This window comes from Candidatus Enterococcus willemsii (assembly GCF_009933335.1).
Lineage (GTDB): Bacteria > Bacillota > Bacilli > Lactobacillales > Enterococcaceae > Enterococcus_F > Enterococcus_F willemsii.
Genome location: NZ_MAEL01000044.1, coordinates 1 through 115,343 on the forward strand (window position 1 = coordinate 1; position 115,343 = coordinate 115,343).

General features: G+C 37.1%; 110 protein-coding genes and 1 other annotated feature (1 of these 111 running past the window's edge). Of the genes, 27 read left to right on the forward strand and 83 right to left on the reverse strand.

The features are described 5' to 3' along the window. Nucleotides 1-23: 23 nt before the first annotated feature. Together BAU17_RS08405 and BAU17_RS08410 are read right to left on the reverse strand one after the other, a co-directional pair. Nucleotides 24-1,340, reverse strand: a complete 1,317-nt coding sequence (locus BAU17_RS08405; protein ID WP_161902369.1) for an APC family permease — start codon at nucleotides 1,338-1,340, stop codon at nucleotides 24-26. Nucleotides 1,341-1,451: 111 nt separating this feature from the next. Continuing rightward, nucleotides 1,452-2,285 (reverse strand): aldo/keto reductase, encoded by an 834-nt coding sequence (locus BAU17_RS08410; protein ID WP_161902370.1) that lies wholly within the window; start codon nucleotides 2,283-2,285, stop codon nucleotides 1,452-1,454. Nucleotides 2,286-2,427: 142 nt separating this feature from the next. Between BAU17_RS08410 and BAU17_RS08415 the strand changes: the two genes are divergently transcribed. Continuing rightward, a complete protein-coding gene (locus BAU17_RS08415; RefSeq protein WP_161902371.1) occupies nucleotides 2,428-3,225 on the forward strand; it encodes a PHP domain-containing protein in 798 nt (265 codons plus the stop codon). 10 nt (nucleotides 3,226-3,235) lie between these two features. Here the strand turns inward: BAU17_RS08415 and BAU17_RS14115 are convergent, their stop codons facing one another. Further along, nucleotides 3,236-3,376: a hypothetical protein gene (locus tag BAU17_RS14115; protein WP_202622303.1), complete on the reverse strand. Its 141-nt coding sequence runs from the start codon at nucleotides 3,374-3,376 to the stop codon at nucleotides 3,236-3,238. Between the two features lie 260 nt (nucleotides 3,377-3,636). Between BAU17_RS14115 and BAU17_RS08420 the strand changes: the two genes are divergently transcribed. Together BAU17_RS08420 and BAU17_RS08425 are read left to right on the forward strand one after the other, a co-directional pair. Continuing rightward, on the forward strand, nucleotides 3,637-4,815 hold the full coding sequence (locus BAU17_RS08420) for an ATP-grasp domain-containing protein (RefSeq protein ID WP_161902372.1): 1,179 nt from the start codon (nucleotides 3,637-3,639) through the stop codon (nucleotides 4,813-4,815). A gap of 11 nt (nucleotides 4,816-4,826) precedes the next feature. Further along, nucleotides 4,827-5,576: an esterase family protein gene (locus BAU17_RS08425; protein WP_161902373.1), complete on the forward strand. Its 750-nt coding sequence runs from the start codon at nucleotides 4,827-4,829 to the stop codon at nucleotides 5,574-5,576. Between the two features lie 50 nt (nucleotides 5,577-5,626). Here BAU17_RS08425 and BAU17_RS08430 read toward each other — a convergent pair whose 3' ends face one another. Then, the gene (locus BAU17_RS08430; RefSeq protein ID WP_161902374.1) at nucleotides 5,627-6,457 is read right to left on the reverse strand and encodes an alpha/beta hydrolase; all 831 of its coding nucleotides are present in this window, start codon (nucleotides 6,455-6,457) and stop codon (nucleotides 5,627-5,629) included. Nucleotides 6,458-6,538: 81 nt separating this feature from the next. After that, a complete protein-coding gene (locus BAU17_RS08435; protein ID WP_161902375.1) occupies nucleotides 6,539-7,126 on the reverse strand; it encodes a pentapeptide repeat-containing protein in 588 nt (195 codons plus the stop codon). 177 nt (nucleotides 7,127-7,303) lie between these two features. On the opposite strand from BAU17_RS08435, the gene BAU17_RS08440 reads away from it, so the two are divergent. Further along, the gene (locus BAU17_RS08440; RefSeq protein ID WP_161902376.1) at nucleotides 7,304-8,794 is read left to right on the forward strand and encodes a helix-turn-helix domain-containing protein; all 1,491 of its coding nucleotides are present in this window, start codon (nucleotides 7,304-7,306) and stop codon (nucleotides 8,792-8,794) included. Between the two features lie 85 nt (nucleotides 8,795-8,879). Then, a complete protein-coding gene (locus BAU17_RS08445; RefSeq protein WP_161902377.1) occupies nucleotides 8,880-9,353 on the forward strand; it encodes a YehS family protein in 474 nt (157 codons plus the stop codon). Nucleotides 9,354-9,457: 104 nt separating this feature from the next. Here the strand turns inward: BAU17_RS08445 and BAU17_RS14205 are convergent, their stop codons facing one another. From BAU17_RS14205 to BAU17_RS08460, 3 genes are all read right to left on the reverse strand, one after another. Beyond that, on the reverse strand, nucleotides 9,458-9,601 hold the full coding sequence (locus BAU17_RS14205) for a hypothetical protein (protein WP_237579098.1): 144 nt from the start codon (nucleotides 9,599-9,601) through the stop codon (nucleotides 9,458-9,460). A gap of 23 nt (nucleotides 9,602-9,624) precedes the next feature. Further along, on the reverse strand, nucleotides 9,625-10,509 hold the full coding sequence (locus BAU17_RS08455; protein ID WP_161902378.1) for an ROK family protein: 885 nt from the start codon (nucleotides 10,507-10,509) through the stop codon (nucleotides 9,625-9,627). A 79-nt stretch (nucleotides 10,510-10,588) separates the two neighbouring features. After that, nucleotides 10,589-11,905, reverse strand: coding sequence for a PTS sugar transporter subunit IIC (locus tag BAU17_RS08460; RefSeq protein WP_161902379.1), 1,317 nt, complete (start codon nucleotides 11,903-11,905; stop codon nucleotides 10,589-10,591). Nucleotides 11,906-11,935: 30 nt separating this feature from the next. Between BAU17_RS08460 and BAU17_RS08465 the strand changes: the two genes are divergently transcribed. Beyond that, entirely contained in the window at nucleotides 11,936-12,736 is an 801-nt protein-coding gene (locus BAU17_RS08465) for a MurR/RpiR family transcriptional regulator (protein WP_161902380.1), read from the forward strand. Here the strand turns inward: BAU17_RS08465 and BAU17_RS08470 are convergent. The 5 genes from BAU17_RS08470 to BAU17_RS08490 form a co-directional block, all read right to left on the reverse strand. Beyond that, the gene (locus tag BAU17_RS08470; protein ID WP_161902381.1) at nucleotides 12,733-14,109 is read right to left on the reverse strand and encodes a glycoside hydrolase family 1 protein; all 1,377 of its coding nucleotides are present in this window, start codon (nucleotides 14,107-14,109) and stop codon (nucleotides 12,733-12,735) included. The genes BAU17_RS08465 and BAU17_RS08470 overlap by 4 nt on opposite strands. A gap of 196 nt (nucleotides 14,110-14,305) precedes the next feature. Continuing rightward, a complete protein-coding gene (locus BAU17_RS08475; protein ID WP_161902382.1) occupies nucleotides 14,306-15,592 on the reverse strand; it encodes a coiled-coil domain-containing protein in 1,287 nt (428 codons plus the stop codon). A gap of 10 nt (nucleotides 15,593-15,602) precedes the next feature. Then, entirely contained in the window at nucleotides 15,603-16,094 is a 492-nt protein-coding gene (locus tag BAU17_RS08480; protein ID WP_161902383.1) for a hypothetical protein, read from the reverse strand. A 133-nt stretch (nucleotides 16,095-16,227) separates the two neighbouring features. Further along, complete coding sequence (locus BAU17_RS08485) at nucleotides 16,228-17,997, reverse strand: oleate hydratase (protein ID WP_161902384.1); 1,770 nt, start codon at nucleotides 17,995-17,997, stop codon at nucleotides 16,228-16,230. Between the two features lie 190 nt (nucleotides 17,998-18,187). Beyond that, entirely contained in the window at nucleotides 18,188-20,128 is a 1,941-nt protein-coding gene (locus BAU17_RS08490; protein ID WP_161902385.1) for a bifunctional metallophosphatase/5'-nucleotidase, read from the reverse strand. 191 nt (nucleotides 20,129-20,319) lie between these two features. Between BAU17_RS08490 and BAU17_RS08495 the strand changes: the two genes are divergently transcribed. Further along, complete coding sequence (locus BAU17_RS08495; protein WP_161902386.1) at nucleotides 20,320-22,392, forward strand: amidase family protein; 2,073 nt, start codon at nucleotides 20,320-20,322, stop codon at nucleotides 22,390-22,392. A gap of 745 nt (nucleotides 22,393-23,137) precedes the next feature. Here the strand turns inward: BAU17_RS08495 and BAU17_RS08500 are convergent. From BAU17_RS08500 to BAU17_RS08510, 3 genes are all read right to left on the reverse strand, one after another. Continuing rightward, a complete protein-coding gene (locus BAU17_RS08500) occupies nucleotides 23,138-23,791 on the reverse strand; it encodes a hypothetical protein (protein WP_161902387.1) in 654 nt (217 codons plus the stop codon). Nucleotides 23,792-23,807: 16 nt separating this feature from the next. Continuing rightward, nucleotides 23,808-24,500: a hypothetical protein gene (locus tag BAU17_RS08505; protein ID WP_161902388.1), complete on the reverse strand. Its 693-nt coding sequence runs from the start codon at nucleotides 24,498-24,500 to the stop codon at nucleotides 23,808-23,810. A gap of 333 nt (nucleotides 24,501-24,833) precedes the next feature. Next, nucleotides 24,834-25,415, reverse strand: coding sequence for a hypothetical protein (locus BAU17_RS08510; protein ID WP_161902389.1), 582 nt, complete (start codon nucleotides 25,413-25,415; stop codon nucleotides 24,834-24,836). On the opposite strand from BAU17_RS08510, the gene BAU17_RS08515 reads away from it, so the two are divergent. Both BAU17_RS08515 and BAU17_RS08520 read left to right on the forward strand, forming a co-directional pair. Then, on the forward strand, nucleotides 25,401-25,856 hold the full coding sequence (locus BAU17_RS08515) for a tyrosine-type recombinase/integrase (RefSeq protein ID WP_161902480.1): 456 nt from the start codon (nucleotides 25,401-25,403) through the stop codon (nucleotides 25,854-25,856). The two genes, BAU17_RS08510 and BAU17_RS08515, sit on opposite strands and share 15 nt — an antisense overlap. 16 nt (nucleotides 25,857-25,872) lie before the next feature. Further along, entirely contained in the window at nucleotides 25,873-26,097 is a 225-nt protein-coding gene (locus BAU17_RS08520) for a hypothetical protein (RefSeq protein ID WP_161902390.1), read from the forward strand. A gap of 100 nt (nucleotides 26,098-26,197) precedes the next feature. Here BAU17_RS08520 and sufB read toward each other — a convergent pair whose 3' ends face one another. Genes sufB through sufC form a run of 5 tightly spaced genes read right to left on the reverse strand, consistent with a single transcriptional unit; the run spans nucleotide 26,198 to nucleotide 31,377 of the window. Next, nucleotides 26,198-27,589, reverse strand: coding sequence for a Fe-S cluster assembly protein SufB (sufB, locus tag BAU17_RS08525; protein WP_161902391.1), 1,392 nt, complete (start codon nucleotides 27,587-27,589; stop codon nucleotides 26,198-26,200). Between the two features lie 6 nt (nucleotides 27,590-27,595). Beyond that, nucleotides 27,596-28,078, reverse strand: a complete 483-nt coding sequence (gene sufU, locus BAU17_RS08530) for a Fe-S cluster assembly sulfur transfer protein SufU (RefSeq protein WP_161902392.1) — start codon at nucleotides 28,076-28,078, stop codon at nucleotides 27,596-27,598. Then, a complete protein-coding gene (locus BAU17_RS08535) occupies nucleotides 28,065-29,300 on the reverse strand; it encodes a cysteine desulfurase (RefSeq protein WP_161902393.1) in 1,236 nt (411 codons plus the stop codon). The genes sufU and BAU17_RS08535 overlap by 14 nt, the downstream gene beginning before the upstream one ends. Next, nucleotides 29,297-30,589: a Fe-S cluster assembly protein SufD gene (gene sufD, locus BAU17_RS08540; protein ID WP_161902394.1), complete on the reverse strand. Its 1,293-nt coding sequence runs from the start codon at nucleotides 30,587-30,589 to the stop codon at nucleotides 29,297-29,299. Before sufD ends, BAU17_RS08535 begins: the two co-directional genes overlap by 4 nt. A 14-nt stretch (nucleotides 30,590-30,603) precedes the next feature. Next, the gene (gene sufC / locus BAU17_RS08545; protein WP_161902395.1) at nucleotides 30,604-31,377 is read right to left on the reverse strand and encodes a Fe-S cluster assembly ATPase SufC; all 774 of its coding nucleotides are present in this window, start codon (nucleotides 31,375-31,377) and stop codon (nucleotides 30,604-30,606) included. A gap of 191 nt (nucleotides 31,378-31,568) precedes the next feature. Between sufC and BAU17_RS08550 the strand changes: the two genes are divergently transcribed. Beyond that, nucleotides 31,569-32,033 (forward strand): GNAT family N-acetyltransferase, encoded by a 465-nt coding sequence (locus tag BAU17_RS08550; protein WP_161902396.1) that lies wholly within the window; start codon nucleotides 31,569-31,571, stop codon nucleotides 32,031-32,033. A 41-nt stretch (nucleotides 32,034-32,074) separates the two neighbouring features. Here the strand turns inward: BAU17_RS08550 and rarD are convergent, their stop codons facing one another. From rarD to BAU17_RS08575, 5 genes are all read right to left on the reverse strand, one after another. Continuing rightward, nucleotides 32,075-32,962, reverse strand: coding sequence for an EamA family transporter RarD (gene rarD, locus BAU17_RS08555; RefSeq protein ID WP_161902397.1), 888 nt, complete (start codon nucleotides 32,960-32,962; stop codon nucleotides 32,075-32,077). Nucleotides 32,963-33,159: 197 nt separating this feature from the next. Beyond that, the gene (locus BAU17_RS08560; protein WP_161902398.1) at nucleotides 33,160-33,558 is read right to left on the reverse strand and encodes a zinc ribbon domain-containing protein; all 399 of its coding nucleotides are present in this window, start codon (nucleotides 33,556-33,558) and stop codon (nucleotides 33,160-33,162) included. 61 nt (nucleotides 33,559-33,619) lie between these two features. Continuing rightward, nucleotides 33,620-35,740: a polyribonucleotide nucleotidyltransferase gene (gene pnp / locus BAU17_RS08565; protein WP_161902399.1), complete on the reverse strand. Its 2,121-nt coding sequence runs from the start codon at nucleotides 35,738-35,740 to the stop codon at nucleotides 33,620-33,622. A gap of 406 nt (nucleotides 35,741-36,146) precedes the next feature. Next, nucleotides 36,147-36,416, reverse strand: coding sequence for a 30S ribosomal protein S15 (gene rpsO / locus BAU17_RS08570; RefSeq protein WP_161902400.1), 270 nt, complete (start codon nucleotides 36,414-36,416; stop codon nucleotides 36,147-36,149). A 174-nt stretch (nucleotides 36,417-36,590) separates the two neighbouring features. Then, nucleotides 36,591-37,022 (reverse strand): VOC family protein, encoded by a 432-nt coding sequence (locus tag BAU17_RS08575; RefSeq protein WP_161902401.1) that lies wholly within the window; start codon nucleotides 37,020-37,022, stop codon nucleotides 36,591-36,593. Nucleotides 37,023-37,189: 167 nt separating this feature from the next. Here BAU17_RS08575 and BAU17_RS08580 point away from each other — a divergent pair, with 167 nt between their 5' ends. Next, the gene (locus tag BAU17_RS08580; RefSeq protein WP_161902402.1) at nucleotides 37,190-37,483 is read left to right on the forward strand and encodes a rhodanese-like domain-containing protein; all 294 of its coding nucleotides are present in this window, start codon (nucleotides 37,190-37,192) and stop codon (nucleotides 37,481-37,483) included. 44 nt (nucleotides 37,484-37,527) lie between these two features. Here the strand turns inward: BAU17_RS08580 and BAU17_RS08585 are convergent, their stop codons facing one another. Further along, nucleotides 37,528-38,139 (reverse strand): hypothetical protein, encoded by a 612-nt coding sequence (locus BAU17_RS08585; RefSeq protein WP_161902403.1) that lies wholly within the window; start codon nucleotides 38,137-38,139, stop codon nucleotides 37,528-37,530. 220 nt (nucleotides 38,140-38,359) lie between these two features. Here BAU17_RS08585 and BAU17_RS08590 point away from each other — a divergent pair, with 220 nt between their 5' ends. Then, nucleotides 38,360-38,980, forward strand: coding sequence for an NAD(P)H-dependent oxidoreductase (locus BAU17_RS08590; RefSeq protein WP_161902404.1), 621 nt, complete (start codon nucleotides 38,360-38,362; stop codon nucleotides 38,978-38,980). 37 nt (nucleotides 38,981-39,017) lie between these two features. Here BAU17_RS08590 and BAU17_RS08595 read toward each other — a convergent pair whose 3' ends face one another. Both BAU17_RS08595 and BAU17_RS08600 read right to left on the reverse strand, forming a co-directional pair. Next, the gene (locus BAU17_RS08595; protein ID WP_161902405.1) at nucleotides 39,018-40,184 is read right to left on the reverse strand and encodes an AI-2E family transporter; all 1,167 of its coding nucleotides are present in this window, start codon (nucleotides 40,182-40,184) and stop codon (nucleotides 39,018-39,020) included. Between the two features lie 13 nt (nucleotides 40,185-40,197). Beyond that, nucleotides 40,198-40,548: a PTS glucitol/sorbitol transporter subunit IIA gene (locus BAU17_RS08600; protein WP_161902406.1), complete on the reverse strand. Its 351-nt coding sequence runs from the start codon at nucleotides 40,546-40,548 to the stop codon at nucleotides 40,198-40,200. Nucleotides 40,549-40,651: 103 nt separating this feature from the next. On the opposite strand from BAU17_RS08600, the gene BAU17_RS08605 reads away from it, so the two are divergent. Genes BAU17_RS08605 through BAU17_RS14120 form a run of 3 tightly spaced genes read left to right on the forward strand, consistent with a single transcriptional unit; the run spans nucleotide 40,652 to nucleotide 42,251 of the window. Then, the gene (locus tag BAU17_RS08605; RefSeq protein WP_161902407.1) at nucleotides 40,652-41,674 is read left to right on the forward strand and encodes a lactonase family protein; all 1,023 of its coding nucleotides are present in this window, start codon (nucleotides 40,652-40,654) and stop codon (nucleotides 41,672-41,674) included. 44 nt (nucleotides 41,675-41,718) lie between these two features. After that, nucleotides 41,719-42,069 carry a hypothetical protein gene (locus BAU17_RS08610; protein ID WP_161902408.1) on the forward strand — a complete coding sequence of 117 codons (351 nt, stop codon included), beginning with the start codon at nucleotides 41,719-41,721 and terminating at the stop codon, nucleotides 42,067-42,069. Nucleotides 42,070-42,089: 20 nt separating this feature from the next. Continuing rightward, a complete protein-coding gene (locus tag BAU17_RS14120; protein ID WP_202622304.1) occupies nucleotides 42,090-42,251 on the forward strand; it encodes a hypothetical protein in 162 nt (53 codons plus the stop codon). Between the two features lie 46 nt (nucleotides 42,252-42,297). On the opposite strand, the gene BAU17_RS08615 is transcribed toward BAU17_RS14120, so the two are convergent. From BAU17_RS08615 to BAU17_RS08650, 8 genes are all read right to left on the reverse strand, one after another. After that, complete coding sequence (locus BAU17_RS08615) at nucleotides 42,298-43,800, reverse strand: Lsa family ABC-F type ribosomal protection protein (protein ID WP_161902409.1); 1,503 nt, start codon at nucleotides 43,798-43,800, stop codon at nucleotides 42,298-42,300. A 250-nt stretch (nucleotides 43,801-44,050) separates the two neighbouring features. Then, nucleotides 44,051-44,629: a DEAD/DEAH box helicase family protein gene (locus BAU17_RS08620; protein ID WP_161902410.1), complete on the reverse strand. Its 579-nt coding sequence runs from the start codon at nucleotides 44,627-44,629 to the stop codon at nucleotides 44,051-44,053. A gap of 286 nt (nucleotides 44,630-44,915) precedes the next feature. Next, a complete protein-coding gene (locus tag BAU17_RS08625) occupies nucleotides 44,916-45,344 on the reverse strand; it encodes a hypothetical protein (RefSeq protein WP_161902411.1) in 429 nt (142 codons plus the stop codon). A 104-nt stretch (nucleotides 45,345-45,448) separates the two neighbouring features. Continuing rightward, nucleotides 45,449-46,060: a PepSY domain-containing protein gene (locus BAU17_RS08630; RefSeq protein WP_161902412.1), complete on the reverse strand. Its 612-nt coding sequence runs from the start codon at nucleotides 46,058-46,060 to the stop codon at nucleotides 45,449-45,451. Between the two features lie 91 nt (nucleotides 46,061-46,151). After that, on the reverse strand, nucleotides 46,152-47,498 hold the full coding sequence (locus tag BAU17_RS08635) for a sensor histidine kinase (protein WP_161902413.1): 1,347 nt from the start codon (nucleotides 47,496-47,498) through the stop codon (nucleotides 46,152-46,154). Beyond that, nucleotides 47,498-48,172: a response regulator transcription factor gene (locus BAU17_RS08640; RefSeq protein WP_161902414.1), complete on the reverse strand. Its 675-nt coding sequence runs from the start codon at nucleotides 48,170-48,172 to the stop codon at nucleotides 47,498-47,500. Before BAU17_RS08640 ends, BAU17_RS08635 begins: the two co-directional genes overlap by 1 nt. 125 nt (nucleotides 48,173-48,297) lie before the next feature. Beyond that, nucleotides 48,298-51,027 carry a cation-translocating P-type ATPase gene (locus tag BAU17_RS08645; RefSeq protein WP_161902415.1) on the reverse strand — a complete coding sequence of 910 codons (2,730 nt, stop codon included), beginning with the start codon at nucleotides 51,025-51,027 and terminating at the stop codon, nucleotides 48,298-48,300. A gap of 319 nt (nucleotides 51,028-51,346) precedes the next feature. Continuing rightward, nucleotides 51,347-52,081 (reverse strand): tetratricopeptide repeat protein, encoded by a 735-nt coding sequence (locus BAU17_RS08650; RefSeq protein ID WP_237579099.1) that lies wholly within the window; start codon nucleotides 52,079-52,081, stop codon nucleotides 51,347-51,349. 182 nt (nucleotides 52,082-52,263) lie between these two features. Between BAU17_RS08650 and BAU17_RS08655 the strand changes: the two genes are divergently transcribed. Further along, a complete protein-coding gene (locus BAU17_RS08655; RefSeq protein WP_161902416.1) occupies nucleotides 52,264-53,046 on the forward strand; it encodes a TerC family protein in 783 nt (260 codons plus the stop codon). 87 nt (nucleotides 53,047-53,133) lie between these two features. Here BAU17_RS08655 and metG read toward each other — a convergent pair whose 3' ends face one another. Further along, a complete protein-coding gene (metG, locus tag BAU17_RS08660) occupies nucleotides 53,134-55,188 on the reverse strand; it encodes a methionine--tRNA ligase (protein ID WP_272927947.1) in 2,055 nt (684 codons plus the stop codon). Nucleotides 55,189-55,321: 133 nt separating this feature from the next. Between metG and BAU17_RS08665 the strand changes: the two genes are divergently transcribed. Together BAU17_RS08665 and BAU17_RS08670 are read left to right on the forward strand one after the other, a co-directional pair. Further along, complete coding sequence (locus tag BAU17_RS08665) at nucleotides 55,322-55,597, forward strand: hypothetical protein (protein ID WP_161902418.1); 276 nt, start codon at nucleotides 55,322-55,324, stop codon at nucleotides 55,595-55,597. Nucleotides 55,598-55,663: 66 nt separating this feature from the next. After that, nucleotides 55,664-56,491 carry an NUDIX domain-containing protein gene (locus BAU17_RS08670; protein WP_161902419.1) on the forward strand — a complete coding sequence of 276 codons (828 nt, stop codon included), beginning with the start codon at nucleotides 55,664-55,666 and terminating at the stop codon, nucleotides 56,489-56,491. Nucleotides 56,492-56,535: 44 nt separating this feature from the next. Here the strand turns inward: BAU17_RS08670 and BAU17_RS08675 are convergent, their stop codons facing one another. The 4 genes from BAU17_RS08675 to BAU17_RS08690 all read right to left on the reverse strand — a co-directional run bounded on the left by BAU17_RS08675 (nucleotide 56,536) and on the right by BAU17_RS08690 (nucleotide 61,610). Beyond that, nucleotides 56,536-58,176 (reverse strand): peptide ABC transporter substrate-binding protein, encoded by a 1,641-nt coding sequence (locus BAU17_RS08675; protein WP_161902420.1) that lies wholly within the window; start codon nucleotides 58,174-58,176, stop codon nucleotides 56,536-56,538. Between the two features lie 13 nt (nucleotides 58,177-58,189). Then, the gene (locus BAU17_RS08680; RefSeq protein ID WP_161902421.1) at nucleotides 58,190-58,897 is read right to left on the reverse strand and encodes a gamma-glutamyl-gamma-aminobutyrate hydrolase family protein; all 708 of its coding nucleotides are present in this window, start codon (nucleotides 58,895-58,897) and stop codon (nucleotides 58,190-58,192) included. Between the two features lie 165 nt (nucleotides 58,898-59,062). Next, complete coding sequence (locus BAU17_RS08685) at nucleotides 59,063-60,871, reverse strand: ABC transporter permease (RefSeq protein ID WP_161902422.1); 1,809 nt, start codon at nucleotides 60,869-60,871, stop codon at nucleotides 59,063-59,065. Next, nucleotides 60,861-61,610, reverse strand: a complete 750-nt coding sequence (locus BAU17_RS08690; RefSeq protein WP_161902423.1) for an ABC transporter ATP-binding protein — start codon at nucleotides 61,608-61,610, stop codon at nucleotides 60,861-60,863. Before BAU17_RS08690 ends, BAU17_RS08685 begins: the two co-directional genes overlap by 11 nt. A 256-nt stretch (nucleotides 61,611-61,866) precedes the next feature. Between BAU17_RS08690 and BAU17_RS08695 the strand changes: the two genes are divergently transcribed. The 3 genes from BAU17_RS08695 (at nucleotide 61,867) to pepT (ending at nucleotide 66,782) form a co-directional block, all read left to right on the forward strand. Beyond that, on the forward strand, nucleotides 61,867-63,558 hold the full coding sequence (locus tag BAU17_RS08695) for a glycoside hydrolase family 3 protein (RefSeq protein ID WP_161902424.1): 1,692 nt from the start codon (nucleotides 61,867-61,869) through the stop codon (nucleotides 63,556-63,558). 341 nt (nucleotides 63,559-63,899) lie between these two features. Continuing rightward, a complete protein-coding gene (locus BAU17_RS08700; RefSeq protein WP_161902425.1) occupies nucleotides 63,900-65,549 on the forward strand; it encodes a peptide ABC transporter substrate-binding protein in 1,650 nt (549 codons plus the stop codon). Between the two features lie 12 nt (nucleotides 65,550-65,561). Then, on the forward strand, nucleotides 65,562-66,782 hold the full coding sequence (gene pepT, locus BAU17_RS08705; RefSeq protein ID WP_161902426.1) for a peptidase T: 1,221 nt from the start codon (nucleotides 65,562-65,564) through the stop codon (nucleotides 66,780-66,782). Between the two features lie 55 nt (nucleotides 66,783-66,837). Here pepT and BAU17_RS08710 read toward each other — a convergent pair whose 3' ends face one another. The 4 genes from BAU17_RS08710 to BAU17_RS08725 all read right to left on the reverse strand — a co-directional run bounded on the left by BAU17_RS08710 (nucleotide 66,838) and on the right by BAU17_RS08725 (nucleotide 71,433). Then, a complete protein-coding gene (locus BAU17_RS08710; RefSeq protein ID WP_161902427.1) occupies nucleotides 66,838-69,234 on the reverse strand; it encodes a DNA translocase FtsK in 2,397 nt (798 codons plus the stop codon). Between the two features lie 77 nt (nucleotides 69,235-69,311). Next, on the reverse strand, nucleotides 69,312-70,115 hold the full coding sequence (locus BAU17_RS08715; protein ID WP_161902428.1) for an amino acid ABC transporter substrate-binding protein: 804 nt from the start codon (nucleotides 70,113-70,115) through the stop codon (nucleotides 69,312-69,314). 25 nt (nucleotides 70,116-70,140) lie between these two features. After that, nucleotides 70,141-70,776: an amino acid ABC transporter ATP-binding protein gene (locus BAU17_RS08720; protein ID WP_161902429.1), complete on the reverse strand. Its 636-nt coding sequence runs from the start codon at nucleotides 70,774-70,776 to the stop codon at nucleotides 70,141-70,143. Between the two features lie 12 nt (nucleotides 70,777-70,788). Further along, nucleotides 70,789-71,433, reverse strand: a complete 645-nt coding sequence (locus BAU17_RS08725) for an amino acid ABC transporter permease (RefSeq protein ID WP_161902430.1) — start codon at nucleotides 71,431-71,433, stop codon at nucleotides 70,789-70,791. 179 nt (nucleotides 71,434-71,612) lie between these two features. Then, nucleotides 71,613-71,846, reverse strand: a binding site (T-box leader). Nucleotides 71,847-71,992: 146 nt separating this feature from the next. Here BAU17_RS08725 and BAU17_RS08730 point away from each other — a divergent pair. The 3 genes from BAU17_RS08730 to BAU17_RS08740 all read left to right on the forward strand — a co-directional run bounded on the left by BAU17_RS08730 (nucleotide 71,993) and on the right by BAU17_RS08740 (nucleotide 74,660). Then, on the forward strand, nucleotides 71,993-72,853 hold the full coding sequence (locus BAU17_RS08730) for a helix-turn-helix domain-containing protein (protein WP_161902431.1): 861 nt from the start codon (nucleotides 71,993-71,995) through the stop codon (nucleotides 72,851-72,853). Nucleotides 72,854-72,975: 122 nt separating this feature from the next. After that, a complete protein-coding gene (locus tag BAU17_RS08735) occupies nucleotides 72,976-74,085 on the forward strand; it encodes an ABC transporter ATP-binding protein (RefSeq protein WP_161902432.1) in 1,110 nt (369 codons plus the stop codon). A gap of 194 nt (nucleotides 74,086-74,279) precedes the next feature. Further along, entirely contained in the window at nucleotides 74,280-74,660 is a 381-nt protein-coding gene (locus BAU17_RS08740) for a YccF domain-containing protein (protein ID WP_161902433.1), read from the forward strand. 43 nt (nucleotides 74,661-74,703) lie between these two features. On the opposite strand, the gene BAU17_RS08745 is transcribed toward BAU17_RS08740, so the two are convergent. The 24 genes from BAU17_RS08745 to BAU17_RS08860 form a co-directional block, all read right to left on the reverse strand. Beyond that, entirely contained in the window at nucleotides 74,704-75,417 is a 714-nt protein-coding gene (locus BAU17_RS08745; RefSeq protein WP_161902434.1) for a tyrosine-protein phosphatase, read from the reverse strand. 12 nt (nucleotides 75,418-75,429) lie between these two features. Continuing rightward, nucleotides 75,430-76,212 (reverse strand): PhnE/PtxC family ABC transporter permease, encoded by a 783-nt coding sequence (locus BAU17_RS08750; protein ID WP_161902435.1) that lies wholly within the window; start codon nucleotides 76,210-76,212, stop codon nucleotides 75,430-75,432. 28 nt (nucleotides 76,213-76,240) lie between these two features. Then, nucleotides 76,241-77,029, reverse strand: coding sequence for a phosphonate ABC transporter, permease protein PhnE (gene phnE / locus BAU17_RS08755; protein WP_161902436.1), 789 nt, complete (start codon nucleotides 77,027-77,029; stop codon nucleotides 76,241-76,243). Beyond that, a complete protein-coding gene (gene phnC / locus BAU17_RS08760; RefSeq protein WP_161902437.1) occupies nucleotides 77,016-77,831 on the reverse strand; it encodes a phosphonate ABC transporter ATP-binding protein in 816 nt (271 codons plus the stop codon). Before phnC ends, phnE begins: the two co-directional genes overlap by 14 nt. Before the next feature lies 1 nt (nucleotide 77,832). Then, nucleotides 77,833-78,738: a phosphate/phosphite/phosphonate ABC transporter substrate-binding protein gene (gene phnD, locus BAU17_RS08765; RefSeq protein WP_161902438.1), complete on the reverse strand. Its 906-nt coding sequence runs from the start codon at nucleotides 78,736-78,738 to the stop codon at nucleotides 77,833-77,835. A 158-nt stretch (nucleotides 78,739-78,896) separates the two neighbouring features. Next, the gene (locus BAU17_RS08770; protein WP_161902482.1) at nucleotides 78,897-80,324 is read right to left on the reverse strand and encodes a glycoside hydrolase family 1 protein; all 1,428 of its coding nucleotides are present in this window, start codon (nucleotides 80,322-80,324) and stop codon (nucleotides 78,897-78,899) included. A 153-nt stretch (nucleotides 80,325-80,477) separates the two neighbouring features. Further along, nucleotides 80,478-82,544 (reverse strand): DNA topoisomerase III, encoded by a 2,067-nt coding sequence (locus BAU17_RS08775; protein WP_161902439.1) that lies wholly within the window; start codon nucleotides 82,542-82,544, stop codon nucleotides 80,478-80,480. After that, a complete protein-coding gene (locus tag BAU17_RS08780; RefSeq protein ID WP_161902440.1) occupies nucleotides 82,495-82,854 on the reverse strand; it encodes a DUF1033 family protein in 360 nt (119 codons plus the stop codon). The genes BAU17_RS08775 and BAU17_RS08780 overlap by 50 nt, the downstream gene beginning before the upstream one ends. Before the next feature lie 263 nt (nucleotides 82,855-83,117). Beyond that, the gene (locus BAU17_RS08785; RefSeq protein WP_161902441.1) at nucleotides 83,118-83,657 is read right to left on the reverse strand and encodes a helix-turn-helix domain-containing protein; all 540 of its coding nucleotides are present in this window, start codon (nucleotides 83,655-83,657) and stop codon (nucleotides 83,118-83,120) included. A gap of 347 nt (nucleotides 83,658-84,004) precedes the next feature. Next, nucleotides 84,005-85,126 (reverse strand): tRNA 2-thiouridine(34) synthase MnmA, encoded by a 1,122-nt coding sequence (gene mnmA / locus BAU17_RS08790; RefSeq protein WP_161902442.1) that lies wholly within the window; start codon nucleotides 85,124-85,126, stop codon nucleotides 84,005-84,007. Nucleotides 85,127-85,293: 167 nt separating this feature from the next. Beyond that, on the reverse strand, nucleotides 85,294-86,193 hold the full coding sequence (locus BAU17_RS08795; protein WP_161902443.1) for a ketose-bisphosphate aldolase: 900 nt from the start codon (nucleotides 86,191-86,193) through the stop codon (nucleotides 85,294-85,296). A 17-nt stretch (nucleotides 86,194-86,210) separates the two neighbouring features. Further along, complete coding sequence (locus tag BAU17_RS08800; RefSeq protein ID WP_161902444.1) at nucleotides 86,211-87,065, reverse strand: class II fructose-bisphosphate aldolase; 855 nt, start codon at nucleotides 87,063-87,065, stop codon at nucleotides 86,211-86,213. Between the two features lie 9 nt (nucleotides 87,066-87,074). After that, nucleotides 87,075-88,154, reverse strand: coding sequence for a PTS fructose transporter subunit IIC (locus BAU17_RS08805; protein ID WP_161902445.1), 1,080 nt, complete (start codon nucleotides 88,152-88,154; stop codon nucleotides 87,075-87,077). 13 nt (nucleotides 88,155-88,167) lie between these two features. Next, entirely contained in the window at nucleotides 88,168-88,473 is a 306-nt protein-coding gene (locus BAU17_RS08810) for a PTS fructose transporter subunit IIB (RefSeq protein WP_161902446.1), read from the reverse strand. Between the two features lie 35 nt (nucleotides 88,474-88,508). Further along, nucleotides 88,509-88,991, reverse strand: a complete 483-nt coding sequence (locus tag BAU17_RS08815) for a PTS sugar transporter subunit IIA (RefSeq protein WP_161902447.1) — start codon at nucleotides 88,989-88,991, stop codon at nucleotides 88,509-88,511. Continuing rightward, complete coding sequence (locus tag BAU17_RS08820) at nucleotides 88,954-90,453, reverse strand: BglG family transcription antiterminator (RefSeq protein ID WP_161902448.1); 1,500 nt, start codon at nucleotides 90,451-90,453, stop codon at nucleotides 88,954-88,956. The genes BAU17_RS08815 and BAU17_RS08820 overlap by 38 nt, the downstream gene beginning before the upstream one ends. 196 nt (nucleotides 90,454-90,649) lie before the next feature. Continuing rightward, nucleotides 90,650-90,991: a DUF1831 domain-containing protein gene (locus BAU17_RS08825; RefSeq protein ID WP_161902449.1), complete on the reverse strand. Its 342-nt coding sequence runs from the start codon at nucleotides 90,989-90,991 to the stop codon at nucleotides 90,650-90,652. A 64-nt stretch (nucleotides 90,992-91,055) separates the two neighbouring features. Further along, on the reverse strand, nucleotides 91,056-92,195 hold the full coding sequence (locus tag BAU17_RS08830) for a cysteine desulfurase family protein (protein ID WP_161902450.1): 1,140 nt from the start codon (nucleotides 92,193-92,195) through the stop codon (nucleotides 91,056-91,058). A gap of 81 nt (nucleotides 92,196-92,276) precedes the next feature. Then, entirely contained in the window at nucleotides 92,277-93,248 is a 972-nt protein-coding gene (locus BAU17_RS08835) for a ribose-phosphate diphosphokinase (RefSeq protein WP_161902451.1), read from the reverse strand. 71 nt (nucleotides 93,249-93,319) lie between these two features. Further along, nucleotides 93,320-93,862, reverse strand: coding sequence for a C39 family peptidase (locus BAU17_RS08840; RefSeq protein WP_161902452.1), 543 nt, complete (start codon nucleotides 93,860-93,862; stop codon nucleotides 93,320-93,322). A gap of 106 nt (nucleotides 93,863-93,968) precedes the next feature. Then, on the reverse strand, nucleotides 93,969-94,514 hold the full coding sequence (locus BAU17_RS08845) for a cysteine hydrolase family protein (protein ID WP_161902453.1): 546 nt from the start codon (nucleotides 94,512-94,514) through the stop codon (nucleotides 93,969-93,971). A gap of 22 nt (nucleotides 94,515-94,536) precedes the next feature. Then, complete coding sequence (locus BAU17_RS08850) at nucleotides 94,537-95,232, reverse strand: 5'-methylthioadenosine/adenosylhomocysteine nucleosidase (protein WP_161902454.1); 696 nt, start codon at nucleotides 95,230-95,232, stop codon at nucleotides 94,537-94,539. A 23-nt stretch (nucleotides 95,233-95,255) separates the two neighbouring features. Further along, nucleotides 95,256-95,552 (reverse strand): cell wall synthase accessory phosphoprotein MacP, encoded by a 297-nt coding sequence (macP, locus tag BAU17_RS08855; protein WP_161902455.1) that lies wholly within the window; start codon nucleotides 95,550-95,552, stop codon nucleotides 95,256-95,258. A 1-nt stretch (nucleotide 95,553) separates the two neighbouring features. Continuing rightward, on the reverse strand, nucleotides 95,554-96,123 hold the full coding sequence (locus BAU17_RS08860; RefSeq protein ID WP_161902456.1) for an NUDIX hydrolase: 570 nt from the start codon (nucleotides 96,121-96,123) through the stop codon (nucleotides 95,554-95,556). Nucleotides 96,124-96,379: 256 nt separating this feature from the next. Between BAU17_RS08860 and BAU17_RS08865 the strand changes: the two genes are divergently transcribed. Together BAU17_RS08865 and BAU17_RS08870 are read left to right on the forward strand one after the other, a co-directional pair. Continuing rightward, nucleotides 96,380-97,042 carry a 5-bromo-4-chloroindolyl phosphate hydrolysis family protein gene (locus BAU17_RS08865; protein ID WP_161902457.1) on the forward strand — a complete coding sequence of 221 codons (663 nt, stop codon included), beginning with the start codon at nucleotides 96,380-96,382 and terminating at the stop codon, nucleotides 97,040-97,042. 68 nt (nucleotides 97,043-97,110) lie between these two features. After that, nucleotides 97,111-98,298 (forward strand): toxic anion resistance protein, encoded by a 1,188-nt coding sequence (locus tag BAU17_RS08870; protein WP_161902458.1) that lies wholly within the window; start codon nucleotides 97,111-97,113, stop codon nucleotides 98,296-98,298. Nucleotides 98,299-98,350: 52 nt separating this feature from the next. Here BAU17_RS08870 and BAU17_RS08875 read toward each other — a convergent pair whose 3' ends face one another. From BAU17_RS08875 to BAU17_RS08905, 7 genes are all read right to left on the reverse strand, one after another. Further along, entirely contained in the window at nucleotides 98,351-99,733 is a 1,383-nt protein-coding gene (locus BAU17_RS08875) for an APC family permease (protein WP_161902459.1), read from the reverse strand. Between the two features lie 21 nt (nucleotides 99,734-99,754). Then, complete coding sequence (locus BAU17_RS08880) at nucleotides 99,755-100,618, reverse strand: GRP family sugar transporter (protein WP_161902460.1); 864 nt, start codon at nucleotides 100,616-100,618, stop codon at nucleotides 99,755-99,757. Between the two features lie 103 nt (nucleotides 100,619-100,721). After that, a complete protein-coding gene (gene sapS / locus BAU17_RS08885) occupies nucleotides 100,722-101,747 on the reverse strand; it encodes a two-component system sensor histidine kinase SapS (protein WP_161902461.1) in 1,026 nt (341 codons plus the stop codon). Between the two features lie 8 nt (nucleotides 101,748-101,755). Next, nucleotides 101,756-102,430 (reverse strand): two-component system response regulator SapR, encoded by a 675-nt coding sequence (sapR, locus tag BAU17_RS08890; RefSeq protein WP_161902462.1) that lies wholly within the window; start codon nucleotides 102,428-102,430, stop codon nucleotides 101,756-101,758. 165 nt (nucleotides 102,431-102,595) lie between these two features. Next, nucleotides 102,596-104,092 carry a phosphohexomutase domain-containing protein gene (locus BAU17_RS08895; protein ID WP_161902463.1) on the reverse strand — a complete coding sequence of 499 codons (1,497 nt, stop codon included), beginning with the start codon at nucleotides 104,090-104,092 and terminating at the stop codon, nucleotides 102,596-102,598. Between the two features lie 95 nt (nucleotides 104,093-104,187). Then, complete coding sequence (locus tag BAU17_RS08900; RefSeq protein ID WP_161902464.1) at nucleotides 104,188-105,972, reverse strand: ABC transporter ATP-binding protein; 1,785 nt, start codon at nucleotides 105,970-105,972, stop codon at nucleotides 104,188-104,190. Further along, complete coding sequence (locus tag BAU17_RS08905; RefSeq protein ID WP_161902465.1) at nucleotides 105,959-107,716, reverse strand: ABC transporter ATP-binding protein; 1,758 nt, start codon at nucleotides 107,714-107,716, stop codon at nucleotides 105,959-105,961. Before BAU17_RS08905 ends, BAU17_RS08900 begins: the two co-directional genes overlap by 14 nt. 153 nt (nucleotides 107,717-107,869) lie before the next feature. Between BAU17_RS08905 and BAU17_RS08910 the strand changes: the two genes are divergently transcribed. Next, nucleotides 107,870-108,706, forward strand: a complete 837-nt coding sequence (locus tag BAU17_RS08910) for a helix-turn-helix transcriptional regulator (protein ID WP_161902466.1) — start codon at nucleotides 107,870-107,872, stop codon at nucleotides 108,704-108,706. A 53-nt stretch (nucleotides 108,707-108,759) separates the two neighbouring features. Here BAU17_RS08910 and BAU17_RS08915 read toward each other — a convergent pair whose 3' ends face one another. From BAU17_RS08915 to BAU17_RS08940, 6 genes are all read right to left on the reverse strand, one after another. Continuing rightward, nucleotides 108,760-109,251 carry a methylated-DNA--[protein]-cysteine S-methyltransferase gene (locus BAU17_RS08915; RefSeq protein ID WP_161902467.1) on the reverse strand — a complete coding sequence of 164 codons (492 nt, stop codon included), beginning with the start codon at nucleotides 109,249-109,251 and terminating at the stop codon, nucleotides 108,760-108,762. A 94-nt stretch (nucleotides 109,252-109,345) separates the two neighbouring features. After that, nucleotides 109,346-110,842: a PASTA domain-containing protein gene (locus BAU17_RS08920; protein ID WP_161902468.1), complete on the reverse strand. Its 1,497-nt coding sequence runs from the start codon at nucleotides 110,840-110,842 to the stop codon at nucleotides 109,346-109,348. Then, on the reverse strand, nucleotides 110,835-111,509 hold the full coding sequence (locus BAU17_RS08925; RefSeq protein WP_161902469.1) for an ABC transporter ATP-binding protein: 675 nt from the start codon (nucleotides 111,507-111,509) through the stop codon (nucleotides 110,835-110,837). Before BAU17_RS08925 ends, BAU17_RS08920 begins: the two co-directional genes overlap by 8 nt. Before the next feature lie 24 nt (nucleotides 111,510-111,533). After that, nucleotides 111,534-113,027 (reverse strand): ABC transporter permease, encoded by a 1,494-nt coding sequence (locus BAU17_RS08930; protein WP_161902470.1) that lies wholly within the window; start codon nucleotides 113,025-113,027, stop codon nucleotides 111,534-111,536. Nucleotides 113,028-113,366: 339 nt separating this feature from the next. After that, nucleotides 113,367-113,807, reverse strand: coding sequence for a D-aminoacyl-tRNA deacylase (dtd, locus tag BAU17_RS08935; RefSeq protein ID WP_161902471.1), 441 nt, complete (start codon nucleotides 113,805-113,807; stop codon nucleotides 113,367-113,369). A 2-nt stretch (nucleotides 113,808-113,809) separates the two neighbouring features. Then, nucleotides 113,810-115,343, reverse strand: the 3' portion of a protein-coding gene (locus BAU17_RS08940; protein WP_161902472.1) for a RelA/SpoT family protein. It continues 680 nt past the right edge of the window; the window shows 1,534 of its 2,214 coding nt (coding positions 681-2,214); the start codon falls outside the window, past its right edge — the gene reads right to left on this strand; it ends in the stop codon at nucleotides 113,810-113,812.

Below are 115,343 nucleotides of genomic sequence, written 5' to 3' on the forward strand. Positions count from 1 at the left end.
ATTGATGGCTCGGATGTTTTTATTTAACTTTGTTTTCTATTCAAATAATAATACACAGGAATTCCAATCGCAGTGATACCAATCCCTGTTAACACTAAAAATGGCGTGGTGATGGTGGTCATCACTAAGATGAAGCCCCCACCTAAAATCGCAATCATTGGGATGATTGGATACAAGGGCACTTTATAGGGGCGTGGCATTTCTGGTTGTCTTTTGCGTAATAGAAATACTGCAATAAACATTAAAATACTAAAGAACCACATGACAAAGACTAGCATATCGGTCAATAAGTCAAAGGTACCAATCCCCATCATGATACAAGCAATTGCCAATTGGGCACAAGCAGCCACATAAGGTACGGCTGTCTTTTTAGACAATCGTTTCATTTGCTTGCTAAACGGAAATTCGTCTTTAGTTGCTAACGCATATGGAACACGAATCCCAGTCATTGTATAACCATTTAATGCACCGTAAACCGAAATCAAGATACCAATCGTGACGATTTTTCCACCGATATTACCAAATAAAATCGTAGCAACTTCAGAAGCCGCATTTAAATTACCGGCAATTTGTCCGACAGGCGCTATTTTTAAGAAAACAACATTAATTGCTACATAGACAATCGTTACTAAACTTAAGCCAACAATAATCGCTTTGGGTAAATCTTTTTCTGGACGTTTCATTTCGCCAGCCACATTACCAACATTTAACCAGCCATCGTAAGCAAATAACGTTGCTAGCAAGGCTGCACTGAAACCAGCCGCCCATGATTTATCGCCACCAATAGACAGATCAATGAATGAAACTGTTACTTGCCCAGGTGTAAATAATCCGACAATAATAATCAAAAAAATGGGAATCAGCTTAATAAACAAGGTAATCGACTGGACATTGGCTGCAATTTTAGTCCCTAATAAATTGATACCTGTTACACTGACTGCTGTAATAAGGGATAAGGGTAACAAATAATGTGCCTCTAAATGAAATAAGTTCAAACACTGTGTTGCGAAAATAATACTTAATGCGGCAATATTTGCTGGAAAATAAATAATACTTTGTGCCCATCCTAATAAAAAGGCCGGCATTTTACCATAAGCGACTTCAATATATTTAATGGGTCCCCCAGTTTCAGGAATAGCCGTCGCTAGTTCAGCCACCGTCAACCCACCACAAATTGTTAAAAAACCAGCCAATAGCCAAGCAAATAACGTGAGCCCTGCCGACTGCGTTTGCGAAACAACCGCAGCAGCTTTAAAGAAGACCCCTGCTCCAATTACCGTTCCCATAACTGTCGATAATGCACCCGTTAGAGAAATTTCTTTTTTTAATTGTTTTGCCAAAAAATCACTACTTTCAAAATTCAAGATAGAATGAGTATACTCAAAATCATTCTGATACGCTAGTAAAATCCTCGAACCTTAGTAAACACTAGGTCCGAGGATTTTAATGACTTAAAATTCTTCATATACTGCAGGATCTTGTTGCTGCAAGCGCCCATTTGTTTTTGTAAGACTCGCAATAGTTTGCATATCGTCTACTGCCAATTCAAAATCAAAAACTGACAAATTATTTAGTTGACGTGCATGATGAGAAGCTTTGGGAATTGGTAAAACGCCCAATTGCAGTTCCCAACGTAAAATAATTTGAGGAACTGAACGATGATACCGTGCTGCAATTTCTTGTAAGATAGTGTTCGTCAAAATTTCAGAGGCACGACCTAAAGGACTCCATGCTTCAGTAATAATTTGTTTGGATACGTCATATGTGCGTTGCACTTTTTGGTTAAAATGCGGATGCAATTCGACTTGATTAATGACCGGTAGAATTCCTGTTTCCTGCTCTAAACGATTGATGTGTTCTGGTAGAAAATTACTCACACCAATTGAGCGAATCAAGCCTGTTTTTTGTGCATCAATCAAGGCTTGCCAAGCTTCGACGTATTTTCCTTGTTTCGGATTAGGCCAATGAATCAAATATAAATCAATGTAATCAAGACCTAAGCGAGCAATCGATTCTTCAATCGTAGCCAGTGCTTCTTTGTAATCATGGTGTCTCCCCGGTAATTTGGACGTAATCGTGAGTTGATCGCGTGGTACGCTACTGTTCTTAATGGCACGTCCAACAGCTCCCTCATTTTCATAATTAAAAGCCGTATCAATTAACCGATAACCTGTTGATAATGCTTGTTCAATCACTCGTGTGCCGTATGACCCATTTAAACTATAGGTACCAAACCCAATCTTAGGAATTTGAAACCCGTCTGAAAGTTGATAGTATTCTGTCATGTTTCTCCCTCCTCTAAAAAATGATAACATATTTTTTGAATTTATGATTGTTGCTAGTCAATTCGATTAAATTGTGGTACTGTGTGTGCAAAAGGACATTCATTCTTCGTATCGTTGAATGAATGGATTAGGAGGACGTTTCATGAACTACTATGACCAGCATTTACATACATTCTTATCATTTGATTCCGAAGAGCAATTTGAAAATTATCTTGTCAATAAGCCCGAGTTTTTTGTCGCAACTGATCACTTTGACTTACAAAATGCTGGTACAGGTTTTCATGATGATATTCCTGACTATAAAGTCTTAACAGAAAAATTAGCGACATTATCTGAACAAACAGAAACAAAGCTGTTGCGCGGCATTGAAATCGGGGTTGTTCCTGGTCAAGAAGCGGCTATTCAAGATTACTTAACTGCTCATCCCTATGATTTAAAACTCATCAGTATTCACCAAAACGGTGCCTTTGATTACATGGATGACATCGTCCTAACAAAAAACAAATTCGATGTAGCTAAAATGTATTTTGACCAGATGGCAACTGTACTTGACTCTTTTCCTGATGGGCATATTTTGACCCATTTCGAATACGGATTACGTCGTTTCGATTTTTCTGCAACGGAATTAGAGGAACATTTTGAGAAAGAATTAATCACGATTTTCAAAAAAGTGATCCAACGTGAATTAGCGATGGAAATCAATGCGAAAAGCTTTGGGCGTTATCAAAATGCGTCTCTTTATCGCTACGCTATTCCTTTGTATCAAAGCCTTGGCGGCAAATTATTTACCCTAGGATCTGATGCACATGTAGCCGAAGACTATCGTTTATTGTTCCCTGAAATGGCAGCATTGCTTGCTGAATTTGGGGTCCAACAATTAGCAGTCTTCCAAGGAAAAGACCGCTGGTTGACTAATTTACCTCTAGACGAAAAAAAATGACCTTTGCGGGTCATTTTTTTTCGTCTTTTTCAGGTTCAATTACTTTGTTTTCAACAGCTTCTTTTTGGGCTTCTTTAAAAATCTTTTCTTTCTCCGACTTGTAGGATTGTTGGCGTTCTGCATATACTTCTTCTTTTGATTTGTCCGTCATAGAAATCCCTCCTAAATTCGTTTCAGAAAACGTTTCCTATTTCTATCTTTATTATAAAAGGTAAAAAAACGTTTGTAAATTTATTTGATTTAGTTTTCACTATAGAAAATTTCTAAACCGAAGAAAACCAGTATTGTAATTGTCTCTCATCACTAATTTAATTTCATTTGAATTTAGAGAGAAAAATTAAAAAATAGTTAGATTACAACTAGATTCTATGCTATGATAAGACAATAAAAATGATTAAAAAGGTGATATTTATGGATAATAAACTTAATTTTGTGATGATTTCACCGCATTTTCCCGATAATTTTGCGACGTTTGCTCCACGCTTGAAAGAAGCTGGTTTTCGTACGCTAGGGATTGCGGACGCTCCTTATGATCAATTGTCACAGACACTCAAAGATTCATTACTTGATTACTATCGCGTCGACAATATGGAAGATTATGATCAAGTCTATCGTGCAGTTGCTTTTTTTGCCCATAAATACGGGCGGATTCACCGCATTGAATCACATAACGAGCATTGGTTGGAATTAGATGCACGCTTGCGAACAGACTTTAATGTCTTTGGTTACAAAGAGGCGGATTTAGATGCGATTAAACATAAATCGAGCATGAAAGCTGTCTTTCGTCAGATTGGTCTTCCTGTTGCCGATGGCCGTGTCTTTACAGACTTTGCAGATGCAAAAACGTTAATTGACACATTGGGTTATCCCGTAATTATCAAACCAGATAGTGGCGTAGGTGCCGGCGATACGTACAAAATAAAAAATGACGAAGAACTTGCGCATTTCTTTGACGTGAAAAACGATGCCGTCACTTATATTATGGAAGAATTTATTCCAGGGGATATTGTCACTTTCGATGGTTTAACGGATCATGATGGGAATATTTTATATTATTCTAGCTTGCTTTATAATGTCGCCGTCTTAGAAACGGTTGAAAATGATAACGATATGTACTTCTATGTCTCTCGTGAAGTACCTGATGATTTATACGAGATGGGTTCAAAAATGGTCCAAGCCTTCAATACCAAAGAACGTTTCTTCCACTTTGAATTCTTCCGTTTAGCGGATGGTTCTTTGCTACCACTAGAAGTAAACTTGCGCCCACCCGGTGGTTCTACAATCGATATGTTTAACTACGCCAACGATTTCGATATTTTCGCCGAATATGCCAATGTAGTGAAAGATAATCGTTTTTATGCACCGATTACGCGTCCTTATTATTGCGGGTATGTTTCTCGAAAATATAGTACGAATCATTACGTTCATTCAAATGATGACATTCGTCGTCATTTAGGGGATTCACTAATTGCGATTCAAACAATTCCAGGCATTTTTGCCACGATTATGGGGGATGAAGGTTACTTGGTTCGTACGCCATCAGAAGAACAATTATTCGAATACTTTGCATTTATTCGTCAGAAATATTAGGAGGTCACTGTATGCATTTTGAAAGAAGAAGTCACTATAGCGGACATTTAAACCGTGAAATGAATTTTAACGTTTATGGACATGCTGGGAAACCAGTCGTTGTTTTCCCCTCTTCTGGGGGGAGCCAAAATGAATTTGCTGATTTTGGTATGATTGAAGCTTGTCAATCATTCATCGATCGTGGGTTACTACGCTTTTACACCCCTGATTCGATTGATAAGGAGTCTTGGTTAGCCGAAACAAATGCGCATTCCATGGCGGAAAATCACAATCGTTACGACGAATATATCGTCAATGAATTTGTACCATTGATTCGTTATGAAGCGAATTGGGATGGGCCGATGGTTGCAACTGGTTGTAGCATGGGTGGTTTCCATACAGTCAACTTCGCGTTAAAACATCCGGATGTTTTTGATATTAGTATTGCTTTAAGTGGTGTCTATGATGCTCGCTTCTTTACAGGTGAATTTTATGGCGATCAAGCCGTTTATTTCAATTCACCTATCGATTATTTACCAGGACTAAATGAGCCTTGGTTTATTGATCAATACCGTCAAAATACCTTTATTATTGCAGTTGGACAAGGTGATTGGGAAGGACCTCATATTGAAGCAACCCGACAATTACAAGGGATTTTTTCAGATAAACAACTTCCTGCTTGGTTTGATTATTGGGGGCATGATGTTCCACATGACTGGGATGCTTGGCGTAATCAACTGCCTTATTTCTTCAGTCAACTAGAACAACAAGGTAAAATTTAAAAAAAGCTAGTACATGGTTTCCATACTGGAAAAATGTACTAGCTTTTTCGTTAATTTGAAAAGTGAAACATCAAGTACTCACCAAAATGATCCGCCCAATATTTTTCAAAATGATGTTCATCAGCTAAAATGCGTAACCAAATCTTATCCATTTGATGTCCTTGACGCAGAAGTGTTTGATAATACCATAAGGAACTGTCAATATAGGCTTGATTAATATTTTTGTTAGCAAAAGCTTCATCCGCTTCATTGCCTTCTTCGGTTCCAACTTGAATGTAGACCTTCGTATCTGGATGTAAGGGCTGTTGGTGAATAAAAGACAGAAATGCTTCCTCACTTAACCAAGATGCCAATGAAAAAACCCCTAAAGAACCAAACACTTCTGGATAAGCTGCTCCCATATAAGCGGTAATTAAACCGCCTAAAGAGCTCCCTGCCAGTAAGGTATTCTCTCGCTCTGGTTTGGTGCGATAGTATTTATCGATAAATGGTTTGACTGTCTCAACCACCCATTCGCCATACGCCATCCCCATACCACCAAGATGTCCGTGACTTGCCACTTCTTCTTCTGATTCAAACGGCCACGGTGTGTATTCGTCCAAACGATCCTCTTCTGCATTATCCATGCCGACAATAATCATTTTAGGTAATTCAAGATTGTTTTTAATTAATGGAATTAATTTCCACGAATAGCCTGAATAAGATTCTTTACTATAAAATACATTTTGTCCATCATGCATGTAGACAACCGGATAGGTTTCTTCGACATTCATGTCATAATCTCTGGGAAGTAAGACACGGACACGACGTGGTTTATCGTCATAAGGAACATCTATATAGTGAGACATAATTGGCAAATAGTAACTCATCGAATTTTTCATACACACTTCACACCTTATCATCTGTTTATCTAATCATTTTATCATGTTTCTCATTGTATTCATAGTATCGACGTTGCTAAACTATTTGATGCGAACTCCCATCATTGCCAAAAGCTGTGGTGCTTGGTAATGCGCGAAAATCGCTCCTTTTAGATATGTTGGTGAGAAATATAATGAATCAAATTCACTCGACGAAAAATCAATATTTGCTAACTTGGTCTCACTAAAATCCGCTTGCGATAATTCACATTGATCAAAAGACACTTCTTTTTGGATCGTTACCTCTTGGAAAAAAGCCTCTTTCAAAGAACTTGTCTGCCAGTGGCATGACTCAATAATCGATTGACTCATCGATAAATAATCACAGCGAGAATCTTTGACTGTTGTTTGTTTCCAGCGATTCAAGGAAAAATTAGTCCCCAATAATTGACAGTGCTCAAACCGACAACGATAAAAAATACTTTCCGATAAATTCATATTCGAGAAAATCATCGATTTGAATGTACAATCTAACCATTCACTACGAATGAATTCCCTACTTTCAAATTCACAGCTCTCAAATATTACTTCTGATACATGGACTGCTTGTGAATTATTCGTAAATGTACAAGCTTTATAAGTTTCATTCGACTCAATTTCATCTAATGACAATATTTTGTTCTCAATCATGTCTGACTCCTTTACCATTCTCATATTTTTACTTGCTATGACTGTTCGTTTTTTGTAATTAAAAAAATAAAGATATGATTTTTTTAGATAAAATCACTGATTTTTTACTATTTGTGACGATAAATACTGTTATAATAAACTTATCTTATCGTTTTTTTCACAAAAAATCTAGACGATTTGGATGATAAACTGAAAAAGGAGGATGCTGGCAGAAAAGAGCAACCTTTTCCAACAGCAAAACAATCAATGCTAGAAATTCAAAAAAATTTTTTATTAAAAATCAAAATCATTGAACTATTGGACAATCACCCCGCTTATTTATCCGTACGCCAAATAACTGATTTAATACCTGATGCTACTTTTAATGCCGTCAAACTAGCTTGCAGTGAACTGCGAGAAGAATTTGACATGCTCTATCAGCCGGAGCAAATCGAATTGATTGTGAATCCACGCAAAGGGATGAAATTAATTCGCAAAGGCAAAAACATTCACACACTTATTGAACATGTGATTACAGAAAGTTTGACTTATAAAATTATCTGTCAGGTTTTTTTAGAACGCCAAGTCAATGTCGCCGATTTTTGCCAGCATCACTATATCTCGAACTCCACCCTCGCTCGTCAACTGAAACTAATCAATCAAACCTTACACAATTACAATATGCATATTTCTTTCTCAAACCGAATGTCACTAAAAGGACAAGAAGGAACGATTCGTCTCTTTTTACAATTTTTACTTTTCGATGTCCACAGTACCATTGATTCAATTCCTTGGATTACCGATTCTCAAACATATTTGACTTTAACAACAAAAATCTTGAGATACTTAAACGTTAGCGTTCTGGAAAATCAAGTACAACATATTGCCACTTTTGTTTTCCTTATTTCTAACAGTATCCAACGTAAATTCAATATCCAATCGAATGATACAACCTTAGCCTATCGTTCATATTACTATTTTCCAAACCAACCAGCTTTTTTAGCTGATTGGTCTGAAGCAGATTGGCATTTTTTCTTGATATATATCCATGCTTCAAATATTTCATCAATTCCATTTTCACTCATAACTAAAGAACCCTTACCCTTTGCCTCCAATGTTCACATATGGCTTGATTGTTTTGAACAGGAATTTGGCACTATTGAGACAACTAAAAAGGAACGCATGGTAGATACTCTACATCGCGAGTTTTTACTCGATGCCATATTTTGTATTGATGAATTTTTACTTGCCCTTAATGAAATTGTTCGGATAACCAATCTGTCAAAAGATTTCCCCGAGTATATCGAACGTTTTCAGCGTTTTTGGAAAAACTTTTCAGCTCAATGTTTATCGTTAAACAGTCTGGATTATATGAAGGAAATATCTTTTTTAAACAGTGTATCTTTAGTTAATCTTATCGCCTTCAACCCAACAATTAAAGTATTTGTCTTCTCAAATGTTGCCCAATTGCACCAACAATTTATCGAAACACGCGTCAATTATCATTTATCTAAATATCAAGTTATTTTCGTCACAAATTATCTTGAAGCTGATATCGTCATTAGTACTGTGACCTTTTTAAATCATTTACCAGCTCATCAAAAATTAGTTGAAATTCGTGCTTCTTTGCCAATTACGGATCTTATTGCCGTTGAACAAGCCGTCGAGGAAGTCTTACAAATTTCCTAAGTGTTAATAGAAATAATTTACACTCCCACCATCCTTTTTTACAAAAATTTGGTATACTAGTGAAGAGAATAGGAAGGTGTTAAAAATGAATCATAATGACCGTTTAACGCGCTTACGTTATGCGCTCGATATTAAAGATATGGATATGGTAAAGATTTTTGAATTAGGTGGCGTGACTGTAACAAAGGATGAAGTCCGTGAGATGTTAAAAAAAATCGATACTGAAAACTATGAAATTGAATTAACTGATGAGAACTTCGAACGTTTTCTAAATGGTATGATTATTTCGCAACGTGGTGCTCGTGAAGGCTCAGATAAGCCAATCCTTGAACTACACAAAGGCAATGCGAATAATTTAATGCTGAAAAAATTGAAAATTGCTTTATCATTAACTAGCGAAGATATGTTAGCCCTCTTAGATCAAGCTGGCGTGACTGTTTCAAAAGGTGAAATGGGTGCCATCTTGCGCAAAGAAGGCCACCGCAATTACAAACCCTGTGGCGACAAGTATGCACGAAATTTTTTAAAGGGCTTAATGCTACAGTATCGTGGAGAATAATGAAAACAAGCATCGCCCTTTGGAGTGAAGGGGATGCTTGTTTTTTTGATATATTATTCATCGGATAAGTACCTTTCAAACTATTAGGTCTTTCACCCCAGCTCTCAATGACATATCAGTAAGTCTATTGTATCAAAAATTCCTGATAAAACAGTATCTTCTATCTCTTCTTGAGCAATCACGACACTTTGAACTTGATTAATTGATTTAAATACATCGGTCGCTGAAATATTTACAATTACCTTCAAATTTTAGAGTCTTTAAGTTGAGTTCATGTTTTAGTGAGCATATAATTCCTTACTGCACCAATTAAATTAGCTTCACTCTTAAATTGACAAGCTTCAATCGGTGAATGAGTAATAGCAATTGGGATTTTTTGATAAAATTTTTCTACCGCTTGAGATAACTTATTCATATACAATTCATTTTGACTAATGCCTCCACCAATTAGAATTTTTTCTGGGTCAAGCATAATCTGGAAGTTAAATAATTGTGTTGCAAAATTATTAACATACTCGTCAAAACAATTTGACAGTTGTCGCTCACCGTCTTCAATTAATTGAAACACACGAGGGCCATCGATTTCTTCTCCATAAATACTAGACATTTTTGATACAAATTTTGGAATGCCCACTTGATTTCCTAATACCGCATCAAAACCAAATTGATTGATACTTTTTGTAAATATCAGCGAAAATTCTCCGGCATAGAGATGTGTCCCACGATAAATTTTTCCATTTTGAATAATCGCACAACCCAAACCGGTACCCACAACTAAAACCAATGCATTCTTAATTCCTTTTAGCTTTCCCTGCCATAATTCTGCATATGCAGCACACCTTGCATCATTTTCTATGATTACCGGTATACCTATTTTTTCAGATAGTTTATCCGCAAAATAAGTATTATTATTATATTGTAGAGCTCCTCCCTGAACAACATACCCTCTTTCAACATCTATTGTACCTGGGATGCTGATAGCACAACCAGATACATCAGAAAATCGATTCACGATATTTACTAGTTGAGACAGTAATTCTTGTTGATTGTTTTGTGGCGTTAAACTTGTATCTAAATAAGCTAATTTATTTGTATGACAATCATAGCTACCAAATTTAATATAAGTTCCACCAATATCAATTGTCACTAATTTCATTAAAAAATCTCCTTTTTTATTTAAAATTATTTCATCTAACTTAACTATCACTATCAAGATTTTAGTTAAACAGTAACTACTACATATTTTGAGAATTTTTTTCTTCCAGACCATCTTGTCGATCCAGTACCTTTACGAAAGGCAAATATACTGCGACCATTATTACCATACTAATCAATCGTAAGACCAATCCTTGCCAACCCATAATGAAAAAACTAGAAATAAATTTAGGCACTGTCCAAATACTTGCCATACCTATTGCAATTGTCGGATCATAATGTGAAATGAAACCTGAAATAGTACCAATATAACCAATAATAGCCGTTATACCTGTACTTAATAAAAAAGGAATGAGTAGGATTGGATTTAACATAATTGGTAAACCAAAAATAACTGGCTCATTAATATTAAATACATTAGGAACAATAGAAACTTTAGCGAATGATCGATAACGTTTACTTTTCCCAAAAATTAAAATAGCTATTAATAAGCTCAAGGTGCTACCCACAGCATCATTATTTAAAAAACTGTTAACAATCATGATGTCCTTAAATGGTAACTCTGCTCCTGTTTGATATGCCTCTACATTGGCTAATGCCATATTCATTAAAATCGGTACCAATGCACTATTAATTGCATTTGGATGTATTCCAAAGAAGAACAAACCATTTGCAATAATGGTAATAAGAATTAAAGCAGGTACCGAGCTCCCAATTTTAGTAATAGGATCTCCTATCACAACTTGCACTAAATTAAATATGTTTTCTACCGGCGTATAGCTCAAACCAATTCTAATAAATACAATCCCAGTTAGAATAATAATTGCTACAACTAAGGGTTCAAAGGATTGGCTAACCATAGGTGGCACACCTTCAGGCATACGAATTAATAATTTTTTCTTTTGAGATAAATTTACATACACTCGAGCTATTAATAGCCCTAAAATAATTGCTACAAACATTCCTGAACTTCCTAGGTAATCATAGGATAAAGCAGGAATAGCTTCTTCACCTGCAATTATATGCTGGGGCATTAATGTAATAAAGGCCGCAGTTGATATAAAGGCTGCCATTAAGGGATTTGAACTTGACTTATTTAAAAGCTTTGTGTAAGAATAGGGAATAGAAAAAGCAATTAGTAAGCCAATTATGTTTAATGTCCCTCCAAGTAAAGCATTAAAATGTTCGGACAATCCTACATTATGAATCCATGCATTTACTGATGGTATTGGAAAATTAGATAGAATTGAGAATAGGGAAGCACCTAGCGTTAATGGCAAGGTGTACATCAATCCACCTGAAATTGCTTGTATTGCTTTGTTAGAACCAAATTTTGTTGCAACTGGTAATACGCGTTGATCAATTATATTTTGAAATTTTTCGTAAGAACTACTCATTTTTATACGCCCTTTCTAATTGGAGGAATTATGGATCCCATTACCAAACTTTACTCATATTTCAACACTGAAAATAGTCAATCGACTTACTATAAGCTGACTGAATTTGTTTTAGAAAATGTTAAACGCTTACCTGAGTTATCAATTTCAGATTTTGCTGAAGCAACCTTTGTGTCTAAGGCAACTATTACACGATTTATTCATTTTATCGGTTTTGAAAATTATCATGAATTTAAAAAATACTTTCGTCGTCTAAATAGTAATTCTAGATTATCCTTTTTAAAACTAACTAATCATGAAGTCAACCAAATTAAAGATTTCCCCGCTGATTTTTTACAACAATATACGCAACAAATTATTCAAGCCATCCAAGACACTGCACAAACGATGAATCTTGAAGAGATTGATTTACTAGTTCAAGCTGTGAATAAAGCTGAGCATGTTGCTTTTTTGGGATACAGTGACTCAAATATTATTGCAAAAGATATCCAACTTGGTTGCTTAGCAATCGGAAAGAAAATTGAAGTCGCTGAAAGCTCTGAAAAATTTTCAGACATTGTAACTCGTTTTTCTGAACAAGACTTAATTGTTATTTTGTCAAATTATGGAAATTTCTTTAACCATTACCAATCCTTTTACGATTTATTGTTAACTAAAAATATTCCCTTAGTTTTAGTTACACAAAACTATAGTTCAATGGATTCATTTCGTTTTCAGCAGACAATTTATCTAACCACAAAACGGCAATTAAACATTGGAAATTACCCTATGAGGATTTTTTCTGAATATTTTGTTCGTCGAATGATGTTTTATGAGAATACTACATTTTAAGAGTTAGCTTTGATGACCTTTTTGTAAAATTCAAAGCTATCTTTTTTATATCGTTTCATACTTCTTTCTTCAAAATTAGAACGATCCACGTATACCATCCCATAGCGTTTCTCCATGCCATCTCCTACACTCAATATGTCAATAAAAGACCATGGATTGAAAGAAATCACATTTACACCATCTTGAATGGCTAAAGCCATTTGTTCAATATGCTTATCTAAATATTCAATCCTTCTTACATCATGTACTTTTCCATCAATTAATTCTTCTTCTTCTGACCAACCACATTCTGTAATAAGAATAGGAATATCTGCATAACGATTTAACAGTTGTCGCAAACCGTAGCGTAACCCAATAGGATCAAAATTCCATCCCCAATTAGTATAGCGTAAATCATTATCACGAATTCTTTCGATACGTCTAAAAATAAATTGTTCTGTATCATTAGTTGATTTTGCTTCAACAATCGTTGTACAATACCAGTTTACCCCTAAGCAATTTGCACGACCAGACAACAATAGTTCTTGATCTCCTGAATATTGTTCAATGGTAATGTCTAATTTCTTTAGTTCATTTTCAAAATATATAGGAATTTTCCCTTTAAGCGCAACTTCCATTTGAGCAAACGAATAAAAATCCTCTAAATCCTTTGCTGCCATCACATCAAATGATTTCCTACTGGCAGGTAATGTTGTTATATAGGAAACTGCCGGTCCAATTTTACTGTTTGGAAAACGAGTTTGGCACATTTTGAATACTTCTGCTTGCGCCAGCCACATGTGATAATTTGCTTGGAAGGCCTGCTCATATCTTTTTTTATCTGGTAAGTTTAAATCTATTCCTAACATATCTGGCGCAACAACCAATACAGCTTGTTCATTAATAGTTAACCAATACCGAACTTTGTCTCCAAATTCATCAAGTAAGCATTCCGCATATTTGACAAAATCTTTGATTGCATCTCTTGACACCCAACCACCATATTTTTCAATTAGTCCATACGGCTGATCAAAATGATACATCGTCACAATAGGTTCAATATTATTCTCTAACAATGCATCAATTAATTGATGATAAAAGTTTAAGCCTGCTTTATTAGGTTCTTTTTCATCTCCATTTGGAAAAATTCTAGGCCAACTAATAGAAAAACGATAGCTTTTCAGTCCGAGCTCTTTCATTAATCCTATGTCCTCTTGCCAATGATGATAATGATCTACAGTTACTTTAGTATCTAATTGTTCCTTACTTTTCCTAAACGATCGGATATCAGCAATTGACAAACCTTTTCCATCTTCGCGATATGCACCTTCGACTTGAAACGCACTTGTTGAAGCTCCCCATAAAAAGCCATTTGGTATTTTTTTATAATCCAATTCTTTCACTCCTTTTAATTTGTATAAAACCATCATAAAGGTTGCGCTTTCATAATTGGTTGCATCATTCTAGTAACTAGTTTCAATACTAGTTACTCAGTTTCATATATATGAAACTTAATAAGTTATCTTCACAAATAAAAATTACATATAATCAAAAGAGTTGAAACATCACTTCATGTTTCAACTCTTTTCATTATTGTTTGGCTGATCCGTTCCCATGTCCTGGACTATAATTTGCAGCTTCTGCTTCTGTGATTAAACTAAAGTTCCCTGGATTTTTAACTTGACCATATGTTTTACCACTTTCCACTTTTAAGAATTTATAACCTGCGGGTGCTTGATACCATTCACCAACTAATGTCGGTGCTGATGGTGAACTAGCTGCATTTGAAGCATTATTTTGAGCTTGTTCCTCAGCTAATGCTTGCTGTTTAGCAGCTTCTTCTTTTTCACGTGCTGCTTTTTCAGCTGCCTCTCGCTCGGCTTTTTTCTTGGCTTCAGCGATTCGTTGGTCACTATTTGCTAAATATTCATCATAAATTGTTTGAAGTGATTTTGAATGTTTGGCTAAATCACCAGGTACATACGATTCTAATTTTAATGATTTATTCAGTGTCTCACTGGTAGCTTTCAATTCTTTTTCTTCATCAGCAGTAAGGTCGCCTTCTGAAATTAAAGTATTTGTTGCTTTTACTAATTCTTTGGCCGATTTTTCATTGTCATTGAAATCTTGCTCGCTGTCTTTGTTTTTCTTTTCTAGACGCTCAATTAATGCAACTGAGTCTGTCTTTCTAGTTGTTACTTGCTCAAGATTATCTGCATCTTTGAGATATTTGGTATTTTCTTCTCGGTCTGTTTTTAATTCGTCTTTGTCACTTGTAGAGAGGTATTTCGCTTTAGCGAGTGCCTCATTTGTGGTATTCGCTTCTTTTAATGTATCTATCAAAGCGACTAGTTTCTTTTGATTATCATCCATAGCTTTCGCTAAATCGTCAATATCATTTGCCAATGTTCGAATAGGGTCTACTTTTTTTGCATCTTCTAAATCAGTGAGCGATTCCTTGAACACAGCTACTTTTTCCGTATCTTCCTTAACAATAAAGGGTTCTTGACTCTTTTCTTCTAGTGTTTCAAGTTCCTGTGCTAGCTGTTTATATTCCGTTTCTGCTACTTTTTCTTCTTTGTCAGCTAAACGTTTTTGTACATCTGCTAAATCTTGCTCTTCTTGTGCAAGCATCGCTTTTAAGGAACGCTTGGTTTCTTTTTGTTCTGCTTCTTCGATTTGTTGCAAGTTTTTCTCTAATAATGCAGCATCTTTTTGCGAAATAAATTCAGATTCTAAGGCGACATTTATTTGTTTTTCTTGTTTATCTTGCTGTTCATAAATTTCTTGATATGCAGTAGAATCCGCGTTAGTGGCCATTGTTCCCGCTGCTGTAAAAGCCAAAATAATTCCTAATAATTCACGTCTTAATTTCATTTTATCCCCCCTATGCTAATTCTTGTTGACGATTCTCAATAGAATCTAAATAATTCTTGAATGTCATCTCAGCTGTTCGATCCACTGGTTGGGCCGTTACATATTGATAATAACTCGCGATTTCTGATATAAGTTGTTTTAAATATGTATTTGCTTCTTCATTCTTCGCATATTTAAATAGTTCATCTGCTTCATTTCCATAATGATTGGCTAACTGATAATCAATAAAAAACAATAGCTCTTTATTTTTAACTATTTCTTTTTCTTTACGCAAAAAACGTTGCAAACTTTGATAATTTTTGCTTTCAACACGAGTGCGCATCGCATAGAAAATAGCTATCCCCATTGCAATTAAATAAAGGATAAATGGATTTATCCGAACAACATCTGCACTCACAAAAATACTCACCGCAACCAACAATACTCCTGAAACAAGAACGACATTTCGATTATAGTGTCGATGCTTTTGATACATCGCCAAAATCGTTTGATACTCATTCATACTAACCTCTCCTTTGTTTATTTTTCACTACTCATAATACCATTTTTTGAAACTTACTTATAGTAATTATTTAAAAAATTTCACAAAAAATAAACCCACCTAAGTAAATTAAGTGGGTTTATCTAACCAGTTATTAAATTAAATGACTTTCTTTCAACAGTTCTAAAATCATGGTTCCTTCTGCTTTATTCAATGCTTTCTTTTCAAGCATTTTGACTATCCAAGGAACTTTAATTTCTGACAGTTTCTTTCCATCCATTAAACGTCCGGTGGAATTGAGCAAGGTGCGGATATCGTAAGCTGAAGCAAAAACTTCAGGTACACCACGGTCAACATCTAGCAAGGTGTAGACAGCTTCCATTGCTGTGCGGACCGAATATTCTGTAGTAAAAACCGTATCTCGTTCAGTTTCACTAAAGTTACCGATGAATGCCAAGTTTTTTGAGCCTTCTGGAACAACTAACGGACGGTCACCGTTAGCACGAGCCATAAAGTAAGACGTAATATAGGGCATATAACATGGAATTGTATTTGCTGAATGTTGGGCTAACGCTGGTATTTCTTCCACAGGAACACCTAAATGATACAACCATTCTTGAGCAATTTCGCTACCAGAACATTCTGTGATTGATTTTTTGATGAAATTTCCTGGTTTATTAGATAATAACCCATATACCCAAACAACTAGTTTATCTTTCGGTTGTGCTTTAAAATGTGGTTGGCGATTGAGTGTGTAACTCATTAACCAATTGGAATCTTTGACAGTTACAATTCCTCCTGTTACCACTTTGCCAGCGTACGGGTCACGTTTACTGATTTTTTCAATATAAGGTGCAATTTTGTCATCTAATGTTGTAATCGTTGCAGAAACAAACCAACTTTCTTCTGGTAAGTTTTCACAGAATTTTTCTGGTTTACCGAAAGCTTCATTTTCTGCGGCTAAATTTTTCCATAAACGCCAGCTCCCACCTAATTCGTTGGTGATTGGTGCTGGATGATCGTTGTCGCCATACGTGGTACTTTCAGTGATGCTGCCGTTGGTTACAAAGACTAAATCATTTTCAGTCAAAGGAATTGATTCTGCTTTGCCTGCAATTTCTACTTCCAATGCGCGAGCTACTAATTGGTTATCTTGATCAACCAAAACATTTTTGACGATAGTATCGTATTGGAAGTGGACACCTTTTTCTTCTAAATAGTTCACTAAAGGTAAGACTAGAGACTCGTATTGATTATATTTGGTAAATTTCAATGCAGATAAATCTGGCAAGCCATCGATATGATGGATAAAGCGCATGATGTAGCGACGCATTTCCATTGCAGAATGCCATTTTTCAAATGCAAACATGGAGGACCAATAAATCCAGAAATTTGATTCAAAAAATTCATCCGAAAACACATCCGTAATTTTTTTGTCTTGCAACTGGTCTTCTGCCGTTAAGAATAATTTCACAATTTCTTCTGAAGATTTATCAGACAATGTGAATTTACCATCTGTTGGAATACGTTGACCACGATTCTCAATGACACGACAGTTAGATGAATTCGGATCTTCTTTATTCAACCAATAAAATTCATCCAACACCGATGCATCTTCTACTTCTAATGATGGGATCGAACGGAATAAATCCCACAAACACTCGAAATGATTTTCCATTTCACGACCACCGCGAATGATAAATCCTCTTGTCGGATTCAAGATACCATCCAAACTGCCACCAGCAATCGGTAATTCTTCAAGAATATGAATATTTTCCCCTTTCATTTGACCATCACGCACTAAAAAGGCAGCTGCGGCTAGTGATGCTAATCCTGCACCGACTAAATACGCTGATTTTTGGTCAACATTTTCAGGTTTTTTGGGACGCGCAAATGCTTCATAATTTCCATTACTTCTATACATCAAAAACACCATCCTCATAGTTGTTATCTTACACTTCGCATTATGAAACTGGTTTCCTTTTTTTACAAATGAAAACCTAGTCCGAAATTGTCTTTTATGACAGATATTGAAAAGTGTCTAGATTTGAGAATTTGGCTATAAAGAAAAAGCTGCAACCTCATTGAAGGCTCCAGCTTTTTCATCATTTCACTTATTTAACACGTTTTTCATTAATTGCTTGATATAGTTCACCTGTTGTTTTAATATCCGTTAACTCAGATACATCAACCTCGGCTTTTTTCGCTAATTCTTCTATTTCTCCCTGTGTAACAGCGTCAGTTACATTAATTGATGCGATATTTGTTACCTTGCCATCTTCCATACTTGGTAAGGCTAAAATACCAGCATTTACTAAGTCAACCACCGCTTTACGTTCAGGCGCATCATTGTCGACACCAATAATTTTCCAATTATTTAATAAGACACCTTCGTAGACCCCGTTTTTCTCTTCTTTAATATAACGAGCGGACAATTCTCTAATCCGTCCTTCCACTTCTCCATAAGCTTCTTGAGCAAACGTTGAATAGCCTTCTTTAAACTCTCTACCAGCTAATGGTCCATCTTCAGACACCAAAAAGTTCATCCGGTATTGATTCATGCCAATTTTAAGCGTCTCATCATCTTGAATTGGTGTCCCATCCAAACGGCGTAAGTTAGTAATTCGATTGCCAGTCTCTTTTGAAAGATCAATTTCATATTTCACATTATAAAATCGGTCATTGGTGTTGTATTTACTTGTGCGACGTTCTGGATTGAAACTGACGGTTACATCACCGGGTTTCGTTTGATTATAGTAATCTGCGCCCCATTCCATATAATCTTTTAAATCTTTGCCAGTAATTTCATAAACAGTGACCTCACCATCGGTAAACTGATAATTTCTGGCAATATCTTTTTTCTTAATCTCTCCGATATCTAGTGAAGGAGTGTCCGTATCAATTTGGAATGCCACAACATCCGCACCTTGACTATAATGCAACATGACTTCACCAAAGAAATTTACTAGTGGAGTTTCTTGAATTTGTGCAGAGGAAATACCTTGAATTTCATTGTCAGGCACTAAATCCATTCCTACAAGTTCACCTAACACTGTATTCGCATCTTTTCGAGCTTTCTCATGCGATGGTTTTAGTAATTCATTGATTTCCGGGTCTTCTTCATAGCCTGCAACTTCAATTGCTGAACCCGCTTTGTCTTTTACCTCATAGCCTTTTCCTTTTTTCGATAGGGTCAAATCCACGCGAGATACAAAACGACCATATTTATCCGGTTCAACAATTAATACGTCATTGATGAATTCTTCTTCCACTAAAGTATGCATGTGACCCGCAAATACAACATCCAATTCTGGCACAGCTTCTGCCATATCAGCAACGCCTGTATTATGCACATCATTTTCATTTGATATTCCCATATGCACAACACCGACTAACACATCGACATCTTTTTTCAGTTCTTTGACAACTTTAATCGTCTCTTTGACCGGATCAGTTAATTGTTTGCCATCAAAAATATCAGTATCTTTTTTAAACTCAGCAACTAATGGTGTCGTCATCCCGATAAATCCGATTTTTACACCTTCACGCTCAACAATTTTATAGGAATCAAAATAGGGCGTGCCATCTTCAAGCTGGACATTTCCAGCCAAAACACCACCATCAAATTGCTCTGTAATGTTATCTAAAACATCAAAACCATAATCAAACTCATGATTACCCATTGTCCAGACATCATAGTCCAATGCTTTCAGTACTTCTGGCGCTGGATGGTGGTCATCGTTTTTAAATAGTTCTGCTGAATTATCTTGAATCAAGTCTCCGGCATCCACCAAAATTGTATTGTCATTTGCCTCGCGAACTTCTTTGACAATCGTACTAATTTGCGCAAAACTTCCCGCTTTATTCTCAGTATCTGTCGCATAGTCCCACGCCATATAACGACCATGAATGTCAGAAGTTCCTAAAATCGTTATTTTTTTGTCTTCGGAACTCGTATTATCTGTTTCTTTTTCCTTCGTATTTGCTGTCACACAGCCAGCAAGTATCCCCATACTCAACAAAACAAGCATTTTTTTCGTTAAATGTTTTTTCATTACCCCTTCATATCTCTAGCCTATTCTAAAGATATTCCTCCTTCATATTTTTTTGAAAACAGTTTCAATAACTAGCATATCATAGTATCTATTCATTCTCAACTTGGATAACTAGTTCATTCGTTTGACAGAATCCTCCCTTTCCATTAGCCTAGTCATTGTAATTAATTTGTTATTTTAAGGAGATGCATATGAAAAAGTTAGGGATTAAATGGCAAAGATGGGGAATGTTATTCGCAACAAGTGTGTTACTTTTACCTGCATCAACTGCGTGGTTAGACACAATCGATTCAACAACTAACATCGAACAAACAACTATTGAGAGTGTCACGACTTCTGATAGTTTCCTTGAAACAGAAAGTTCAGTAGAAACATCAACAACCAGCAGTAGTATTGAAGCGGTAACCGTAGATTCTACTGACGCCGCTACTGAGTCAACGGTCGAGACTTCAGAAGCAATCAGCACGTCAACGTCAGAAACAACGAGCACCTTCACATTAGCAGATTATGAAAATAGTTCCGCATTAGAACTTGCTGAAGCCATTCGCCAAAAACGAGTGACAAGCGTTCAATTAGTGCAATTCGCTTTTCAAAAAATTCACGAGCAAGACGACACTTTTCACGCAATGATTTCTTTACGTGAAGCAGAAGCTTTAAAAGAAGCTTCCGAACTTGAAGATACGGGACAACCCTTTTTCGGAGTGCCTCTAATCGTGAAAGGATTGGGACACACCATTGCTGGTGGTAGTAATTCCAATGGACTGACTTTTGCAAAAGATATCGTCTCACGTTCAACTGGAAGCTTTGTTAGAGCCTTTCAAGAAGCTGGTTTTATCGTGATTGGTCAGACCAACTATCCAGAAATGGGCTTAAAAAATATTACCAATTCAAAATTATACGGACCTACAGGTAGTGCATGGAATCCGCTCTATCAAGCAGGGGGCTCATCGGGTGGTTCTGCTACAGGAGTTGCTGCGGGGTATGCACCGATTGGTTCTGGAAGTGATGCAGGTGGTTCGATTCGAATTCCCGCTTCTTGGAATGGGATTATTGGCATGAAACCGTCTCGCGGTGTTTTAGTTGGTAATTCTGCAAGTGAACGAGGGCAAACCAGTCATTTTGCTGAAACCAAAACGATGGCTGATACCGAAACATTATTTCAAACGTTCCAAACCCAAGAATTACCACAGATTCCATTAACCAAAGACATTAAAATCGCGTATTCAACCAAATCGCCTGTCGGCACCCCTGTTGAACCGGAAGCCGTTCAAGCAGTCGAAACCGCAGTCGCATTTTTACGCCAACAAGGGTTTCAAGTAGAAGAAGTTGAGCAACCTTATGACGGTGTCAAATTAATGGAAAATTATTATACGATTGGTGCCAGTTCAATGGGCATCATTGACTTTTTGGCAAAACAACAAGCCAAACGACCCGTCGAAATTGATGATGTTGATTGGACAACTTGGGCATTATTTCAAACAAGTAAAGATTTAACAAAAGAAGATGTCAATCAAGCATGGGAAAACGTCCGTCAAATTGGTGCAGAACTTGCTGATTTCCAAGAAAAATACCCATTGTTTTTAACACCAACGACAGCGTCAACAGCACCTTTACTAAACGATACTGCCATGCTTCCTGAACACATTGAAGCTATCAAAAACATGGAGTCTTTGAGTAAAGAAGAAAAACTACAACTTGTTTACGACCAATGGTTACCAGGTTTAACCCATACGCCATTTACACAAATTGCTAACTTAACAGGAACACCAGCCATTAGTTTACCAACTTATGTCTCAGCAAACGGCTTACCCTTAGGCATTCAATTTATGGCTGCTCAAAATAACGACTACTTGTTACTCGAAATCGGCAAACTATTTGAAGCCAATCTACAATTTAACCAAACAGCCACAGAACCCGTTCCTGAAGAACCTACTGATTCAAGTAGTTCTTCCACTGAATCAGATAGTTCTGTGGAATCAAGCGAGGAAACAAGCGAATCGAGTACTTCATCAACGGAGTCTTCAAGTAATGAAGAAACCGTACCATCAAGTAGCACTGAGGAATCTTCAAGTACCACAACACAAACGAGTGTGAAAGAAGATAATAAACAAACGACTCCTTCCACAAGTCAATCTACAGATCAAGAAACCTCTGACAAGAAATTACCTAAAACTGGATCGGTTAGAAATAATTTGCCGATTATTGGTGGTTTGGTGATTGTAGTTGTCGTTGGTATTGTGGTTTGGCGGAAGGTTAGGAAGTAGGTTGGGTTTAGAGAAATTATGATATGAAAAAACTAGACACATGGATGTTATACGTGTCTAGTTTTTGTTTTGTTATTTTAGGGAGCATTTAATTCAGAATCTTGAGTTCCTAAAAATTTGTATTTTAAAAAGTTATTATCTCTAATAATTCTTCTTAAAATTCTTTATACCATATTATTACTAAAATTTCGGTAATAGAAAACTGATTTTTTACGTTATTCCCATTGACAATTATTAGATGAATTAGAGATGACTCAAAATATACAGTATCGACTAAGGTGCAAAAACGGATGCAATCTTTCATGCTGACTAAGAAAATAGGTCTTAGAAACATTGAGTTAACAATATTTCTAAGACCTATTGTTCTTTTATCCCACAGACCCTTCCATTCAATTTATGGTATTTCAGCAGGTTCACTTAGTTTCATTTACTTGCTACAATAAGCTTTATAACAAGGTAATAATCAATTAGATTCAGATAGATATACAGACATGCACAGACAATTGCACTGACATATGAAACAAATCCACCACGCCGATAGTTAGGTTGCCGTTCACTTTGTGGACGTTTTTTTGTTTGTAGATTTTTCGCAGACTAATTAAAACTACCATGCCTTTGTATTTACTTACAAAAAATCTTCTCTAGTTCATTTGTGAACAGCTCGAATAACTGGTTACATTTCATATTGTTTAGTTTGTCATTCGAAAAAAACATTACGGATAAGAGTAATGTTTAGTTAGATTGTTTAATATAAAAATATCTCTTCAATTAAAGTTAATATTTCATTGTTTTCTATATTAGAAAACATAACTATTGATCCCGATGTAGATACAGAAAAACTAATCTCAACATTATTTATTGGATAAGTCACTGCAATTGTTGATAATTCACCATTTTGATACATTAAATCATATAACTCTGTTTGATTTACTCTGCTACCATTCAAAGAACTTCCGCTTAAAGTTTGTATTCTAACATTTCTAAATTGTGTTTTTCTAACATCCGATGCCTCTTCCATAATAGTTTCTAAATTAAATATTTTTTTATTATAATTTAAATTAAACTGATTAGAAACGAAAGCACAGATGTTATCCGCACTCACTTTATTAGCAAACACAGTTAATGTCCCATCTGTTGTATTATAGTATCCTTCATATGTGGTTTTTATTACGACAGCAGTAACATCGGTATTTAAAACTCTTGCTCTTATTTTAAATTCCTCATCTAATGCAAATGAGCATCGTGTATAATTTCCATTTGTTTCATTAACAAACATTTCCGTCCTAAAAACTTCTTGAGTTCCGTTTAACTCTCTTTCTTCACTGCTTGATTTATTTTCAAGTACTACATTATCATAATCAAACAATCCGCCGATTTCATATACTGATATTGCTTGCATCTTTTCTAACCCCTTTTTATTTATAAGTATTAAAACAGATTCTTGCTACATTAACTAAATTAGATAAATTATTTGTAGTATAATTTATTGATTCCTTAAATATAAATATATCAGTATCTTCAGTTGTTGGATCGTCATTTCCAATAATTTTGTTAAAATTAACCTGACATATAAAATTTTTAATAGACTTATTGTCCATATTTGCTAAATTTCTCCCCATAAACGGATTATTATCACCATATTTCAAAGTCAAAGAAGATCGAGTTTTTTTAGAGTTTATATTTTCTTTTTCAAAGATTAAGTCAACTATCTTTTCGTAATCTGCAATAACTTTTATTGCAGTTTTATATGTTACTGCTGCATTAATTACTCCAATAACTACATTCCTATCATCTTCATCAATAAGATCGGTCTGTTTTACTTCTAAGAGAAAACTACCTAGATTGTATATTTTACTATTTTTAAGATTTTGAATTTTTGTATAGTTATAACCAATATCTTTAAAGCTACTTTCAATTTTCTTGAAATCTATCAGTTCACTCTTTTTAAAAGATGTCATTAAATCAAACTGAATTTCTCTTCTTGAGGATAGGAGTTTATTTATAAATAAATAAAACTTTATTTTATGATAATATAACCATGATAGGACACCATAAATAAGCCCCATAGTACCACTAATGGTTAGTATATTCTCTAATATATCCATCATAATCTCCTCCTCACCATGGATTATACACTATTAATATATCATAGACTATTATTTAAATGCCTAATTTATTGTTTCTAAAAATAAATATATGCCTTCCCTTTATAAATAGGTGTCAATGCAATCATCCTACCGAAAAATACGGAGTCACGATAGAGATGGTAGAAAATACATGACGAGATTTTAATCAATCCGTACATCGAAAATCTCTAACTACATACACAACGTAGCAATTTCCTAGTCTGTTATGCCCAAGCCACTTTTGGCTTCGTTAAAACTCACGAGACCTCAGCGCAAATTTGCGCTGAGCTTAAGACAAGTACAAAAATATCTTATCTACTCATCTCCCAGGATATAATAAAGCAAAACCAATAATTTATCTCTTTCTATAACATATTTTTCTGAAAACCAACTATCTTTTTCTTTGAAAATCGAATCAACTTTATATAAACCATAATCTAGTAAGAAAAAAGAACGTTGTTTTCTTAAACACTCTACCTCTTTTGAAGGCAAAGAAGCCCCATATATTATTAATGATTCGTGTACCAACGCATCAATGTTTTTTTGCCATTGAGCAATAAGTGAGTTGAAATCTATCTCTTTTTCAAAATTCTTTTTTAACTTTGGAATTGTATCGTATTCTTTTGTTTTAATTTTTATACCCTTAATAATTTTATCACGATTTAAAAGATATTCTATTGATGTTGTTGATTTCAATATGTCATATTTTTTTCTTACATCATCTATTGGTATTGCCGTATGCTGACTATAGTTTCTGATTATTTTTAACAAAGTATTGTCAATATCTTTTTCATATTTTTCTAAAATTACTGTAGCTCGATTATTTTTTGAACGTCTAGCCAATAATTTCAAATTATCAACTAACGCTCTAGGCATAAAACTATAAGAAGACAGCATGAATTCTCCTATGAGCACAATCAGATTATAATTCAGACGCCTAAAACAAATGCTAGTACCCGTTCAATTAGTCTAGATGATGAAACACTTAAGATTCTTTCTAAATGGCGTATCATTCAACGAACTGACTACTTACAACTTGGATTCAATACATTGAGTGAGGAACAATATATCTTCACCAACAAAAGAAACGAATGGTGCTATCCTCAAGTTGTGAATGATTGGCTCAAATATCTAATTAAGAAATACAAGTTACCTAGAATTACACCCCACCACTTTGGACATACACACGCTAGCTTGTTACTTCAAGCAGGCATACCTGTTAAAGAGGTGAGTGAACGACTTGGCCACAAAGACGTGAAGATTACTCTTGAAATTTATTCTCACGTTATGCCTGAGAAAAAAACGGTTACAAAGTTTGCTGATTTTGTTGGTTTTTAAGGAGGAGGTGTTAGTTATGAGGAGAGTTAAAAGATTAGCAAAAAAATTCTTCTGGCCCTGGATAGGTTTAGGAGTATTTTGCACACTTGCCTCAACATTAATCAATTATTATTTACCTGGTAGTTTTATTGATATCTTTATTGATAAAGTAATGTCGTATGTTTTCGCTCCGTTAATCACAGGTATAATAATTATTGGCCTAGGATTCATGGATGAGTATGATAGAGAAATAAACAAATAATTTAGAGTGCACAGACCTTTGCACAGACCCCACCAAAGAATAGACAAAATAAAATAGCTAGAAACCCTATACATCAAGGTGTCTAGCTATTATTAAAAAGTTATCCCACTGACCCTTCCATCTCATAAGCTATCAATCGATTTAACTCAACTGCATACTCCATTGGAAGTTCTTTAGTAAATGGTTCAACAAATCCCATGACAATCATTTCTGTGGCTTCGACTTCTGATAGGCCGCGGCTCATTAGGTAGTATAATTGTTCTTCTGAGATTTTTGATACTTTGGCTTCGTGTTCTAATGCGACTTGGCTGTTGTGGATTTCATTGAATGGGATTGTATCAGATTTTGATTGGTCATCCATAATGATAGTGTCGCACTCGATATGCGAAATAGAGCCTTTACTCTTCTTGCCGAATGTGACTTGTCCACGATAGTTTACTTCGCCGCCGTCTTTGGCGATTGATTTGGAAACAATCGAACTTGATGTGTTTGGTGCGTTGTGAATCATTTTAGCACCGGTATCTTGGATTTGATTTGCACCAGCAAATGCAATTGATAGCATTGTACCACGTGCGCCTTCGCCTTCAAGGTAGACACTTGGGTATTTCATTGTCGTTCTGGCACCTAGGTTTCCATCAATCCATTCAACGGTTGCACCTTCCATTGCTTTGGCGCGTTTTGTTACAAGGTTGTAGACGTTATCTGACCAGTTTTGGATGGTTGTATAACGGCAATACGCATCTTTCAAGGTAAAGATTTCGACGATTGCGGCATGCAAACTATTGCTTGAATAGTTTGGTGCGGTACATCCTTCAACATAATGCACGCTTGCGCCTTCGTCAACTACGATTAATGTACGTTCAAATTGTCCAGTATTTTCAGCATTGATACGGAAGTATGTTTGCAATGGGACATCGACACGCACGCCTTTTGGTACATAGATAAAGGTACCACCTGACCAAACGGCTGAGTTTAAGGCAGCTAATTTGTTGTCGGTTGGTGGAACTAATTTAGAGAAGTATTGTTTGAAAATTTCTGGGTACTCTTTTAAGGCGGAGTCAGTATCTGTAAAGATAATCCCTAATTTTTCAAATTCTTCTTTCATGTTGTGGTAAACCACTTCTGATTCATACTGTGCAGAAGCTCCGGCTAAGTAAGCACGTTCTGCTTCCGGAATTCCGATACGTTCAAAGGTTTCTTTGATTTTTTCTGGTACGTCATCCCAATCACGAGCAGGTTTATCACTTGGTTTTTGATAATATTTAATCGCATCGAAATCAATGTCAGATAAATCTGGACCCCATTTTTGCATTGGCATTTTATGGAAGGCTTCCAAAGATTTCAAACGGAATTCTAACATCCAATCTGGTTCACCTTTGACACGTGAGATTTCACGGACGATTTCTTCTGTCAGTCCTTCTCCGGTACTAAAGACTGGTTCCACATCATCGTGAAACCCATATTTATATTCTTCTAATTCAGGTACTCCCATGTTTTCTCACTCCTTGTCTTCTTCATGCTTCATAAAACCACTTTCGCCAATCCCTGTTTCAGGATTATTCATGGCTTTTTCTAGTGCTTTCCAAGCTAACGTTGCGCACTTAATACGTGCAGGAAATTTTGCGACACCGCCAAGCATCGCTGCATCTCCTAATTCATCTAATTCTTTGATGTCATTTCCTTGAACGAGTTGTGAAAAACTCTCGGATAACGCTTGTGCTTCTTCCACTGTTTTTCCGATAACCGCTTCGGTCATCATTGAAGCACTGGCTGTACTGATTGAACAACCGTGTCCGGAAAAAGCAATGTCGTTAATCACGCCATTTTCAGTATCTAATTCTAAATGAATGACATCACCACACGTCGGGTTGTTTAACTCGATTCGTTGGCTAGATTTTTCTAAACTACCGTGATGATGTGGATGACTGGAGTGATCCAAAATCACTTGACGGTATAAATTATCTAATTTAGATAGTGCCATTTCTGAAAAACTCCTTTGTCGCTTTGATTGCGTCGACGAGTCGATCCGCATCTTCTTTTGTATTGTAAAGGTAAAAACTTGCGCGTGCCGTTGCCGGTACGTCTAAATAGTTTAACAGTGGTTGTGCACAGTGGTGACCTGCTCGTACTGCTACACCTTCCATATCGAGTGCTGTTGCAACATCATGCGGATGAATCCCATCTAAATTAAAGGCAATCACACCGGTATGATCGGCTGGATTTTGGGGACCATAAACGGTTAGTCCCTCAATTGCTTGCAGTTTCGGCAAGACGTATGCTACTAAACTTGCTTCATAATCATGAATAGCTTGCATCCCAATGTTTTCTAAATAATCGACAGCTGCACCTAACGCAATCGCATCCGCAATATTCGGTGTGCCTGCTTCGAATTTCCATGGCAATTCTTTCCATGTACTTTCATAAAGATGGACAAAATCAATCATTTCGCCACCGAATTCCACTGGTTCCATTTGTTCCAACCATTTACGCTTGCCGTATAAAATACCCATGCCGGTTGGCCCACACATTTTGTGACCACTAAAGGCATAAAAGTCTGCATCTAAGGCTTGTACATCAACAGGCATATGCGGAACAGCTTGGGCGCCGTCAACGACCATAACTGCCTGATGGGCATGAGCAATCGCAGCTAATTCTTGAATCGGATTAATCACTCCTAAGACATTAGATGCATGGGTTACCGAAACAATCGCTGTTTTATCAGTAATTTGACGTTTGGCATCATCCATATCTAGAAAACCATCTGGTGTTAGGGCAATATATTTTAGCGTTGCTTTTTTGCGAGCGGCTAATTGTTGCCACGGAATAATATTGGAATGATGTTCCATATAGGAAATGACGATTTCATCGCCTTCTTGAACAAATGCATCCCCAAAACTTCTTGAAACCCAATTTAATCCTGTGGTTGTGCCACGAGTAAATAACACTTCTGCCGTCTCATTGGCATGAATAAAACGACGAACTTTCTCACGTGCCGCTTCATAATCATGCGTTGCACGTTCCGCTAGCGTATGCACCCCTCGATGGACATTGGCATTATTTTGATGATAATAATCCGTCAAGGCTTGTAAAACAGCTTCTGGCTTTTGTGTCGTTGCAGCATTATCAAGATAAACAAGTGGTTCATCATTGACAATTTGATTCAAAATGGGAAATTCGTTACGAAGGTTTTGGGCATTGATCATGCGTTCAACTTCCCTTCAATAACATCCACTAATTCTTGTTGCACTGCTTTGACTGGAATAGCCGTTAAGACAGATCCTAAGAAACCGCGAATAACCAAACGTTCCGCCTCTTCTTTACGCAAGCCACGACTCATCAAATAATACATTTCTTCTGGATCAACGCGACCAACACTGGCAGCATGACCAGCAGTGACTTCATTTTCATCAATTAATAAAATTGGATTCGCATCACCACGTGCTTTATCAGAAAGCATTAATACGCGACTTTCTTGTTGCGCATCGGCACCTTTTGCTCCTTTTAGGATATGTCCGATACCGTTAAATGTTAACGTCCCACGTTCACGAATGACCCCATGTTGTAGAATATGTCCGATTGAATGTGGCGCTTTATTAGTCACACGTGTATCAATCGCTTGGGTTTGGCGTCCTGCACTGATTGCGACAGCTTTGACTTCGGCATGAGAACCTTCACCAACTAAATCTGAATCAAAATCAGCAATAATATTGCCGTCATTCATCACGCCTAGCGCCCAATCAACAGACGCATCACGTAGAATATAACCACGACGATTCATATAAGTCGACAAGTTCACACCTAATTGGTCAATCGCTGAATATTTCACTTTAGCGCCAGTTTTCGCAATGACTTCAACGACGATATTCCCAGATAATTTCTCAGCTTCGTCACCTTTTGTAATGAAACGTTCTAAATAACTGAATTCGCTGTGTTCGCCAGCTACAATTAATACATGTTTGTAGAAATGATCGGATGCATTGCCATTATGATTGAAAATTGCTTCAATCGGTTCGTCAATCACCACATTTTTTGGTACATATAAGAACATTCCGCTGTTCATAAATGCTGCATGTGCCGCAGTCATCTTGTCTTCTGCCATTGGCACTGCTTTTGTCATATAGTATTCTTGCACTAAATCAGAATGCTCTTGCATTGCTGTAAATAAATCTGTAAAAATAACCCCTTTATCAACTAGCTCTTGTGGCAATTGTTCAAAGACTGTCGTACTATCTTGTTGGACAAGCACTGGGTTATCTTTCATTTCATCAAATGAAGGAATGGTTCCTTCTGTTTGTGTGTCCCCATTTAACACAGCATCGCTAATGTTAAATAATGGCCAACGTTCATAACGAACGCGTTCAATTCGTGGAAATGGTAATTCATCCACTTTGTTTAACGCAGCTTGACGCAATTCAAGCATCCAAGCAGGTTCTTCCTTTAGCGCTGAAAAAACGTTCACTGCGTCAAGATAATCTTTCAATTGATTTTTCATATATCTTGACCTCCTTACGCTTCTTCTTCTTTGTAGTCGATACCTAATTCCTTACTAATTCCTGCGTATCCTTCTGCTTCTAAGCGACGTGCTAAATCAGCGTCACCAGTCATTACGACACGACCTTCCATCATGATATGCACGACATCAGGTGTAATGTAATTCAATAGACGTTGGTAATGGGTAATGATTAATGCACCAAAACCTTCGCCACGCATTTCATTGATTCCTTTCGCAACAACTTTCAACGCATCAATATCCAAACCAGAATCGATTTCATCTAAAATAGCAAATGTTGGTTCCAACATTAATAATTGTAAAATTTCATTACGTTTTTTCTCTCCACCTGAGAAACCTTCATTCAAATAGCGCTCTGCCATTTCTTCCGGCATGTTCAATAAATCCATTTTGGCATCTAATTTTTTGATAAATTCCATCACAGAAATTTTATCGTCTTCGTCACGTTTCGCATTGATTGCTGCACGCATAAATTCAGCATTTGTAATTCCTGGGATTTCACTTGGGTATTGCATCGCTAAGAATAGACCTAAGCGTGCACGCTCATCTACTTCCATTTCTAATACATTTTCACCGTCAAAAAGAATTTCTCCTTCGGTTACTTCATAGTTTGGATTTCCCATAATGGCTGCTGATAACGTTGATTTACCAGTTCCGTTTGGTCCCATGATGGCATGGATTTCTCCAGTATTCAAAGTAAGGTTTACACCTTTTAAGATTTGTTTATCTTCAATTGAAACATGCAAATTTTTGATTTCTAAAACTGACATTGCATTCCCTCCAAATTCTTTATTTATTCTTATTCATTGTAGACTAATTGAGAATGAAGTTCAAATACTGAAACTGAAAAAAGCGTTTTCCTCATAAATGAATACGTTTTACTTTAGAATTATTTCAAGTTTGTTATACTATAGGAACAGATACAGTTTTCATCTAGTAATGATAGAAGGAGTGATTTTACATGAGGTACCAATTAAAACCTATTTCCAAAGAAAATTGGCGAACTGCTGCACAGTTACGTGTTGCTCCTCACCAAGAAAATTTAATCGAAGACAATCGTGATTCTTTATTAGAAGCAGCTTACGACACTGATTTGCGCTGGACACCGATTGGCTTATATGTGAACCATCAAATGGTTGGCTTTTCGATGATTGGTGCGGAAAACATCGTAGAGCGCTCAATTTGGCTAGATCGCTTTATGATTGACGAAACTCATCAACATCAAGGTTACGGACATGCGCTTTTTCGAGTTGTCTTAAATTATCTCAAAGACCATTACAAACAAGTCCAAACCATTTATCTAAGTGTGCATCAAGAAAATGAAAAAGCCTTTCCTTTTTATGAATCTTTTGGTTTTGAAAATACGCATGAGACAGATCCGAAAAATGGAGAAATCATTATGCGTTGCACCATTATTCGTGACTAAAAAAACAGCAGGATGCTCAGTTGAACATGCCTGCTGTTTTCCTATTCATACAATTTTTTTCTTTTTCGTACCACATTTCCGAAAGCATACACGGCAATTCCCGCCCAAATAAAGGCAAAAACAAGCACATTGCTCATTGAGAAAGGTTCATGAAAAATACTGACTGCAATCAATAATTGAATCGTTGGATTAATGTACTGAATAAAGCTCAATGTAATAAAATCAGCATACTTTGCTGCTAACGCAAAAAGAATTAAGGGTACGGCTGTAACAATCCCGCTACACAGAAGGAACATATTCGTTTGTATGCTATATTCCGCCAATGAGTGGTTTGTAAAAAACAGAAGGTAAAGTACTGCGAACGGAAAAACAAACATTGTTTCTAATGTTAAGGAGATTGTAGCCGGTAAAGGAACTTTTCGTTTAATCAAACCATACATACCAAATGAACCTGCCATCAATAGCGTATTTAATGGTAATGCGCCAGTTTGAATAGTCAAAATAATTACCCCAGTAGTTGCTAAACCTACCGCTAACCATTGTTCCCGAAGAAGCTTTTCTTTCAAAAAGACTAACGCAATCATGACATTAAATAAAGGCAAAATATAATAGCCTAAACTCGCTAGCATAGCTTGCTGATGAGTAACCATGTAAATGTATACTAACCAATTAATCGAAATAAAAATTGCGCATAAACCAATCCAAATAATTTTTCCTGAATGGACCAACATTTTGGTAAGCTGGAAAAATCCCCCCCAACTTTTTTGTACACTCAAAATAACCAGCATGGTAACTAAGGACCAAACCATTCGATATGCTAACATATCAAAAGCAGGCACTTCACTTAAAAAATGCCAAAAAATACTTAATAATCCCCACCAGATATAAGAAGACAGTCCTGCTAACACGCCTATTTTATTTTTATCCATTTACTCCACTCCACACACTTTTTCTTATTAGCACATTTCCCTTTAAAAAACCTACTTTGCCGACTATTTTAGAAATAAAAACACAGCTGCGCTTTCTTACGAGAGCTGTACTCTCTTAATCCCTTACATTCTTCACACAAAAACATCTCATTCAGTACTTGGTTGCTCTATCTTTATCATTAGTAAGCACTTTCCTTCTACACCTTTTTGACAAATTGGTGGTGACACTTTGTACAACGTACTTTGATTTTTCCTCGGCCTCGGGGAGCACGAATTTGCTGTTTGCATTCGGGACAACGAAAATAAACGTACTCTTTGCGATTGGTAAAAGCTTCTTTTTTGTTTCTAAAACGAGCCAATACTTTGTTGCGAAGCGCCAAATATTTTTGATTTTCATTTGAACGAACGTAGATACGTTTAGAAAAGAAACGATAATAAGCGACAATAATCAAAATATACGCAATCCAACTAAGGAATTTTAGTGGAAGGAATAGCAAAATGATTGCTGTCACGAGAAGTAACTTACCTAACGCATCAAGATGTCCGTATCGTCCTTTCATGAATTTCATGAGTTTTAGTTTCCAGTTTTGTTTCATTTCTGTTCCTCCAAATATGTTAAAAAAGTTAGGGTAACATTCTACCCTAACTTTCAGCTATTTATTTTTCTTCTTTTGTTTCTTCTGTTAATAAGGCTTTTCTTGAAAGGTTCACACGACCTTGTTTGTCGATTTCTGTGACTTTCACTAAGATTTCATCGCCTAATTTCACAACGTCTTCTACTTTGTTGACGCGTTCGTTTGCTAATTGAGAAATGTGGACTAAGCCATCTTTTCCTTTGATTAAGTTTACGAAGCAACCAAATTTTTCAATGCGGACAACTTTACCTAAGTAAACTTCGCCAACTTTGATTTCTTTTGTTAAATCTTCAATAATCTTAATTGCTTTTTTGATCATGTCTGCATCAGCAGAAGCGATTGATACGTTACCGTCTTGATCGATATCAATTTTCACGCCAGTTTCTTCAATAATACCGTTAATGGTGTCGCCACCTTTACCGATAACATCTTTGATTTTAGCTGGTTCAATTTTAATCATTTCAATTTTCGGTGCGTATTCACTTAACTCTTCGCGAGGTTCAGCAATCGTAGATGTTAATTCATCAAGAATTTCCATACGCGCTTGTTTCGCTTGGTCTAAGGCTTCACGTAAAATTTGTTCCGTGATACCTTGGATTTTAATATCCATTTGTAGAGCTGTAATTCCGTCTTTTGTTCCAGCAACTTTAAAGTCCATGTCGCCTAAGTGGTCTTCTAGACCTTGAATGTCTGTTAAGATTGTATAGTTTTCACCATCAGATACAAGTCCCATTGCAATACCAGCAACTGGTGCTTTAATTGGCACACCTGCATCCATTAAGGATAATGTTCCTGCACAAATACTTGCTTGAGAAGATGAACCGTTCGATTCTAACACTTCAGCAACTAAACGGATTGTGTAAGGGAATGTTTCTTCATTTGGAATGACTTGTGCCAACGCACGCTCACCTAAGGCACCATGTCCAATTTCACGACGACCCGGAGAACCGGCACGACCTGTTGAACCTACAGAAAATTGAGGGAAATTGTAGTGATGGATGAAACGTTTTGATTCTTCCACACCTAGTCCGTCAATAATTTGGTGTTCGCCTAAAGGAGCTAAGGTACACGCTGATAACGCTTGTGTTTGGCCACGAGTAAATAATCCTGAACCATGCACGCGAGGTAATAAACCAACTTCTGATGCCAATGAACGAATTTCATCCAATTTACGGCCATCAGGACGGATTTTATCAATTGTAATCAATTCGCGAACCACATCTTTTTCAAGATCTTCAGCGATTTGTTTCACTTCTTTGGTTAATTGTGCGGCTTCTTCTGCTTCTAATTCAGCAGCTTTTTCTGCGTACACTTCTTTAACGATTTCTTTTACTTTTTCAATTTCATCTTCACGAGCTAATTTTTCTTCTGTTAAGACTGCTGTTTTCATTGTTTGGTAGTAAGCATCAAAAATGTCTTTTTTCAAATCTGCAGAGACTTGCAATAATTTAACTTCCATTTTTTCTTTGCCGACTGCTGCAACAATTTCTTCTTGGAAAGCAACTAATTCTTTAATTGCTTCATGCCCGAATAATAATGCACCTAACATGTCTGCTTCTGATACTTCTTTGGCACCAGATTCAACCATGTTAATCGCATCTTTTGTACCAGCAACGGTTAATTCGATATCTGTTGCTTCTGCTTGGTCAACTGTTGGGTTCAAGATGTATTCGCCGTTAACACGACCAACATCTACACCTGCAATTGGTCCGTCAAAAGGAATATCTGAAATGGATAGTGCTAATGATGATCCTAGCATTGCTGCCATTGATGGTGAGCAATCTTGTTCCACACTCATCACGATGTTTGTTACTTGGACTTCGTTACGGAAGCCTTCTGCAAACATTGGACGGATTGGACGGTCGATTAAACGTGCTGTTAACGTTGCGTCTGTACTTGGACGTCCTTCACGCTTGATAAATCCTCCTGGAATTTTCCCTACTGCATACATTTTTTCTTCATAATTAATTGTTAACGGGAAGAAATCTGTGTCTTTTGCTTCTTTAGAGGCTACAGCTGCACTCAAGACAACGGTATCTCCATAACGTACTAGAACAGCACCATTTGCTTGTTTGGCAAGTTGTCCGACTTCGATTTCTAATGGACGTCCGCCCCAAGTTGTTTTAAATACTTGCTTTGTCATAAAGTTCTCCTTTTCCACTGTGAGTCAAGGCTGCTACTAAACAAATGAAGGCATTGAATAATTTCAGTGCTTTCATTTGGTTAGTAGTAAGCCAAGCCAACAATCACAGTCTTTGTTTTTTGTTTTGTTTTTTCGGTTGGAAATCCACCTAATTGCCAACACTGTTCACCCGCTTCATCCCTGGGTGTCAGATGATACTTTCAATCAGTCCTCTATGGGTTTTGATGACTATGCTCTTAATTCCTTACGGTCGTTGAATCACTGTGTTTCTTACGAAGGTAACTACGCTCCCGGTGGTCGCCTAGTACTGTTCAACATCTGCTCTCAGCTCCCGATGGTCGCTGAGTCGCAGTGTTTCACAGCAAAAAAGTGAGATTCGGTTGAACCTCACTTCTCTTTTGTCTGATTAACGACGTAATCCTAAAGCTTTGATCAATTCGCGGTAGCGTGCTACGTCTTTGTTACGTAGGTAAGCTAACAAGTTACGACGGTGACCAACTTTTTTCATTAAACCACGGTATGAATGGTGATCTTTTTTGTGTTCACGGATGTGAGCATTCAAAGTATTGATTTCTTCAGTTAATACAGCGATTTGTACTTCTGGAGAACCAGTATCTCCTTCATGACGAGCAAATTGGTTAATGATTTCGTTTTTACGTTCTTTAGAAATTGCCATGTTTTCCACCTCTTTCGATTATTTCCCTGCAACTGAGTAAAACGTTGGTGATTCGTTAAACCAAGTGACAGGCAGTGCTTGATGCACAGTAACACTTTACTTGATTCTAGCGAAAAAATCAAGGTTTCTCTCTCGATTTATCCAAAAGAAATGAAAACCAGTTGAAACTATTTATTAATCAATGATTAACATCTCTTGTTCATCAAACTGCCAATCCCCACCATAAGCAACTTCCCAATAATAACCGTCTAAATCTTGGAAATAACCACTATAACCACCCCAATCGGTTGGTTGTGGTTCTTTGGCAATATGTCCACCAGCTTTGCGGACCAATGTCATCATTTGATCCACTTCTGCTTGTGATTTCAAATTACAAGCAAGCGTTATTCCAGAAAAGTGTGAACGGCTGATTGTCGGTGGATTGGTTTCATTAATATCTTTAGCAAGCTGTTCAATGGGAAATAATTCTAATTTACTACCTTGATTATTAAAAAAGACAATGGGCGCGTCCGCTCGTGCAGTCGTTTGAAAACCAAGTTGCTGATAAAAAGCCAGTGATGCTTGTAAATCCTGTACTCCTAGACAAACTAAATTAATGCGATTCATGCTGATTCCTCCTTTTTTTCTTAGTATACCACGCCTAAATTTTTTAGTTTTTCTGAAAATAATTAAGATTTGTTTCATTATTTTTTCATCTACATGCATATACATTGCAAATCACATCAAAACCGCCTAAAATCAATCACATCCAAGAAGAAAAGAGGATTTCTTATATGAATTCAATTAATGTACAAGATTTTCAGATGTTACTAGCCAATCAACCTGTTGCTATTTTGGATATCCGTGACAACACGGCCTTTAATGAAGGACACTTGTCAGGATCAATTTCGATGCCTACTACAAGCTTACCTAACCGTTTAAATGAATTAGATAAAGAAACGACATACTATGTTATCAGTCATTCTGGTCGTCGTTCAGATATTATTGCTCAATTTTTAAACAATCATGGATTTGACGCAATGCACGTGATTGGTGGAATGAAAGCATTCCGTAAAGAAGCAGCCTAAAAAAAGTTGTTCCCTTTCTCATGGAAAGTGGAGCAACTTTTTTTCTATTTTTCTATATATATAGAAGCCAACATACTCTGTTTACATATCATAAACCCAACCTCAGGAAGCATAGTCGTTTCCTTGACCTCGCTAGATACTAACAAATCCACACCTAAATCTGCCATTGGAAGATAGATTTCTTCTAAATTCACACTTGTTTCTAAAATAAATGTTAACTGATGGTCTTTTACAAGTTGTGCGATTTCTAGCATCCTAGGTAACATTGCTGCCGTATCTTCGGTATAATTCATAACGAATGCTGAGATAGTCGCATCCGCTCTTAATACTTGCTCGATTTCAGTTACTTCGGGAATGTCATGAAATGAGTAGCTACAATGAGGCATCGCTTGCTCTTTTACTAAATGAGCAATTCTACAATCGTCCTGTTCTTCACAGATTAATAATTTTCCTTCTATAGAAGTGAGAAAGCTTGCTAAACAAAACTGACGACTGTCTTGGACTAACACACTACAGTAGTTTGTTTCAGAGACTCCGACTAAATTTAATAAGCGATTTCGGATATAGTCCATAATAATTTGACAATCATTTTGCCATGTAATAGCTGGACTATATCGATAAGGTTCTGCTATCATTGCACTCTCGTAACGTTTCATTTTCAGTCACCTCTTATTATCTTTTAGTACCCTTAGCTTAGCATCTGAATGTAAAGTTTCGAACGAAATCGACTAACGATTCCGTTACTTTTGTAAATCCAAGGTAAATTTTTTCAAATAAATTTACTTCCTATCTTTGAAAACCTTATCGCTTCTTGTATACTGACTTTGTGAAGCATTTTATATTTTATACTATTCTAATGAATGAAGGAGCGATTCTATGGCTACATTATTAGCAGTCAAAGCACACCCACTAACGAATGAAGCATCCAAATCAATGAAAGTATTGTATGCTTTTTTAGATAGTTACCAAAAAAGTCACCCGGAAGATGACATTATTACTTTGGACTTGTATCATGAAGATTTTCCTGAAATTGACCATGATATTATGACTGGTTGGCAAGCATTAAAAGCTGGTAAATCAATGGCAGATTTGTCCTCAGAGCAACAACGAAAAATCACTCGTTTTAATGCGTCGACCGAACAATTTTTAACCGTTGATAAACTGGTTATTGCCAATGGTTTATGGAACTTAAACATTCCGACGCGCTTAAAAGCATGGTTTGATACGATTAACGTCGCTGGAAAAACCTTTAAATATACTGAAAGAGGCCCTGTCCCGTTAACAACCGGTAAAAAAGCATTGCACATTCAAGCGAGTGGTGGTGCTTATGAAGGACAAGATTTCGCCTCACAATATGTGAAAGGTATTTTAAATTTTGTCGGTGTGACTGATGTACAGCAAGTATTTATTGAAGGTGCCGATCATCAACCTGAACGAACAGATGAAATTATCGCTGAAGGCATCGCCAAAGCGGAAGAAATTAGCTTGACATTCTAATAAAGAAGGCTTCCTCAGAAATAGAGGAAGCCTTCTTTCATGTTTCTTTATTTTCAACCGCTGGTTTGGGTTCTTCATAAAGTTTTGACACACTTTGATACCAAGTAAAGATGTTTGAAATGACCACTTTAATCGCTGCATAAGCCGGGATTCCTAAAATTACTCCAGCTAAACCATAAATTTTTCCTGAAGTTAACAGAACCAATAAAATGGTTACAGGGTGAATCGATAATTGACTGCCTAGTACTAATGGCGAAATTACGCGTCCTTCAATCGTCTGCTCAATAACAAAAACAATCAATATTTTTAATAACAAGACTGGTCCGCCCACAATCCCCAAAAATACAGCTGGAACCATCGCCAAGAACGAACCTAAATAAGGAATTAAATTCAATGCACCTGCCACAATCCCTAAGGTAATCGCATAATCCAAGCCAATAATTGAAAAGCCAATCATAAACATAACTGCCACAGCAAACGCAACCGTTAGCTGACCACGAATATAAGAAGACACTTGATCATTGACTTCAGACAACACTTTCATCGTTGGTTTACGCATTTTTGTTGGTAAAAAACCTACCACATAAGGTCCTAATTTCTTACCATCCTTCAACAAATAAAAAAGAATGAATGGCATTGTAATTAAAGCGACAACAACTGAAGCTACTGCTCCAAAAAAGTTTCCTAAATTTTGAAATGTTGTTTTTGATAGATTTTGGATAACCTCCGTAATCGAAGCCATTAATTTTTCACCTGACGTTGCCAATTGTTCTTGCACTTGACTAAACATAGGGTCAGACAACAAATTGTTCGTCGTCTCTTCCACAACTTTTACATAGCCTGGAAAATTATCAACAAAACTCAATGTCTGTTCTTGAATTTTCGGAATAATCACTACAATTCCCCAAGCAATCAAGCCAATCACTAGAACAAACAAGCCGATAATACTATATAGACGCTTGACGCCTTTCTTTTCTAAAAAATCAACCACTGGATTCATTAAGTAATACAAAATACCTGCTAAAATAATTGGCAAGCCAACAACAGCTAAAAATTGCCAAACAGGCGTAAATAAATAAGATACTTTGGTAAATAAGTTAATAATTAATAAAATGAGCAATACAATCAGTAATGCTGATACCACTTGATTGTTTAAAAACCATTTCCAAAACCAAGAAAGTGGTTGCTTACTTTTTTTCTCCATATAATTGGTTCACCTACCCTTTGTACGTAATCGTCATTCCTTCAGTAATTTCTGGCATTTCTGTGGGTGTGAGATAGACTGTGCTCGACAACTTATCTGTTGGTACATCAGAAAAGACAAAAGAGATATGTTGAATCGCTTGTAAATTTTTATTTGCATAATTTCCGACATACGTAATTCGATACTCTTGCTCTCCAAAGAGGATTTTATCTCCTACGGCTAGTTCAACATCTTCTGATGACATTTCTTGAATCACAGAATATGGGCGTAAGCCATCTGTCACATGCTCACCAAAAAAGATTAAAATATTTTCTTTTTTGTCGATAGCATGCGGCCCAATTTCTAATATTTTACTTTGGCGCATCTACAGAACTCCCTTCTTTCATTCGGATAAATAAATTATAACACATTCTTCTTTTTTAAGTTGTGTGGTAAAATAAATATAATCTATTTTAGGAGGGAACAAAATGTTAGAAAAAATGTTATTAGGTACCTATACTCGTCGTGAAAGTAAAGGCATTTATTCTTTAGTATTAGATACAGAGAAAGAAGATTTAGTTGATTTAGAATTACTTACTGAAGAAAACAGTCCTACGTATCTGGCACGTAGCAAAAAAGGTGCGGTTTATTCTGTGACTGAAGTAGATGGCAAAGGTGGCGCTAGTGCATATGACGCGAAGTTCCAATTTTTAAATGCGGTTACAGAAGAAGGCGCTCCCTTGTGTTATGTAGCAGTTGATGAAGCACGCCAATTGGTTTATGGTGCAAACTATCATAAAGGGGAAGTCAATGTTTATAAAATCTTAGCAGACGGTTCTTTAGAAGCAACCGATGCTGTTTACCATGACGAACCTGTTGGTCCACATGAAAATCAAAACGTACCACATGTTCATTATACTGATTTAACACCAGACGGACGTCTTGTTGTTTGTGACTTAGGAACAGATCGTGTCTACACGTACGATGTATCAGACGAAGGCAAATTAACAGAAGTCGCAACTTTTGTCGCACCGGCTGGAACTGGTCCCCGTCATTTAGTATTCAATCCAAACGAAAAATTCGCTTACCTATTTGGTGAATTAGCTAGTACTGTTCTTGTTTTAGCTTATGATAGTGCAACTGGTACTTTCGAACAAAAACAAGTTTTATCTACTTTACCAGAAGACTTCGAAGGATTTAACGGTGGTGCAGCGATTCGTATTTCTAGTGATGCGAAATTTATCTATTTATCAAACCGTGGACACAATTCTCTTGCAGTCTTTGCTGTTAGCGAAGATGGTTCAAGTTTAACTTTTGTTCAACACATTTCAACAGAGGGTGATCACCCTCGTGACTTTGCCTTAGATCCAACGGAACAATTTGTTGTTTGTGCTAACCAAAATACAGACAATCTTACATTGTATCGTCGTGATGCTGAGAATGGTACATTGAGCTTAATCAAAAAAGATATCTACGCACCAGAGTGTGTTTGTGTCTTATTTGAAAAATAAAAACTACAGCTGAAGCCTCGTCTTCACGCTACAGGAGGATTGTTATGTTTTCCAAAACCCCAGTGGAATTAATTGTCAAAGACTTTTCAAATATTTACAATAAATGTCAATCTGCTTATGAACTTGTCTCTAGTCGCCGTTACAATGAATCGTTGGCTATTTTAACAACCGCAGAAGCATATGCGATTGCCGAAAAAGCATATGTCCGTTGTGATACGTTTAAAGAATTGCAAACAAAAGAAATCGAAGCCTTCGTTAATGCTTTTGATGCTTTTTATTTTGAACTAAAGCAAGTACTCTTCCATACCAACGATGATTTAAAGTCATTACACAAACGTCTGACAGAAATGAGTGCCGCTTACGAACAAGTCAACTCTTCGTTCAATTTGTTTTAAAAAAGAAACGAGGGAAACACATGAATGCAATAGATGTACTTGATCGCTTGAAAGAAGAACTAAATGTCCCTTTTCTCCAAATTAAATTGGAAGAAAAAGAATACACCGAAGCTGACTATCAGCAATTAAAGACCGATTTAGTGCAGTACTTTGACGATTATGTGCGTAATGTAGAAAACTAGATACACACCATAAAGCCCCCTAACGACAGCGTTAAGGGGCTTTATTTTATAGATTTTCAGTAAGTGTAATCACTTCTGTTGCAACCTTACGTAAGAAAGTAGCATCATGTTCTACGATCAACATGGTTGGTTTTACTGATTGAATCATTTCCTCTAATTGTTGATGATTAAAGACGTCCAAATAATTTAGCGGTTCATCCCAAATAAATAATTCAGCAGGCGTTGCTAGCGATTTGGCTAACTCTACACGCTTACGTTGTCCCATACTCATATCCTCAATCCGATTATGAAACACTTTGCGTTCTACCCCTAATTTACGTAAATTATTCAATAACTCTTGATACGATAACTGGTTTGCTTCAGCAAATTCTTGCAACGTTCCACGATTGTCCTCATAGTTCTGACGGACATAACTAATCGACACTCCTTGAGGTTGAATAACTTCCCCACTTGCTTCACCAGTAAATGTTCCTAATAAATACTGAATAATGGAAGACTTTCCAGAACCGTTGGGACCTTGAATTGCGATGCGCTCGCCTTGTTGAATCGCAAATGAAATTGGCGCAAACAACGCTTTATCATCATACCGCAATTGTAAATTTTTAACAGATAGTAATTGCTTACGATGTGTTGGCTGATAATTGATACTTAATGAATCGACATATTCAATATCTTTTAGTAGTTGTTCTTTAGCACTTGCTTGATCTTCCATCCGCTTTACAATCGCTTTCGAACGTTTCATCGTTCGTGCAGCTCGAGCACCGATTGCACCTGTATCGTAAATAGCACCACTCCCTTTTTTATTGGGAGAGCCTAATTTGTCGCGTTCTCTTCCTCGCGACCACTCGGCTTTTTCGGCAGCGGTTTGTTTCAAGCGACCAATTTCTCGTTTGAGTTTGGTATTTTGTTCTTGCTCATACGCATCACGCAGACCTTTTTGTTCTTCATATACAGAAAAATTCCCTTGGTAAAGGACTAGCTGGCTTTTTTCAATAGACAAGACATGATCCACTACTTCATCGACAAAACTGCGGTCATGGCTGACAACAACGAAGCCTTGCTTCTTCCCTTTTAAATAGTCCGCTACTTGCTTACGAGCAGTTACATCTAAATGATTAGTTGGTTCATCAATCAATGGATAATTCACATCATCCACAAATAGCAATGCTAATAATACTTTCGTCTGCTCACCGCCAGATAAACTATCAAACGGACGCCACAAAATATCGGCATCAACTGCCAATAGATTCAACTCTCGTTCAATTTTCCATTGTTCAAAATCAGATAATTCTTGTAACACATAATAAGTTAATTGTGTTTTATCTAATACCGTTTGGGGAAAATACGTAAAATGCAATTGATGTTCAATTTTACCACTATACGGATATTCTCCCATCAACAAGCGTAATAAGGTCGTTTTTCCCCGTCCATTCCGACCAATTAATCCTAATTTCCATTCCGATTGTAACGTTAAGTTCGTATGATCGAACAACAAAGTTGCCTGTGTATCAAATCCAAACGTCATATTTTTTATTTCGATAGTTGTCATGTTTTTCCTCCTATGCTTTAAAAGCAAAAAAACACTTCCCTATTTTCAGGACAAGTGTTGAAAGAAGAGTACACAAAAAGACCCTCTATCGAAAAACCACCAATCCTGAAAATCTACACACTTCCCCATAGAAAAGAAAAGTCTTAATGTAGCTTCAACAAATTGGCTTAGTTTTTCAATAGATGATCCCTCACTTCGTTTTTTTATTGACTATAGCTTAACATGTTTTGTGCAATTTCACAATTATCTATCACTGAAACATTTGCTTGATTTGTTCAGCGGTTTCTACTGGTGACAAGTTGGTATTGTCAATCACCATCACCGTTGCATTTGGTACTAATTTTTCTAATTCACCAGGCTTAGACATCAACCGTGATTCTGCTGCCGTTAATAGTAACTCTTGTTGTGAATGTTCGATATTGCGTTTTGAAGGTTTTGCTGCCAAACGTGATTCACAGATATTTCGTGACATTCTCGTCTGTAAGTCAGTAACCAACTCTGCTAAAAAGACTTCTTCCCCAGCTTCTAAGAAAATGGCAGAAATATCTTGTAAAAACTGTTGATCTGCTGGACTATCAAAATCAATTAGCACGGTAAAAATAATTGTGTCTGTCGTATTTTCTGCTTTATTCCGAACAAATGCTTGAAACAATTCTTTACGTACCAAGTCAGACAAGCGAAATGTTTCCGAACCATAGTCTAAAAAATTTGCAAATAAATCAATTGTTTGATGATTGTATAAAAGCTTCCCATTTATTTGTTTTTCTAATTCTTTGCCGACAGTCATTTTTCCGACTGCTTGTGCGCCAATTAAGACCACTAATCCCATAAAAAATCCCCCTAAATCAGACACCTTATGTAGTTGAAAATTATTTTTTCTGAATACTGTACCACAAACCAATAAGAATGTATACCTCTTTTAGCCACAAAAAAACCGCCAGATTGGTTAGGTCTGACGGAAAAAGGAGTAATTACTCTACTAAGGAGTAAAATGAAAAATAAAAAGGTTATTGTTGGTTATGAGATAAGTATATAGCCTGAGCCATTTTTTGTCATAAAAATAACCTAATAGTTTTATTAAATATTTCTTGTTTTTCCCTTTGTTTTTATCATTATTATCTTTTTAAGAGCATACTTGTCATGCGTTGAATCGCAAATGAAATTTCTTCTGTCGCTTGGTCTTGTTTTTGTTCAGCAGCATCAAATGCTGTGACATCAATTCCATTTGTGACACTTCCAATCATTTCTTGACAACCTGCAACATAGTCTACATAGGCACGTTCAAATTTTTTATGGATGCCCATCACACGTGCTGGTGGACGTAAACTGCGAACTGTTTCTAGCATCGCTTCATATTGGGTTGTTCCTTCTTGGAAAATTTTACAAATTTCTTCTCGTCGTTCATCGGTAATTGCAGCTGTTTCTTCCTTATCAATCGCTTGACGAATTTCCTCATAACAAGGATGCATTTCTTCACCGATTGCTTCGGTATCTTTCACGATATCATTAATTTTTTGGACATAATAGCCTAAATTAGGTTTCACTCAATCTCCCTACTTTCTTATTAATTGTTCTCATTTTACCTGTTTTTAAAGTGGAAGGAAAGCAAAAAAACATTCTGTCTCCAAATGAAGACAGAATGTTTCTATTAATCGTCTAATTCAACTTCAAGCACTTCACCCGTTTTAGCATCGATTTTGACATTGGTTTCTTTACGTCCATCTTTGACTTGTACATCCCAATACGTCGTGCCCATTTCTTTATCTAAATCCCAATCTTCGGCTTGACCCTTCGCTTCAGCTGTCGCAATTTTGGTAATTTCATCTAATGGTAATAAATCGCTAATATCCAATTTATCTTCTTGACGTTTGACGCCTTTTTGTTCATCAGCATCTAATTTTTCATCTTTTTGCTCTTTGACTTCTTTTGAGTTGGCATCAATGCTTACTTCGTATTCATTATCATCGTCGACACCTTCAACTTTGTAATAGTAATTCCCTAGCGATGAATCCAATTCAATACTTGTAATATCTGAATTTGGATACGTGTCTTGATAGACTTGAATAGCATCTGCTACGGATACATCAAATGTTCCTGTCGTTTGCTCACCTGTGCTACTTTGCTGTGTTTCGGTTGTGGCAGTTGTTTCGGTCGTATTTGTTGGCGTTGAATCACCTGGACTAACGGGATTTTCTGCTGCGCATCCAGCAAATAACAAAGTTAAGGCCGTCGTTCCTACATATAAAATTGATTTCTTCATAAGGCATCCTCCTCTTTAATATCTATCTTTAGTTTACTGAGTTTGTCTGCTTTTGGAAATAAGATTGCATAAAGTCTCCATGAAAAAATCTTCATCTTCGTGGAAATTTGACAGTAAAGATACTCCCTTTTGGATGATTATCTGTCACAATAATTTCCCCTTGATATTTGTCAACGATAGCTGCGACAATCGCCAAACCTACACCTGATCCTTCCACTTGACTAGAACGCGATTGATCAATTCGAAAGAAGCGCTCAAAAATTTTTTCCTTTGCCTCATCCGGGATTCCCATACCTGTATCTTGTACTTCAAGTACAATTTCTTGTTCTGCTCGTAAAGAAATGTTGATTGTGGCATCTGACGGTGAATATTTACGGGCATTATCAAGCAAATTTTGACACACTTGTTGGAGCTCAATTTCATTACCTGGATAATGAATATTCTCTTCAACTGAAAACGTCACAATTTGCGTGCTATTTGTTTGAAGTTTTTCGATTTCTTGCTTAACTAATTTTGAAAAGTCTACTCGTTTTTCCGAATGATTTGTCGTTGTTCTACCTAAAACTAACAATTGGTTCGCCAACGTTTCTAAGCGTTTTGATTCTTTGTCAATAAATTCCATCGAGGGAAGGACGACTTCCGGATGGCTTTGTCCTCGACGTTTAATTAACTGGACATGCCCGCGAATAGCCGCTAGCGGTGTTCGTAATTCATGCGATGCATCCGTCACAAATTGGGTTTCTCGCGCTATTGCTTGTCGTTGTGTCACCAACAAATGATTGAACGAGGTCGCTACTTGCTGCATCTCCCGTGGGTTGTCGGGTACCGTTAATTGTTTTTCTTGACTATTTGTTGTTTCTATCTCTTTCATTTCTTGTGTCATTCGCTGTAATGTACGACTCCACTTACCGACAAAGAAATAAATAATGGCGCTACCTATGATAATCGCAAAAATATTCAAGAACAAGCTAATCATTAACATACGCGAAACCATTTCGATAACCATATTGCCATGAATCGCCAATTCAATCGTTCGATCGACTTGTTGACGTTGTTGAAAATAGTAAACGTCGTCTCCTACAACAATCACACCTTTAAAAATCGGTAATGCTCTGCCTTTGGCTAATTCACTGAAAATCTCTTTACCCTCTGCGGAATAATACGTCGGTCCATCTGCTAGTACAAAACGAATTGCATCATCTTCACTTTTGGCAATCGTCGCATCCGCTAAAGCTTCCCAATCACTTGTTTCTTGGGGTAAGTCTTCTAAAGTTTGAAAGATTTCCTCGGCTTGATTAGTAAGATAATCATAGATTGTATACAAAGAAATACTCACAAATGCCACATTCACCACAAACAGTAAGCCCAATAAAATGCCGACAAAACGACTCGTTAATTGATATTGCGCACCTTGTCTAATTTCTCGCCACTTTTTCATTAGGCATCATCTCTCAAAACATAGCCTACACCACGTACAGTTTGAATGAAGTCACTTGATTCCCCTAGTTTATTTCGTAACGTTCTGACATAAACATCTACAATATTGGTTTGACCCATAAAATCATAACCCCAAACCGTATTTAATAATTCATCACGCGTTTTCACTTCTTCGGGGGTTTTCATTAATTCATACAATACACCAAATTCCTTGGGTGTCAGATACACTTCTTCTTCAGCTACTTGGACTTGATGTTTAGCAATATTCAGTTGTAGTGTATGGTAAGCCAACGTTGTTTCTGCTTGTTTCATCATGCGACGTTCAATTACCCGAATGCGAGCAAACAATTCTTCGATATCAAATGGTTTGGTAAGATAGTCATCGACTCCTGTGTCTAACCCTAAAACAACATCTGTCGTTTGATTACGAGCAGTCATCATAATAATCGGAACATCACTTTCTTTGCGAATTCTTCTTGCAACAGTAATCCCATCATATTTTGGTAACATCCAATCCAGTAATATCAAATCAACTGCTTGTTGCTCAAATGCTTCTAATGCCGCTTGACCATCTTCTACCCAATGTACTTGATAGCCTTCAAAGGTTAATTCTGCTTGGATGAAGCTGGCCAAACTTTCCTCGTCTTCCACTAGTAAAATCGATAATTGTTCCATTTGCACCCCTCCTCTTTTATGATAATAAATGTACTTCTATCATAACATCTTTCGGAATGAATCTTATATGAAAAAATCTTCATAAAAAAAATCAGAGACTAGTTAAACTAATCTCTGATTCATTCTTATTCTTTCCCCATTGCGCGTTGAATGGCTTTAACAATTTCAACAACTGGGATGATTGCGAAGGATGTTCCTACAACAATCCCCCATTGGTACCAGTCTAAGTGTGTTACTTTGAAGATATCATTTAGACCTGGGATAACAATGATTCCCATCATTAGAACAAATGATAGTAGAATTGCCCAGTTGAAGGCTTTGTTTCGGAAAGCACCAACTTTGAACAATGATTGATGCACAGATTTCACGTTAAATGCGTGGAATAACTGCATCAAGCCTAATGTAGCAAAAGCCATTGTTAAAGCATCCGCATGTTGTAAATCGTACAGACCACTTGCTGATAAATCTTGCACGTTCATTGCAGTGTGTGCTGGCCATTTTAATGCAGACCAGTAAACAAACAATACAGCAGCCGCTTCTAAAATACCTTGATAGATAATACTGCTCATAACGCCACCTGAGAAGAAGTTTGAATTTTTCCCACGAGGTTTGTGTGCCATTAAATCTTTTTCAGCTGGTTCCATACCTAAAGCAATTGCTGGGAAGGTATCTGTTACTAAGTTAATCCATAATAAATGAATTGGTAATAACGTGTCCCAAGCAAGTAACGTAGCGATGAATAAGGTTAATACTTCCCCTAAGTTCGCAGCCATTAAATATTGAATCGCTTTTTGAATATTAGAGAAGACTTTACGTCCTTCTTCTACTGCAACAACGATTGTCGCAAAGTTATCATCGGCAAGGACCATGTCAGAAGCACCTTTAGAAACTTCTGTACCAGTAATCCCCATACCAACACCAATGTCCGCTTGTTTTAATGAAGGCGCATCGTTTACACCATCACCTGTCATCGCAACAACTTTACCTTCTTGTTGCCAAGCTTTTACGATACGTACTTTATGCTCTGGCGATACACGTGCATAAACAGAATATTTTGTAATGTTTTTCGCTAAATCAGCGTCAGACATTTGATTTAATTCAGCACCAGTTAAGACAGCATCGTCATCACCTGGTTTGATGATTCCTAGACGTCCCGCAATTGCTTCAGCTGTATCGCGGTGGTCACCAGTAATCATAATTGGTCGAATGCCGGCTTCTTTCGCAACTTTAACCGCACCTGCAGCTTCCGCACGCTCAGGGTCAATCATCCCAACTAGACCAGCAAAGATTAGATTGTTTTCTAAGTCTTCTGATTCTAGTGTTTCAGGAACTGCATCAATATATTTATACGCCATACCTAAGACACGTAAGGCTTGTTTTGCCATATCTGTGTTGTTTGCTAGGATGTTATCTTTTTCGTCTCTGGTCATCGGTACAACTTTACCTTCTAGTAAAGCTTCGTTTGTCCGATTCAATAACACATCTGGTGCACCTTTCACAGCAACTAAGAAACGACCATCTGCTAATTGGTGAACAGTACTCATTAATTTACGATCAGAATCGAATGGTAGATCTGCAACACGAGGTTCGTTTGGTACTTCTTTTTGTACATCGAACCCTTTGTCACGACCAAATTGAATCAATGCCGTTTCAGTCGGGTCACCCATTAGGTTTCCTTCTTGACCGATACGTGTATCGTTGGCATAGTTCATGATTTTTAATGCCATATTATCAACAGGAATATCATCTGATGCAGCATATTGATGATTATCAAAGTATAGTTTTTCAACTGTCATTTGATTTAACGTTAATGTACCTGTTTTATCAGAAGCAATAATATCAGTTGCTCCTAATGTTTCCACAGCTGGTAATTTACGAATCATTGCATTACGTTTTGCCATTACCTGTGTACCTAAAGCTAAAATAATTGTGACAATCGCTGGCAATCCTTCTGGAATTGCGGCTACGGCTAATGAAATAGATGTTAATAACATTTCAACCCAATCACGACCATTTAACACTGTTCCAACGAAGAACATGATGACAGCAATGGCTAAAATAGCAATTGTTAAGAATTTACCTAATTGGTTTAAATTACGTTTCAATGGTGTTTCTGTTTCATCAGCACTTGCTAACATACCAGCAATTTTACCAACTTCGGTATTCATACCAGTATTAACAACAATCCCTTTACCGCGACCATATGTCACGTTACTATTCGAATAAGCCATATTGATTCGGTCACCAATACCGATATCTCCAGCTTCAAGAACTGTTACTTCTTTTTCAACTGGGACAGATTCTCCCGTCAGTGCAGCTTCTTCAATTTTTAAAGAGCTTGCTTCAAACAAACGCATATCTGCAGGAACAACATCCCCTGCTTCTAATAAGACAATATCACCAGGAACTAATTCGTCACTGCTGATAGTTACGCTATGCCCATTACGTAAAACATTTGCATTTGGTGTTGACATTTCACGCAACGCTTCAATTGCTTGTTCAGCTTTTGCTTCTTGGACCACACCCATCACCGCATTAATGATAACTACCGCAAGGATAATCACCGCATCTACCCATTCACGATGACCTTCTGCGTTTGGTACCATTGCTGAAATTGCTGCAGCGACCAATAGGACTAAAATCATTAAATCCTTAAATTGCTCTAAGAATTTTTGTAGCATGGATTTCTTTTTGCCTTCTTCTAGTTCATTTGCTCCATATTGAGACAAACGACTTTTCGCTTCCGCATCAGATAGACCATTTACTGATGTATCTAACTCAGTAAACACAGCTTCTTCTGTTTGTGCATAAAATGCTTGTGTAAGTTGCTCTTTCTTTGCGTTTTCTTCTGACATTTTCTTCCTCCTTCGATTTTGTCTCCATACCCAGCTATTTTTATAAAAAAAAATAGACTTGTGTATGTGCGACACATACATAAGTCTCACTAATTAAGGCAACACCAGAAAAAAATTTTTTTCGGTTGGTGACGTTGCCACAGCGTATGTGCTGCCAGTTACTCCCTCATGAATAAATAAAAACTATTACGAATAATAGTATACAAGAAATTCAAAACAATGACAATTTTTTTGATAGTTTTCTGAAAAAAATTTGAGCATTCGCAATATTACTTTTATATTGAGTAAGTAACAGCAGCTTCCACACTGTCTCGCTAGTTTAAAGACCTCGTAATAGATACCTACCCCATTCTCGCATCGCAACTTTTTCGCCATTTTCAGCAGCTCGTTTTAACCAATACTCGCCGTCTTTAATATTTTTGGTGAAAAATTCACCTCTGATGAGATAAATCCCAAGTAAACGCATGGCTACTAATTCATGCAATTCTTCAGCTGCTAACATAAGGTATTGTTTTCCTTCATCTATATTTTGCGCTAGACTATCTCCATGTAATAAGCGATAACCTAGTACACGCGTTGCAATACCATCCCGACGTTCAACAGCTACACGCAACCATTTTTCTCCTTCAAACGTATTTTTCTCAATCCCTACGCCATCTAATAAGCGAACCCCCAAATCAACAATAGCCCATAAATCCCCACTTTCTGCAGAGCGGCGTAACCAAAGCTCGCCTTCAATTGAATCAACTGAACAGCCAATTCCTGTTAAATAGCAATAAGCAAGTTCATTCATGGCACCGGTATCTCCGACATTTGCGGCGGCTTTCAACCATTTAAAACCTTCTTGATTCTTTTCTTTCTTTTGCTTTTCAGCTAAATCAATCACATTGTCTGTGATTATCTTTGTTTCTTCTGACTCTTCGATAGTTGGAACTTCTTCATTGGATTCTTCTTCATCCTGTTTCTTATCGACACCTAATGATTTGGAAATTCGTCTAAACATTGATTGTTTCTTCTCTTTATCATCATCTAAACCCAATCTAATCATCTCCATTTTTTCATCTTTTTTTAATCATAATAAAAAAAGCGACTTTTTGCAAAAATTCAATTTGTCTTCTAGGCTCGAAAATTTACATCTATAACTTGATATGATAGTATTCAGAAGGGATTTATTTGTCTTCTCATGAAAGATAAATATTTTTTATTTTTTTATATTAAAGGAGGAGTTACATAACATTGGAAGCCATATTATTGAAATATGTTTGGGTATTTATTGTATTAATTGTGTTAGAGGGGTTATTAGCAACAGATAATGCTGTCGTCATGGCAGTAATGGTGAAACATTTACCGAAAGAACAGCAACAAAAAGCTTTATTATATGGATTATTCGGAGCGGTTATTTTCCGATTTTTCGCCATCTTTTTGATTACCGTTTTAGTTAACTTCTGGCAAATACAAGCGATTGGCGCTATCTATCTCTTGAGTATGTCAGGAAAACATCTTTACGAAACTTTCACTAGTTCAGACAACGAAGATGAAACAAAAGCACCAAAGAAAACATCGGGTTTTTGGCTAACGGTGCTAAAAGTAGAATTAGCAGATATTGCCTTTGCTGTTGATTCCATTTTAGCGGCAGTTGCGATTGCTGTGACATTACCTAGTCTAGGAGACATTAGCATTGGTGGCATTAATGCTGGACCATTTGCAGTCATGTTCTTAGGTGGTTTAGTCGGTGTTGTGATGATGCGTTTTGCTGCTCGCTCATTTGTGACATTGTTGGAAAAATTTCCATCGCTAGAAACAGCAGCCTTCTTAATCGTTGGCTGGGTGGGTGTAAAGCTAGCCGTTTTAACTTTAAGTCATGAAAAATTAGGGATTATTCCACATGCTTTCCCACATTCTACTTTATGGGAAGTTATCTTCTGGTCAGTCCTACTCTTAATTGCAGTCCTAGGATTTATCACAAGTATGAAACAACCTAGCCCTGCAAAAGATTCAGCACCAATCGATTTTGATTAATAATAATTGGAAGGAGTAGAGCAATCTACTCCTTTTTTGTATGAAAAAAGAGAATGACACGTGAATCCGTATCATCCTCTAAGATGTTTAAGCAATAATTGAACCGTTTGGCATGCCTTTTGGTGCTTCTACAATTTGTAGTTTACCAGAAGCATCTTCAGCTGATAAAATCATTCCTTGACTGATTTGTCCGCGCATTTTACGTGGTTTCAAATTGGCAACAATCACAACTTTCATCCCGATCAATGCACTTGGATCTGAATAAAATTCAGCAATTCCTGACAGAATTTGACGGTCTTGACTATCACCGGCAGCTAGACGGAATTGTAACAACTTGTCTGCACCTTTGACTTTTTGGCAGTCAATCACTTCAGCAACTTTCAATTCTACTTTATCGAAGTCTTCATATTTAATTTCTTTATCTTTCACAGAAACAAGTTCGGTTTCTTCTGGATTCCATTTCACAGAATCATCGTTTGTTTGTGTGCCTTCAGACATTTTCTTTTGAATATAAGCGACTTCTGTTTCGGTTTCTAAACGAGGGAAAATTGGTGTGCCTTTGGCAACAACTTTTGTCTCACTTGGAAATTCACCAAAGTGCAAGTCTTTCAATTCCATCGCTGTGCTGTCTAAACCTAGTTGACTGAAGATTTTAGCAGGTGCTTCTGTCATCATTGGTTGCAATAGAATTGCTACAATGCGTAAGCTTTCTGCTAAGTGAACCATTACGCTGTCTAATTCAGCTTTACGTTCTTCATCACGAGCCAACACCCATGGTTCTGTTTCATCAATATATTTATTCGCACGTGAAATCAATGTCCAAACTTCAGACAAGGCTGTGCTAAATTCCATTTTATCCATTGCTTCGTGGTAACGTCCAACCACATTCGCTGCCGTTGTCGATAGCTCACTGTCAAATGGCGTTACTTTTGACGCATAGTTTGGCACAATGCCATCACAGTACTTGTTCACCATTGCAATGGTACGATTCAATAAGTTTCCTAAGTCATTGGCTAAATCATAGTTTACACGTGAGACAAAATCTTCTGGGGTAAAGATACCGTCACTACCAAATGGTACGGCACGTAATAGATAATAACGCAGTGCATCTAAACCGTAACGATCAACCAAAATTTCTGGATACACAACGTTTCCTTTAGATTTAGACATTTTACCGTCTTTCATCATCAACCAACCATGACCAAAAATTTTCTTCGGTAATGGTAAATCTAATGCCATCAACATAATCGGCCAATAAATCGTATGGAAACGCACGATTTCTTTTCCAACCATGTGTACATCAGCAGGCCAGAATTTTTGGAATAGACTGTCGTCTTCTGAACCATAACCTAAGGCAGTAATATAGTTTGATAAAGCATCAATCCAGACATAAACCACGTGTTCAGGGTTGGCATCAATCGGTACACCCCACTTGAAAGTTGTACGAGAAACAGCTAAATCTTCTAGTCCTGGTTCGATGAAGTTTTTAATCATTTCATTTTTACGTGCTTCTGGTTGAATAAATTCTGGATGTTCATTGTAATATTCTAATAAACGATCCGCATATTTGCCCATACGGAAGAAGTACGACTCTTCTTTGACTAACTCTACTTCATGTCCACTTGGCGCTTTCCCACCAATGACTTTACCATCTTCATCACGATAAACTTCTGCTAATTGTGTTTCAGTGAAAAATTCTTCATCCGAAACAGAATACCAACCTTCATATTGACCCAAATAGATATCGTCTTGATCTAATAGTTGTTGGAAAATTTTACGCACAGCAGCTTTATGATAGTCATCTGTAGTACGAATAAATTTGTCATAGCTAATATCTAGTGTTTTCCACAATTTTTTGACATCCGCTGCCATACGATCTACGTATTCTTGTGGTTCAACACCTAATTCTTCTGCTTTTTTTTCAATTTTTTGACCATGTTCATCTACTCCAGTTAAGTAGAATACATCAAAGCCCATTAAACGTTTGTAGCGTGCAACTGCATCACAAGCAATCGTTGTATACGAATTCCCAATGTGTAATTTGCCACTTGGGTAATAGATTGGCGTCGTAATATAAAAAGTTTCTTTCTCAGCCATGAGTCTCCTCCTCTTCTCTAAAACGAGATTATTCTCTGCTAGTATATCATATTTTACACGTTGTGTTTTTATTTTTCATTCGGTTTTCGATATTTCTTACTTCGACAGCAGGATATTTTTGCGGGAGAATCAATTTTTGTTATAATAGAAACATACTTTATTTTATTTTGGAGGATGTATGACACACAGACAACGTAATTCATTAATTCTATTTACACTTTTAACCATTATCCATGTATTATTTTATAATTTTTACCCACCAATTTATGGTTATATGAACATTCACAATCAACTCGGTTGGTTTTTACCGATTAAATTATTGTTACAAATTGCTTTATTACTTATTTTGGCAGTTGTTGGATTCTTGCAATTACAACATCATAAGAAGAAATTTATGCTTTTTTATGTGACCTTATTCTTCTTTAATTTGATTTTACTATTTCTCTTTTTCTAGCTTTTGCTTCTAAATAAAGCATGATACAATAAGGCGAATAGAATCTATTTCTGAGGAGGAACCCCGATGATTTTTGCTTCCCAAGCAGAGGAAAAATTATATTACGAACAACAAGCCACCGAAGCAGAATTTCTCGCGTGGTATCAACAACAAGAGCAACCCCAGTATGAAAAACCTTCTGTGACCGTTGATATGGTTTTAGTTTGTTACGATAAAGAAGAAGATCAATTAAAAATCTTATTGATTCAACGCAAAGGCCATCCTTACCGGAACTCGTGGGCATTACCAGGTGGATTTGTGAATCCCAATGAATCAACTGGTGAAAGCGTCATTCGTGAAACAAAAGAAGAGACAGGTGTAGCGATTTCAGCACAAAACATTGAACAACTACATACGTTCAGCACACCAAATCGTGATCCTCGAGGTTGGGTCATTACCGTTAGCTATTTAGCATTCATCGGTGAAGAACCTTTAGTAGCTGGTGATGACGCCAGTGAAGTTCGTTGGTTTTCTTTAAATCGACGTGCCAATCAATTGTCACTGATCAACGATGAAGTTGAGATTATTTTGGATTTACAAACGGGTGAATCGTTAGGAAAAGATACTTTGGCCTTTGACCATAGTGAAATTATCTTAAAAGCCTTTCGTCGTGTGCTCAATAAAATGGAACATGAACCACAAGTCTTGCAAGTTTTAGGCGACAGCTTTACCATCACGGAAGCACGTAAAGTTTTTGCAAAATTCTTAGGGGTAGATTTCCGTACCATTGATCATTCCAACTTTAAAAAATCAATGTTACAAGCATTTGATGAAATTGGTGAGCGTCCAGCAGGAATCGGTCGTCCTTCCAAAATTTATCGCTTAAAAGAGCGTGTCTTGCAAAAAAATAATTAATCAAAAAGAGAGATTTCGTTAAATAAACGAAACCTCTCTTTGTTTTATTCTGTCACATACGCTGTCCGGAATGATACAGAACGTCCGAATGGGAATAGTTGCAATCCTTCTAAACGATCTGATTTCAAGTAAGCTGTTGCACCTTGATACAGTGGCAATACAGCTGCATCTTCTTCGATTAACAGTTTTTCCATTTTTAACAAATCTTCCCAACGAGCATCAGGGTCATTGGCTAATGTTGTGCGTGCATCTTGTAAACCAGCATCATATGTTGGATTGTCATAACCAGCTGTATTCAATCCACTTTGCGAATCGTAGAAATTCAAGAAATCAATTGGATCGGCAAAATCTGGGGTCCATGTTCCAAAGACTAAATCAAATTTTCCTTCATTTTGCAAATCCAAACGGTTTTGCAATGGAATCGAGCGAATATTAATCGTTAGTCCTGGTAAATTTTCTTCCAATTGTCCTTGCACGAATTCAACGGTCTTTTTCGCCAAAGCTGAATCTGCGGATAGTAATTCTAAGGTAATTTCATCTTTGCCTAACTCTTGTTTGGCTTTTTCCCATGAGGCTTGTGCAGCTTTGACATCATATGGTAAGAAATCGCCATTTTCTTCACGGAAATCTTCCCCAGTTGATGGATTTTTAGCAAAATCTTTGGCAACAAAACCATTTAGTGGTGTGGAGCCATCTGCTAGAATATTTTTGGTAAATCCTTCTTTGTCAATCGCTTGTAGAATTGCTTTACGTACATTGACATTTCCTGTGACTTCACGTTTTTGGTTTGGACTTAAATACCCAACCATTGCTTTGGAGACAAAATATGCTTGATCAGAATCTTGGTATTGTTGTACGTAAGTATCTGCTAATAGCGTGTAATCCAACTGTTGGTCTTCAAATAAGTTCGCACCTGTCGCAATTTCTTTGACCACATTCACATCGATTTTATCTAATTTTACATTATCTTTGTCCCAGTATTCAGGATTTTTTTCTAATTCCCAAATGGTGCTATTGCCATTCCAACCCTTAATAATGAACGGACCATTTCCCACAAAATTTTCTTCGCTTGTACCATAAGTTTCGCCTAATTTTTCAGCAAACTCTTTTTGTTTTGGCATAAAAGGCGTTCCTGTTAGAATTTGTGGTAAAAACGGGAGTGGATTTTCTAATTCCAATTGTAAAGTTTGATCATCTAATGCTTTCACACCCAATTCAGAAACTTCTTTTTCGCCTGAACGAATCTCTCGCCCATTTTTGAAAATATCCATGCGGTCACTGCTGGTTGAAGCATTTTTTGGATCAACTACGGTTTGAAAAGAATAGACAAAGTCTTCTGCTTTAACTGGTGTGCCATCGCTATAATTGCTTTCTCTTAATTTAAACGTATAGGTTAAGCCATCTTCACTAACCTCTGGCTCTTCACTGGCTAACGCTAGTTCAGGATCATTGTCTTGATTGATACGATACAGCCCTTCTGTTAGTTGACCAATCATATCTGAACTATTGACATCCGTATATTTTGCGCTATCTAAAGTCGTCAATTCCCCCGAAAGTGAGACTGCAATTTCTTGTTTAACAGCATCTGTTCCTGTTGTATCACTTGAATCAGCCGTATCGCCAGAACCGCCACATGCTGCTAACAACACTGCTGTCACTGCCAATAAAAATCCCAATTTTTTCATTTTGTCACTCCTCTTATAATGTATTCACTACGTAATCAAAAACCTTCATTTCTTTCGGTTGTGCCATAAAAGCAAAATCTGGATGCCATTGCACGCCTAACAAACGACGCTCGGCATTTTCGATGGCTTCCACTAAACCATCCGAACAAGTCGCACCAACTTGAAAATCGCTTGCTAATTGATGAACCCCTTGATTATGGAAAGAATTGACTTGATCTTTTTCACCATAAATTGGACGTAACACACTTGATTCAGTGGTCCATAACGCATGTGATGGGTGTTCTTTGGGAATGGGATCTTGCATGTGTACAACATCAGTAAACGTATGTAACTCTTGTTTTAAATTCCCACCAAAGAAAACATTCATCAGTTGCATGCCACGGCAAACCGCAAAAATCGGTTTGCCTTGTTTCAAGGCTTCGTCCATCAATGCCAACTCAAATTTATCACGTTTATCATAATAACTACCTTGCACGATTTGTTTTTGTTTGTAATAGCGTGGAGAGACATCTTGCCCTCCGGCTAAAATAAGTTTGTCAACGCGGGAAATATACTCTTTCGCCAATTCAGGAGAATCCATTGGAATAACCATCGGCAAGCCACCTGCTTGTTGCACTCCTTGGACATAGCCATTCGGGGTATAACTAATTGCTAAATGATGCAATGTTTCTCCCGCATCTAATGCTTCATTTGCTGCAATTCCTACAACTACACGTCCCATTTATTCTCCTCCATTTCAATTGGTTTTAAGCCATTTTTTTAAATCATACTCCCGTTTGTCAGTAAAAGTCAACTTTTCTGTGATAGCTTTTTTCTATCTAAAATGACCCTTTTTCCTTTTGTTAATAAAAAAAGAGATAGGCAAATTTTGCCTATCCCTTTGATATTACGCTGTTACACCTTGATAGACTTTACGGAAGTAGAAAATCCGGGCAATTAGGTAATAGAGTAATTGAATCAATAAGAAAACACCCAAGACTTGCCAGCCAGCAGTTTGCATCGATAAATTAAACATATGATACATCGCCGTCAATGCAACAATCCCATGGGCAAATGATACGACAATCGGGGTAAAGAATAAAATACCGACTTGTTGATAAATCATTTTTTTCAATTCTTTTTTAGATAAACCCAGTTTGTAAATCATTTTGAATTTCTCAATATCGCTATCCATATCGCTATACAAACGGAAATACAAAAAACTTCCAGCTGATACGAAGAAAACAATACCGATGAAAATTCCTACAAACAATACCGGTGCATAGGACTTAATAATGGTATCTTTCATAAAGGCCGTTGCTTGTACTGCATACAGTTCTTGCTTGCTCAATTCAGTACCTGCTTGAATTTGAGCTTCTTCCGATCCTTTTGTGACTACCCAATACGTCATTGATGAGGCTTGTCCTGGAATATTTTCACCGTCAGGAATAATAAACGTCGGCATATAGATTGGCAGTGCCGAAGACTCCTTTAATTGACTGACTTCGTAGGTTTGTTCCGCTACATTGACATTCGGTTGTTGACTGGTTTGATTAAAGACTTCCGATGATTTTAATTGAATGGCTTGGTCACCAACTGAGACCGGATCTTCACCAATCACTTTTGCTAATTTGTTAAATTCTGATTCCGTAATCACTTGTTGTTCGTTATCCATATAATAAGTGAAGGTGACTTGGTTTGTATCAATATTTTGTTGCGCCAAGACGTCATCAACTTGTTTCTTTTCTTTTTCATTGGTATCCATTAAAGAAAAATCGTATGGTGCCGTACCAACACTACCTAAGATAATCTCTTGTAAGCCATACAATGTGCCGATTGCCGCAAATGCGACAGTAGAAATAACAGACACAAGGAAGAAACTACGCGCATTGTCTTTCATCCGAAAGGCTAAGTCAGAAAAAACAACCATGTTAGTTTTTTTCCAAAACAGCGACTCACTTTTTTTCACACGTTCAATGGCAAAAATACTAAACTGATTAAATAAGAAATTTGTACCTAAAATGACCGTAAATACAACTGGTAAGAAAACAACGACCACAGACATTCCTGGTGCCAACAATGCAACCGTATATCCACCACCAATTAAGATGATAGCTAATATACTTTTAATAATTGATACTTTAAATGTCCCTTTTCCTAATTCATTGGCTTTTAACAATTCTTGCACGTTTAGTTTCGGCAAACGAAATTGAATAAAAAATGAGATTAAGAAAAACAGCAGCAAGAAGGAAACAATCGTTAAGCCCAAAGCTTTTACAGGGAAATAAAATGGAAAGTCAATTGATAACGTCACACGAGAAATCCACAAAATCAATTGTGAAAAACCAAGACCTAGCACACTACCAGAAATTGTCGCAAAGAAACCAATGACTAGATTTTCAATAAACACCATTTTTCGCAATTGCTTCGGACTCATCCCTTGAATCATCAACAAGCCAAATTCTTTCTTTCGTGATTGCAAAAAGACACCCATCGAATACATAACAAAGAAAAACGCAAAGCCATAAATAATAATCGCAGAACCTAACATCCCAGTCTTCACATTTTCATTCAGTCCTTCTGACAACGACGGATGAAACGCCATGACACTAAACGTAAAGAACACCATGACTGAAAACAAGGTACTCAAAAAATACGCTAAATACAAATGCTTGTTGCGCATTGTATTACGCACAACAAATTGTCTAAAATTCATTATCGACACCTTCAATTCTTGCTAATTCTTCTAAAATTTCTTCATAAAAGGCTTTTTGGCTATCCTTCCGATGAATATCGTGAACCAATTCGCCATCTTTAATAAAAACAATCCGTTTGCAATAGCTTGCAGCCAAAGGATCATGGGTCACGAGTAAAATCGTTGCACGTTCTTCTTCATTTAATTGACGCAGCAAGCCCATCACATCTTTTGATGATTTCGTATCTAAGTTCCCAGTCGGTTCATCGGCTAGTAACAATTCTGGTTGATGAACCATCGCACGGGCAACAGCCACGCGTTGCGCTTGCCCACCTGAAATTTCTGCAATTCGTTTATTTAATAACCCGTCAATCCCCAAACGTGGAGCAATGTCACGAACTTTCTTCTTCATCACTGCTACTTTTTCGCCATCTAATGTTAAAGGTAAGACGATATTTTCTTCCACCGTTAACGTCGGCAACAAGTTAAATGATTGGAAGACAAAACCTAATTGCGTGCGACGAAATTGGGCAATTTTCTCTTGATCCAAATCATTGGGATTTTTACCATTTAATAAAATCTTGCCGCTTGTTGGTTGGTCAATGGTTGCTAGTAAGTTTAAGAAAGTTGTTTTCCCACTCCCAGACGGTCCCATAATACCAACAAATTCGCCATCATTAACGGTCAAATCAATGCCTTTTAATGCTTCATATTGGACATTTTGTCCATAAACTTTACGTAAATTTTCTACTTGTAACATTTGAATTTCTCCTTTATTGTTTATATATTGAGTATAGCGAAAAACGAACTTACACAACATTGATTGAAGTAACAACGAACGAACAATTTTGTCATGTGAGACGCTCACTTTTAACCTTAATCTAAGGGTTAAACAGGATATAACTAAAATGACAACGCATTCATTTTAGTCGTATCTATAACAATTGGCCTGACATGGCACTATGCTAAAGACACCAATCAACACTACTCCGTCACAAGAAAGGTTGAATTTTTTTATGATTAACTTACAAGCAAATCCCTTTTTCTTAACTGCAGAACAAGAAAGCTTCGTCTATCAAACAGTAAACAATATGACTATCGCAGAAAAGATTGGACAACTCTTCTGTTTACACGGTGACTATAAAGACTTTGATGAATTGGCGCAAGTCATTACCCATTACCAACCAGGAGCGATGATGTATCGTCCGGGTGACAGTAAACAAATTCAAGATATTCACCGTTTTATTCAACAAACAAGTCGGCTACCGCTATTATTAGCAGCAAATTTAGAATCTGGTGGTGATGGTATTGGGAATGATGGTACCTTCTACGGACGTGCGATTCAAGTAGCTGCTGCCGAAGACAATAAACATGCCTATCGCCTAGGTAAAATTTCTGGAAAAGAAGGGGCTGCGGTGGGTTGTAACTGGTCATTTGCGCCAGTCATCGATATTAATATGAATTACTCGAACCCCATTACCAATGTTCGCACGTTTGGTTCTGATCCAAAACGAGTCAAAGATTTAGCATTAGAATACATCAAAGGTTGCCAAGAAGAAGACGTTGCTGTGTCTATCAAGCATTTCCCAGGCGATGGTGTCGATGATCGCGATCAACATTTAGTCACTTCTGTAAACTCGCTCAGTACCTCTGAATGGGACGAAACTTATGGCATGGTCTATCGCGAATTAATTGAAGCCGGCGCAAAAACTGTGATGGCTGGACATATCATGCAACCTGCGTATACAAGATTTTTCAATCCGTCCATTAAAGACGAAGAAATTATGCCAGGCTCGCTCTCACCTGAGCTGTTACAAAATTTACTACGCGAAAAATTAGGATTCAACGGGTTAATCGTCACGGATGCAACCAATATGGCTGGTTTTGCAAGTAAAGGGATGCGTAAAGACTTGTTGGCACAAGCCATCAATGCTGGATGCGATATGCTATTATTCACGCGTGATTTGCAAGAGGATTATCAAGCTATTCAAAGTGCCGTTAGTCAACAAGTAATTTCAGCTGAACGCTTAGACGAAGCAGTTACTCGGATTTTAGCGACCAAATCCTCTCTAAAATTGTTCGATAAAACAGAATTAGTGCCCCAAGCAGAACAATTGCAAACATTACGCAGTGAACAACATCGTCAATGGGCATATGAACTTTCAGATGAATCTATTACGTTAGTCAAAGATACACAAGCACTTCTGCCACTTTCACCTGAAAAACATCAAAGAGTGTTGTTATTTGTTTTAGGGGATGTTGTCAGCTCTAGTGGCAAGCCACCTGTTAGCCAAGCATTTGTAGCTGAATTAGAAAAAGAAGGGTTTCTTGTCGAACGATTTGATAAAAAAACGATGGGCTCATTTTTCTTCAGTGGTTCGGTCGAAGAATTAAAACAACGCTACGATTTAGTTCTCTATTTTGCCAATATTAAAACCGCAAGTAATCAAACAACGGTCCGTATTAACTGGCTACCACCAATGGGCTTAGATGTGCCATGGTTCGTTCAAGAATTACCGACAGCCTTTATTTCAATTGCCAATCCGTATCATCTACAAGATGTGCCAATGATTAAAACTTATATTAATGCCTACACAGCCAATGAATTTAACCCTACAGAAATCGTCAAAAAACTGGTCGGTAAATCTACCTTTAAAGGCGTTAGTCCAATTGATCCGTTCTGCGGCTATTGGGATGCACGATTGTAAACGAATTTGGTGATTCATATTTTCTAATTGACAGTTGGACACTCTTAAGATAAAATCAAACCAATTTCATAGAATTAAATTTCGATGAAGAGAAAAGTAGGTTTATTTCATTTTTAAAGAGACGTTCTGGCTGGTGAAAAGAGCGAATGAGTAAATTGAACAATGGCCTCTGAGAAATAAATTGTGATGAAGCAATTTCGAGAAGGTTCACTCGTTATAATAGAACACCAATATCTATCAGATGTTGGCTTTGAAATCAAAGGTGGTACAGCGATAAATTCGTCCTTTTACTAACAATTGTTAGTAAAAGGACTTTTTTTATAAAAAAAGGGGGAACAACAATGAAAAAATGGGTTAAATCTGCACTTTTCTTTAGTGCAACAGCGTTACTTTTAGCTGGTTGTGGTGCAAAAGGGACAACTAGCAGCGAGTCTACAGAAAGTAGCGTAGCAACAGAACAAAATATTACGGTAAGTTTACCGGCACAATTATCGACACTTGATACCACACAAACGACTGATAAGGTCACTTTTACCGTCGTTCAACATATTTTTGAAGGTTTGTATCGATTAGATGATGACAGTCAAACGGTACCAGCATTGGCTGAATCTGTTGATATTAGCGAAGACGGGAAAATTTATACCTTCCATTTAAGAGACGACATCAAATGGAGTGATGGGACGCCAATCACAGCAGATGATTTTCTTTTCTCTTGGAAACGACTTGTCAATCCAGAAACAATGGGACCAAACGCTTATTGGTTAGATAATGTGGTTAATAGTCTAGATATTCGTGAAGGCCGTGCAGATATTGATTCAATTGGCTTAAAGGCGTTGGATGAACAAACATTTGAAGTGACTTTAATCAATCCACAACCTTCTTTCTTATCGATTGTTTCGATTGGTTGGTTAGCACCGCAAAATGAAGCTTTTGTTACAGAACAAGGTGACAACTATGCGTTATCAAGCGAAAACATGATTTATTCTGGACCGTTTATTTTAGAAAATTGGGAACCAGCTTCTGATAATTGGACATTAAAACCAAATCCTGAATACTATGATGCGGATAAAGTAAAATTAACGGAAGTCAATGGCTCTACCATCAAAGAAGAAAGCACAGGGATTGGCTTATTTGAGACAGGTGAATTAGATTTCACAAAGATTACTGGACAAAATGTGCAACACTTTAAAGACAATGAAGCGATTGTTTCTCAACAAGAAGTTGCAAATCGTTTCTTAGACTTTAATAAAAAAGCTAATGACGAGTTAGGCAACAAACACTTCCGCAAAGCCATTGCACTGGCGATTGATAAAGAAGGATTAGTCAACAATGTCTTAGCAGATGGCTCAGCGACTTTAAACGGCTTAATTCCAGCCAACTTGTATGCGAATCCAGAAACAAACGAAGATTTCCGTGCGTATAGTGGCGAGTACAATGTCTATGATTTAGATGCAGCAACCAAAGAATGGACCACTGCTAAAAAAGAATTAGGTTTTGATACGATCGAGTTAACCTTACTTGTTGATGATTCTGAAAATGGCAAGAAAATCTCAGAGTTTGTACAAAATCAATTAGAAACGAATTTACCTGGTTTGAAAATCAAAATTACACCACAACCAGCAAACAATGTGAACCAATCACGAGCAGATAAAAAATATGAACTTTCTCTTTCTGGTTGGACTGCTGGTAGTAGCGACTTGAATTCTTATTTCAATCTATATCGCTCTGGTTCTTCTTATAATTACGGGGAATATGAGAATGAAGAGTTTTCTAAATTAGTTAGCGATGCGATTACAGTTGATGCCAATGATGAAAATAAAGTCTTTGAAGATTACAAACAAGCGGAAAAAATCTTGCTTGAAGACGATGCTGCTCAAGTGCCTCTTTATCAAAGTGCCGCAAATTATTTAGTCAATCCAAAAGCTAAGAATATTGTCTACCATTCATATGGTGATTATTTCAACTTACGGGAAGCTTATATTGAAGAGTAAAGGATGTTTAGCATGAATCAATTACTAACTGATTTTTTAGAATTTGTCCGTGTCAACACACGTTCAGATGAACAATCACCAACGGTTCCGACAACCGTTGGTCAAATTGAATTAGCGAAAATACTTGAAAAACGTTTAGTAGATTTAGGATTAGAAAATGTCAGCTATGATGAATCAAATGGCTTTGTTTTAGGCAAACTTGCTGGTGATCCAGAGAAAATGGCCTTAGGATTTATTGCCCACTTAGACACGGCTGATTTTAATGCGGAAAATAATCAACCTCAAGTGATTGAAAATTATGATGGCAAAGACGTCGTGCTTAATCAAGAACAACAAATTATCATGACGACGGCTGAATTTCCCAATCTAAAAGATTATGTTGGAGAAACCCTCATTACGACCAACGGCTTAACACTGCTTGGTGCCGACGACAAAGCAGGTATTGCGGAGATTTTAGAAATGCTACGTCAATTAATTACCCAGCCAAAAGAAAGCCGTGGTGATGTCTGGGTGGCTTTTGGACCTGATGAAGAGATTGGGCGTGGTGCGGATCGTTTCCCTGTTGAAAAGTTTCCAGTTCGCTTTGCTTACACTGTCGATAGCGGACGTGTGGGTAATTTTGAATACGAAACATTCAATGCTGCAAAAGTCGATATTGAAATTCAAGGAACGAGCGTCCATCCTGGGACAGCTTACGGTCAAATGGTCAATGCACTAAAGCTAGGACAAGCCATCGACCAAGCGCTACCAGCAGATGAAGTACCTGAAAAAACCAGAGATTACGAAGGATTCTATTTACTAAACAAGTTCACTGGCACCATTGATCATGCCACTCTTAACTATATTATTCGTGACCATGATGAACAAAAATTTGCTGAACGTAAACAACAGATGATGACTATTCTGGACCAGTTAAATCTAAGCTTGGATACACCAAGAATTACTTATCATATTGAGGACCAATATTACAATATGCGCCAAGTGATTGATCAACACCCGCTCGCAATTGAATTACCACAAATCGCAATGCGAGAATTAAATATCACGCCTAATGTACAACCATTTAGAGGTGGGACAGACGGCTCTAAAATCTCAATGATGGGTCTACCTACACCAAATATTTTTACAGGTGGCGAAAATTTCCATGGTCAATTCGAATTCATCACCTTGGAAGCAATGACTAAAGCGAGCCAAACATTAGTCAAAATTGTTGAATTAGCAAGTAGATATTAAAAAACAAGACGAGTGTACGAGCACTCGTCTTGTTTTTAATTCTTAGCTATTCATCTTATTCTGGTGGTTCTTCGGGTAATTCGTAATCATCTGGAATACCTGTAATTAATACTTTTCTTGGTTTACTACCCTCGGATGGTCCAACCACACCATTGGCTTCTAGTTCATCCACTAAACGAGCGGCACGATTATAGCCGACTCTAAAACGACGTTGCAACAATGACACACTTGCTGTTTGCATTTCAACAACCAATTCTTTGGCTTGTTCGTATAATTCGTCTTGGGGTTCACTTCCACCACCTGTTGCGGATACTTCTTCTTCGGTTACCATCATTTTTTCTTCGTAGTTTGCCCCTTGTTGATCCGTCACGAATTTCACAACAGCCTCGACATCTTGATCCGAAATAAAGGCTCCTTGTACGCGAATTGGTTTGTTTTCACCCATTGGTAAGAACAACATGTCTCCTCGTCCAAGTAATTTCTCAGCACCATTGGTATCAATAATTGTTCGCGAATCCGTACCACTTGATACCGCAAAAGCCATTCGTGATGGCACATTCGCTTTAATAATACCGGTAATAACATCAACACTTGGACGTTGGGTTGCCAAAATCATGTGAATGCCGGCTGCCCGTGCCATTTGCGCCAAGCGGATAATCGCATCTTCCACTTCATTACTTGCCACCATCATTAAATCTGCCAACTCATCAACGATTACCACAATAAACGGTAGAATCGGATGTTTTTCGCCGGTCTCACGATTTCGTTGAGTAATCATTTCATTATATCCCGTAATGTTACGCACACCAGTTGCTGCAAATTTTTCGTAGCGTTCCTCCATTTCCTTGACTACTTTTTGGAGTGCTTGGGCGGCTTTTCTAGGATTCGTAACGACGGGCGTTAATAGATGTGGAATGCCATTATAAACATTCAACTCAACCATTTTCGGATCAACCATCATCAATTTGACTTCGTGAGGCTTGGCTTGCATCAGAATGCTTGTAATAATACCGTTAATCGCAACGGATTTCCCGCTCCCTGTCGAACCGGCGACCAGTAAATGTGGCATCTTAGTTAAGTCTGCTGTTTGGACACGACCTGAAATATCTCGTCCTAAAGGGACTTCTAACAAATTATCGCCATGAGCTGGCGCAGCCTCAATCACTTCTCTAAAAGAAACCATGCTGACAGCATCGTTTGGTACTTCAATCCCAATCAAGGATTTCCCTGGAATCGGTGCTTCCATCCGAATATCTTTGGCTGCTAAAGCTAACGCAATGTCATCGGTTAAACCAACAATTTTGCTAACCTTTACACCAATGGCAGGTTGAATTTCAAACTTGGTTACAGCTGGACCTAAACTCGCTTTGACTACTTTAGCATCAACGCCAAAGCTTTCAAAGGTTTTCTCTAAAACGGTAATGTTTTGTTCAATTTTTTTGTACTCACTACTTTGATCCGTTGATTTGACTTCTCCTAATAAAGTAGACGGTGGTAATTCATAGTCTTCGTCTTCCACTTCTTGCGGAATGTCAAATTCCAACACTTCGCCATCTTCCACCTCGGCTTCAGGCTGAGGTTTCTTCTTAGGCTTAGGTTCAGCCGGTGCCATTTGCTGTTGAAAACTATCAATTGGCACAAAACTCAATTGCTCTGGTTCGGTCTCTGGTGGAATTTCGCCGACTTGTATTTCCTTTTCTTCTTCGGTCATCGGACGCACTTGATTCTTTTCTTGCTCTTTTAATTCTGCTAAAACAGCGGCACGTTCCGCCGCTTTCTTTTCTTCTTTGGCTGCTTTTTTCGCTTGTTTTCGTTCTTCACGTTGCGCTTTTTTCTCTGGATTGCCTTCTAACAACTGCTCCACTTTTTCTTTGATTGCATGCAAAGCTTCCAGTAGTTGTTGACTATTCATTTGGCTGGCAAAAAAAGCACCCACTAAAACAAGTAATGCACCAATCAAGTAACTACCAATTTGAGAAACTAAAAAGTAACTACCGGTGTACAGCACTGCTCCTAGCATGCCACCACCAACATTATGCATAACATCATTTGCCCGAATATCTTCTAATAACAGGCCCCAAGTTGTTTGAATAATATTTGGGTCAGCTGATTGTAAACGGCCAAATAAATGGGCATGAAAGAAAATTAAAATTCCTGCATAAATAATAATTATCCCACTCACTCGGCGAATATTTGTTACTTTCGCTGCGCTATTTTTAAACATCAGCCAAATGCCATACCCTGCTAGCGCCACACAGAGTGCAGGAAAGGTATTCCCACCGACAATGCGGAAACCATTTGTAATTAATCGTCCTAAAAATCCTAATTGAAATAAACCAAATAATGCAAATAAAAAAAACAGGAATCCTAAGCCAATCAGAGTTAATTTCTCCTGTTGTTCGAGTTGTTTTTTTGTTTTACGCTTTTTTGCTCGTGTTTTTTTCTGAGCCAATCGTCATCCCTCTTTTCCCTTCTATATATTATACAAAAAAAAAGAAAGGAACACAAAATTCCTTCCTTCTTTAGCGATTATTCTGCTGATACATCTTCGCCAAACCATTTTTCAGAAATCTTAGCGAATGTCCCATTATCTTTTAGTTCTGTGAAAGCTTCATTAATTTTCTGCGCCAATTTGTCATCTTCTTTACGTACACCGACTGCAAAATCTTCTTTTTCAAATGGTGTTTCGATGACATTGAAGTCCGCTAATTGGTCGGCTTGTGTTAAGTAATATTCTGCGTACACGCGGTCAACTAACAAACCATCAATACGCCCTTTTTCTAAATCGATAAAGGCTTCATTAAAGCTCGCATACAAAGTCGCATCATTGTCTTTCACCAAATCTTGTAGCAATTCAGGTTGTTCAGTAAATGCTTTATAACCTGACGAACCTTCTTGAGCGCCCAACACTTTATCTTTCATTTGAGATGTTTCTGTAATTTTACTATCTTTTGCAGTAACTAATACTTGGTACGTGGTCATATACCCATCAGAAAACAATACTTTTTTCTCACGTTCGGGTGTCACTGTATATCCATTCCAAATCATATCAATTGTGCCATTGTCTAATTCGGTTTCTTTCATCGCCCAGTCAATTGGTTGGAAAGTAACTTTGGTATCTGATAAATCAAAGACTGCCGTTGCTAACTCAATATCAAAACCTGTTAATTCACCATTGTCATCACGAAACCCCATTGGTACAAACGTATCATCTAAGCCAACCACGACTTCTTTTTTATCCGCTGCGCTTTCTCTTTCTTTTTTGTCCCCGGTACCACATGCCCCTAATACCAATAAACCGACAACCATTACTAAACCTGTTAATTTTTTCATACGAATTTCCTCCTAATTTTTCCTTTTATTGAACTGGTGACACTTCTAATAAATTATCCGCAATATTTTTTGCAAAAACCAGATCATGTGTTACGACGATTTGGGTCACGCCTTCTTTTTTTAAATCTAAAATCAAGTGTTCCACTTGTTGACGTAGCGCCGGATCTAACGCACTCGTAGGCTCATCATATGCTAATACACGAGGGTTCATCGCCATTGCCCGAGCAATCGCTACCCGTTGTTTTTGCCCACCAGATAATTGATAGGGATATTGGTCCAATAAACCTTCCAAACCTAATTGTTTCGCTAGCTTTTGCGCTTTTTCGGTATAAACTGTCTCTGTTTCTTTCAAGACCATTTTAGGTGCTAACGTGATATTTTCAAACACACTTAGATGTGGGAACAATTGAAAATCCTGAAAAACAACTCCGACCACTTGTTCTTGTTCTTTCAGATTGATTGGGTCAAACTTTTTCCCATCGAGTAAAAAATCACCACTATCGACTTTCTCTAAGCCAGCGAGTGTGCGTAGTAAAGTCGTTTTTCCCCCACCAGAAGGTCCGACAATCGCTAAAATAGTACCTTCTGGAATTGTTAAGTCCAGTTGATTAATAATCGTTTTTTTGCCAAATGATTTGGTTATTTTCTTTAATTCAAGCATCTTTTCTTCCTCCTAACGGTAATAGTCTAGACGTTTTTCGATTTGTTTTAATAAGATTGTAAACACACCGGTCATAACGAGATAAATGATTCCCACACCAATGAGTGGTAACAATGTCGCTTCACGTTCCATCGCAATTTTACCGATACGCATCACGTCAGATAGACCTAAAATGTAGATTAACGAAGTATCTTTGACTAAACTAATGATTTCGTTGCCGACAGAAGGTAGCGTGATTTTCCCAACTTGTGGAATAATAATTTTAAAAATCGTTTGTCGTTTAGTTAAACGTAGTACTTGTGCTGCTTCGTATTGGCCTTTAGGGATTGATTGAATCCCCCCACGGAAGATTTCTGCAAAATATGCTGCATAGTTTAAAATAAACGCAAACACAGCTGCTTCGAATCGGTCAAGCACAATAATATTGGCTGTTGCTAAACCATAAAAGACAAAAATAAGTTGCAACAATAGTGGTGTTCCACGCATCAACCAAACATAGGTTTGAATAATTGATTTAAAGATTTTCGACTGACTACTTAAAATAAAGGCAAATAAAATCCCTAGTGGAATCGAGCCCAGCAACGTTAATGCAAATAGTTGCAAGGTAATACCGGTTCCTTTAAATAATTGCGGAAAAACTGAAATTAAAATATCCATGTTGACTTCCTCTCATTTCTGATTAAAATTTTTCAAATAAAAACCACGCAAACCGCCCTTGGTTTCCCAAGAGGACGCGTTTGCGTGGTGCCACCTCATTTTATCTTTGCTTCACAGACAAAGAACTCTGTTAGTTATCGATAGCTGGAACAAATAAAAAAGTCCTCTAGTCAAAATGACTAAAGGACGTAAATTACGTGGTTCCACCTTTGTTTATTTATCCCTCGCAGGATAAACCTCATGAAGTTATCTATCAATAACCATCGCTGTAACGGGCTCCCCGGACTTTCCTACTCATGCTTCAAAAAGTCGACTCCAAGATGTGTTTCACATAGTTCCTACTGTTTCTTCTCACCAACCAGAAACTCTCTTCAAATAGTAAACAATGTTACTCTTCTTTTCGATGTCTTTTTTTAAGTTGTTTTTACTTTACATTTTTCTTCGAAACTTGTCAATCTTTTTTAATCGAAAAATTCTGCTTTTCCTTCGACCAAACTTTCGATACAATGCTTAGTAAGTAGATTCAATTGGAACAAAACTTAGACAAGGTGGTTTTTTGATGAAACTTCATGATTGGCAACAAATTTATCCTGAGGCAACTATACATGCACATGCAACAGATGACACCTCATTTTTTTCCCTCCCAGTAGAGACTAATTTTCTTTGGATTTCTAAAGAAAATCTTTCAGCGAGTGAACAACGCTTACTTACGACACTAACAAAAGAACAAAAACCAGTTATTTCTAATAGCAAGCATCCTTGGTATTCTGCACTCTTTCAAGGAAAACAAGCACCTGTGACAAATGGTCGTTATCGCATAATTCAAGTAACTTTCCAATCACTGGGTACTCTTTCTGATAGTTGGAGCGAAGAAATTAAAAGTTTGTTACCAGCTTTAGTTGATTGCTTCTTTCTGACTGAAACGATTTGTATATTAGTCGAAGCGTACAGCGAACAAGTTCTTTCAGCAGAAGAACTGGAAGGCGTTTTTCTAGCCTTGGATGGAGACTTTGATACGTATACACGCTTGTTTGTCGGCGTATTTTATCCATATGACCGTGAATTTACACGTCTTTTACAAGAAGAAAAAGAATTATTTCAAACAGAAATAACCTATAACAAGCAAGCCAAATGTTTTGATTTAGGTCAAAGTGTGATTCGTTTCTTTGCAGAACATGCTGTCAGCGACAGTTATATGATGCGCTGTTTGTATACGAATTGGTTCGAAGACGATATCGTCGCTATTATTATTGCCCTGTGGAACAATCAAGGCAATATCAGCTCGACAGCCAAAGAATTATTCATGCACCGCAATACCGTCCAATACCAAATTGATAAGTTTCAAAAACGCACCCTATTAAATTTAAAGAAAATGAATCATCTATTCCTCTGCTACTTACTCATAATGACCTTTGAATAAAAGCGATTTCAAAGATGCACAAAAAAAGTGACTAGTTTTTGTGCATCTTGACGTTGCTCGTTAAAACGGTTTCATTTATAGTTGATTTATCAAATAAATGACGTAGAAAGAAGGAACAGTTCATGGTACAAATGGCCTTAAAAAATGTATATAAAAAATATGACAATGCAGAAAACTATTCTGTAACTGACTTTAACTTAAATATTCAAGATCGCGAATTTATCGTATTCGTTGGTCCTTCCGGATGTGGGAAATCAACAACACTACGCATGATCGCTGGTTTAGAAGATATTACTGAAGGTGAATTGTCAATTGGTGACAAAGTAATGAATGACGTTGCACCAAAAGACCGTGACATTGCGATGGTTTTCCAGAACTACGCTTTGTATCCACATATGACTGTCTATGACAATATGGCATTTGGTCTAAAACTTCGTAAATATGACAAAGCTGAAATTAAAAAACGTGTTGAAAATGCTGCAGAAATTTTAGGTTTAACAGAATATTTAGATCGTAAACCAGCTGCCTTATCTGGTGGTCAACGTCAACGTGTGGCTTTAGGACGTGCAATCGTTCGTGATGCGAAAGTCTTCCTAATGGATGAACCTTTATCAAACTTAGATGCTAAACTACGTGTAGCGATGCGTGCCGAAATCGCTAAATTACACCAACGTTTAGAAACAACAACCATCTATGTTACGCATGACCAAACGGAAGCAATGACGATGGCTGACCGTATCGTTATTATGAAAGATGGCTTCATCCAACAAATCGGTTCTCCTAAAGAAGTTTACGATACACCTGAAAATGTCTTCGTTGCCGGCTTTATTGGTTCCCCAGCGATGAACTTCTTCAATGTTACGTTAAACAATGGTGTTGTTACTGATGGTTACGGTTTGAAATTACGTATCCCTGAAGGCCGTAACAAAGTCTTAGTTGAAAAAGGTTACGAAGGCAAACAACTAATCTTCGGTATTCGTCCAGAGGATATCAACAGTGAACAAGTCGCAATTGATGCTTCACCAGAATCGACAGTCCATTCTGAAGTTGTCGTTTCAGAATTACTTGGTGCGGAAACGATGCTTTATACAAAAATTGGTGAGACAGAATTCATCTCTAAAGTGGATGCACGTGATTACCACAAACCAGGTGAAATGATTGATTTAGCGTTCAATATCAATAAAGCTCATTTCTTTGATAAAGATACCGAAGAAGTGATTAAATTACCTTAATACGTTAGTTCCCAGTAATCGCATGGATTTGCCCCCATGTGATTGCCGGATAACTTATATACAATATTTCCTTATTTGTATCCCCCACGAAAGAGTAGTGCATCGTCACTACTCTTTTGCATTATCCGTCTGAAGTCCCTTTTTATTCGTACAATTTCTTGATAAACTAGAGAAAAATAGAAATAGGTGATCATATGAAATTACTTGGAAATCTTATCTGGTTGATTTTTGGTGGTCTTGTGGGCGCTCTAGGCTGGTTTTTAGCCGGTTTACTTTGGTCTATCACGATTATTGGAATTCCGATTGGTGTGCAATGTTTTAAATTAGCAGGCTTAAGTTTATGGCCTTTTGGAAAAGAAGTTGTTTATAGCGACAGTAGTGTGTCTTTATTAATCAATATTATTTGGCTAATTATTAGCGGATTGCCACTTGCTTTAGCACATATTGCTAGTGGCATCGTGTTGTGTCTAACGATTATCGGGATTCCATTTGGAAAGCAATCTTTCAAGCTAGCAAAACTTGCGTTGATGCCTTTTGGTGCACGAGTCGTTTCAGCAGATAGTTGGCGATATTAAGATGAAAAAAGGTAAATCGGTCAATTGATCCGATTTACCTTTTTTATTTTGTAGAAACTAGTTGAACCGAAAACTTTCGTTCAATTGCAGCTAACTCATCTTCTGTCACACCAATTTGTCTTAGGTATGCAGGAATACTTTCAAATGTTTGTTCAATAAAAGCCAAAGTGGACGCCATTACTTCCGCATCTGAACGTAATAGTTCTGTCATCGGTGCCAGACTTTTTGCAAATGAGGGATTTACAGATAAATACGTATGTGTTATTTGATAATTTGCGATAATATCAGCGTTTGAAACGCCAACACTACCTAAGATTAGAGCTGCTACTACACCAGTACGATCTTTGCCAGCAGCACAATGAAACAATACAGCATTAGACGCTTCTGCTAAAATGGTGAAAATTTGTCGGATGCCTGATTGCTTATCAAGCAACATCTGAATATAAAAATCTTCAAAACGAAAATCAGCTAAAGGTAATTCCATATTCACCGCATTTTCACTTGCTAATGGAATATTATAATAATAAAAGGAACTTTCTTTTGGGTGCGGTCCTTCTTGATTTTCTTTTTCACCACGTAAATCAATCACTGTGGATACACCATAATCAACTAAAAACTGCAAATCATTTTCAGATAAATTTTTCAAATCATCGCTACGCAAAAATGTCTTCCACGCAGTCATCCCATTACTTGTTTGGTATCCACCAAGTTCACGTGTATTATAGGTATTTTCTAAAGGCAAACGAACATAATTCATCGATAAAAGCTCCTATCTTAATTGTTTTTTTAATCTGGTAACTAGTAGCTCAACAGTAACCATTGTTAAAAAAATGGTCAAAATAATCGTCGTAATCAGCGGATAATCATATTTACCAATTGACTTCATTAGTAATGTACCGATACCGCCCGCACCAATCATCCCTAATGAAATTGATTCGGCAATGTTTCCTTCTAAACGAATCGAAATCCATGATAAAAATGGCTGGGTGAGATTCGGTAGCAACCCTTCCGTAATGATTTGCAATTTGGTGGCTCCTGTTGATTTTAATGTTTCAATAATTGCTGGGTCTTGTTCTTCAATCGAGCTGATAAACGACTTAGTTAAATAACCCATTGTTGGAAAAACCATCCCCGTTAATCCAGCAGCGTTACCAAATCCTAAACTAGCTACTAACATTAAAATCCAAACTAATGCTGGCACTGCACGAATTACACTAATTATCGCTTTAACTAGCACCGAAACCCACGGATACGGCGCGGTATTTGTCGCACCTAAAAAACTTAAAACAAACGAAAGTAAAATGCCGATTGCTAAACTACCTAATGCCATTGAAATAGAGACAAATAACTCAGAGATAATAACTGGCAATTCTTGAAGATTTAAATCAAAGAAAAGCTTCACAATATCTCCAGCATCTGCAAAACGTGACATAAACTTTCCAACATCCAATTGTAAAAAATACACGGAGACTAAAAACAATGTGACTGCCCCTACTATAGTGACTAAATTTATTGCTTGCTGTCGAACCGGTGAAAGTCTAATTCTTTCCATACAATGCTCCTTTATTTATTATTCTTTGTTAACTGATAGCTCTTCGTAACCGATTCACTAAAAATTCTGTCAATAAAACCATAACAACTAATAATATTATTAATGATAATGCTTCATGGTATTTGAATAAACGGATATTGGTTTGAATCATAATCCCAATTCCGCCAGCTCCAACCATCCCTAAAATAGATGAGGCACGGATGTTGATTTCAAATGAAAATAACGTCCAATTTAACCAAGCAGGAGCAAACTCTGGTAGCAAACCATGAAATAAGATTTGCCAATAAGAAGCACCACTGGCTTTCAATGCATCTAATTTAGACCCAGCAATTTCGTCAATCGATTCCGCATAAGACCTCGTTAAAAATCCTAAAGTTGCCAAAATCAACGCAATTAATCCGACCAGACTGCCAATACCGAAAATATAGACTAATAAAGAGGCCCATACTAATACTGGGATATTACGCATGAAGGAAACAAGCGCACGAACAACTACACGGAAACCAGCAAATGGGTTTGTTTGTTCAGCCATTAATAGCCCTAAGACAAATGCCAAGATTGCAGAAACATAGGTACCAACGACTGCAAATAAAATCGTTTCAATAACATAAGGCAGGTATGTTGGTAGAGATGCAATATTTGCTGGCCAAAAATTCGTAACAAAGAATGAGATAAATTGCGGAAATGACAAGACAATTTCCATCATATTAATATCTAAATACATAAAAGTGACAATAGTTGTCAACGCAATTAACCCTAGATAAATCGCCAAGTTATACGTTTTTGTCGGAACTGCTGATGCATTAGATCTCTGCATAACTAATCTCTCCTTGTATCACAAACTCCTTTTCTTTCGGAAGGGTCATCTCATGTTCTTTTCCTAAATAAATTTGTTGGATAACGTCTTCTGATAGTTCATCTGGTCTGCCATCAAAAACAACACTCCCACTGTGGATACCAATAATGCGAGTCGCATATTTTTTTGCAAAGTCTACTTGATGCAAATTGACGATACATGTAATGCCTTTTTCCGTTACTACTGTTTTCAAATGATCCATTACGATGGACGCTGAATTAGGGTCTAAGGAAGCAATTGGCTCATCTGCTAAAATTAATTTTGGGCGTTGCATCATTGCGCGACAGATGCCGACACGTTGCATTTGCCCACCCGACAATTCTTTTGCGCGTTTATAGATTTGTTTCTCTAAGCCCACTTTTTTTAATAATGCCACCGCTTCTTGTTTGTCTTCTTCACTGTATAAACCAAAGAGACTACGAAAAAGTGAGACATGACCTAAGCGCCCATGTAAAACATTTTTAATGACATTTGTACGCCCGATTAAATTATAATGTTGAAAAATCATGCCAATTTTAGAGCGTTGCTTCCGCAAGGCGCCCCCTTTTAGCTTATTCATCGGCACACCTTCAAAAATGACTTCTCCCTCACTAGCATCAACCATTCGATTAATTGTACGAATGAAGGTTGATTTACCGGCACCAGAAGGTCCAATAATAACGATAAATTCTCCCTCTTGAATTTGCAAGTTGACATCTTTTAACGCAAAATCTTTTTGATTATAACTTTTTCCTAATTTTTTAGTTTCTAAAAGAGTCGTCATATTATTCCTCCTCCAAGTTTAACGCTTTGACCATTTCATCAATTACTTTGTAGTCTTCATCTTTAGCTTCAATAAAACGTATTCCTTTATCACCATAAAATGATTCAAAGTACGCCTCATTTTCATAACCTAAATAAAACTCTTTTATTTTCTCTTTCATTTCTTGGGGTAAATCTGCACGAATCACATAGCAAGCATTTGGAATCACATCTGTTTCACCAACAACACGTATATCGCCTTCATTGATTAGACCTGCTTCAACTAAATCTGGAATAATTTGTGCCGTCACTGCGGCTGCTTGATAATCACCTTTTGCGACACCAACGACACTTGAATCGTGTTTGCCAGAATAAGTAACGGATTCAAAGAAATAACCAGGATTTTCTAATTTATCGGCATTTAAGCCCAACTCTTGAACTAATTTTGCTTTTGGGAACATATAACCAGATGAAGAAGCTGGGTCAACAAACGCAAAAGTCTTCCCTTTCAAGTCTGCTAAATTTTTCGTCTTTGTATCATCTTTGCTTACAATAAAGTCCGTTTTGTAAGGTACTTCACCCATCGAAGTGGTTGTTACTAATGGCTCAACGTTGGCAATTTTCTTCGCTTGATAATAACTCATCGGTGAAACTAACAATACATCTAATTTTCCAGCTTTCATTGCTTCAATACCAACTGAGTATTCGCCACCTTCTAATTCTTCTACTTCTACGCCTAGCGCATCGGACATATCTTTCCGAAATTCTTCATTTTTGGTTCCTGCATCAGGATTATTTTCATCGGGCATTTGCACAATGGTCAGTTTATCTATTTCTTTTGCAGTCGTGTCTTTTGAATTACCGCATCCAGCTAATAAACCTGCTGATAATAAGAATACTAACCCTAAACCAAGTGATAATTTTTTCATTTTGTTGCTCCTCTTTTTTTGTTTTTGTCCTCTATGACTTCTTCACTATAAAGAATGAACATCAATTTCCAATAAATTTCCAATGCATTTCATGTAAACAATGTAAATATTTCGTAAAACAAAAAAACAGCTTATTCCTTAGAATAAGCTGTCAGAAGTTACTCTTCAATTGAAGCACCATTCGTCCGAATCACTTCTTGGTACCAGTAATAACTATCTTTCTTATAGCGATCTAATGAACCACCTTCTTCGTCACGATCGACATACACGAAGCCGTAACGTTTTTGATAACCATTTAACCAACTTAATAAATCTGTAAATGACCATGTGCAGTATGCCCATACGTCGCTACCTTCTTCGACTGCACGCATTAACTCATAGACGTGCGCATTTAAATAGGCAATTCGATAGTCATCATGAATAGCATTGTCTGTAGTTTTCTCATCAAACGCACCTAAGCCATTTTCAGAAATGACAATCGGTAAATCATAACGACTGGTAATTTCTTTACAAGCATAACGCAAACCAGCAGGATCGATTGTCCAATCCCAATCCGTTGTTTCTAAATAAGGATTGCTTGGATTTTTATAGACTCCAGGTTCGCCTGTCACTTGACCTGTCCCTTTTTTACCAGAAGTATTCATTTCAGCAAATGGTGTCACGCCGTCCATTGGATTGTATTCAACAACTGTTGTTTGGTAATAGTTCACACCCATGAAATCCACTAAACTTGCTGCTTCTTTTAACAACGCAGCATCTTCTGCAGTCACAGTTGGAGCAACACCTTTTTTCTCTAAATAACGATAGGCTGTTTTTGGATAACGGCCATAGGCATACACATCTAACCACCAATAATTTTTCAAATTATCAAAATCCAATTTTGCCATCGCATTCATCGGGCGACAATCCAATCCATAGCTTGGACTGTAAGCAAAACTAGCACCAATTTTTCCATCAGGGATAATTTCTTTAAAAGCGACAACCGCTTTGGCATGTGCAAGAAAAACATGGTGATTGACTTGATAAAATAATTTTTCTTGATTAAATTTGCCTGGTGGATGCATGGCAGTCATCCAACCGAAATTGGTAAAGATATTTTGTTCATTAATCGTAATCCAATAATTCACTTTCCCCTTGAAACGTTTAAACAGATAGGTTGCATAATGAACATAATCATCGATAATTTTAGGACTTTCCCAACCGCCATACTCTTCTTGCAAGGCTTGCGGTAAATCCCAATGGTACAACGTTACCATTGGCTCAATACCATATTTGATACATTCATCGATTAATTCTTCATAAAACTGAATGCCTTCTGGATTGACTTCGCCACGTCCATTTGGAAACACTCGTGGCCAAGAGATTGAAAAGCGATAGGTTTTTAACCCCATTTCGGCCATCAAAGCAACATCTTCTTTAAAGCGATGGTAGTGATCAACCGCAATTTCTCCCGTTGTTTCTTTGTACGTTTTTCCAGGTATTTTGACAAATTCATCCCAGTTGGACATCCCTTTGCCACCTTCATTATAAGCGCCTTCAATTTGATAAGCAGCCGATGCACTTCCCCATAAAAAGCCTTTTGGCATTGTTAAATTTCCCAAATTATTTCCCTTCTTTCTCTTTATACTAGCTTCATTGTCTCGCAGTCGTTTGAAAAAGTCCATAGAAAATAATACTAATTAAACTAAATAAAAAGGACTCTTTACCTAGCAAATCTAGTAAAGAGTCCCTCCAATTCTTTATTGTTTTTCCATCGCAGCTTTCAAAGCTGCAGCTAATGGACTTTCTTGTGGTTCTTCTTGCGAATATTTCTTCATTAAACGACGTTCTTCCTGTTTGGTCATTTTCTTTTTCTTCTCATTTTTGGTTGGTAGCTTTTCAGTTATACCATCAAATTTACAACGGAAGAAGGCGCCATTTTTGCCTTCGATAATTTCCATTTTCTTATGGCATTGCGGGCAACGATGATTGGATAGTTTCGGGTCTTTCCGACGACGATAACTACACTCCGCACTTGAGCAAACATAAATTTTGCCATCACGTGTATTTTTCTCTCGTAAGAATTCGCCACATTCTGGACATTTCTTTTGTGTCAATGAAAAGTCTTGGTATTTTTGTTCGCTTTGTTTGACTTCTTTTACCAATTGCTTGGTATCTTCTTCAATTTGCTGTAAGAAAGCTTTACTAGAAAATTGGCCTTTAGCAATTGCTTCAAGTTGTTTCTCCCATTTTTCGGTTAAATCAGGAGATACTAAAGAAGGATTGACCAATTCGAGTAATTGTTTTCCTTTAGGCGAAACTTGCAAACCAGCAGGGGTGCGCTCCATTAACTCAGACTTAATTAACTTCTCAATAATTTCAGCCCGTGTTGCTGGCGTACCTAAACTGAATTTCTCCATTTTGCCTAATAATGTACCTTCATTTAACGGTTTTGGTGGTGATGTCAGTTCTTTTTTAATAGAGAAGTTTGGGGCAACAGTCATACCTTCTTGCCATTGAATCGTTGACGCTCGTTGTTCTTCTGACGTTTTCCAACCAGCTTCGACAATTTTATTTTGCGTAAAAATAAATTGCTCTTTGCCAAATTTCACTGTTACTTTTTGTTGCACTTTCTTATGCGGTGCAGCAAACAACATCAAGAAACGAGAAACAATTAAATTGTAAATACGTTGCTCATCGCTTGTTAATTTCGCATAATTGGCTTTTTGCTCCGTTGGTAATAATGCGTGGTGATCAGACACTTTGGCATCATTGAAGACAGCTTTTTGTTGAACCACGGCACCATTTTTAATGTAAGTCTTCACTTCTGGAGAAAAGTCAGCGACTGCTTGTAATCGTTCACGCATCGTTGCTTTCATATCTTGTGTAAGGTATTTACTATCTGTTCGTGGATACGTCACGATTTTATGTGTTTCATACAAACTTTGAACTAAAGACAATGTCTTTTTCGCTGAAAAGTTAAAGCGCTGATTGGCTTCTCGTTGAATTTCAGTTAAGTCATAAGGTAAGGGTGCAGATTCCGTTTTGGCTTTTTCAACAATTGAATCAACACGTCCATTCCCTAATTGTTGGACAATGCCTTGGGCTGTTTGTTGGTCTTTAATTTCGTAAGGGTTCGCTTGGACACGTTTGCCTCGTTCTTCCCCAACTTCAAGTGAAATCACATAGTATGTTTGTGGGCGGAACGTTTCAATTTTGCGCTCTTGTTGGCGCACTAAAGCAAGGGTTGGTGTTTGTACACGCCCTGCACTTAAATTATCTTGGTATTTCACAGTCAATGCTCGTGTGACATTTAAACCAACTAACCAATCGGCTTTTGATCGGGCAATAGCCGATTGATACAAATTATCATACGCTTTTGCTGGTTGTAAATTAGCAAATCCAGCTTTGATTGCTTTGTCAGTTTGCGAAGAAATCCATAGTCGCTTCGCTGGTTTGTCAAAACGTACCCATTCCAAAATCCAACGCGCAACTAGTTCACCTTCACGTCCAGCATCGGTTGCAATAACTGCTTCTGATACATCTTTACGTTGTGCCAACTGTTTGATGGCTTTTAGTTGATGACCAGTTTTTGGCAATGGTTTAATACCAATTTGTTTGGGAATCATTGGCAAAGTCTCCATTTTCCACGTTTGCCATTCCTTGTTTAAATCTTCTGGCATTTTTAAGCCTAACAAATGACCTAATGCCCAAGTAACAATAACTTTTGGTCCTTCGTAATAATTTTTGTGTTTTTGATTTGCACCAAGTACTCTGCTAAGATCTTTGGCAACGCTTGGTTTTTCCGCTAGAATTAGTTGCTTCATAAAATTCCCTTTCGCTTTCAATTGATACCGGCTGATAATTTTTCAAAAGTGCTAATCCTTTGTATTGTTGCAAATCTTCTACACATTCCTCGCACCAACGTTCTTCGCCTTCATTCCAAAAGGCACTTAAATAGTTTGTCTTTGCATGAATATATTCGTATTCATTGCAAATGAGATGCCACTTTTTTTTGTAAAAACGTTGTGCTTCTTCTAATGTTGTAAAAGATTTTTCTTCTTGGATATCATTTTGCCACTCTTCGAAAAACCACCAGGGTTCGTTATCACCGTACATGACTATTACTTGATACACGTGGATTCGCCCCTTAAACTTCATTTGTTACCGTAATAGTAGTCAGTTTCAATGGAAGTTTCAAGAAGTTAGCTTGTGAAAGCCAATGCTTGAAATAAGGTTATTCACTAAATGTAAAGAAATAACATGTCCTATTTTCCTATCTAATTTTTGATATTCCTTGATTTATACTGTTTTAGTCATTTCACGATTCCTTATTGAGTTTGTAAAGCTTCTATAAATCGTTCGTTAGTTTTGTTACAAATGAATCATATTGTCTGTTTTTAATACACTAGTTGTTTTAATTGCAGTTTTACTTTGTCATCGTCTAACGAAGAAATAAGATATAACGTGGAGATATCTTGTTTCAAGTTCTCACGGTCGGTATCATTTTTCCCAAAAAGATTCAGGATGCGCATGATGAGCCATGCCATTGTGTCTCCTTGACCACCGCTACCAACTTGAAAGCCTAGCATCGCCGTTTCAGATAACTGCTCCCGCTTGACTTCTGTTAATAATTCTGAAAAATCGCCTTGAATCAAAAATTCATCCTCTTGCTCTTTGACTCGTTGTTTTAATTCCGTCATCGTTGTAACGAGATATAAACGATTCGGATTATCGCGAATTTGTATCAGCTGATTTAAGACATCACCTGGTGTTTGATTGACCGCTTGGGCAATGGTAGCCACTGTTTTGACGGTGTATGTTTCTGGTGAGCGTTTATTTGCTTTCGATAATGTCGCTTCCGAAATACCTGTCGCCTTAGACACTTCATACCGAGTCTTCCCTTGCTCTTGTAAAAAAATATCTAAAATACTTTTCATAGCTTCTCCTTTACTTAACTAAAAGATAGTAACCTGTAGTTAAGTATAGCATAGAAACATATATTTTCAACTTCTTACGGCATGCCTCTTGTCACTAGAAAAATCCAGATAGTGGTTATCAATAGACTGATTAAAAATATTGCGAAAAGAAAATTTACCGTCGCAAGCACCACATCTTCTTGTTGTTTAGCTTGTTTCCATAAAAAACCAGAAAAAATAAGTCAGTACGTTGCCAAAAATCCATGAGTTGATAATCCAATGATAAGTAACAGATAGCGTTAGTAGCGCAGTAATACCTGTAAACAATAGCAAAAAAGATGACTCCATCAACGAAGTCATCTCTTGTCTTATACGTATTGTAATACTTTTTCAGCTTTATAAGCACAATCAATCAGGCCGCCACCTAAGCATTCTGCGCCGTCATAGAAAACAACTGCTTGTCCTGGTGTAATCGCACGAACTGGTTCGTCAAAAATAACTTCTGCACGATCATTATCCAACAAACGAACAGTTACACCTGTGTCTTGTTGACGATAACGGAATTTAGCTGTGCAGTGGAATTCCTTTGGTTTTTCTTCATTCGTTGTAAAGTGAATGTCACTCGCTTCTAAACGGTCTGCATATAACGCTTCGTGATGGAATCCTTGTCCTACATATAATGTATTCGTTTCTAAATCTTTCCCAACTACAAACCATGGTTCAGAAGACTTACCGCCACCACCAATGCCTAAACCTTGGCGTTGACCGATTGTATAATACATTAAGCCGTCATGCTGCCCTTTTACTTCACCATCTAAAGTGACCATTTTGCCTTTTGTTGCCGGCAAGTAGTTGCTCAAGAATTGTTTGAAGTTCTTTTCACCGATAAAACATACGCCAGTAGAATCTTTTTTCTTAGCCGTGGCTAAACCAGCACGTTCGGCAATCGTACGTACTTCTGATTTTTCCATATGACCAAGAGGAAACATCGTTTTTGATAACTGCTCTTGTGATAATTGGCTTAAGAAATACGTTTGGTCTTTATTATTATCGACACCACGTAACATATGTGAGATGCCATTTTCATCGCGTACCACTTGGGCATAGTGACCAGTGGCAACATAATCGGCACCTAAATCCATCGCATAGTCTAAAAAGGCTTTAAATTTAATTTCTTTGTTACACATCACATCAGGGTTTGGTGTTCGTCCCGCACGATATTCTGCTAAGAAATACTCAAATACACGGTCCCAGTATTCTTTTTCAAAATTGACTGAATAATAAGGAATCCCCACTTGGGCAGCAACTTTTGCTACATCCTTATAATCTTCAGTTGCTGTACACACACCATTCTCATCCGTATCATCCCAATTCTTCATGAAGATACCAATGACATCGTACCCTTGTTCTTTTAACAAAAGTGCTGTTACTGACGAGTCAACCCCGCCACTCATTCCAACGACAACTCTAGTCTTACTATTGTCTGTCATGAATTTCACCATCATTTCAATATAGATTCTGAAACATCCACGATTTGAAGGTCGCTACTTTTTCAGTATTTGCTATTATACATGAAGTTGGCAAGAATTTCACGCTTTGGCGTTTGGTTTGTTAGACAACAAAAATACCTACCTGCTAAACAGATAGGTATTTTACTTTAAATATCGTTTTGTCTAAATGGTTTTTCATTCATCTCGCGATACAAACTTGCTTTACCTAATGAGTTGAAGAGTCCCATTTTTTGTGTCACAACTTCTTTGGCTGCATCAATACAATCTGGGAAAATAGCATTAGGATCCCACAATTCCGTGCTAGCTAAAATTTCGCGGCATTTTTTATAAAAAGCGTATTTGTAATCAGAAGAAATATTAATTTTTTGAATCCCAATTTCTACCGCACGTGCAATTTCTTCATCTGGATTGGCAGAGCCGCCATGTAACACTAAAGGAATATCTACTCTTTCTTTAATTTGCTCTAAGACATCCATTTTTAGTTCTGGTTTGACATCTTTCGGGTAGATACCATGTGCTGTTCCGATAGCGACTGCTAACGTGTCGATACCCGTTTTTTCAATGAACTCTTCTGCATCTTCTGGGCGGGTATAAATCACTTTAGATACCCCACCTTCAATTGAAGTACCCGTATTACCAATTGTTCCTAGCTCACCTTCGACAGATACACCGATTTTTTTGCAGACGTCCACTACTTCTTTGGTGACAGCAATATTTTCTTCAAATGGTAATAAGGAGCCATCAATCATGACAGAAGTAAAGCCACAATGAATCGCACGCATGATACTTGCTAAACTATCGCCATGGTCCATATGGATAACGAAAGGGACACTACTATTTTTGGCACGAGAAACAGCATATTGGAAAAATTCATCTTTGACAAAATCCAGTTCGGTTGGATGCACAGCAATAATGGCTGGTGAATCATTTTCTTCCGCTGCTTCAACAACTACTCGTAAAAAATTACTATCTGCTACATTGAATGCACCCACAGCGAATTTGTTTTCTTTCGCAACTTCTAACATTTGTTTCATATTGATTAACATAAATAGTCTCTCCTTTTTTATAACGCTTTATTTTTAGAACCAGCAATTTCAATATATTTTTTTACGACTTCTTTTCCTGCTGAAATAGTGGCATGAATCACATCAGGATAACCCATTAACGGATCTTTGGCTAAACAATGTTGGATTTCTGCTAATTGAGCCTTCATAAAATCCGAGCCTACATTAATTTTATTAATACCTAATGCCACCGATTTGCGAATGTTTTCCTCACCAGCACCTGAACCACCGTGTAACACTAATGGTAACTGAGTCGCTTTTTTTATTTTTTCTACAATATCAAAACGAAATTCTGGGACATAGCCTTCTGGGTAATCCCCATGAGTCGACCCGTAAGACAATGCCAAACAGTCTACACCTGTTGCTTGAATAAATTGAATCGCTTCATCAGGATCGGTATACATTTCCTGGTTTGTCCATTGATTACCATTTACCACACCTAAATCACCGACTTCTGCTTCAACACTCGCATTAAATTGTTGCGCAAACTGAACCATTTCTTTTGTGATACGAATATTTTCTTCTAAGGGATACATCGAAGCATCCATCATGACACTTGAAAAACCTTCTTGTAAACATTGTTTGACATATGCAACTTCTTGCCCATGATCTAAATTAATAGCGACATCCACTTTGGCGTTATTTGCCATACGAATAATTGGTTTTGTGAGGTACCGATAATCAAGATGCATTTTCAAATGTTCTTCCAACAAGTCTACGATAATTGGTGCATGCATTTCTTCCGCTGCTTCAATGACCGCTTTTGCCGTTTCCAAATTAAAGCAATTAATGGCTAATACTGCATAATTTTCTTGATTTGCTTTCGCCAACATTTCTCTCATAGATACGTACATAATAACCTCCTAAGAAATTTTGATTGAAGAAAAATCAACCTCTTCTTCCTCGATGTCTTCCACTGTTTCAACGGGCTTTTTCTTAAGAACAAATAATAAAATCCCTGTAATTGCTGAACCAATTAGCAATGCTATAGTGAACTTCAGCGGATCGGTCATAGTTGGGATGATAAACACACCACCAGAAGGCACCGGTGAACCCACGCCCCAACTCATACTTAGTCCACCACCAATTGCTGCTCCAATCGTACAAGAAACAATGACTCGCAGCGGATCCACAGCCGCAATCGGTATAACACCTTCAGTAATCATCGCTAACCCCATCGGAAAAGCAATCTTAATATTGTCCTCTTCTCCTTGTGAGAATTTCGGTTTATTAAATACTTTCGATAGAATCCATGCAAATGTCACGCCAAATGGTGGCACCATAGAAGCTAAAATCTTAACAGCTTCTGGTTCTTGGATTCCTTCTAACAACATACCATCTGCAAATAAAGAGGCTACTTTATTGACTGGTCCACCAAAATCAAAGGCTGCCATCCCGCCAACAATCGAACCGAATAAAAATTTTCCAGAACCTTGTAAATTAGTTAAGAACTCGGTCAAGGCATTCGTTGCCCAAACAATTGGTACGCCAATCACAAAGTACATGGCTAGACCAACAATAATTGTTGAGGAAACAGGGACAATCATCATCGGCATTAATCCTTGCGCCCATTTAGGAACTTTTAGATTTTTCACTAAAAATAAAACAAAGAAACCTACAATATAACCACCAAGCATGCCACCTAAAAAGCCGGCGCCAATTGAATTGGCAATAAGTCCCATGAATAATCCTGGTCCAATACCCGGTCGATCCGCAATTGAATAAGCAATTGCTGCAGAAATGACAGGTGCTAATAAGCCCATCCCTAAGACACCTAAAGACACAAGTGCATCAGGTACAGAATAATTCGTCGTGTAATCACTGATAACTTGCCCACCTGTCAAATTACCAATCGCAATTAATAAGCCTGCTGTTACTACCACCGGCAACATATAAGAAATAGCTGTTAACGCATGTTTTTTGATTTCTAATTTACGTAACATAACACTGTCTCCTTTACAATTGTTCTTCTATTTTATTAATTAAGCCTTTGGGTGCTTTAATCACTAAACTGGTCGGAACTTCAACTACTTTCTTTCCTTGGAAACGCTCCTTCCCACCAACTTTGATATCGGCTGCAATAATCACAACATCTGCGGCATCAATCTCGGCTTGTGTCAATTCATCTTCCGTTCCAATTGTGCCTTGTGTTTCAATATGAATATCGTGTCCAAGTGCTTGTGCGGCTTTCACTAGCTTTTCTTTGGCAATATACGTATGAGCAATCCCTGACGTGCATGCTGCAATTCCAACAATTTTCATGTTATTTCCTCCTCTTATTAAAAAATTGACCACCGTTACTCAGGTTCTTTTGATAATAATTCCATCATTTTTTCTTTCGTGGTTGCATGATGCAATTCTTCAATGAATGTTTCATCTGCTAATAGCATTGCGACCTTTTGTAATAATTTAATGTGTAACGTATTAGCTTCAACGTTTCTGACAGCAAACAAGATAATGACACTGACTGGTTCGTCATCTAATGATTCCCATTCAATCGGTTGACTCACTTTTCCGACGACAAGCGATGTTTTTGTGACACAGTCTGATTTTCCATGAGGGATTGCAATCCCTTGTCCTAACCCTGTCATCCCCTCCTTCTCACGGTTAAAGACATCTTCCAAAAAACCAGTTGTGTCTGTAATGATGTTATTTTGATAAAGAAGCGCAGTTAATTCTTTAATTGCCTCTTCTTTCGTTGTTGCCTGTAAGTTTAAATCCACTAAATCCTCCGTAATTACATTAGCTATGCTGAAATTTTCTGTTAAGTGCTGATCCATTCCCGATTCCTCCTAAAATTTTCTTGGTTCGTTCTTCGTCTTGTTTCGTAAAAACAGAGTTCACTAGCATCGTCGGAATCTCTGTTTTTGTTGTAAAATGTATCGTTGTGAGTATGAGGTCGATATCTGTATATTGATTGAGCTTTTGACTAAATTTTTTGGAAGAAAGAACATCTACAATTTCAATATCTGGAAAAGCTTTTTTTACTTTTACTTTCAATAATTCTGATGTTCCCACGCCACTACTACACATAATCAATACTCGTTTCTTTTGTTTTTGTATTTCTTTATAACGAACAAAATATAAGACAAGGAAACCAATTTCATCCTCACTTATTGTTGATAACTCAAATTTTTTCTCGGCTTTCTTGGCTACTTGTGAAACGCATTGAAACATGTTCTGATACTCTAACCGAATGTCTTTTAACAATTCATTTTTTATGACAATGTCATTTTTTAAGCGATATAATAGAGGAACAATATGGCTAATCAAATCATCCTGATATTTATCTATATCAATTTCAGGACCAACCATTTTTTTCATTTCTTCCATAAAAAATGCAGTCACTTCAATTGCTTCTTCTTCCCTGTACACTGCTTCACTTTGATTTTCTAGTCGTGAAGATATCAAATATTGAAATAAGAAAAATGATTCAATGTCACTTAACCGATACCCAAGATAACCACTCATTCGTTGGATAACTTCTTTTGAAACATTGTAAATAGGTTGATATTTGGCAATCAATTCTATTTCCTCGTCATCCAATGTATTATCAATTTTTTCAGTAATTCCTCCTTCTCGACTTCGCTTCAATAAAATATATAGATGTGAAAAAATATTGATATTGTAAGGATAACTAATCGTTGTACGTAATCTTTTTTCAATCAATTCTAAAAGCGACGTGAGATAATCAATATCGTAAGCCTTTACATTTTGTGCATCTGCCAAAAATGTATCGTTAATCAGATTCTCTTGCGCAATTAAATAATTGACAGTTTTACGGATATTTCTTTCATCGCCAATAATCGATAGCCGTTTATTCTTTTTACGCAGCAACAAATGATAGTCTTTTAAAAATAATTTCATCTTTTTAATGTCTTGGATGATGACAGTCTCTGTAATAAAATATGGTTCAAATAATGCATCCATAGCAACTGAGTTAGGCGACTTAAAAAGCAACGTTAACATAATATTATTGCGTCGGTGTAATGACGCATCGGTTCTCTCCTGATTTCCATCAATGCTTTCTCGCAAATACTTCTCGTAATCTAAACGGAAACCTCTACCAATTTCAGCAGTAATAATATCTCCACCAGAAAACTCGTCATTGATTCTCTTGATTGTTCTATAAATTGTTTTAGTAGAGACATGAGCAAAATTTGCAAGCTCTTGTGCTGTGAGAGTCATGTCATTTTTAATTAATAACTCTAACAAATAATTTTCTCTCTTGCTTAGCTTCATATCATCAACTCCTTGTCTATAATATAATCTATTTTTGTAAGCGCAATCTTTTTCGTGTGTCCACTAGTATGGACATTTTTTATCGGATGGTCAAAATCCTATTTAGAAAAAAAGAACCCACTTGATCACAAGTAGGTTCCCTCCAGCTGATTTTGGTACCTGTCAAACAAAAAAAGCTACAGAAGTTATCTGCAGCTTACACTTTCTCAAATAATCCACGGTCAATAAAACCGTCCATTAAGAAATAAAATTTTTCCTGTAATAAATCATTTGCACTGTCTTTGAAAATATTGACAGCTTTTAGACCGTTAGCTGTTGTAACAGACATTTTGATTTTTTGAATGTCTTTATCGACAGTGATTTTTAACTTAAATCCTTCTTTGCTTTGAGGGGTTGCTTCTAAAGGACGAATTAGTTGGAAATTCCCACTTTTTGTTTCTGTGAATCCATTATCTCTCAATGTATAGCGCTTTGCAGTTGGTGCTAAACGGTAGTTCACTGCAGCACCTAAGACTGACGCCGTTTGTTCAAATGCCATCTTTTCACCTCATCTATTCCTATTTGTCTCTATTATATCGGGTTCGATTTCGTTTGACTAGTCTTTATCGTTTTAATCGTTCAATCGTTGCTAATAAGACTTCCACAAAAGCTTCGACTTCTGAAAATGTATTGCCGTAGCCGAAACTAATACGAATCGATTCTTTAACAGCTTGGGCATTCTTTCCATACATGGCTTCTAACACATGCGATGGTTCTACATTTCCTGCAGTACAAGCTGAACCAGTAGAAACAGCAAAGCCTTTTAAATCCAAGTGCATTAATAGTAAATCACTAGGTACACCCACAAATTGCAGATTGATAAGATGCGGCAATTGATTGGTTGGGTCGCCATTGATATGAAAATCGACTTGGTGAGTTGTTAAAGTTTCTAACAAGTAAGTTTTAAACATTTGATATCTTTGTTGATTCTTACTTTGTTCTTCTTCTGATAAGATTTGAATAGCCTTAGCCATGCCACAAATCGCCGCTAAATTTTCTGTTCCAGCTCGTCTTTTTTCTTCTTGTTCACCGCCATGTAGATACGCTGGCAAACGAACAGCATCTCGTTTGTAAATAAAGCCAATCCCTTTTGGTCCATTTATCTTATGTCCTGAGGTAGTCAATAAATCGACTTGTAATTCATGAGCATTAATTGGTAATTTCCCATATACTTGGACTGCATCTGTGTGAAAATACGCAGGGTGGTCTTGTAAAAGTTCACCAATTTCTTGGATTGGGAAAATATTGCCAGTTTCATTATTAGCAAACATGATAGAAACTAAAATTGTGTCATCACGTAATGCCGCAGCAACATCATCGACTGTTAATTGACCTTGTTTATTTACAGGCAAATAGGTGATTTCAAAACCAAGTGTTTCTAAATAACGCATGGATTGTAAAACAGCTGGATGTTCAACTGCTGTTGTGATGATATGTTGGCCTTCACTTTGACGAGAAAGTGCCGTTCCAATAATTGCTGTATTGTCGCCTTCAGTGCCACCGCTTGTAAAAATAATTTCATGAGGGGCAACGTGCAAACTATCTGCAATAATTTGACGCGCATTTTCTAAGTATTCATGTGCTTTACGACCATATTGATGAATACTTGATGGATTCCCCACAACTCCAAGCATTACTTGGCTCATTGTTTCAACAACATCTGGACGAATTGGTGTTGTCGCCGCATGATCAAAATATGTCATTTTCTCACCTTCTTTATCGCTATTATAGCAAATTTAGTAAAAAAACCAACCAAAGAGAATAAGCTTTGGTTGGTCTCTTATTTATAGATATTTTTCTTCACTTAATTTAAATAACGGGCTCATCGGTGTATTTTCATGGATACGTTTGACTGCTTCGCCCATTAATTTTGAACACGTAATGTAGGTCAACTTATCTGGATGACGTGTCTCATCTGTTAAGCAAGAATCCGTTACACAAATATCTTCAATTGGTGCATCGTTTAGAACCTCTCTTGCTGGTGGTGATAATAACGCATGCGAACAACAAGCGTACACATTTGTTGCACCTTCTTCTTTTAACAAACGTGCTGCTTCTGCAAAAGTATGACCAGTATTTAAAATATCATCGACCATGATACATGTTTTACCAGCCACATCGCCAATCACATACCCACCATCTTCTAGTGACTCATCTTGGTCAACAATAGCTAAAGTGGTGTTCAAATATTCAGCTAAGCTTCGTGAACGTCCAACACCGCTGTTTTTAGGAGAGACAACGACATAATCATCGCCTTCCATACCTTTATTTTGATAATAATTCGCAAACAGTGGAATCGTAAATAAGTTATCTACTGGAATATCAAAGAACCCTTGTACTTGGACAGCATGCAAGTCAAGTGTTAGAACACGTGTTGCGCCTGCTTCGACAAGCATATTAGCAATTAATTTGGCAGTAATTGGTTCATGTGGTTTCGCTGTACGATCTTGACGTGCATACGCATAATACGGTAAAACCACGTTAATTGTTTTGGCACTCGCCCGTTTCATTGCATCAATCATAATCATTAATTCCATGTAATAGTCATTTACTGGCTGATTTGTGGATTGAATGATATAGATGTGCGCACCTCGAACACTTTCTTCAATGCTGATAGCAATTTCGCCATCACTGAACTTTTTAATCGCACATTTTCCTAATTTGGTACCAAATTCTTTAGCAATCTTTTCTGCTAAAGGAACATTTCCATTCAAACTAAAAATCTTCAATGATTCATCGTGATATTTTTCGACCATGTGAGCCTCCAATAGAATTTTTCTTCATTTTAACATAATTTACTGCTTTAAGTTAATAAGTTTGTTTTATATTAAGGGAGTGAGACGGTCCCATTAACCCATGACGCCGGAATAACTTGTTTATGGTTGCCCCAATTGTCGTGTACTTTTAAGAAGCGTTCTCCCTCGCTAGTTTCTAAGTAACCATAAGCCGTTACCCAATGATTGCCATAGGTACTGCCTAAAACTTTCAATACACCAACAATCACGGGCTTTCCTTGGTCAATGCGTTTCACTGCTCGGTGCCAGCCACCCACCATTGTCATACGCGCACGTAAATTGACGCTCACATGATTAAAGTAAGCCGATAATCCATGCGAGACTTGCAACGCAATGGTCGGTAATCCTAATGGTTGAATAAATAATTGTAAAAAATGTGCCAGTGTTTCTTTTTGACGACTATTTTTACGACGAATATAGGTTGGAATGATCGTTTCATCAATATAATCTTGGTAATACGCCAATAATACAGATGCGGCTGTCGTTCCACATAAATAGCCTTTTGGCGTTGTCCAACGGCGATAAGCCGCAAAACGTTCTTCAGGTAAGGTTACCCATTGATCTTTTTCTGTCATTCTTGGTTCTCCTTTTTAGCGCCAATTTTGGTTCATAATACTTAAGCAAAAAGAGAGAAATAATTCTGCCGAAATTTTCAGCAACAATCATTTCTCTTAATGGATTTTATTCAATACTTGCACCTAAACTACCTTTAAAATGGCGTAATGCCCATTCATGTCCTTGTGCATCAAAACTTGCGACCGCTTGTTCAATGATATGAATCCGGTAGCCCAGATTATACGCATCTACTGCTGTATGCAAGACACAAATATCGGTACAGACACCCGTCAAATAGATGTCGGTAATCTGACGTTCACGTAAACGAATATCTAAATCCGTTCCACTAAAAGCCGAATAATGGCGCTTGTCTAGCCAATAGACGGTTGCATCGGACTGATGTTTTTCATATAAAAAAGCTAAACTACCATATAATTCCCGACCAACGGTGCCTGCTAAATTATGCGGTGGAAACAATTGATTTTCTGGATGAAACGCATCAGACTGATCATGCTTATCAATTGCAAAGACGACAAAGTCACCCGCTTCGATAAATTCTTGGGTCTTTTGTACTAAAACAGCTTCAATTGCTTGCCCTGCTTCACCTGTGGTTAATGCACCATCTGTTGCTACAAAATCGTTTGTATAATCAATCGAAATTAATGCCTTCACTTGTTTTCCTCCTCGTCATTGATTAGGCAATTGCCTCGACAAAAGCTAAAACCATTTCCGCTGAACGTTTGCCAGCTTCTTCAATAAATTCATCAAATGTTTGAGTTGCCGCATGGTCCGCTGTATCACTCATTGCACGCACAACTAAAAATGGTACATCGAATTGCATCGCTGTTTGCGCAATAGCAGCACCTTCCATTTCACATGCTAATGCATCAGGAAAATGACCTAAAATTTCAGCGATTTTTTCTGGATTATCAATAAATGAATCGCCTGTCACAATTAAGCCTTTTTTCACTTGATGGCCGGTTTTTTCAGCGGCTTTTTCAACAGCTGCTACTAACTTACGGTCTGCTTCATAGTACAAAGGCATACCTCCAGGAATTTGTCCATATGCATAACCAAAACCTGTGGCATCTGCATCATGGTAGGCTAATTTTTCTGAAATCACTAAATCACCTACAGCTAAACCTTCGCCGATTCCACCTGCTGAACCAGTATTGACAATTGCTTCTACTTCATATTGCTGAATTAATAAACTCGTCGTAATCGAAGATAAGACTTTCCCAATTCCTGATTGCACCACGATTAATGTATGTCCAGCATAGTTCCCAGAATAAAATGTTGCACCTGCTTTTTCCCAAACCTTCAAATTATCCAATTTTGCTTTCAATACCGCTACTTCTTGTGCCATTGCACCAATAATTCCAATTTTCATTTAAACTGCCTCACATTCATAAATTATAAGAAAAAGACCATTAACCCCACGACAATCAAAAGTAACGTCACAATTATAATACTCTTCATCAAAAAAGCATTCATTTTTGATGACCGTTGACGTTCGCCTACTCTTGTACGTTCTACAGGTTTATTTTTTTTCAATTCTTTACGATAAAATTGATCAATTTTTTGTTCTTTTTCACGAAGTTCTTCTTCGGATTGTCTTTTTATTAATTGACGATTGCGCTCCATCGCTGCTTGCTCTTCTGCTTGACGTCGTCGTAATTCAGAACGAGTAACCAGTGGCCCTTTTTTCATACTACAACCTCCCTTGAGCAATCAACAATTCCCAATACTGAATCGCAAAAATCGTTTTTGCATCACAGATTGTTTTTTCTTCAATTGCTTGTTTTGCTTCAGCCAATGTCCATTCATATACTTCTAGAACTTCATCATCATCTTGGGCTAATGGGTTCGCTACTTTTTCAATGTTTTTTGCATAATAGACATGCAATAATTCGTTGGCAAAACCGGGTGAAAGATACATCGAAGCAAGATGTTCCATACTTTCTGCACGATAAGCCGTTTCTTCTTCTAATTCGCGCGCGCCCGTTTCTTCCGGATGACGGCCTTCCCCTGGATCAATTTTCCCAGCAGGAATTTCGATAATCACTCGTTCCAACGGCTTTCTAAATTGTTTCACTAGCACAATTTTATTTTCTTTCGTAATTGCTAAGACACCTACGCCACCTGGATGGAAAACTAACTCACGTTGCGCTGTTCCACCATCTGGTAAACGAACCTCATCTAATGCAACGTCAATAATTTTCCCATGAAAAATTTCTTGGCGCTTAATTGTTTTTTCTTCAAAATCTTCATATTGAAGCATGGATCCATCCTACTTTCTTGCACAATTTTCTAATTATCATTAAGTTTACCATAGTTACTTGAAAATTTCCTAAGTCCTAAGGTTTAGTTTGATAAACTTTTTGTCTCTATCAGATATTTCTTATAAATTCTCTAAATTCAAAAAATCCAACGCAAGTCGGATTCTTTTCTTTCACGTAACATGCTAAAATAAATGCATAAACAACACAACTAACACACAAACGTTGTCTGTAATAAAATATAGGAGGAAATTTTAGATGAAAAAATCAAAGTGGATTACCATTGGACTTGTAATTGTTGCTTTTATCATATTCAGTCGACTCATTACAAATCATTTTCCTTTAGTTTTACTATTTGGTGGCATCCTTCTCGTCATCTATGGATTTAAAGGCAAATCAAAACCTGTTTCAACAAATAGCTTACCTAGCTTATCAAAACAACGCGAAAAAAGTTACCTTGATAGCGGTATGTCTTATCGTGAAATTGAGTTTTTCCGTGAAACATTGAATCAAGCAAAACAACAAATTGAGCAGTTACAAAAAAATATTGGCAACAGTGCTAAATTAAAAGCAATTGATTTGCGACATGATACTATTCGTGCTGCTAAGGCATTGTTCAAAGAACTAGTCAAAGAACCTACTCGTCTAAACGAAGCAAGTCATTTTCTCTACACACACTTACCGAACATGGTTGATTTAACAGATAAATTTATCGAAATTAACAACCACGAAATTAAAAATCGTGATACGTATGAGAAAATTGAAGAAAGTATCCAAATTATCGATCAAATGGCTTCATTAATTACACAAGACTACCAAAAATTTGTTTCCGATGATTTAGATGACTTAGATATTGAATTATCAATTGCCAAACAAAGCATAAAAAGAGATAATGAGTATAAGCAAAATGAAGTGAGATAAGAGCCTTCTTTTATCTCACTTCTGACTATACAGACATGATTTTGTTCATTAAAAGGAGGACATTTTACATGACAGACACACCAAAACAAACGACTGATACATTAGAAGATTTATTAAGTGATCCATTTGCTCCCAATTTAGATTCATTAACTGTTACACAACAACAAGAAATTTCAGAACTGCATACACAAAAACAAGCACCACGTCTGATTGACCAACTTCCTGAAGGACGTCAACAACAAGCCAAAGAATTGGCAGCTAAAATTGATGTAACCGACCAGCAAGCAGTCATTACATATGGTGCTGCAGCACAAACAAAACTTAGTGACTTTTCACAGTCTATGTTGTCCCACGTGCAAGCAGCGGATGTTGGTCCCGTCGGTGATTCACTAACTGAGTTGATGTATCGTCTACAAGAAGCCAATCCTGATGATTTACGTGCTGGTGAAGGTAGTATTTTTAAACGTATGTTTGGTAAAGTCAAGCAATCCATTTATGAAGTCACTGCAAAATACCAAAAAATTGGCGCACAAATTGATAAAGTTGCCGTAAAACTGAACAAAGAAAAAGATGGCTTATTAAAAGATAATCTGATGCTTGAACAATTATATACCAAAAACAAAGACTATTTCGATGCCCTAAACATTTATATTGCAGCTGGTGAACTTAAAATGGAAGAATTACAAACCAAAATTATTCCAGAAGCGTTAGAAAAAGCTCGCCAAACTGGTGATCAAATGGACGTTCAAATCGCCAATGATTATTCACAATTTTTGGATCGTTTAGATAAACGAACACACGATTTACGTCTGGCTCGCCAAATTACGATTCAGCAAGCACCACAAATTCGTTTAATCCAAAATACCAACCAAGCGTTGGCAGAAAAAATCCATGCATCAATTAACACAGCAATTCCATTATGGAAAAACCAAGTTGTGATCGCTTTGACCTTACTTCGTCAAAAAGAAGCAGCAACTGCACAACGTCAAGTATCAGAAACGACCAACGACTTGTTGCGCAAAAATTCAGAAATGTTGAAAGTATCTGCAATTGAAACTGCTCGTGAAAATGAACGTGGTATTGTAGACATCGAAACACTACAAAAAACCCAAAACGACTTACTTGAAACAATCCAAGAAACCTTGCGTATCCAACAAGAAGGGAAAGAAAAACGTCGTAATGCTGAATTAGAACTAGGTGTCATGGAAGAAGATTTGAAACAACGTTTACTAGAAATTACTGGTAACCATAACTAAGACGAATTGAACAAAAAAGTATGCCCTCTTATTAATGAGAGAGCATACTTTTTTATTTTGTTTCTTCATTCAAATGGCTATGTTTATACCCATAAGCAAAATATATGATTAAGCCTAGAACAATCGTAATCGCAAAAACAATCCATGTGACGGCTTTTAAGCGAGTCATTAAGAATAAACAAGCGATAACCGATACGATTGGTAGGAATGGTACAAAAGGCATACTAAATTCATTTGGCTTAGGTGTACCCATTTTTTTGCGCAAACGTAAGATACCTAGCGACATCATGATTAAACAAGACAACGCTGTGATATTGGTCAATTCAGCTAAAATTGTCAATGGAAAAGCTGATGCAAAAAACAAAGCAACACCACCTGCTACATATGTCGCATTTTTCGGGGTATGATGTTTAGGATCCACTTTTCGTAATATGCTTGGTAATAACCCATCTTTACTAATGGAATACACGAGTCTTGCTAGTGAATATAACATGGAAATTGTCACGGTAAGTAACGTCAAAATAGCCCCTACAGAAATAATCGAACCAATCACACCTTTATCAACATAACGCATGGCAAAAGCAACGGGATCACTCACGCCTAATTGTTCGAATGGTACCATCCCTGTTAAAATCATTGTCACAACAATATATAAAACTGTTGCAATGAAGATTGACAAGATAATCCCACGTGGCACATCTTTTTGAGGATTTTCAACTTCTTCAGCAGCTAACGAAATCGCATCAAACCCTAAGAATGCAAAAAAGACTAACGCCGCACCATCAAAAATCCCTTTTGCACCAAAAGGCATAAAAGGTTGCCAATTACTTGGTTTTACAAAAAAGACGCCAACAATAATAAATAATAAAATAATACCAAATTTTACCCATACCATCGCATTGTTTAATTGTAAAGCTTTTTTAGCTTCCTGCGTCACCCAAAGTGTAATAAATACCATGACTAAGGCAGCAATAATATCAATATACGTACCTGCTTTCGGATTGTATCCAGCAGTCAAAGCAACTGGTAAATGAATACCTAGACTACCTAGAAAACCTTGCAGATAACCTGACCATCCCGATGCAACCGATGAAACAGCTAGCATATATTCACAGATTAAAAACCAGCCAGCAAACCAAGCACTCAATTCACCAAATACAACATACATATACCCATACGGTCCGCCAGAAATCGGCACACGTGAAGCAAATTCAGCAAAACATAAACCGCTCAAAATAATTACTAACGCTGCAACAACAAAAGATACACTCAATGCAGGACCTGCATATTGAGCCGATGCTTGACCAGTCACCACAAAAATTCCTGTTCCGATACACGCACCAATGCCCAACATAATCAAATCTTTTAATTTTAATTCTCGCTTTAGATAACTAATAGACTGGTTATCTATTCCTTTTTTCCTAAATATCTTCATTTTTCCTCCGATCAATGTCTTTTACATTGATTTCAAATATCCTAATAAAATACCACCTAAAATAACAAATAAGCACCCAAAAATCACACGACGTAATTCTTTTTTCGTTTTATGCTCACCTAAAATAAAAATGCCGCCTAATGTCGAGATAATAATCCCCATTTGTGATAATGAAAAACCAATTGCTAAACCAATTTGTTGCACGGTTAATAACATGCAGACATTTCCGATTCCCCATAATAAACCAGATGCCATATTTTTCCAGACATATTGATCCACTTTAACTTTGCGAAAGGCCATCATACTTGCGCCAATCATCATCCCAATACTCTGTGGTAAGATAATCGTTAGCGGATCTAATTTGGCCCAAGTGATAATAATCGTATATAGTCCATATCCAACTGTTGAAATAAGCAAGGCACGAAATCCTTTACCAAAATCAAATGTTTTTTGATTAGTTGATGCTTTTTCTGGATCTTGGTAGGCTGTCAAATAAGCTCCCATCACTAGAAAGACTAACGCTAGACCTCCAAAAAGAAAATCACGTGTTTGTGTCCATTCATGAAAAAGAATAGCACCTGCTACCGTATTTAAAAATAATTGCATCCCCGTAGACATCGGTAATCCTACCGAAACCCCCAGTGATTTCATCCCATGAAATTGACCATTCTGACCAACTGTCCAAAATAGACCAGATAATAAACCAATCAAGCTACCCCAAAGTGTAAGTGACGGTTGCACGACCAAAAAGAGCACACACGAAAATAAAAAGGCACCAATCGTCATTCCTAATGTTTGTTGATTCGCATCGCCACCAATTTTTCCACTCACTAAGCCGATACTACCCCATGCAAGCATTGGTATAAGTGCAATTAAAACTGTCATTTCCTATAACCTCTATTCTATTCATTCTAAAAAAAATACTCGTTTAGTCTACCAATGAATAGCGATTTCTAACAAGTAAAAACTTAGAAAGATGAGAGAACTCTTATCGTTCCTCTTCATAATAACTCAACATTGGGAAGAATAATGTCATGGTCGTTCCCTGACCGACTTTTGATTTGACAGATAATTGGACACCTAATTGACTTGCCAAATTTTTTGCCAAATATAAGCCGAGACCTGTTGAATGGACTTCTGCATTCCGACCATTTTTGCCAGTAAAGCCCTTATCAAAGATTCGGCGCAAGTCTTCTTTCGGAATGCCAATCCCGCTATCGGTTAATCTTAGTTGAATTCCTTGGCGTTTCTTAATCATTTGAATGGTGATTGTTCCATTGACCGGTGTATATTTAATCGCATTGCTCAATAATTGGCGGAAAATGAAACTAATCCACTTACCATCCGTGAGGACTTGTTGATCATCACCTTCCACCGTAAAATGAATGTTTTTTTGGATAAAATAATTCGCTTGGCTACGTAGAACAGGTTGGATCAATTGTTTCAACGACGTCTCACGAATCAAATAATCCTTAGTAAAACTATCTAATCGTGCGACATATAACACTTGATCAACATATTCATCAATCCGTAACAATTCATTTTCTAATGCAACATATTTTGCATCGTCTAAGTCAAATTCAACTGAACGTAATAAGAGTTGGGTAGCAGCTAAAGGCACTTTGATTTCATGCACCCAAGAATCGATATAGTCCTTTTGTTCTTCTTGGTTTGTTACGACTTGCTGCATATTTTCTTGATGCTCACGAATCACTTGATTGATAAATGCCTGATATAATTTCTCCTCTTCCGTACGTGCAGACGTTAAATACTTCTGTAGAACACTGTCCCCTTCTTTATAGGTTAGCTCATGCCACCATCGACGTCTCGATAAATAGTGGATTGTTAAGATAATACCTAAAATAACTGCCTGCATTAATACGAGATAACCTAACGTGCCGATACTCAAAGTCACATCAGGTGTTAACCAAATAACAAAAGCTGTCAATACAACAAATAAAAACCAGCCGATGAATACCCACCATTGATCTTTTAAATATTTCCAAATAGTCATTTTTCACCTCACGGAACTAAATAGCCCTGACCAACTTTTGTCTCAATATACCCTTTTACGCCGGCTTGCTCAATTTTTCTGCGCAAGCGATTAATATTAACGGTTAAGGTGTTATCATCTACAAAGCGTTCATCATCCCAAAGTGCGCGTAATAACTTTTCACGACTTAAAATTTTGCCATGATTTTTCATCAGAATATATAATAGACGGTATTCGTTTTTGCTTAAGTCAATCGTTTCTCCTTTAACATCAACACTGCCGTTATCCACATTCAACACTAAATCATTGTGAGAAATTGTCTCACTATTATTTTCTACATAATTATATGAGCGACGTAATAACGCATTGATTTTTGCTACCAATACATCTAATTCAAAAGGTTTGGTAATAAAATCATCTGCTCCCATATTCATCGCCATAATCATATCCATATTCGTATTACGGCTTGAAATAAAAATAATCGGGACTTTTGAAATTTCACGAATTTTTTGGCACCAATAATAACCATCAAATACTGGTAAGTTAATATCCAATAAAATTAACTGCGGTTCTTGTGTTTCAAAATCTAATAATACTTGATGAAAATCACTTGTTCCGAATGTCTCAAACTGCCATTTTTCAAGTTCTTCCATAATTAATTGACGAATAACTACTTCATCTTCTACAACCATGATTTTTGCCATTTGGATTCCTCCTCATCTCCTCTTTACTTTACCAAAAAATCCTTCGTTAGACCAATTATACTTGGAAAAATAGCAAAGATTTTCTTCCATAAACAATCGAAAGAAAATGAAGTGGTTAGTAAAAAAAGACAGCATTCCCATTGAACGCTGTCTTTGTTATTTGAGTTATGCAAGTAAGGCCACTAATTTTTCTTGGTTGACATCAGGATAGGCGTTCAGGAATCGATGAATTTCGTGTAAGACTTGCGGAATAATGCCTGATTCATCATTTTCAACCTGTAAAACAAGTAAAGGCTCATGCAAACTCATGCGTAGCAAGAACCAACCCGAACCGAAGTCTTCACCTAATCTAAAACGAATCCCTTCATCGTTTTCAGGGTCAATGGTCCAACCTGCAACTTGAATGTTTGCAATATCCGCAATGACTTGTTCACCTAATGGGCGATAATCTGCACGTTCTAATTTAAAGCGCACTTCTTGGGTTTCAGCTGGTTGTTTCAAATCAGCAATTAACGATTCAAGCGTTTGCCCTTCTTTTTGTAATTGTGGCAGTAACATTAAAATTTTAGCAATGACATATGCCCCGTCGTCTAAGAAATAATTTTCTTTAAAGGCGGCATGTCCACTGGTTTCAATCGCTAACTGACAATCGATGCCCGCTTCATTTAGCTGAATCGCTTTATTAATCACATTACGATAGCCAGAAATATAGCGCACTTGTTTGCCACCTAACGTTTCAATAAACACTTTCAAATGATCGGTCGTTGGAGAATTAGTAACAATACTGGTCCCAGGGTTTTCACGCAACACAATTTTACTCAGAACGGCAATTAAATTGTTCCGATTTAATACGTCCCCTGTTTTTGTAACGACTGCTGAGCGATCAACATCGGTATCAAAAATCACACCTAAATCCGCTTTGTTTGCTAAAACGGCTTGTTGGATACTCGCCATCGCTTCTTTATTATCCGGATTGGGAATATGGTTGGGAAAATGACCGTCTGGCTCTAAAAACTGAGAACCTTCCGTATTCGCGCCTAGTGGTTGCAGAACTTTTTCTGCAAAGAACCCACCTGCACCATTCCCTGCATCGACAATAATTTTTAACCCTTTTAGTGGTTGTTCAGGTGTCCCTTCAATTCCTTGACGAATTTTTTGGACTAAATCAGCTGCATAAGGTGTTAAAATGTCCGCTTTTTTGACCGTTCCAATCGTCTCAGAAGCAACTTCCGCAGTATGTGTCAAAATAAATTGGATGTCTTCTTTTTCAGCACCACCACTTTGGCTAAAAATTTTCACACCATTAAAATAATACGGTAAGTGACTCGCAGTCAACATGACGCCTGCATCACAAGCAAATTCCTCAAACTGAGTACTCATGAACATTGCCGGTGTCGTTGCTAGTCCAAAATCAATAACCTGAACACCTTGATTCACAAGAGCTGTGACCAATGCTTCTTTTAATTTAGCGCCACTTAAACGACTATCTTGACCAATCCCAATTGTCAATGGTTGAATCGTTTGCTTTTGTAATAACCAATGAATGAGACCAGAAGCAATCTTTTCCATCGCTACAGGTGTTAAATTAGCTGTTTCCTCCTCTGTATCCAGTGCAATTCCTCGAATGTCAGAACCATTTTGTAAATGTGTGAATGTTGTCATTGCATGTCCCCCTTTTTTATTTATAGCTATTATATCAATAAAAAATAGAGAAAACACCTCTTTTTAGTATTTTTTACTAAAAAGAGGTGTCTGCTTTACGCATTCACTTGAATTAAATCATATTGCGACTGATACAAATGATGATAGAACCCTTTTTCTTTCATTAATTCCTCATGGGTACCTGCTTCAGCAATTTTACCACCTTGTACGTAGAAAATTTGTGAACTGTTCTTAATCGTTGATAAGCGATGGGCAATAATAAAGGATGTCCGTCCTTTCAACAATTGTTGGAGTCCCGCTTGCAGCAATTCTTCGGTTTTGGTATCGATACTTGATGTTGCTTCATCTAAAATAAGAATTTTAGGATCGGCTAATAAGGCTCTTGCAAAAGAAATCAATTGGCGTTGACCCGCAGAAAGAGTACTTCCTCGTTCTTCAACCACGGTATGGTACCCATCTTTTAGGTCCTTAATAAATTCGTGTGCACGTACCAACTTTGCGGCTGCAATAATTTCTTCTTCTGTCGCATCTAATTTACCATAACGAATATTTTCTAAAATTGTTCCACTAAAGACAAAAGTATCTTGTAGCATGACGCCCATTTGAGTACGCAATGACTCCAAAGTTACGTCACGCACATCATAACCATCTACTTTTACAGCCCCTTCATTCACATCGTAAAAACGACTTAGCAAATTGATAATTGTTGTTTTTCCAGCACCCGTTGGACCAACTAACGCAATGGTTTGACCTGGAGTGATATGGAAACTCACATCATTTAAAATATTTTTCCCTTCTTCATATCGGAAGGTCACATGTTCAAAATCAACCGTGCCTTTAATTGGTGGCAACTGCTTGGCTGATGGAGAATCTTGAATATCTGGCACTTCATCCAATGTTTCAAAAATCCGTTCCAAATACGCTGTAGCAGTGATGAGCGAGTTGTAAAAATTCCCAATATTAATCACTGGATTCCAAAAATTGTTGATGTAGCCAATAAAAGCAATCAACGTACCAGTTGAAACCTCCACGCCAATTTGACGAATGCCAACAAAATAAATCAAGCAAGTTGTTAATACTGATATATTTTGAACCCCCGGCCATAATAGAAATTGTACACGAACAGCTTTCATCCAAGACATTCGGTATTCTTCACTGACTTCGTTGAAAATTTCATAATTTCGTTGTTCACGAGCAAAGGATTGGGTAACTTTAATTCCCGCAATACTTTCATGAATATAGGCATTTAAGTTCGATTGTTTGTTGCTTAATACTTGGTATGCCTTGCGCTGTTTATTTTTAATGACGATAACCATTACCAATAAAAGTGGCAACAAGAGCAAACTATACAACGTAAGTTTGACATCAATAAAGAACATAAAGCCTAGCGTAATAATGACACTAAAAATATCGGAAATTAAATTAATTAACCCATTACTCAATAAATCACTTAACGTGTTGATATAATTCACCACGCGTATCAAAATTTTGCCATGTGGACGATTATCAAAATATGAAAACGGCAAGCGTTGCAAATGTTCAAAAATAGCATAACGCATATCTTTTAGAATATCTTGGCCAATTTCTGTAATTGCTAAAATGCGATAACGCATACACCATGCAATAAATAGGAGTGATAATAGGAAGACAACACCTAAAATTCCCAATAACTGAATATTTTTTTGTGGAATAATCGTATCAATTGCAATCTTGGTAAAATATGGACCAAGCATCGTCGCAATATTTGTTAAAATAATAATTAATAATACTTTAAAAATAGGCTGTTTGTAGGGGCGCACATAGCTACCCAAACGTCTGTAATGGGACCAATTAAACTCTTGTGTTAATTCTTCATCAACGTTTGATTTATTTCGTGCCATCTTGGTCCACCTCCCCATTGACAAGTCCTAATTGTTTTTGATAAATCTCGTAGTAGACACCTTTCTTAGCAACTAATTCTGCATGCGTTCCTGATTCAACAACGTGCCCTTTTTCCATCATTAAAATCAAATCAGCTTCACGTACCGATGAAATGCGATGGGCAATAATGAAGGTGGTTTTCTTCTCTGTTAAGGTTGTGAGTTCTTTTTGGATTTTTGATTCGGTTTCCATATCAACTGCTGAAGTCGTATCATCTAAGATTAAGATTGCTGGATCTTTTGCTAATGCTCTTGCTAAAGAAATACGTTGCTTTTGACCACCAGACAATCCCACACCTCGTTCTCCAATAATCGTTTCATACCCGTCTGGCATTCTAGTAATAAAGGCATGCGCATCAGCAATTTCAGCCACACGTTGAATATACTCAACATTCATATACGGATTGGCAAATGCAATATTTTCCTCAATCGTGTCCGAGAATAAAAAGACGTCTTGCATCACCATGGCAATATTTTCTCGCAGTTGACGAACAGGGTATTCTTTTGCATCTTTGCCGTCAATCAACACACGACCTTGTGTCGGATCATAAAAACGTGCGACAAGATTCACTAATGTGGTCTTTCCAGAACCTGTTTCGCCTAAAATACCAATCGTTTGCCCCGGATGAATATCAAAAGAGACATCTGTTAACACATTCGTATCGACATCATCGGAAAAATGAAAAGAAACATGTTCAAATGTGACATTACCAGCAATAGCGATACGTTCTTCCTTAGAAGCAACGGCAATTTTTGCTTGCGTTCCTTGCATTTGACGAATTTTAACGCATGAAGCCGAAAAACGTTGGACATCATTAATCAACCAACCACTCATCCGCAAGGGTTGATTCAACATCCATAAGAAACCATTAAACGCAATTAAATTCCCAAGTGTCATATCGCCTTTAATAACAAACCAACCACCTAAAATCAATGTCGTTAAGTTTAAACTTCCTGCCAGCATGTCTAACCATGGCAAATATTTCGCCGATATTTTCGCCGACTGCATGTTCTTTTCCTTATAATCTTCATTGAATTTATCAAATTTCTCAATCTCATAGTTTTCCCGTGCAAAGGCTTTAACTACACGATTGCCACCAATATTTTCTTCAACCATTGAATTTAACCTTGAAAAACTTTCACGAATATCAAAAAATACAGGGTGAGCTTCTTTTGACATTCGCATCGTCAAAAGATAGATAATCGGCGTAATAACAACTAACGCCAACATCAATGGGAAATGAATCGTTGACATCATAATAATTGCTGCTAAAAACCATAACACACATTCGATAATATTATAAGAAACCCATGACACAAAATGACGAATCGCATCAGTATCTCCTGTCATTCGCGCCATAATATCACCAACGCGAGTATGATTAAAAAAATCAAAGTCTAACTCTTGAAGCTTCACATACATATCTTTGCGTAATTCAAATAACACATTCTGTCCTGTTCGTTCAAACATCATCTGATACGTATAACGAATCGTCGTCCGAAAAACCGTAATACCAATCATTATCCCTAATAATGGCAATAACATGTCGACTTTCCCTTGGTCGATCACTTGATCAACTAAGCGACCAGTAAGCACTGGATTGACGACAATTAAAATGGAATTAATAAGAACAAAGAGAATCGCTAGAATGATGTGTATTTTATACACTTTTGCATAACGCCAAATCCATTGAAAATTATTCATAAATCTCCCTCCTTACGTACTATGATACCGTTAACTTTTTCAATGAGAATGGAATATTTTAGTAACAAAGATGGAGATTTTTAGCTTTTTTTGTAAGCTTTTACATTTTTTTGAGGTATAATAAAAAAGACATAAAATAAAGAGAGGTCCCTTATGATTGGTTCACAGCTCCAACAATTCAACCCAACCATCTATTACGCATTTGATGCTTGGAATCACGCGGATAACAAAAATGCAATTCATGAGCATGATTTTTTTGAGATTTCAATTCTATTGGAAGGGGAAGCTCATTATTGTATTAATCATCTTTGGCAAACTATTCATAGCGGCGAATTGATGCTTTTTAATCCACATGTCCAACACGGTGAAGAACAGCTTCCAAATACCTCATCTCATCAATTACATATAGGTCTTGGAGACTTTCAACTTGAAGGATGCAAACGTAACTTTCTGCCATTAGCGCAACCTTTATTCATTCAACAACCCTACCAAGCAAAAATTCTGGATTGTGCTTGGCAATTGGTCAATGAATTTAACCACTCAAATGGGCAATTTAATTTAATTTGCAAAGGTTTAATCTTAGAAATGCTTGGCTTTATTTTAGATAGTCTGGATACTGAACAAGCAACTGAAAATAATCAGACTAAAAACAGTCGACTAGCACAAGTTGTTCCTCTAATTATGACCTACATGGACAACAACTATGCGCAAGATATCACGATTGAACAATTGGCAACTGCTCATTTCATTAGTCCGACGTACCTCTCACGGATTTTCAAAGAAGTTACAGGTATTTCACCGATTAGTTATTTAATCCAAGTACGTTTAGAACGTGCTTCTGAATTATTAGCCAATGAGACTTATACAATCAAAGAAATTGCAAAAACTGTCGGTTATGAAGATGCCTATCATTTTAGTAAATCATTTAAAAAGCAATACGGCATATCCCCTTCTCAAGCACGCAAAAAGAACGGTAATTTCTTTCACTAGCTCCAATTAACTGGAGTGAGAAAAAATTATCGTTCTTTGTTGTTAAGATATACTTAATAAGCATGTCCTTCGATTGCTAGTAAGCGTCTTTTCAATGGAAGTCCTCCACGAAATCCAGTTAAAGAACCATCTTTTCCTAGCACGCGATGGCAAGGAACGATGACTAATAAAGGGTTACGGCCAACCGCATTGGCTACTGCTCGAACAGCTGTCGGCCGTCCTATCTTTTCAGCTAAACTAGAATAAGTAGTGGTTGTCCCATAAGGAACTTTCCGTAACTCTGTCCAAACTTGCTTTTGAAAATCCGTGCCAATCAAATCTAGCGGAAAATCAAAGGTAGTTGTCTCACCAGTAAAATATTCGACAACCGAATCAACATACGGAGCAATTCGTTGTTTATCTTGAATAAATGCAGCATCTTTAAAATAAAATACCAATTCGTCTTCCTTTGAGTAAAGGTCAAAATATGCTAAACCTTTATCGGTTGCCACAAAGCGATAGGTTTCCCCATTGCGTTCGACAATATCTGTGTATAAGGTATTCATCATTCCACTCCTTTTTTATTTTCACTATACACGATAATTAACCGAAAAAGTATCACCAAGACATATAATTTGTCTCAGTGATACTTTATGAACATTAATACGGTTGTGGCATCTCCTGCTCGCTTTCAGATGTTTCCCTACCAGTTAGTCCATCATCTGACTCGGATTCCGGTTCTGATTGCACAGGTAATGTTGGTGTTGTAGGTTTTAAGTTGCCTAAGCTAATACCAATTGAAATCGTCGTTTCCAATGGTAGGAATTGACCATACTGACTCATTTCAACTACAGTACCTTTTGGTTGTTCAGAATCAACATAGTAGACTTGATAATTGATATAAGCACCTTTTGATTGGTATTCATCAAAGAAAAGTTTTGGTAAGTCGCCTTCTTGGGTCGAACCACGTAAATCTTTTATATATGGTTGTCCAAGAGAATAGACAATTTCGACTGGTGGAATCGTGTCACCTTCCCCATATTCTTTGCCCGCTTCTTCTGACTGACTAATGAATTGGCCATAACTCACATCTGACGTGTACACATTTTTTAGAACCACAGGAATTTTCGCTTCAATATTTGCTGCTTCTTCCATCGTGTATTTTGAATAGTCAGGAACGGTAATAGCTTTACCTTTTGATATATGGACAACAAATTCATCTTGTTTTGCAATTTTTTCGCCTTTAGCGGTTTCTTGTGAAATAACCTCATCGACTTTAATTTCAGAAGAAAAATCATCCACACGTTTTAGTTTGACCTCATTTTTCTTCGTCCATTCGGTTACATCAGCAATAGTCTTCCCTTTAAAATCTGGCACTTCAATATTTTTTTCGAAGGTTTCTTTTCCTTTAGAATAATAAACACTCAAACGATCTTTACGTTTATAATCCTCTAACTTCAGTTCTTTATTCGCAACTTCTTGCTTGATAAACTTGCCAGCTTCAATGCTCTCATCAAAAGATTCAATTAATGAGATATTTTCAGCTTTGTTTTCATCAATCCAAGCTGTTGCTTCTTTTTTACTTAATTTTGAAAAATCTGGCAAAGTTAGTTGTTCTTCAGGATCTGCACCTAAACTACCCACAATATTGAGTGTTTTGCCCTTTTTAATTTTCTTATCTGGTTTGACCGCTTGGGAAATGACTTTATTTACGTCCATATCAAAATCATATTTTTGCTCAACCTTGATGGCTACACCTTCTTCAGTCCCCCATGAGCGAACTTCTGAAACATCCTTGTTGACAAAATCTGGTACCTTTACGTGTGTTAACTGATAATACGTAAAGAATAAAATCAGTGCTAAGAGTGCTGCACCAGTACCGATAAATAAGTATTTTTTTCGTTGACGTTTTTTATAGGTCGGATCAAATTCTGTTTCTTCTGTTTGAAAGCGACTAACAGGGGCTTCTTTTTTTGCACGACGAGAGACAGGTGCCTCCTCTACTTTTTCTGTCTCTTCAATTACAGGTTCTTCGACAGCTGGTTCGGGAGCAGCGGATTCCTCTAGTTCTTCTGCGGGAATCGCTTTTTTTTCGGATGGTTCTTTTTTTTGCCCATCATAATTATTCTTCGTAAAGTTAGATAAAAAATCACTCATAAGGCTGTAACACACCTTTTCTCAAATACAATACTTCGTCAGCTTGTTGGGCAATTTCATTTGAGTGAGTAACCACGATTACACATTTATTGTGAGTATGCGCCAATTCTTTGAAGATGTCCACAATTTCTTGTTCCATCCCTTCATCAAGATTTCCTGTTGGCTCATCAGCTAAAATAATATCCACATTGGTTGCTAAGGCACGAGCAATCGCCACACGCTGTTGTTCTCCACCAGATAATTGATTTACTAAACGATCTGCTTTATCACGGGTAATTCCAATATAATCCAGCAAATTATATGCCACTTCACGATGATTATCTGGTAATTGATTGTCGGTAATCGACATTGGTACTAAGACATTCTCCACTGCTGTTAAATACGGAATTAAATTATAACTTTGGAAAATAATACTAATATCATTCCGACGATATTTTTCATAACCCAGTGTTTTAATATCTTTGCCTTCCAATAAGACAGAACCTTTTTTAGGTGAATCTAAGGCACTGATTAATGACAGAAACGTTGTCTTTCCAGAACCTGATTGGCCCAGAATTGAATAGAAAGTTCCTTTTTCAAAAGTAACGGACGTATCTTTTAAAATATAACGACGCTGGTCACCATCTTGATAGTAATAATCAACATTTTTTGTTTCTAATAAAACCATGAATTTTTCCCTCCTTATGCTGTGTTACATCATAATTTTTTTCGGATTTAAACGTAGAATATATAGCAATGGTAAAATCGCTGATAATAGAACTGTACCTAAACCTAGCAATAGATAGCTAATTACGTAGCCTAGAGAGAAAGTAACTTTGTAAGCTGATTGAATGTCTTCATATGAAATATTAGAAGGCATCATTCCCATGCCGTACATCATCATATTATCTCCAGTATTGTTTAGCCAATCCGTTTGTAATAAAGAATTTGAAACTGCGCCACCTAATAAATTCCCTGTCACTAAAGAAAGTAACAAAGCAATCAAACTAGTTGCTAATAATTCAACGACAATTTGCCCGATAATTTCCCCACGACTTTCGCCTAATGACAAGTAAATACCTAATTCATATTTGCGGTCACGCAAGAATAATAAAACAACTAACGAGATAATTAAAAGTGTTGCTAACGCTGCAATAATCACGACATATTTTGAAATTGTCCCTAGTTTTTTCATACCACCAGCAATTTGTTCGTATTCATCCACAGAAGCACGGACTGTATAATACTCATTTGATAACAAAGCGTTGGCTTCTTCACGGAAAGCTTCGACATCATCAACTGTCTTTAAGACAAACGTTGCTTGGTAATATTCATCTTCGATTTCACTTGTTTCTACTTGATAAATTTTTTCAGCAGTTTGTTTATTTAGTTCTCGCATTAATTTATTTGGTCCATAAATTGTATTGATTTGATCCATCGCCATCCAATCGGCCTCACTTGTTCCACCTTCTGAATCTTTAGATTTCGATTCTTCTTTTTTAGCTACTGTAAAGATTCCTGAAACTTTTACAGGAAAATCAAATGTAGCAATAGTCGGTGCAGCTGCTTCTTCCTCGTCTGCTGGTGCCGATTCATTGTAGACTTCGCCAGAAACATCTAAAACAAGTTGGTCTCCGACAGATAAGTTATTTGCTTCAGCAACTTCTTTACTGATTAATACGACATTATTGCCATCTGCTATATCTTTATCAGTAAAGGTTTCACCTTCCACTAACTTGATAATTCCTTCTTCTAAATCAACAACTTGACTACGGTTCACACCTTTACCGTTAAAGTTATATTTCACGCCTCCACCATAAGAAACGCCACCATCTTCTGGCATATAAGATTTAATCTTATTTGTACCAAAATAGGCCGGCACTGAATAATCAAAATACTTTACATATGGTAAAGCCCCAATAGCATCATATTCTTTAGTCGTTGGTGATTTCAGTAAAGTTTGATAATCCTCCTCACTTAAATCAGGATTCTTATTCATATATTTTTCCCATTTTTGATAATCCATCTCGACTGTTGCACGTGCGCCCATTTGTTTCTTTGTTTCTTGCTCGACATTTTTAGTTGATTGTTCAATCGCTACAGCTCCCGCAATAACATTTCCTAAAATAAAAATAACTAGAAATAAAATAAATGACCGCCCTTTTCTCCTCGTTACACTTTTTAATGCTCGTTGCCAAAAATTCATTCCCTTCTTCCTCCCTATTCATTTTTTATTATTATTTCATAATTGTTACAAGCATACAATCTTTTTCCTAATGCTCCTACTACTTCTAACCATTTTCATTTGCAACAAAAGTGAACATCTCTTGAAAAAGCCTATGTTAACAAGTATTTCTTGTTAAAAAAAACGGAAGTCGTTCACAAAATACGGAACTAACAGTTTTGTAAGGTTTCTGTAACATTGATTTGTGCTTGTCTCTTCAGTATAACTTGAAAAGGGAACCAAAAACTATTTTTAGCGTGAACGTTGTCTTTTTGTACTTGAACGCTAAAAAACGTTTGCCGCAAAGCGACAAACGTTTTTTCATTCTCTCGTATCTAAAATAATGGTGACAGGTCCATCATTGACTAAACCAACTTTCATATCTGCACCAAACTGACCAGTCACAACTGGTACTTGTGCTTGTAATTGTTGGTTAAACGCATCATAAAGCGGAATTGCTTGTTCTGGCCGAGCCGCTTTAATGAAACTTGGGCGATTGCCCTTTTTAGTCTCTGCATATAAAGTAAATTGAGAAATACTCAAGATACTCCCTGACACATCCAAAATACTCTGATTCATTTTACCTACTTCATCTTCAAACACACGTAATTTGGTAATTTTTTTGACGAGGTATGCAACATCTTCTAGTGTGTCTTCTGCATGAATGCCTAATAAAATCATAAATCCTTGGCTAATTTCACCAACGATTTGTCCGTCGATTTTAACATTTGCTTCACTGACACGCTGTACAACTGCTCGCATAACTATCCTTTCACCCGATGTACACTGTAGACATCAGGGATTTGTTTAATTTTATCAATAATTGTTTGTAGATGTGACAAATTCTGAATAGACACCGTCAAACGGATGGTTGCTTGTTTATCATTGTTTGAACGTGCTTCCACGCCGACAATCCGTTTTGATTGCGAGCTGACCACTTGCAAGACATCATTTAATAAACCTGAGCGGTCAAAACCATGAATTTCGACATCTGCATCGTATTCTTTTTTCGAATTTGTCGTATCTTCCCATTCCACCTCAATCAGACGATTCTCTGTTTCAGAAGAATTATTGACGTTCGGACAATCGGTACGGTGAATCGAAATACCGCGCCCTTTGGTAATATAGCCAACAATTTCATCCCCAGGAACTGGGTTACAACAACGACTGATTCGAATCAACAAGTTTTGGACCCCTTGAATGACAATTCCGCCTTCATGACGAATCTTCATTTTCTCCGGCTCTTTTTTCGGAGGTTGATTAATCATGTCTTGGACGCGTTGTTTTTCTTTTTCTAATTGTTGTTCGCGACGTTCTTCTTCAGTTAGACGATTGGCAACGGTCGTCGGGCTAACTTCCCCGTAACCAACTGCTGCAAACAAATCTTCTTCAGTTAAATAATTAAAGCGTTGCAACGCTTCTTGCATTTTGGCTTTCGCTAACATTTCTTTTGGTACAAAGCCCATTTCTTGCAGACATTTGACAACTGCTTCATGACCTTTTTCGATATTGCTGTCACGGTCTTGCGTTTTCAAGAAACGTTTAATCTTATTTTTGGCTTTGCTAGTCGCAACCAGTTTCAACCAGTCACGACTTGGGCCAGAAGAATTTGGTGATGTTAAAATTTCAACGATATCGCCATTTTTCAATTTATAATCTAGTTGCACCATTTTGCCATTAATCTTGGCACCGACTGTTTTCTTACCAACATCGGTATGCACATTAAAGGCAAAATCAAGTGGTCCTGAACCTTTTGGCAATTCGGATACATCGCCTTTAGGTGTGAAGACGTAAACTTTATCACTGAAGATATCACCTTTTACGCCTTCCATGAAATCAGATGCATCAAAGCTTTCATCTTGTAATTCTAATAGTTCCTTGAACCAACCAACTTGTTGCGTCATCGCATCTGGTTGAATTTTATCAGTTAATCCTTCTTTATACGCCCAATGTGCAGCAACCCCAAATTCAGCAATTTCATGCATTTCATGCGTACGAATTTGGATTTCAACCGGATTTCCTTTCGGTCCAATCACAGTTGTATGGATCGATTGATACATATTTTCTTTTGGCATCGCAATATAATCTTTAAAGCGTCCTGGCATTGGTTTCCATTTGGTATGGATTGCACCCAAGACAGCATAACAATCTTTGATTGAATCAACAATTACCCGAATTGCCAATAAGTCATAGATTTCATCGAATTGTTTTTTCTTATCCACCATTTTGCGATAAATTGAATAGATATGTTTTGGTCGGCCATAAATTTCCGCAAAAATCTCTAGTTCTTCTGTTGCA

What these genes read in the sequence shown, in the direction of transcription:
- BAU17_RS08410 (WP_161902370.1), bottom strand. Translation starts at nt 2,285, where the DNA reads ATGACAGAATACTATCAACTTTCAGACGGGTTTCAAATTCCTAAGATT.
- BAU17_RS08415 (WP_161902371.1), top strand. Translation starts at nt 2,428, where the DNA reads ATGAACTACTATGACCAGCATTTACATACATTCTTATCATTTGATTCC.
- BAU17_RS14115 (WP_202622303.1), bottom strand. Translation starts at nt 3,376, where the DNA reads ATGACGGACAAATCAAAAGAAGAAGTATATGCAGAACGCCAACAATCC.
- BAU17_RS08420 (WP_161902372.1), top strand. Translation starts at nt 3,637, where the DNA reads ATGGATAATAAACTTAATTTTGTGATGATTTCACCGCATTTTCCCGAT.
- BAU17_RS08425 (WP_161902373.1), top strand. Translation starts at nt 4,827, where the DNA reads ATGCATTTTGAAAGAAGAAGTCACTATAGCGGACATTTAAACCGTGAA.
- BAU17_RS08430 (WP_161902374.1), bottom strand. Translation starts at nt 6,457, where the DNA reads ATGAAAAATTCGATGAGTTACTATTTGCCAATTATGTCTCACTATATA.
- BAU17_RS08435 (WP_161902375.1), bottom strand. Translation starts at nt 7,126, where the DNA reads ATGATTGAGAACAAAATATTGTCATTAGATGAAATTGAGTCGAATGAA.
- BAU17_RS08445 (WP_161902377.1), top strand. Translation starts at nt 8,880, where the DNA reads ATGAATCATAATGACCGTTTAACGCGCTTACGTTATGCGCTCGATATT.
- BAU17_RS08455 (WP_161902378.1), bottom strand. Translation starts at nt 10,509, where the DNA reads ATGAAATTAGTGACAATTGATATTGGTGGAACTTATATTAAATTTGGT.
- BAU17_RS08460 (WP_161902379.1), bottom strand. Translation starts at nt 11,905, where the DNA reads ATGAGTAGTTCTTACGAAAAATTTCAAAATATAATTGATCAACGCGTA.
- BAU17_RS08465 (WP_161902380.1), top strand. Translation starts at nt 11,936, where the DNA reads ATGGATCCCATTACCAAACTTTACTCATATTTCAACACTGAAAATAGT.
- BAU17_RS08475 (WP_161902382.1), bottom strand. Translation starts at nt 15,592, where the DNA reads ATGAAATTAAGACGTGAATTATTAGGAATTATTTTGGCTTTTACAGCA.
- BAU17_RS08480 (WP_161902383.1), bottom strand. Translation starts at nt 16,094, where the DNA reads ATGAATGAGTATCAAACGATTTTGGCGATGTATCAAAAGCATCGACAC.
- BAU17_RS08485 (WP_161902384.1), bottom strand. Translation starts at nt 17,997, where the DNA reads ATGTATAGAAGTAATGGAAATTATGAAGCATTTGCGCGTCCCAAAAAA.
- BAU17_RS08490 (WP_161902385.1), bottom strand. Translation starts at nt 20,128, where the DNA reads ATGAAAAAACATTTAACGAAAAAAATGCTTGTTTTGTTGAGTATGGGG.
- BAU17_RS08495 (WP_161902386.1), top strand. Translation starts at nt 20,320, where the DNA reads ATGAAAAAGTTAGGGATTAAATGGCAAAGATGGGGAATGTTATTCGCA.
- BAU17_RS08500 (WP_161902387.1), bottom strand. Translation starts at nt 23,791, where the DNA reads ATGCAAGCAATATCAGTATATGAAATCGGCGGATTGTTTGATTATGAT.
- BAU17_RS08505 (WP_161902388.1), bottom strand. Translation starts at nt 24,500, where the DNA reads ATGATGGATATATTAGAGAATATACTAACCATTAGTGGTACTATGGGG.
- BAU17_RS08510 (WP_161902389.1), bottom strand. Translation starts at nt 25,415, where the DNA reads ATGCTGTCTTCTTATAGTTTTATGCCTAGAGCGTTAGTTGATAATTTG.
- BAU17_RS08520 (WP_161902390.1), top strand. Translation starts at nt 25,873, where the DNA reads ATGAGGAGAGTTAAAAGATTAGCAAAAAAATTCTTCTGGCCCTGGATA.
- sufB (WP_161902391.1), bottom strand. Translation starts at nt 27,589, where the DNA reads ATGGGAGTACCTGAATTAGAAGAATATAAATATGGGTTTCACGATGAT.
- sufU (WP_161902392.1), bottom strand. Translation starts at nt 28,078, where the DNA reads ATGGCACTATCTAAATTAGATAATTTATACCGTCAAGTGATTTTGGAT.
- BAU17_RS08535 (WP_161902393.1), bottom strand. Translation starts at nt 29,300, where the DNA reads ATGATCAATGCCCAAAACCTTCGTAACGAATTTCCCATTTTGAATCAA.
- sufD (WP_161902394.1), bottom strand. Translation starts at nt 30,589, where the DNA reads ATGAAAAATCAATTGAAAGATTATCTTGACGCAGTGAACGTTTTTTCA.
- sufC (WP_161902395.1), bottom strand. Translation starts at nt 31,377, where the DNA reads ATGTCAGTTTTAGAAATCAAAAATTTGCATGTTTCAATTGAAGATAAA.
- BAU17_RS08550 (WP_161902396.1), top strand. Translation starts at nt 31,569, where the DNA reads ATGAGGTACCAATTAAAACCTATTTCCAAAGAAAATTGGCGAACTGCT.
- rarD (WP_161902397.1), bottom strand. Translation starts at nt 32,962, where the DNA reads ATGGATAAAAATAAAATAGGCGTGTTAGCAGGACTGTCTTCTTATATC.
- BAU17_RS08560 (WP_161902398.1), bottom strand. Translation starts at nt 33,558, where the DNA reads ATGAAACAAAACTGGAAACTAAAACTCATGAAATTCATGAAAGGACGA.
- pnp (WP_161902399.1), bottom strand. Translation starts at nt 35,740, where the DNA reads ATGACAAAGCAAGTATTTAAAACAACTTGGGGCGGACGTCCATTAGAA.
- rpsO (WP_161902400.1), bottom strand. Translation starts at nt 36,416, where the DNA reads ATGGCAATTTCTAAAGAACGTAAAAACGAAATCATTAACCAATTTGCT.
- BAU17_RS08575 (WP_161902401.1), bottom strand. Translation starts at nt 37,022, where the DNA reads ATGAATCGCATTAATTTAGTTTGTCTAGGAGTACAGGATTTACAAGCA.
- BAU17_RS08580 (WP_161902402.1), top strand. Translation starts at nt 37,190, where the DNA reads ATGAATTCAATTAATGTACAAGATTTTCAGATGTTACTAGCCAATCAA.
- BAU17_RS08585 (WP_161902403.1), bottom strand. Translation starts at nt 38,139, where the DNA reads ATGAAACGTTACGAGAGTGCAATGATAGCAGAACCTTATCGATATAGT.
- BAU17_RS08590 (WP_161902404.1), top strand. Translation starts at nt 38,360, where the DNA reads ATGGCTACATTATTAGCAGTCAAAGCACACCCACTAACGAATGAAGCA.
- BAU17_RS08595 (WP_161902405.1), bottom strand. Translation starts at nt 40,184, where the DNA reads ATGGAGAAAAAAAGTAAGCAACCACTTTCTTGGTTTTGGAAATGGTTT.
- BAU17_RS08600 (WP_161902406.1), bottom strand. Translation starts at nt 40,548, where the DNA reads ATGCGCCAAAGTAAAATATTAGAAATTGGGCCGCATGCTATCGACAAA.
- BAU17_RS08605 (WP_161902407.1), top strand. Translation starts at nt 40,652, where the DNA reads ATGTTAGAAAAAATGTTATTAGGTACCTATACTCGTCGTGAAAGTAAA.
- BAU17_RS08610 (WP_161902408.1), top strand. Translation starts at nt 41,719, where the DNA reads ATGTTTTCCAAAACCCCAGTGGAATTAATTGTCAAAGACTTTTCAAAT.
- BAU17_RS14120 (WP_202622304.1), top strand. Translation starts at nt 42,090, where the DNA reads ATGAATGCAATAGATGTACTTGATCGCTTGAAAGAAGAACTAAATGTC.
- BAU17_RS08615 (WP_161902409.1), bottom strand. Translation starts at nt 43,800, where the DNA reads ATGACAACTATCGAAATAAAAAATATGACGTTTGGATTTGATACACAG.
- BAU17_RS08620 (WP_161902410.1), bottom strand. Translation starts at nt 44,629, where the DNA reads ATGGGATTAGTGGTCTTAATTGGCGCACAAGCAGTCGGAAAAATGACT.
- BAU17_RS08630 (WP_161902412.1), bottom strand. Translation starts at nt 46,060, where the DNA reads ATGAAGAAATCAATTTTATATGTAGGAACGACGGCCTTAACTTTGTTA.
- BAU17_RS08635 (WP_161902413.1), bottom strand. Translation starts at nt 47,498, where the DNA reads ATGAAAAAGTGGCGAGAAATTAGACAAGGTGCGCAATATCAATTAACG.
- BAU17_RS08640 (WP_161902414.1), bottom strand. Translation starts at nt 48,172, where the DNA reads ATGGAACAATTATCGATTTTACTAGTGGAAGACGAGGAAAGTTTGGCC.
- BAU17_RS08645 (WP_161902415.1), bottom strand. Translation starts at nt 51,027, where the DNA reads ATGTCAGAAGAAAACGCAAAGAAAGAGCAACTTACACAAGCATTTTAT.
- BAU17_RS08650 (WP_237579099.1), bottom strand. Translation starts at nt 52,081, where the DNA reads ATGGAGATGATTAGATTGGGTTTAGATGATGATAAAGAGAAGAAACAA.
- BAU17_RS08665 (WP_161902418.1), top strand. Translation starts at nt 55,322, where the DNA reads ATGACACACAGACAACGTAATTCATTAATTCTATTTACACTTTTAACC.
- BAU17_RS08670 (WP_161902419.1), top strand. Translation starts at nt 55,664, where the DNA reads ATGATTTTTGCTTCCCAAGCAGAGGAAAAATTATATTACGAACAACAA.
- BAU17_RS08675 (WP_161902420.1), bottom strand. Translation starts at nt 58,176, where the DNA reads ATGAAAAAATTGGGATTTTTATTGGCAGTGACAGCAGTGTTGTTAGCA.
- BAU17_RS08680 (WP_161902421.1), bottom strand. Translation starts at nt 58,897, where the DNA reads ATGGGACGTGTAGTTGTAGGAATTGCAGCAAATGAAGCATTAGATGCG.
- BAU17_RS08685 (WP_161902422.1), bottom strand. Translation starts at nt 60,871, where the DNA reads ATGAATTTTAGACAATTTGTTGTGCGTAATACAATGCGCAACAAGCAT.
- BAU17_RS08690 (WP_161902423.1), bottom strand. Translation starts at nt 61,610, where the DNA reads ATGTTACAAGTAGAAAATTTACGTAAAGTTTATGGACAAAATGTCCAA.
- BAU17_RS08695 (WP_161902424.1), top strand. Translation starts at nt 61,867, where the DNA reads ATGATTAACTTACAAGCAAATCCCTTTTTCTTAACTGCAGAACAAGAA.
- BAU17_RS08700 (WP_161902425.1), top strand. Translation starts at nt 63,900, where the DNA reads ATGAAAAAATGGGTTAAATCTGCACTTTTCTTTAGTGCAACAGCGTTA.
- pepT (WP_161902426.1), top strand. Translation starts at nt 65,562, where the DNA reads ATGAATCAATTACTAACTGATTTTTTAGAATTTGTCCGTGTCAACACA.
- BAU17_RS08715 (WP_161902428.1), bottom strand. Translation starts at nt 70,115, where the DNA reads ATGAAAAAATTAACAGGTTTAGTAATGGTTGTCGGTTTATTGGTATTA.
- BAU17_RS08720 (WP_161902429.1), bottom strand. Translation starts at nt 70,776, where the DNA reads ATGCTTGAATTAAAGAAAATAACCAAATCATTTGGCAAAAAAACGATT.
- BAU17_RS08725 (WP_161902430.1), bottom strand. Translation starts at nt 71,433, where the DNA reads ATGGATATTTTAATTTCAGTTTTTCCGCAATTATTTAAAGGAACCGGT.
- BAU17_RS08730 (WP_161902431.1), top strand. Translation starts at nt 71,993, where the DNA reads ATGAAACTTCATGATTGGCAACAAATTTATCCTGAGGCAACTATACAT.
- BAU17_RS08735 (WP_161902432.1), top strand. Translation starts at nt 72,976, where the DNA reads ATGGTACAAATGGCCTTAAAAAATGTATATAAAAAATATGACAATGCA.
- BAU17_RS08740 (WP_161902433.1), top strand. Translation starts at nt 74,280, where the DNA reads ATGAAATTACTTGGAAATCTTATCTGGTTGATTTTTGGTGGTCTTGTG.
- BAU17_RS08745 (WP_161902434.1), bottom strand. Translation starts at nt 75,417, where the DNA reads ATGAATTATGTTCGTTTGCCTTTAGAAAATACCTATAATACACGTGAA.
- BAU17_RS08750 (WP_161902435.1), bottom strand. Translation starts at nt 76,212, where the DNA reads ATGGAAAGAATTAGACTTTCACCGGTTCGACAGCAAGCAATAAATTTA.
- phnE (WP_161902436.1), bottom strand. Translation starts at nt 77,029, where the DNA reads ATGCAGAGATCTAATGCATCAGCAGTTCCGACAAAAACGTATAACTTG.
- phnC (WP_161902437.1), bottom strand. Translation starts at nt 77,831, where the DNA reads ATGACGACTCTTTTAGAAACTAAAAAATTAGGAAAAAGTTATAATCAA.
- phnD (WP_161902438.1), bottom strand. Translation starts at nt 78,738, where the DNA reads ATGAAAAAATTATCACTTGGTTTAGGGTTAGTATTCTTATTATCAGCA.
- BAU17_RS08770 (WP_161902482.1), bottom strand. Translation starts at nt 80,324, where the DNA reads ATGCCAAAAGGCTTTTTATGGGGAAGTGCATCGGCTGCTTATCAAATT.
- BAU17_RS08775 (WP_161902439.1), bottom strand. Translation starts at nt 82,544, where the DNA reads ATGAAGCAACTAATTCTAGCGGAAAAACCAAGCGTTGCCAAAGATCTT.
- BAU17_RS08785 (WP_161902441.1), bottom strand. Translation starts at nt 83,657, where the DNA reads ATGAAAAGTATTTTAGATATTTTTTTACAAGAGCAAGGGAAGACTCGG.
- mnmA (WP_161902442.1), bottom strand. Translation starts at nt 85,126, where the DNA reads ATGACAGACAATAGTAAGACTAGAGTTGTCGTTGGAATGAGTGGCGGG.
- BAU17_RS08795 (WP_161902443.1), bottom strand. Translation starts at nt 86,193, where the DNA reads ATGTTAATCAATATGAAACAAATGTTAGAAGTTGCGAAAGAAAACAAA.
- BAU17_RS08800 (WP_161902444.1), bottom strand. Translation starts at nt 87,065, where the DNA reads ATGTACGTATCTATGAGAGAAATGTTGGCGAAAGCAAATCAAGAAAAT.
- BAU17_RS08805 (WP_161902445.1), bottom strand. Translation starts at nt 88,154, where the DNA reads ATGTTACGTAAATTAGAAATCAAAAAACATGCGTTAACAGCTATTTCT.
- BAU17_RS08810 (WP_161902446.1), bottom strand. Translation starts at nt 88,473, where the DNA reads ATGAAAATTGTTGGAATTGCAGCATGCACGTCAGGGATTGCTCATACG.
- BAU17_RS08815 (WP_161902447.1), bottom strand. Translation starts at nt 88,991, where the DNA reads ATGGATCAGCACTTAACAGAAAATTTCAGCATAGCTAATGTAATTACG.
- BAU17_RS08820 (WP_161902448.1), bottom strand. Translation starts at nt 90,453, where the DNA reads ATGAAGCTAAGCAAGAGAGAAAATTATTTGTTAGAGTTATTAATTAAA.
- BAU17_RS08825 (WP_161902449.1), bottom strand. Translation starts at nt 90,991, where the DNA reads ATGGCATTTGAACAAACGGCGTCAGTCTTAGGTGCTGCAGTGAACTAC.
- BAU17_RS08830 (WP_161902450.1), bottom strand. Translation starts at nt 92,195, where the DNA reads ATGACATATTTTGATCATGCGGCGACAACACCAATTCGTCCAGATGTT.
- BAU17_RS08835 (WP_161902451.1), bottom strand. Translation starts at nt 93,248, where the DNA reads ATGGTCGAAAAATATCACGATGAATCATTGAAGATTTTTAGTTTGAAT.
- BAU17_RS08840 (WP_161902452.1), bottom strand. Translation starts at nt 93,862, where the DNA reads ATGACAGAAAAAGATCAATGGGTAACCTTACCTGAAGAACGTTTTGCG.
- BAU17_RS08850 (WP_161902454.1), bottom strand. Translation starts at nt 95,232, where the DNA reads ATGAAAATTGGAATTATTGGTGCAATGGCACAAGAAGTAGCGGTATTG.
- macP (WP_161902455.1), bottom strand. Translation starts at nt 95,552, where the DNA reads ATGAAAAAAGGGCCACTGGTTACTCGTTCTGAATTACGACGACGTCAA.
- BAU17_RS08860 (WP_161902456.1), bottom strand. Translation starts at nt 96,123, where the DNA reads ATGCTTCAATATGAAGATTTTGAAGAAAAAACAATTAAGCGCCAAGAA.
- BAU17_RS08865 (WP_161902457.1), top strand. Translation starts at nt 96,380, where the DNA reads ATGAAAAAATCAAAGTGGATTACCATTGGACTTGTAATTGTTGCTTTT.
- BAU17_RS08870 (WP_161902458.1), top strand. Translation starts at nt 97,111, where the DNA reads ATGACAGACACACCAAAACAAACGACTGATACATTAGAAGATTTATTA.
- BAU17_RS08875 (WP_161902459.1), bottom strand. Translation starts at nt 99,733, where the DNA reads ATGAAGATATTTAGGAAAAAAGGAATAGATAACCAGTCTATTAGTTAT.
- BAU17_RS08880 (WP_161902460.1), bottom strand. Translation starts at nt 100,618, where the DNA reads ATGACAGTTTTAATTGCACTTATACCAATGCTTGCATGGGGTAGTATC.
- sapS (WP_161902461.1), bottom strand. Translation starts at nt 101,747, where the DNA reads ATGACTATTTGGAAATATTTAAAAGATCAATGGTGGGTATTCATCGGC.
- sapR (WP_161902462.1), bottom strand. Translation starts at nt 102,430, where the DNA reads ATGGCAAAAATCATGGTTGTAGAAGATGAAGTAGTTATTCGTCAATTA.
- BAU17_RS08895 (WP_161902463.1), bottom strand. Translation starts at nt 104,092, where the DNA reads ATGACAACATTCACACATTTACAAAATGGTTCTGACATTCGAGGAATT.
- BAU17_RS08900 (WP_161902464.1), bottom strand. Translation starts at nt 105,972, where the DNA reads ATGGCACGAAATAAATCAAACGTTGATGAAGAATTAACACAAGAGTTT.
- BAU17_RS08905 (WP_161902465.1), bottom strand. Translation starts at nt 107,716, where the DNA reads ATGAATAATTTTCAATGGATTTGGCGTTATGCAAAAGTGTATAAAATA.
- BAU17_RS08910 (WP_161902466.1), top strand. Translation starts at nt 107,870, where the DNA reads ATGATTGGTTCACAGCTCCAACAATTCAACCCAACCATCTATTACGCA.
- BAU17_RS08915 (WP_161902467.1), bottom strand. Translation starts at nt 109,251, where the DNA reads ATGAATACCTTATACACAGATATTGTCGAACGCAATGGGGAAACCTAT.
- BAU17_RS08920 (WP_161902468.1), bottom strand. Translation starts at nt 110,842, where the DNA reads ATGAGTGATTTTTTATCTAACTTTACGAAGAATAATTATGATGGGCAA.
- BAU17_RS08925 (WP_161902469.1), bottom strand. Translation starts at nt 111,509, where the DNA reads ATGGTTTTATTAGAAACAAAAAATGTTGATTATTACTATCAAGATGGT.
- BAU17_RS08930 (WP_161902470.1), bottom strand. Translation starts at nt 113,027, where the DNA reads ATGAATTTTTGGCAACGAGCATTAAAAAGTGTAACGAGGAGAAAAGGG.
- dtd (WP_161902471.1), bottom strand. Translation starts at nt 113,807, where the DNA reads ATGCGAGCAGTTGTACAGCGTGTCAGTGAAGCAAATGTTAAAATCGAC.